Here is a 113,640-nt window from a genome sequence, read left to right as displayed (position 1 = left end):
GCGCGGCCGGGGCCGGTTCCGGCGGGGCCGAGCTGCCCGTACCACCCCGGCCGTCCACCTCCACCTCCGGCGAGCACCACCTCCCCATGCCGCTCTCACCTCCACCCGCGGCGGATCCCCAGCTCCCCATGCCCCTGCGTCCACCGGCGCCACCCGCGGCCGCCGGTCTTCTCGCCCAGGCTCGTCGCGGCCTTGCCGAAGCCGAGCGGGAAACCGCTCCCGCCGAACGGTTCATCGGCGCCTACCTTGCCTCGCTGCGGGGTGCCGCCGCCGTGCTCGCGGCGCGGGGGCGTCCGCACCGGGGGCGGGCCCGGCCCGCCAGCACCTGGGTGCTGCTCGACTCCGTCGCCCCCGAGCTGCGGGAGTGGTCTGCCTTCTTCGCGAGCAACTCCGCCACGCGCGCCGCCGCGCAGGCCGGGATCACCGGGAAGGTCACCGCCGAGTCCGCTGCCGAACTGGTGCGGACCGCCACCTCGTTCCTCGAGCTCGTCCGCCGTCTCGTGCACGGGCTCCCGATCACCGGGGAAGCCCATGTCGCGTGAGCACGGCCCGGTCGACCAGGGGCGGCTGCTCACGGCACTGGGCATCGAAGGCCGGGTGCTCGCCGAAGCAGTGCACGCCGGCCCGGCCGAAGCACCCGTGCCCGCCTGTCCTGGCTGGTCGCTCGGCGAGGTCGCCCGGCACGTCGGGAGCCTCTACCGGGTGGTCCGCCGCCGGCTGGCGGAGGGCCGGAACCCCGAAGACTGGCCACGCGAGCCGCAACCGGGCCAGAGCCTGCAGGAGTTCCTGGAGACCGGCCTGGCCGAGCTGCTCGACGAACTCGCCGCGCACGACCCCGATGAGCACGCCGACACCTGGTGGCCGGCCGATCCGACCTACGGCTTCTGGCGGCGGCGGATGCTGCACGAGACGCTCGTCCACCGCGTCGACGTCGAGCAGGCGGCGGGCGCGGACACCCGCGAGATCGCCGAAGACCTCGCGGTCGACGGCATCGACGAGGCGCTGACCCTGTGGTTCGGCCAGAAGCTGCCGATGCTCGGCCTGACCGGCACGAAGGCGGGCTCGGTCGGCGTGCGGGCCGGCGCGCACAGCTGGATCGCGCGGGCCGGTCCCGAAACCACGGAAGCGTGGCGCTGTTCGGCCGAGGAGGCCGAAAACGCCGACGACGTCGTCACGGCGGAACCCGCGCGGATCTACCTGTGGCTCTGGGGCCGGGCGTCTCTGACCTCGGTGACCGTGCGCGGCGTGCACGACCAGGCGGCCCAGCTCTGGGCGCTGCTGCGGCTCGCGACCCGATGATCCGGCCGGTGGGGAAGCCGAACCGGAACTGTCGGGGGTGGCGGTTAGCCTGCAGCGCATGAGCACCCGCCTGGTGAACCTGGTGATCGGTGCGGCGCGGCCGGAAGTCCTGGCAGACTTCTGGGCCGCGCTGCTCGGCCGGCGCGTCGCCGTAGCGGCGCCCGGCGCGCGCGTGCCCGGAACCGACATCGGGGACCTGGACCTGCTGTTCGTCCCGGTCGCCGAACCGAAGGAGGTGAAGAACCGGATCCACCTGGACCTGGCGAGCACGACCCCCGCGCACCAAGCCGAGCTGGTGGCGCGCGCCCTGGAGCTGGGCGGCCGCCGGGTCGACCTCGGGCAGGGCGCCGTGCCCTGGGTCGTGCTGGCGGACCCGGAAGGCAACGAATTCTGCGTGCTCGAACCCCGTGCGCGTTATTCGGACACGGGTGCGGTGGCCGCGATCCTGGTCGATGCCCACGATCCCGAAAGCCTGGCGGCCTTCTGGGCGTCGGTCACCGGCTGGCCGGTCCGGGCGCGGGACGGCGACGTCCTGGTGGGCCTGCGCGCTCCGTCGGGCCGCGGGCCGTGGCTGGAATTCCTCCGCAACGACGACGTCAAGCGGCACAGGAACCGCGTGTACCTCGGTGTCGCCGCGGACCCGGCGTCGTCCTGGGGTGAGCTGGTGGATCCGGAGGGTAACGAGTTCTGCGTGCTGCCCCCGCGCTGACCTAGCTTGAAGATCATGGAGACCTTCGACTGGCAAGGCCGCCGGATCGCCTGGGAGCGCGCCGGATCCGGGCCCGCGGTGGTGTTCTGCCACGGAACCCCCTGGTCGTCCTGGCTGTGGCGGCCCTTCGCCGAGGCGCTGAGCGGCGACTTCACCGTCTACCTCTGGGACATGCCCGGCTACGGCCGATCTTCGAAGGACGCGGAGCATCCCGTCGACTTCGGTGTTCAGGCCGAGGCGTTCCGGGCGCTGCTCGCGCACTGGCGCCTCGACCGGCCGCACGTCGTCGCCCACGACTACGGCGGTGCCGTGTCGCTGCGCGCCCACCTCGTGCACGGCGTGCCGTACGCGTCGCTGTTCATGGCCGACGTCGTGGCGATCCCGCCGTCCGGCTCGCCGTTCTTCCGGCTCGTCAAGGACCATCCCGACGTGCTCGCCCAGGTGCCGCCGTACATCCACGAGGCGCTGGTCCGCGCCTACATCGGCAACGCGAGCTTCCGTGAGCTGCGGGAGGCCGACCTCGCCGAGCTGGCCGCGCCGTGGCTGGGCGAGGAGGGCCAGCCCGCCTTCTACCGGCAGATCGCGGCGTACGACGAGCGCTACCTGGTCGAGAACGAGGAGCGCCTGGGCCGGGTGGATCTGCCGGTGCACGTCCTGTGGGGCGCCGAGGACACCTGGATCCCGCAGGCCACGGGCGAACGCCTCGCCGCGGGCATCCCCGGGGCGACGTTCACCGCGGTCCCCGGCGCAGGCCACCTCGTCCAGCTGGACGCCCCGGTCGCGCTGGCGGCCGGGCTGCGGTCGTGGCTGACGCGTGTTTCGGCCGGGTTGCCGGGCCGCGTCGAACGCTGACCTGCGCGAAACACCGGCGTGCTGGCCCGGCAACAACCGCGGGAGACCGTGGAGGCATGGAAACCTCCAGAGCAGTGCGCCAGCCGGGCCGGACGGCCGTCGAGGAGCCGGTCACGCCGTCGGCGTGGCGGGTGCGGATCCGCATGCACGACCACCCGGGCACCCTGGCCCGCATCGCCATCCGGCTCGCCGATCTCGAGTGCAACATCCTGAGCCTGAGCGTGCTGCCGGTGCCCGGCGGGGTGCTGGACGAGATCGTGCTGCGCCCGGCGGCAGGCCTGCCCCGACGGCACCTGGCCGACGCGATCCGCGCGGAGGGCTGCGAATGCACCGCGATCGTCGACGCCGACGTCCACGAGCTGGTCGACCCGTCGTCGTCGACGTTGCTCGCGGCCCGTCGCGCGGTCGACGACCCGGGCCGCCTCGCCGAAGTGCTGAAGGAGGTGCTGGCCGCGGACGTCGTCACGCTCGTCCCGATCGCCGAGGCGAACCCGGCGCGCACCGAAAGCGGGCACCGGGCGGTGTTCGAGCTGGGTGACGGCAGCGCACTGGTGGCGCGCCGCCAGTGGGCGCCGTTCGTGCAGCTGGAGCTGACCCGCGCCGGGGCCTTGGTGACGCTGCTCACGGCGGCGGCCCGGAACGTGTCGGGCCCGGTGGTGCTCGACCGCCCGGACGGCGCGGCGATCGTCCTGCGCAAGGGCGTCCCCGGCGACGCCGACGCGGTGTCGGAGCTGCACCGCCGGTGCTCGATGGCGACGCTGTTCCGGCGCTACCACACGGGAGTGCGGACGGTCCCGCGCCGCTGGCTGCACCGGCTGCTGGTGCCCCCGCGCGGCACGAGTGTCCTGGCCGTCTTCGGCCGCGAGGTGATCGGCCTCGGCCAGCTCATCCCGTCGGCCTCGGGCGGCGCGGAGATTTCGCTGCTGGTGGAGGACGACTGGCAGCAGCAGGGCATCGGCACGGCACTGCTGGCGCGGCTCGCGGTCCTGGCGGAGGCCCAGGGCATCACGGAGCTGGCGGCGGACTGCCTTCCGGGCGACGACGTGCTGCCCCGCACCGCGGCCCGCGCGGGCCTGCGCACCGAACGCGGCGTCGAGGACGGCGCGAAGCTGCGGATGTTCCTGCCCGCGTGAGAGGGGTCAGCGCTTCCAGAACCAGTCTTTGTCCCGGGCTTCGCGCAGGGCGGACTTCTTGCGCTCGGCGGTGAGCCGGTCGAGGTAGAGGATGCCGTCGAGGTGGTCGGTTTCGTGCTGGAGGCATTGGGCCAGCACGTCTTCGCCCTCGACCTCGATCGGCTCGTTGTGGACGTCGACGCCCCGGACCTTCGCGTGCTTGGCGCGCTTGGTGGGGAACCACAGCTCGGGCACGGACAGGCAGCCCTCGCCGATCTCGTGCGTTTCCTCGGACAGCTCGACGATCTCGGGGTTGATGACGTACCCGGTGAGCCCACCGACGTCATAGCTGAAGACCCGCAACCCCACGCCGATCTGCGGCGCGGCAAGCCCCGCCCGCCCGGCGGGCTTGACGGAGTCGAGCAGGTCCCGCACGAGTGCCTCGAGTTTTTCGTCGAACACGGTGACCGGATCGCAGACGGACTTGAGGATCGGATCGCCGAAATAGCGCAGTTCGCGCATCGCCATGAGCAGAACATCCTTCGTGCGGTGTCGGACTGGCAGCTTAGGACAGCAGGGAAGGCGATCGCCGAGCAATCCGGCACTCGCGAAGCCGCGGGGGAGCGCGGTGGCCGGACTGCGGGGATGGTGGTCGCCGAGGAACCGGCATTTGCTGGGGCGGCGGCGGTGTGTGGTGGCCGGACTGCGGAGAGGCGGTCGCCGAGCAATCCGGCACTCGCTGGGGCGGCGGGTGTGTGCGGCGACCGGACTGCGGGGGAAGGCGGTCGCCGCGGAATCGGCATTTTGCGAAGCCGCGGGTGCGTGGTGGCTGGACTGCGGGCACGCCGAAGGCTGGCCGCAGGGGCGCATGGCCAAGCGGCATCGCGGGGGAGGTGCCTGCGCGTGTGGGCGGCATGCCGGGCGCGCCTTGCCGACGGGTGCGCTCGTTGCAGCAGCCGCGCCCCTCCCAACGAAGCCTCGCCGCCGTCCGGAGGCTCAGGCTCGTAGGCGCAGGCCCGAGGGTGTTGCCCGGAAACCGGCCTCCTGCAGTACTTCCGCCAGTTCCGAGGTCAGGGCCTGCTCGCCGTCCGCGCGCTGGACTGCCAGCTGGCCCAGCCAGCCCTCGCGGACCGCTGCCGACAATGCCTGTGCTGCCTGCGACAGTGCCTTGCGGTCGTCCGTGAAACTCAGCAGGGACCTTCCTCCTCGCTCGACGTACAGGGCCGGGACCCCGTCCACCAGGACCGCCAGTGCGCCCGCCTTGCGGGCCGGGCGGTGCTTTGTGTCGCCCGTTGCCGCCGGCCAGGGGAGGGCTGCGCCGTACGGCTGGGCCGGGTCTGCCGCTGCCAGGACCACTGCGCCGCCCGGGGCCGGGCGGCCTGGGCCGGACAGTGCCCGGAGGCGGTCGACTGCGCCCTTGGCCGCGAACTGGGCCGCTCCCAGCCCTTCCACCACGTATCCGCGGATCACCTGGCCGGTGTCCTCCATGCCGCGGAGCACCTTGTAGATCCCGGAAAAGCCGCCCGTGATGCGTTCGGTGTCCAGCGCGCCGCGGGTCAGGACGCCGTGGCGTTCCAGGAATGCCTCCGTGCGGGCGTGGGCGCGGCGGGTCGCGTCGGTCTCGCGGGGTGGGGTCAGTGCCCAGCGGCCGGCCACCGTCGGCGGCCCGGACCGGGACGGCATCTGGGGCCGCCCCGCCCGCAGCCGTGCGTACCGGCCGCGGGGTGCCTGGCGCCGGGGTTTGTGTGCGCCGTGCCCGGCCACCTGGGCGCGCAACGGTCCCAGCGTGTCGCCTGTGACCAGCCCTGCCCACACCAGATCCCACAACGCCGCCACCACGTCGGCGTCGTTCGGGGCCTTGTCGACCAGCACCGTCGCGCGGTCCACCAGCTGGCGGAAGAACAGCGCGCCACCCTCCAAAGTGGACAGTATTGCCTCGTGCAGCGGACCGGCCGGGATGTCCTCGACGACCTCCGGCAGCAGCAGGTCCGCGACGTCGGCGGGGGCGAGGGCGATCCAGCCGTCGCCGCCGGACAGTGCGCCGCAGCCCGCCCACGTGACCTCGCCCGCCGTCGTCAGCTCGTCCAGCAGCGCGGGGGAGTAACCCGGCAGCCGCCCGGGCAGGATCAGCGACTCCACCGCGCTCGCCGGCAACGGCGCCCCGGCGAGCTGCTCGATCACCGACAGCACGTCGTCCGCCGTCGGGGCCGCCCGGACGCGCCCGCCGAACCCGTGCCAGGCCGGCAGGAACCGGCCCAGCGCCGCCGGTTCGACCGGCTCCACCTCGGCCCGCAGCTTCGCCAGCGACGCCCGCCGCAGCCGCCGCAGCACCGCCGAGTCGCAGTATTCGACGCCGACGCCGTGGGTTTCCGGGTGGCCGACGGGACTCAGCTCACCCCGCACCAGGCGGCCTTCCCCGGTCATCCGGTCGAGCACGCCGGTGACGACCGCGGTGCCGAGCCCGAACCGCGCGGCCGCGTCCGCCGCGGCGAACGGGCCGCGGCTGCGGGCGTAGCGCGACAGCAGGTCACCGAGCGGATCCGCGACCGGTTCGGTGAACGCCTCGGGCACGCCCACCGGCAGCGCGGTCCCCAGCGCGTCCCGCATCCGGCCGGCGTCCTCGATCGCGATGAACCGTTCCGCGCCGCCGATCCGCACCCGGATCGCCCGCCGGGCCGCTTCCAGCTCGGCCAGCCATTCCGGCCGGATCCCGCGGTCGGCGGCCTCCTCGACGGTCAGGTCGCCGAGGAACCGCAGCAGGTCGGCGGCGTCCTCGGCCGAGCGCGCGTGCCTGTCCGGCTCCAGCCGCTGCAGCGACCGTTCCACCTCGCGCACGGCTTCCGGGTCGAGCAGCTCGCGGATCGCCTCGGTGCCGAGCAGCTCGGCCAGGAGCGCCGAATCCAGCGACAGCGCCGCCGCCCGCCGTTCGGCCAGCGGAGCGTCGGTCTCGTACAGGAACATCCCGACGTAGCCGAAGAGCAGGCTGCGCGCGAACGGCGACGCGGCCGGCGTCTCGACCTCCACCAGCCGGACCTTGCGGGCCCGGACGTCGGCCATCAGCTCACGGAGGCCGCCGACGTCGTAGACGTCCTGCAGCACCTCCCGCATCGCCTCCAGCACGACCGGGAACCGCTCGTACTTCGCCGCCACCGAGAGCAGCTGTGACGCGCGTTGCCGCTGCTGCCACAGCGGGGTGCGCCGCCGCGGGTCCCGGCGGGGCAGCAGGAGCGACCGCGCCGCGCACTCGCGGAACCGGGCCGCGAACACCGCCGAGCCGCCGACCTCCGCGACGATCAGCTGCTCGACCTCTTCGGGGTCCAGCAGCACGTCGTCCGCGCCGATGGTCACCTCGCCGCCGTCGGCGTCCAGCGCGTCCGGCAGCCGCAGGACGATGCCGTCGTCGGAGTGCGCCACCTGCGCGTCCACCCCGCGGTTTTCCCGCAGCCGCGCGGCGATGGCCAGTGCCCACGGCGCGTTCACCTGCGCGCCGAACGGCGAGTGCACGACGATCCGCCAGTCGCCCAGTTCGTCGCGGTAGCGCTCCAGCAGGATCGTCCGGTCGTTGGGCACGTGCCGGGTGGCGGCCTTCTGCTCGGCCAGGTAGGCGAGCAGGTTGTCGCAGGCTCGTTCGTCCAGTCCCGCCGCCTCGGCCCGCTCGCGCGCCTTCTGTTCGTCCGATGTGGACAGTTCGCGGACGAACTTCCCCAGTGCCCGGCCCAGTTCCAGCGGACGCCCCGGCGCATCACCCTTCCAGAACGGCATCCGCGCGGGTTCGCCCGGCGCGGGCACCACGATGACGCGGTCGTGCGTGATGTCGGTGATCCGCCACGACGACGTGCCGAGCAGGATGGTGTCGCCGACGCGGGATTCGTACACCATTTCTTCGTCGAACTCGCCGACCCGTGAACCGGGCTTGTCGTCGCCGCCCGGGGTCATGACGGTGAACAGGCCGCGGTCCGGGATCGTGCCGCCCGAGGTCACCGCCAGCCGTTGCGCGCCCGGCCGCCCGCGCAGCTCGCCGCTGATGCGGTCCCAGGTGATCCGCGCCCGCAGCTCGCCGAACTCCTCGCTCGGGTACCGGCCCGCGAGCATGTCGAGCACTGCGTGCAGCGCGTCGTCCGGCAGCGAGGCGAACGGCGCCGCCCGACGCACGAGCGCCGCCAGGTCCGGCACCGTCCACGGCTCCAGCGCGACCATGGCCACGACGTGCTGGGCCAGGACGTCCAGGGGGTTGCGGGGATAGCGGACCGCTTCGATCGCGCCGCTCGCCATCCGTTCCGCGACGACCGCGCAGGAGACGAGGTCACCGCGGAACTTCGGGAACATCACCCCCGAGGACACCGCGCCGACCTGGTGCCCGGCCCGGCCGACCCGCTGCAGCCCGGACGCCACCGTCGGCGGCGCCTCGATCTGCACCACCAGGTCGACCGCGCCCATGTCGATGCCCAGCTCCAGCGAGGACGTCGCCACCACGCACGGCAGCTGCCCCGACTTGAGCGCCTCTTCGACGTGCGTGCGCTGCTCCCGCGACATCGACCCGTGGTGTGCCCGCGCGATCACCGGGGGCGCGCCGGTGCTCACCCCGGACTGCCCGACGGCCTCTGCCGGGAAGGCGCCGGCCGGGGCGAGTTCGGTCTGCTCGGCGGCCAGCTCGTTGAGCCGGGCGGTGAGCCGCTCGGTGAGCCGTCGGGAGTTGGCGAACACGATGGTCGAGCGGTGGGCGCGGATCAGGCTCAGCACCCGCTCCTCGACCGCAGGCCAGATCGACGGCCGCTGCACCGGGTTGCCGGCCATCTCCTCCAGCGTGCCCAGCCCGCCTGGTGCGATGTCTCCAGGCGGGAACGCCTCGCCCAGCGACTCCAGCTCGTCGAGCGGGCTCGGCGCCGGGCCGCGGGGTGCGTCGAGGTTGCCCATGTCCTCCACCGGGACCTCGACGCGGACCTCGATGGTCTTCGCCAGCTTCGGCTGGACCACCCGCACGGGGCGGCCGCCTGCCAGGAACGCGCTCACCTCGTCGATCGGGCGGACCGTCGCCGACAGGCCGATGCGCTGCGCGGGCTTGGGCAGCAGCGCGTCCAGCCGCTCCAGCGAGAGGGCCAGGTGCGCGCCGCGCTTGCCGCCGGCGACCGCGTGCACCTCGTCGACGATCACGGTCTCGACGCCGCGCAGCGACTCCCGCGCCGACGACGTGAGGATCAGGAACAGCGACTCGGGCGTGGTCACCAGCACGTCCGGCGGGGTCCTGGCGAACGTGCGGCGCTCGGCCGCGGTGGTGTCGCCGGTGCGCATGCCGACCTCGATCCCGGGCACCGGGAGCCCGAGCCGCCGGGTGGCCTGCGAGATGCCGGCGAGCGGGGCACGCAGGTTCCGCTGGACGTCGACCGCGAGGGCCTTCAGCGGCGAGACGTAGAGGACCCGGCAGCGCTTCGTCGCTTCCGCCGGCGGCGGTTCCACGGAGAGCCGGTCCAGCGCCCAGAGGAACGCCGACAGCGTCTTGCCGGACCCGGTCGGGGCGACGACGAGGGCGTGCTCGCCCGCGTGCGCCGCCCGCCAGGCCCCTTCCTGTGCCGCGGTGGGCGCGGCGAAGGCTCCCGCGAACCAGTCCCGGGTCGCGGGGGAGAAGAGGTCGAGAACGTCAGCTGCCACGTCGTCCATGATGCGCGGCACCACCGACAATTTCGGAGGGCCCGGCCAGGATCACGCTGCCGGCGAACTGCGGGAACAGGACGTCGATCTCCGGCTCGTCCGTGACGAGCCGGTAGTCGCGGTCCAGCGGCGTCCAGTAGGAAAAGGGGGCCTGGTCCAGCTTGGAGTGGTCGGCCAGCACGTACGCTTCGGCGCCCGCGTGGAGCATCGCGTGCTTGACCACGGACTGCTCCAGTGACGGGCAGCACAGTCCTCGTCCGGGCACCACGCCGTCCGCACCCAGGAACACCCGATCGGGTGAGATGTGGCGCAGCTGCGCCAGCACGGTCTCGCCGAGGATGGCCTCGTTGGGATGCCGCACCCGGCCGCCGAGCACGACCAGGTCGATGCCGGGGAAGCCGGCCAGCTCGCGGATCGCGGTGACGCCGTTGGTCACCACCGTCAGGCCTTCGCGATGGGCGAGGTGGCGGGCGAGCCTGCCGGTGGTCGTGCCCGCGTCGAGCAGCACCACCTCGCCGTCCTGGACGAGCGCGGCGGCCTCCCGGGCGATGGCGTCCTTGGCCGCCGCGTGCTCCCGGTCCTTCTCTCGGGGACTGCGTTCGGTGTCGAGCGCACCGCCGTACGTGCGGACGACGTGCCCGGCGCCGGCGAGCGAGGCGAGGTCACGCCGGATCGTCGACTCCGAGACACCGAACTCCTCGGCCAGTTCCGCGATGCCGCCCGAGCCGTGCCGGACGGCTTCGAGCAGCATCGCGCGCCGGTCACGGGTTCCTGGGCGCGGCTGGGACATGCGCAGAGTCTTCCACGACGGCCGGTTTCAGCCCGAAGAACGCCAGCCCGGCGGCCACGGCGAGGAACGCGGCCAGTACGACGAACCCGGTGGTCGCGCTGCCGGTGACGTCGGTGAGCCAGCCGACCAGGTACGGCCCGGCGAATCCGCCGAGGTTGCCCAGCGCGTTGATCAGGCCCATCGCCACGGCGACCACTTCGAGGCCGAGGATGCGGCTGGGAATCGCCCAGAACGGCCCGTACGGCATGTAGACGCCGGTCGCGACCACGCAGAGCAGCACCAGCTGCACGGCGGCCGGCCAGTGCACGAGGTTGCCCAGCAGCAGGCCGGCGATCGCCACGAGCAGCGGCACGGTGACCGCGAGCCGCCGGTTGCCGGTGCGGTCCGACCAGTGCGCGCACGCGACCATCCCGGCCAGCGCCAGCACGTACGGCACCGCCGACAGGAACCCGACGGCCGTCGCCGAGCCGCCCGTCATCGTCTTCACGACGCTCGGCAGCCACAGGCTGAACCCGTAGAAGCCGGTGATCCAGAAGAAGTAGACGCCGACCAGCAGCAGCACCTGGCGGTTGGCCAGTGCCTGCCGGTAGCCCTGCTTCACGACCGCCGGCTTCGCGTCTTCCTCGGCCTTCAAGGTGGTTTCGAGGTAGTCGCGTTCGTGCGGGGAGATCCACCGGGCCTTCGCAGGCCGGTCGGCCACCGCGAACCACCAGACGACCGCCCACAGCAGCGGCGGCAGGCCCTGCAGGACGAACACCCAGCGCCAGGACATGTGGTCGAGCATGAACCCCGACAGCGGCGACATGAGGATCGCCGAGATCGGCAGGCACGTCATCCACAGCGCGTTCGCCCTGGCGCGTTCGGCCTGCGGGAACCACGACGCCAGCAGGATCAGCACCGCGGGCCACACGCCGCCTTCGAACAGGCCCAGCAGCAGCCGGGCCAGGTGCAGCTGGGTCTCGTTCTGCACCAGGCCGCACAGCACCGCCGCGAGCGCCCAGGCGATCATCAGCAGCACCACCGTCTTGCGGGCGCTCCACTTCGCCGCCAGCACGGCCGCCGGGATCTGCAGCACGAGGTAGCCGACGAAGAAGATGCCGCTCGCCAGCCCCTTCGCGCTGGCCGACAACGGGAAGTCGTCGCCGATGTAGGGCAGGATCACCGCGACGTTCGTGCGGTCGAGGTAGGCCAGCATGTACATGACCACCGCGACCGGGATGACGTACGCCCAGCGCTTGCGGGGGATCATCGGGCGCTCGGCGGGTAGATCGCGGGCAGCTTCCGCGCGTACGGCGCCAGCGTCGCCGCCGCCTTGAACGCGGCCTTCATCGTGCCGTGCGACGCGCGGCCGGTGCCGGCGATGTCGAACGCCGTGCCGTGGTCGACCGACGTGCGCAGGATCGGCAGGCCGACCGTCACCGAGACGGTGCCGTCGAAGTCGTACGTCTTCGCCGCGATGTGCCCCTGATCGTGGTACAGCGACAGCACGCCGTCGAACCGGCCCTGGATTCCTTGGTGGAACACGGAATCCGCGGGGATCGGGCCGACCACGTCGAGGCCGGCGGCCCGGGCGGCGGCCACCGCCGGGGCGATCGCGACGATCTCCTCGTCGCCGAACTTGCCGCCCTCGCCGCCGTGCGGGTTCAGCGCCGCCACCGCCAGCCGGGGTTTCTCCGTGCCGAACACCTCCAGCGCGGTGTACGCCTCGCGGATCGCGTGCTCGATGTTCTCGCGGGTGATCCGCGCGATCGCCTCGCGCAGGGACAAGTGCCGGGTGGCGAAGAAGATCTTCAGGCCGGACACCCAGAACATCGTGTTGAACCGGGCCGAGCCGGTCAGCTCGCCGAGCATCTCGGTGTGCCCGAGGTGGCGCGAACCGGCCGCCCAGATGGCCTCCTTGTTGATCGGCGCCGTGACGACCGCGTCCACCTCGCCGTCCAGCGCCAGCCGGGTGGCGACCTCGATCGCCCCGACCGCCGCGGCGCCCGCGGTGGCGTTCACCTCGCCCCACGGCAGGTCTTCGGTGACCACGCCGAGGTTGAGGACGTCGATCACGCCGCTGGTGAAGCGTGCGTCGGCGACCGTGGCGATCGGGTTGATCTCCACGGACAGGCCCAGGTGCCGGGCGACGCGTTCGAGCACGATCGCGTCGCCGACCGCGACCCCGCGCGCCAGCTGCAGTGCTTCCGGCTCCATCAGCGTCTTCAAGGTGATCTCCGGGCCGATGCCCACGGGGTCGCCGAGGGTGACGGCGAGGATCGGGAGGTCGCTCAAGGGTTCTTCCTTCCGGTGGCCAGGACGTGGTTGAGGTGTTCCAGGCAGGCGACCGCGGCGTCGCGGCCCCCGATCAGCCCACCCTTCGTGGCGAAGGGCAGCCCGGCGTACGGGCCGCCGGACAGCCGCCCGGCCACCGCCAGGGGCAGTACTTCGGTGTCGATTTCGAAGCCTTCGGCCCCGAGTGCCTTCGTGACGGCGACGGCGATGTCGCCGCCGGTGGCGTAGAGGCCGCCGATCCGGTGCGCGTCCAGCACGAGCCGCGCCGCCTCGCCGAGGGCGGGCGGGATCCGGGCCGCGACGCCCGGGTCGACCGGCGTGCCCGGGGCGGGTGCCCTGGTCCGGATGCCGACCACGCGGTGCCCGGCCTCCAGCAACGCACCCACCGCCGCGGCGGTACCGGGTGGATCGGGCCGGTCCGGATCGACGTCGACGTACCGCGCGTCCAGCACCAGCTCGGTTTCCAGCAGCTGGTCGTGGGTCTGCCCGGTGATGCTGCCGACCACCGCGAGCACCGGCGGGACGGTGCCGTGGCCGGGCGCGAGGCCCAGCGCGGCGGCGAGCCGCACGCCGAACGGGCCGGAGTCCACCGACACCCACTGCGTGCCTTCAGCCGCGAGCCGGGCCGCGGCCCTGGCGACCGTGGTGAGGTGCCGGTTGGTCGTGGCGTCGCAGACGACGATCCCGGCCGGACGGCGCAGGGCGGCCACGACCGCGTCCACGCCCTCCTCGACGACGTCCAGGGGCAGCTCGGCGACTTCCCGGCCGGCCGGCTGCAGGAGCGTGCGGATCCTGGACGTCCTGACCGGGGCGAGCGGGTCGCGGGCGGCCGGGCTTTCGGCCAGCGGCAGGCCGTCGACGAGGTGCAGCCCGCCGAGGGTGACCCGGCCCGCGTCCGGAAACGCGGGCACCACCAGGGCGCGGGCCGACGGCGCCGCCGCGAGGACGGCCCCGGTCTCCACGCCGACGTTGCCGCGCAACGTCGTGTCCACGCGTTTCACCGTGAGCTCGACCGGCCCGGCCAGCTCGAGGGCGTGCCGGACCGCCTGCTCGGCGTGTGAGGGCGGGGCGTGCCGGGTACCAAGGTTCACCACCAGCGCGTCGATCCCGTTGCCGGGCCGGAAGCAGGGCGCGTCCGGTTCGAGCGGTGCGTTGACGGAAACCGCGCGCAGCCCGAAGCGGGCGTACAGCGCTCCCGTCGCGTTGGAGCCGGTCAGGTCGTCCCCGAGGACGAGCAGCTTCGGCATCCTTCGCTCCTTTGCGCAGACTGTGCAACTCGGATGACCGAACTGCGCAACTATCGTGCACCTTGATCGCCTCCGGCGTCAAGGAGCAGTGACTTTCCCGGGTCTGCACGCACGGTGATCGCGCACATGGCAGCATCACCGCCGAGCGCCGTCACGGCGTGTTTTCGCGAAGGGGAGTGCTGTGCGGATCCTGTCGGTGGACCTCGGGACGTCCAACACCGTGGCCGTGCTTTCGGCGCACGGCATGCCGCCCCGGGTCGTCGAAGTGGACGGCTCGGCCAACATGCCCTCGGCGGTGTTCGCCACCGAAGAGGGCACGATCATGGTCGGCCGCGACGCCGAGCGCCGCGCCCGCCTCGACCCGACGCGCTTCGAGCCGAACCCCAAGCGCCGCATCGACGAGCAGACCCTCCTGCTCGGCACCGACGTCGTCCCGGTGACCGACGCGCTGGCCGCGATCCTGCGCCGGGTGCTCGACGAAACCTCCCGCCAGCTCGGCGGCGAACAGCCCGACGAGGTCCGGCTGACCCACCCCGCGCAGTGGGGCCAGACGCGCCGCAACGTGCTGCTGTCGGCCGCCCGGCTCGCCGGGATGGGCCCGAACATCCTGCTGGTGCCCGAGCCGGTCGCGGCCGCGGCGCACTTCGCGTCGTTCCCCGGCAAGTCGCTGGCCCCCGGCCAGGCGCTGGCGGTCTACGACCTCGGCGCGGGCACCTTCGACGTCGCGGTCGTCGGCGCCACACAGAACGGGTTCACCGTGCTCGCCGAGGACGGCCTGCCCGACCTCGGCGGCCTCGACGTCGACCAGGCGCTGATGGTGCACGTCGGCCGCGAGGTCTCGCACTCCGACCCGCAGCGCTGGCAGCGGCTGCTGCGCCCGGAGTCCACCGCCGACCGGCGCACCCGGCGCGCGCTGCAGGAGGACGTCAAGGCGGCCAAGGAGGCGCTGTCGCGGCATCCGCAGACCGAGGTGCCGATGCCCGAGCCGTTCAAGGACGTCCTGGTGACGCGCGGCGAGCTGGAAGGCCTGGTCCGGCCGGCGATGCTGCGCAGTGTCGAGCTGCTGTCGCGGACGCTGCGGTCCTCCGGCCTGACCCCGGACCGGCTGGCGGGCATCTACCTCGTCGGCGGGTCGAGCAGGCTGCCGCTGGTCGGCACGATGATCGCGGAGAAGCTCGGCGTCGTGCCGGGCAGCCTCGACCAGCCGGAGACCGCCGTCGCGCTCGGCGCCCAGCACGTGGCGCGCGACGGGCTTTCCGTGCGGACGCAGAACGTCGAAGGAGCGGTGGCGGCGGGCGGTCCGCCGCAGCGGCCGCCGTACGCGCCGCCGCCCCCGCCGCAGTACCCCGGCTACGCGCCGTCGAACTTCCCGCCGAGCGGGCCGCAGCCGGTGCCGTCGAACTTCCCCGCTTACTCGCCCGCCCCGCAAGCGGAGAAGGCCGAGTCGAAGCCGGCGGGGAAGAAGAAGCTGCTCATCGGGATCGCGGCCGCGGTCGTCGTGGCGCTCGCGGCCGGGCTGACGTTCTTCCTGACGTCGTCGTCCTCGGTGACGACCTACACCGCGGAGCAGTGCCAGAAGCCGGGGCACGCGGACGACCGGGGCTTCACCGGCTGCCTGCGCCAGCTCGCCGGGAAGATCGCCGAAACGGGCGACTGCAAGCAGGGCATGGGCAACGGCCCGGCGGCGCCGGCACAGAGCCTCGGGGCGGCGTCGACGTGCTCCGCGCCGGGCCGGGCGGGCACGCAGGTGACCTACGTCCACGCCGACGACGCCGCCACGCTCAAGCAGTACACCGACGGCCTGCTCGCCTCGGCGGGCGGCGACCGCACCGAGGCCGACTGGGCGGGCAACGGGCTCAAGGGCCACTACTCCTCGGCCGCGGGCAAGACGTCGGCGGTGCTCGTGTTCACCGTGGCGGACCGGCCGCTGGCCGGGTTCATCTACCAGCTGAACACCAGTGACCAGGCCCAGGCGACCACGCCGGGCACGCTGGCCGACTACTTCGAGGCGAGCGTCCAGCCGGGGGAGTGACGTTGCCGCGGCAGACTGCCCGGCCTTGGTCATTCGCGGCATCCGTGACCGCTTGCCCGGCTGGGGCGCGAACGGACCGTTCGCGCCCGACCGGTTAGAGTGGGGCCGATGCGGATCACGGTTTTCCGACGGCTGATGGCCGAGGAGTTCGGCCCGGGGCGCGCGCAGGTCCTGGCCAGTGACCACGTGCTCAGCGGGCTCGGCGGGCGCACCGTCGACCAGGCGCTGACCGCCGGAATCCCGGCGAAGGAGATCTGGCGCGAGGTCTGCGACGCCTTCGACGTCCCGGCGGAACGGCGCTGACCTGGGCGAACACGCACCGGTCCTGACCCGTGCGGGCGAAAATCCTACCGTAAGGGTGTGTCGCTGCCGACCTCGAACAGGTGTTCGTCTATGGTGTTGTCCACATCGGGTCCAGCGATCCACAGATTGGGCGCCGCGCCTGGAATTGTCGGTCCCCGCCGCTAGCGTCGGACCGGACAGCTGAAGAACCGACACAGAGCCCTCGACGGGGCTCCGACCAGCGAGGTGGACTTCCATGCCTGCAGCACCCGACAAGGACAAGGCGCTCGAGCTCGCGCTCGCGCAGATCGACAAGCAGTACGGCAAGGGCTCGGTGATGCGCCTCGGCGAGGACACCCGGCCGCCCATCGCCGTGATCCCCACCGGCGCCATCGCGCTCGACGTCGCACTCGGCATCGGGGGCCTGCCCCGCGGCCGCGTCATCGAGATCTACGGCCCGGAATCCTCCGGTAAGACCACGGTCGCGCTGCACGCGGTGGCCAACGCCCAGCGCAACGGCGGCATCGCGGCGTTCATCGACGCGGAGCACGCGCTCGACCCGGAGTACGCGAAGAACCTCGGCGTCGACACCGACGCGCTGCTGGTCTCGCAGCCGGACACCGGTGAGCAGGCGCTGGAGATCGCGGACATGCTGATCCGCTCCGGCGCGCTCGACATCCTGGTCATCGACTCGGTGGCCGCGCTCGTGCCCCGCGCCGAAATCGAAGGCGAGATGGGTGACTCGCACGTCGGCCTCCAGGCCCGCCTGATGAGCCAGGCGCTGCGGAAGATCACCGGTGCGCTCTCCAACTCCGGCACCACCGCGATCTTCATCAACCAGCTGCGCGAGAAGGTCGGCGTCATGTTCGGCTCGCCGGAGACCACCACCGGTGGCAAGGCGCTGAAGTTCTACGCGTCGGTCCGCCTGGACGTGCGCCGCATCGAGACGCTGAAGGACGGCGGCGAGGCGGTCGGCAACCGGACCCGGGTCAAGGTCGTCAAGAACAAGGTGGCCCCGCCCTTCAAGCAGGCCGAGTTCGACATCCTGTACGGCCAGGGCGTCTCCCGCGAGGGTTCGCTCATCGACATGGGTGTCGACCAGTCGATCGTGCGCAAGTCGGGTGCCTGGTACACCTACGAGGGCGACCAGCTCGGCCAGGGCAAGGAGAACGCGCGCCGGTTCCTGCGCGAGAACCCGGACATCGCCAACGAGATCGAGAAGCGCATCAAGGAGAAGCTCGGCATCGGCCCGCAGGTCGACGCGGCGGCCGTCGAGGCCGTCCCGGCACCGGTCGACTTCTGAGCGAGCGGTAGCCGATGGCGAGGGAGCCCAAGGTCCCGCCCGCCGAACTGCCTCCCGAGGAGCGGTACCGGAAGGCCAAGGAGATCTGTTTCGATCTCCTGGCCGCCCGGCCGCGGACCCAGGAGGAACTGCGGCAGGCGTTGCACCGCAAGGGATTCGACGAGGAGACCAGCGAAACCCTGCTCGGCAAGCTCGACCGGGCCGGCCTGGTGAACGACGCGGAGTTCGCGGAACTATGGGTGAAGTCCCGCCACGCGAACCAGGGCCTGTCCCGCACCGCGCTGGTGGCCGAGCTGCGGCGCAAGGGCGTCGACGGCGAGGTCGCCGCGCAGGCGGCGGAAGAGGTCGACCGCGAATCCGAGGAGCAGATGGCCAGGGAACTGGTCCGCAAGCGCCTCGGCTCGCTGGGCAACGTCGACGAACAGACAGCCTTGCGGCGGCTGCTCGGCTTCCTCGCCCGCAAGGGCTACCCGCAAGGACTGGCGTACACGGTGATCAGGGAGGAACTCCGCGAGTACGGCGCGGAGTCCACCCTGCTCGACGACGCTGTCATCGACTGAGGCGCGGGAAGGGCCACGGCTGGCCGGGTCGGTGGCCGAGAGGGTTGGCGTTGCTGCGGCGGTGGGGTTTGCGAGCGGCGACCTGCGGGTGGCGTGGGCTGGGCAGCGGGCGGGTGTGCTCGGCGGCTGGGGCTCCCGTGTGGCCGGTGGTTGCCGCGCGGTGTGCCGGTGGTGGTGTGGGCGGGCGTGGCCCGGGAGTTGGGTTGCCGCGGTTGCCGGGCGGTGTGCACAGGTGGCCGGGGTGCCCGGACACAGCCGGGCCCGCGCGGGGTCACTCGGTTGCGGGGCTGGCCGTCTGGCGGAGTTCCGAGCCGTGGCATCGTCGTTCCGGGCCTGCCGGGGGCACTCGGACCCGCCAACTCCGGTCCGTGCGGGGCCTGCGGCCGAGGGCTGGGACACGGCGATCCGATCGGTGCTTGCGGACCGCGAGCAGCAACACCGCCAGTACCGCCATCGCGGCGCATGTCACCGCCGCCGTCAGGAGGAGGAACTCGCTCAGCTGCCCCGCCGCCAGGTAGGCGCCCAGGGCCAACGCCACCAGGGCGCACACTGCCCTGTCCACAATGGACTCCATGGACAGCAGTGTCGCCCGGTAGCGGGAATCCGGAATGGAATCATTCAGCAGCTGCTTCTGCACCGGGAACGCGATGCCCGTCGCCACCGCGAAAACGCACAGCAGCACCACCGCCGGGAACGCGCCTGCGAACACCGTTGCGCCCAGGCACAGGGCCATCACGATCGTCAGCGTGAACACCGAACCCACCGGGCCGATCGCGCGGCGGAGCCGATGGGGGCGGGCCGCGCCCAGTGCCTCGAAGACCGTCATCGCCGCCAGCACTGCTCCGTACCAGTTCACCGGCAGGGACTTGGCCTCCAGGATCGGCTGGAACAAATTCACCTGGCAGATCCTCACCAGCGTGAACATCGCGATGCCCTGCACCATCAGCAACACCAGCCACCGGGACGAGCGCAACGCCGACAGGGCGCCGCCGACTCCCGCGACCAGGGAGGCCGTCTTGCCCGTTGCCCGGCGGCCGCCGGGGATTGGGGGGAGCTTGGCCGCGAATGCCAGTGCCACCGCCGCGTTGATTGCCGTCAGCCAGTACGGGGACGGCATGTTCCACGTCATCAGCAGGCCGATCACCGGCCAGAACACGATCTTGCCGATCAGGCTGTACGCGCGGCCGACGCCTTCCACTCGCAGGTAATGCGCACCGGCGCCCGAAGCGTTCAGATATTCGTACAGGTACGCGCTCTGCGCGCCGGACACCAGCGACCGTGCCAGGGCGATCAGGACGAAGTGCAGCAGGAAACCCGTGTACGAGCCCAAAATGACCGGCACCAGGTTTGCCGCCACCAGCACGCCCGCGCCCGCCGCCAGGGACGTGCGGTAGTCGAACCGGTCGGCCAGCAGGCCCGTCGGGATCTCCAGCAGGCAGAACACGATGTAATAAATGCTCTGGATGCCGAAGATCTCGCCGTCGGACAGCCCGGCCAGCTTCTGGTACTGGTAGAAGATCGGCACCCACAGCAGCAGGCCGAAGAAGAACTGGAACCCGTAGGTCAGCCGGACGGTGCGCTGCACTTCGGGTTTCGCGGGCAGGCGAAGGCCCAGCATGGTCGTTTTCTCCCGGGAAAGGTCAGGCCGAATAGGGGCGCAGCTGCACCAGGTGGAGGTGCTCGCCGTCGGCGAGCCACTCGATGTCCACCGGTGCGTCGAACATGTAGTCGGGGCAGAAGTGGCCCTGCAGCAGACGGCCGGCCACCGCGAGCCGCTGCAGCTGCGCGTGGGCACGCTCGTCGAGGTCCGCGGCCGCGTCGCCGAGGGACACCGTGCGGCCGCCGCCCTCGACCGTCGAATACAGGTACTGCATCGGCAGGGCCGTGCCGTCGACGACGTCCGTCACGTGCGGGGACACGTTGACGTACACCGTGCGGAAGTCCTTGCGGTTCAACGGGTTCGTGGTCACCAGCACGCCACCGAAATCGGCCTTGACCTGCTCCTGGATCACGACACCCATGTAGCACTCGTCGAGGGAGATCCCGGCCTGCTGCCGCAGGCGGACACTGCGCACCGAAACCAGCGACGCCCAGACCTCCTTGACGCCGGCGAAGATCCGCTCGGCCGTGGTGACGTGGTTGCGCGACTCGTAGATCCCGGCCGCCGAGAACCCGGCCAGGTCCTCGGCGTTCGACGACGACCGCACGACGAACGACCGCACCCCCGCCAGCTGGGACACCAGCGCGGAGTCGATCTCGCTGGCCAGCGCACCCGGCAGGCGGGCCGAGCGGATCAGCCCCTGCAGCTCGACGCACAGCGGCTCGACCTCGCGCGCGTCCAGCTCCAGTGCCATCTTCAGCTTGCCGATGGCCTGCTGGATCCGCGGCGACGACTCCAGGAACCGCCGGTGCAGCGAGAACGGCAGCGCGATCCCGCGCGGCACGCGCACGTGCTCCGAGAGCAGCCGGTGGGCCGCGGCGCCCAGTCCGGCGTCACGGGGGACGTCCAGCAGCCGGGCCAGGTACGGCAGCAGGTTCTCCCGCGGCGGCCGCGGCACCTGGTAGAAGCCGAGGAGCCGCTCGGACCCGTGCGCGAGGACGTGGTGCAGCTCGCCGAGGTTGGCCGCCTTGGTGCCGTACCGGTGCCGGTCGGCCGCGCGCAGCCGGTCCAGGTTCACGATCGGGCTGTGGTCGGCCTCCGGCTGCTCCAGCGTGACGCGCTGGGCGTACCAGCGCGGCTTGGCCGCCGCCTCGGCAGGCTCGGCGATCTCCCGCAGGGACAGCCCGTGGGCGTCCACTGTGTACTCGACCCACTTGCCGTCGAGCCCGCGACGCTCGACGTCGGCGAGCGCGCCGAGCTGGACCGCGTTCGGGATCTGCCAGCCCGTGGCCAGCACGTTGGTGTGCGACAGCGGTGTCGTGTGCCGCGCGTTGACGATCCCGGCCAGCCGCGGGATGTCGTCGGGGACGCGGTCCATCACGATGATGTCGGTCCAGTCCAGCGTCGCGGCCCGGTACTCGGCCTCGGTGCGGAACGCGCGCAGCCGCCCGGTGGCCGTGCCCGGGTTCAGCGCCACGAACGGCGCGCTGGAGAACAGCTCGTGCGCGAACACGCGGGGCAGCTCGCTCGCCGGGATCTCGCGGACGATCCGTTCCTGCAGCTGGTTCGCCGGCTTGAACACCAGCGGCAACGACGGATCGACGTATTCCGCGACGAAGGCGTGGAACTCGCGGATCAGCTCGGCAGGCATGGTGTCGACCTCGACCGTTTCCAGCGAAAGCAGCTGCGGGTGCAGCGAGAGAATGCCGAGCAGGAACCGGCGGTCCGGCGCGTGGTAGAAGATCTCGTTGTAGGAGTCGATCTCGGCGCGGACGCGTTCTTCGCCGACGCCGAGGATCTCTTCGGCGATATAGATCGCGTGAAAGGAATAGCGGGCGTCGTTCAGGAAGTGGATCGAGGACGTCTCGCGGTCCACCACGACCTTGACGAACGAATAACCGCCGAGCGTGCCGCCCAGCTGCTGGAGTGCGGACACGGAAAGGCGTTCGCCGACGAGTGCGGCGACGGTGCCGGAGGCAGGGCTGGGCGCGACCACGCTGGTCAGGGACACGGATTCTCCTCGCTGGAAAGAGCGAAGAGGAACGATAACAGGCAGGTAAATAACCCACCAGTGCCCCGGTTGCGCCATTCAGCGGCACACTTCCGGATTTCATGACCGGCGCCACACCCGCTCGGAGCACCGTTCCAGCGCGCTGGAACGGTGCTCCCGGAATGCGGACGCGTGTTCGGCCGTTCGGGTGCGGCGGTGACGCGGGGTGATTTCCGCTACAGCGCCGCGGCTTCCGCGGCCAGCTTCTCGATCGTCGCGGGATCGAGCGAGGCCGTCAGCCAGGAACCGCCGATGCAGCCGACGTTCGGCAGCGCCAGGTACTTCGGCGCCGAAGCCACCGTGATCCCGCCGGTCGGGCAGAACCGCAGCGACGGCAACGGGCCCGCGATCGACTTCAGGTACGCGACCCCGCCGGACGCCTCCGCCGGGAAGAACTTCAGCGCCGTCAGCCCGCGTTCGGCCAGCCGCATCGCCTCGGACACCGTGCTCGCGCCGGGCAGGAACGGCAGCCCGGTCTCGAAGCACGCGTCGACGACCGCGTCCGTGCTGCCCGGCGTCACCAGGAACTTCGCGCCCGCGTCGGCCGCCTGCTTCGCCTGGTCCGGCGAGACGACAGTGCCGGCGCCGATGACGATGTCCGGCACCTCGGCCGCGACGCGCTCGATCGCGGACAGTGCCGCCGGGGTGCGCAGGGTCAGCTCGATGACCCCGATCCCGCCGGCGAGCAGCGCCCGCGCCGTGGGCACCGCGTCGGCGGCGTCGTCGATCACCACCACGGGCATCACGGGGGACAGCTCGAGCAGGTCCTGACCGGTGGTCACTGACCGACCTCCTGTGTTGCGAAAGCGGGCGTTCCGAAGTGCTCCGGCGTCAGGCCGCCGAACACCGAAGCGCCCCGGTCGGCGGGGCCGACGGCACGGCGCAACGCGGCGAACAGCTCTCGGCCGGTGCCGGACCAGGATGCTTCGGACGGCGGCGCGTCCACAAGCTCACGCCGGGCGAGTTCTTCGTCACCGACGAGCACGTCGAGCGAGCCCGCGGACGCGTCGAGCCGGATGACGTCGCCGTCGGCGATGCGGGCGATCGGGCCGCCCGCCGCGGCCTCCGGCGTCACCTGGATCGCCGCCGGGATCTTGCCCGACGCGCCCGACATCCGGCCGTCGGTGAGCAGCGCCACCGCGTACCCGCGGTCCATCAGCACGCCCAGCGCCGGGGTCAGGCCGTGCAGTTCCGGCATGCCGTTGGCCCGCGGGCCCTGCTGCCGGAGCACCACGACGACGTCGCGGTCCAGCTCGCCGGCCTCGAACGCGGCGGTGAACGCCTCCTGGGTGGTGAACACCCGCGCGGGGGCCTGGACGACGCGGTGTTCCGGCGCCACCGCGGACACCTTGACCACCGCGCGGCCGAGGTTGCCCTCGACCATCCGCAGCCCGCCGTCCGCGGCGAACGGCCGCCACACCGGGCGCAGCACCTCTTCGTCGAGGCTGCGGGTGGGCACGTCGCGCCAGACCAGCTCGCCGTCGGACAGGATCGGCTCGGCGCGGTAGCGGTGCAGCCCGAAGCCCGCGACCGTGTGGACGTCTTCGTGCAGCAGCCCGGCGTCGAGCAGCGTGCCAACGAGGAACTGGATGCCGCCGGCGGCGTGGAAGTGGTTGATGTCGGCGCTGCCGTTCGGGTAGACCCGCGCCAGCAGCGGCACGACGGCCGACAGGTCGGCGAAGTCGTCCCAGGTCAGCTGGATGCCCGCGGCCGCGGCGACGGCGACCAGGTGCATCGTGTGGTTGGTCGAGCCGCCGGTCGCCAGCAGCGCGATGACGCCGTTGACGAACGCCTTCTCGTCGAGGATCCGCGCGACCGGCGTGTACTGCTCGCCGCGGGAGATCTCGACGACCCGCCGCCCGGCCTCTTCGGTCAGCGCGCGCCGCAGCGACGAACCGGGCTGGACGAAGCTGGCGCCCGGCAGGTGCAGGCCCATCACCTCGACGACCATCTGGTTGGAGTTCGCGGTGCCGTAGAACGTGCAGGTGCCTGCCGAGTGGTAGGACGCCGCTTCGGCGTCGAGGAGGTCTTCGCGCGTCGCGCGGCCCTCGGCGTACAGCTGCCGGACGCGGGCCTTCTCCTTGTTCGGCAGCCCGGAGTTCATCGGCCCGGCGGGCACCAGGATGGCGGGCAGGTGCCCGAACGACAGCGCGCCGATCAGCAGGCCGGGGACGATCTTGTCGCAGACGCCGAGCAGCAGCGCCGCGTCGAACATGTCGTGGGACAGCGCGATCGCCGTCGACATCGCGATGACCTCGCGGCTGAACAGCGACAGCTCCATGCCCGCGCGGCCCTGGGTGATGCCGTCGCACATCGCGGGCACGCCGCCGGCGAACTGGGCGACCCCGCCTGCCGAGCGCACGGACTTCTTCAGCCACGCCGGGTATTCGTGCATCGGCTGGTGGGCCGAGAGCAGGTCGTTGTAGGAGGACACGATCGCGACGCCGGGGGCGCGCGCGGCCCGCAGCGCTTCCTTGTCGACGCCCTCCATGGCGGCGAAGCCGTGGGCGAGGTTGCTGCACGCGAGGCCGCGGCGGACCGGGCCTTCGGCGTGGGCGGCGGCCGTGCGCTCGAGGTACGCCGAGCGCGTGGCGGCACTGCGCGCGGCGATGCGCGCGGTGACCTCGGCGACGACGGGATGCAACGATGGGGACGGGGTGGGGCTCATGTCCGGCTCCGGATCACTGGTGTGGGGTGGTCCGCGGGACGGCAGCGTTGACGCCTCTGGGTCGTGACACTGGCCACACTACCTTCCGGAAACGCGGAAACAAAATCGATTCAGAAGATCCACCCGCGTGACCCCGATCACCTTCGGAGCCGATAGTGTGCTAGTTGTCACACTGCACGACGCGTGGCACAGCCGTTGCGGTTCCCTGCCAGCCCCACCACACGGGAGGCATGATGTCCACCTCCGAGATCGCCGAGCTGCGGCGAACCATCGGCCAGCTCCGGCAGTGCGTCGGCGCACTGCGCTCGCGGTACGGCGACGCTTCGGCGGTGCGCCGGCTCGCCAACGACGTCGAGCGCCTCGACATCGACACCGCGGACCTCGACGGCGTCCCGCTCGCCGTGCCCGCCCAGGCCAAGGCGGCCGAACGCGTCCCGGTCCCGGACACCCCGTACGACCCGTCGCTGTGGCACGGCGCCGATGACGAAGGCGTCGGCGGCTACAAGCGCGACCAGCGGTGAGCGCTCCGGCTGACAACGGCGTCGGCACCGGCGTCCGGGCCCCGAAGCGGGCCCGGATCGCCGAGCGGACCCTCCGCACGGACCGGTGGTGGCTGCAGCCGCTGCTGACCGTGCTCGGGCTGGCCGCGTTCGTCATCTACGCGACGGTCCGGTCGTTCGTGCGCACCGCCTACTGGGTGCCCGACTACCACTACCTGACGCCGTTCTACTCGCCCTGCCTGTCCACGTCCTGCGTGCCGGGGTCGAGCCACTTCGGCCACTGGTTCGGCGAGCTGCCCGGGTGGATCCCGCTCGGCTTCGTCGTGCTGCCGTTCCTGCTCGGCTTCCGCCTGACCTGCTACTACTACCGCAAGGCCTACTACCGGTCCGTCTGGTTCTCCCCGCCCGCCTGCGCCGTCGCCGAACCGCACGCGAAGTACACCGGCGAGACGCGGCTGCCGCTGATCGTCCAGAACGTCCACCGCTACTTCTTCTACGTTGCCCTCATCGTCTCGCTGGTCAACACCTACGACGCGATCACGGCGTTCCACGGCAAGACCGGCGGCTTCGGGTTCGGGCTGGGCAACATCATCCTGCTCGGCAACGTGATCCTGCTCTGGGCCTACACGCTGTCCTGCCACTCCTGCCGGCACGTGACCGGCGGGCGGCTCAAGCACTTCTCCAAGCACCCGGTGCGCTACTGGATCTGGACGCAGGTCACGAAACTCAACACCCGCCACATGACGCTGGCCTGGACGACGCTCGGCACGCTGGTGCTGACCGACTTCTACGTCATGCTCGTCGCCAGCGGCGCGATCGCGGACCTGCGGTTCGTGAACTAGTTCCTCTTTCTCCCGACAACGACGTCCCCCAGTTCCGAGGTGGAATCCCTTCATGACCGAGGTCGAACGGCACAGCTACGACGTGGTGGTGATCGGTGCCGGTGGCGCCGGTCTGCGCGCCGTGATCGAAGCCCGCGAACGCGGCTTCCGCGTCGCGGTCGTGTGCAAGTCCCTGTTCGGCAAGGCGCACACCGTGATGGCCGAGGGCGGGTGCGCCGCCTCGATGGGCAACGCGAACTCCAACGACAACTGGCAGGTCCACTTCCGCGACACCATGCGCGGCGGGAAGTTCCTCAACAACTGGCGGATGGCCGAGCTGCACGCCAAGGAGGCGCCGGACCGCGTCTGGGAGCTGGAGACCTACGGCGCGCTGTTCGACCGCACCGCCGACGGCCGGATCAGCCAGCGCAACTTCGGCGGGCACACCTACCCGCGGCTGGCGCACGTCGGTGACCGCACCGGCCTCGAGCTGATCCGCACCATGCAGCAGAAGATCGTTTCGCTGCAGCAGGAGGACTTCGCCGAGACCGGGGACTACGAAGCGAAGATCAAGGTCTTCGCCGAGTGCACGGTCACCGAGCTGCTCACCACCGAGGGCCGCATCGCCGGCGCGTTCGGCTACTGGCGCGAGAGCGGCCGCTTCGTCCTCTTCGAGGCGCCCGCGGTCGTGCTCGCCACCGGCGGCATCGGCAAGTCGTTCAAGGTGACGTCGAACTCGTGGGAGTACACCGGCGACGGCCACGCGCTGGCCCTGCGCGCGGGCGCGAAGCTGATCAACATGGAGTTCGTCCAGTTCCACCCGACCGGGATGGTCTGGCCGCCGAGCGTCAAGGGCATCCTCGTCACCGAGGGCGTGCGCGGTGACGGCGGCGTGCTCAAGAACTCCGACGGCAAGCGGTTCATGTTCGAGTACGTGCCCGAGGTGTTCAAGGGCCAGTACGCCGAAAGCGAAGAGGAAGCCGACCGCTGGTACACCGACGCGGACAACAACCGGCGCACGCCGGACCTGCTGCCCCGCGACGAGGTGGCCCGCGCGATCAACTCCGAGGTCAAGGAGGGCCGCGGCTCCCCGCACGGCGGCGTCTTCCTCGACATCGCCAGCAGGCTGCCCGCCGAGGAGATCCGCAAGCGGCTGCCGTCGATGTACCACCAGTTCAAGGAGCTGGCGGACGTCGACATCACGGCCGAGCCGATGGAGGTCGGCCCGACCTGCCACTACGTCATGGGTGGCATCGAGGTCGACCCGGACACGGCCGCGGCGAGCGTGCCCGGCCTGTTCGCGGCAGGCGAGTGCTCGGGCGGCATGCACGGCTCCAACCGGCTCGGCGGCAACTCGCTGTCGGACCTGCTGGTGTTCGGCCGCCGCGCGGGACTCGGCGCCGCCGAGTACGTGCAGGGCCTCGACGGCAGGCCCGCGGTGCGGGAGTCCGATGTGGACGCCGCGGCGAAGATGGCGCTGGCACCGTTCGACCCGCCGGAAGACGGCGTCGCGGAGAACCCGTACACCCTGCACACCGAGCTGCAGCAGGCGATGAACGACCTGGTCGGCATCATCCGCAAGGCGGAGGAGATGGCGCAGGCGCTGGCGAAGCTCGACGAGCTGCGGCAGCGGATCCTGCGCGTCACCGTCGAAGGACACCGGCAGTTCAACCCCGGCTGGCACCTCGCGATCGACCTGCGCAACATGCTGATGGTCAGCGAGTGCGTCGCGAAGGCGGCACTGACGCGGACCGAAAGCCGCGGCGGGCACACGCGCGACGACTACCCGGGCATGGACGCCCAGTGGCGCAACAAGCTCCTCGTGTGCTCGGCCACGCCGGGGGACAACCCGGTGGTGCCGGACATCGACGTCGAGGTGAAGGAGCAGGTGCCGCTGCGGCAGGACCTGCTGGAGCTGTTCGAGTTCGCCGAGCTCGGGAAGTACTACACCGACGCGGAGCTGGAGACGCACCCCGGGAGCAAGGCATGAGTTACAAGGCGAGTTTCCGGGTCTGGCGCGGCGATGCCGACGGCGGCGGGCTGCAGGACTTCACGGTGGAGGTGAACGAGGGCGAGGTCGTCCTCGACATCATCCACCGGCTGCAGGCCACCCAGGCCGCGGACCTGGCCGTGCGCTGGAACTGCAAGGCGGGCAAGTGCGGCTCGTGCTCGGCGGAGATCAACGGCCGCCCGCGCCTGCTGTGCATGACGCGGATGTCGACGTTCACCGAGGACGAGGTCATCACGGTGACGCCGATGCGGACGTTCCCGGTGATCCGCGACCTCGTCACCGACGTGTCGTTCAACTACACGAAGGCGCGCGAGATCCCGTCGTTCACGCCGCCGCCGGACCTCAAGCCGGGCGAGTACCGGATGCAGCAGGTGGACGTCGAGCGCTCGCAGGAGTTCCGCAAGTGCATCGAGTGCTTCCTGTGCCAGAACACCTGCCACGTGGTGCGCGACCACGAGGAGAACAAGGAGGCCTTCGCCGGACCGCGGTACCTGATGCGCATCGCCGAGCTGGAGATGCACCCGCTGGACGTCGCCGACCGCCGTGACGCGGCGCAGGACGAGCACGGGCTCGGGTACTGCAACATCACCAAGTGCTGCAGCGAGGTGTGCCCGGAGGGCATCCACATCACCGACAACGCGCTGATTCCGATGAAGGAACGCGTCGCGGACCGCAAGTACGACCCGATCGTCTGGCTCGGCAACAAGCTCTTCCGCCGGGACAGGTGACCTTCCCGCCTGCCGTGCTGGCATGGTGGGGACATGGAGATCGAGCTGCTGCCGCCGTCCGCGGCGGACGACGGGGCGGTGATCGCGCGGATCACCGCCCTGGTCAACCAGGTCTACGCCGAGTCGGAAAAGGGGCTCTGGCAGGGCAGTCCCGATCGGACGTCGGCGGCCGAGGTGGCCGGGTTCGTGCGGGACGGGGAGATCGCCGTCGCCCGCGTCGACGGGGATCTTGCCGGGTGCGTGCGGGTGCGGCGGCTCGACGACGCCACCGGGGAGTTCGGCATGCTCGCCGCCGATCCCGCGCGGCGGGGCATCGGGGCCGGGCGGGAGCTGGTCCGGTTCGCCGAACAGGCGAGCCGGGACGCGGGCTGCCGGGAGATGCAGCTGGAACTGCTCGTGCCCCGCGGCTGGACGCATCCGGCGAAGCAGTTCCTGGCCGGGTGGTACGGCCGGCTCGGCTACCGCGTGACCCACCGCGGCGACCTCGCCGACGACTACCCGCACCTGGTGCCGTCGCTGGCCACGCCGTGCGATTTTCTCGTCTACCGCAAGGAACTCGCGTGACCGTGCTTGCCGGGGCGCGGGTGTTCGACCCCGAGACCGGCGAGACCACCCGCGCCGACGTCCGGCTCGACGGCGACCGCATTGCCGAGGTCGGCACCGGCCTCGACGGCGACCGGCGGGTCGACTGCTCCGGCGGGCTGCTCATCCCCGGGCTCATCGACTGCCACGTCCACGTCGCCTTCCCGCGCCCCGAGCCGTTGCCGCGCAGTGCCCGGATCCTCGAAGCCGTGCCGGTGCTGCGCCGCCTGCTCGCCCGCGGGATCACCACCGTCCGGGACGCTTGGGGCGCCGACGCCGGGATCCAGCACGCGCTGCGCGAAGGCTGGATCACCGGGCCCGACGTCCTGGTCAGCCTGCGCCAGCTGGGCCCGACCGGGGGACTCGGGGACAGCTGGGAGCCGCCCGCGGGCGCCGTCGACCACTACGGCGACCCGTCGCTGCCGGACCCCGTGTTCGACGGGCCGGACGGGGCCCGCGCGGCGGTCCGCCGGATGGTGCGGGCCGGGGCCGACTGGATCAAGGTCGGCGCGGGCGGGGCCCTGCGGACCGTTCGCGAAGGCCGGGACGTCCGCCCGGCCGACGACGAACTCGCCGCGCTGGTCGGCGAGGCCCGCCGCTGCGGCCGGGACGTCCTGGCCCACGCCCACACGTCCGCGGCCGTCGTCGCGGCGGCCCGCGCCGGGGCACGCAGCATCGAGCACGGCACCTTCCTCGACGACGAAGCCGTGGCCGCACTGGGAAACGCGTGGTACGTGCCGACGCTGGCGCCGATCAGCGGCAGCGAGTTCGCCGAGGCGCACCGGCGTTCGGTCCGCCTCGCCGTGGCCGCCGGAGTCCCCGTCGCCGCGGGCTCGGATCTGGCTCCGCGTCCCCATGTCGACTTGACGACCGAACTGCGGTTGCTGGCCGCGGTGCTCGGCGAGGCGGCGGCCCTGAAGGCAGCCACCTCCGAGGCGGCGCGTCTGCTCCGCCTCGACCACGACCGCGGCCGCATCCAGCCCGGCCTGCGCGCGGATCTCGTCCTGCTCCACGGCACCGGCCTCGACCTGGCCGACCTGCCCGGCCGGATCCGGGCGGTCTGGCACGACGGGGAACCGGCGGGGACCGTCACGTCGCCATGAGCTCGAACTCCTCGGCCAGCCGGACCAGGAACTCGCGCGACTCCCGTTCGGACAGCGCCGCCTGTTCCAGGCGGGTCAGCAGCACGTAGAACGCTTCGACGGCGACGCGCTCGTCGATGAACAGCCCGGCGGCGAAGGTTTCCTCGTACGCCACCGGCGGATGCTCGGCGAACTCCAGGATCGTGAACCGGCTGCCGACGAGGTGGTACGGCGGCGCCGAGGCGGGCACGACCCGGATCGTGCAGTGCGGGAGGTTGGTGGCCAGCACCAGTGACTGGATCTGCTCGTGCATCAGTGCCGGGTCGCGCAGGACCGACCGGAGCGTGTGCTCGTAGACGAAGTAGATGCACTGCGGCGGGTCGCGCCGCTGGAGCAGCTGCTGCTGGTCGATCCGCGCCTGGACGAGGTGCTGGAGCCGGTCGGTGGTGTACCGGCCGGACAGCTCGTAGACGCTGCGGAGGTAGTCCTCGGTCTGGAGCATGCCCGGCAGGGCCGTCGGGCTGTTCGTGATCACCGTCGTCGCGACGTTCTCCTGGACGATCAGGGACTTCGCGGGGTCGACGAGCTTGCTGAAGAACGGGCGGACCCAGTAGAGGTCGCTCGGGGGACGGGTCAGTTCCAGCAGCCGGTCGCGTTCCGGCGCCCGGGTGCCGCAGTGGGCGAGGTAGATCGCGGCGTCGATCGGCGAGATGCGGCGCCCGTTCTCCCAACCGGACACTTTGGACGCCGACCAGTCCGCGCGGCGGGCCAGCTCGCGCAGCGAGATCTGCTTCTCCTCGCGCTGGGCCTTCAACTCGATGCCCATCTCTCGCGTGCGCACCGTGCTCTTTTCGGTCATGCCTCGGACGGTAAAGGCAACCACTGACAAAACGGCTTCTGCCGCGCGGGGGATTCACCAGAACGGATGTCGCTGTTCTGCCTGTGCGACAACGGGTTCTGCGCGCGAAGCGTCGCGAAGCAGCTTCGCACAATGAAGCGTGCTTCGCGCCTTAATGGTACAACCCGCGGGTTGTGGAATCGTTTCTTGAGAGGTCTGCCGCGGGTTGTCGTGAGTGATAATTAGGGTTCTAACGCGAATTAGCACTCACGACCCGCGGGACCGGATCAGCCGAGGGTGCGGCCGCCGTCGACCACCAGCCGCTGGCCGGTGACGAAGCCCGCCTCCGCCGAGGCGAAGAAACTCACCGCCGCCGCCACGTCCTCCGGCGTGCCCAGCCGCCCGGCAGGCACGGACGCGCGGTAGGCCTCGCGCTCGGCTTCCGGGACGTCCGCGTGCCGTTCCACCGGGACGAAACCCGGCGCGACCGTGTTGACCGTGATCCCGTCCGGCGCCAGCTCGCGCGCCCAGGCGCGGACCAGGCCGGTCTGCGCGCTCTTCGCCGTCGCGTAGGCGGACCGGCCGGGCGGCGGGCGGTCCACGACCTCCGAGTCGAGGTGGACGATCCGGCCGTACCCGCGGGCCCGCATCCCGGGCAGCACGGCGTGTCCCAGCAGGACCGGCGAGCGCACGAAGAAGTCCAGCTGTGCCAGGTGATCCGGCCAGTCCACCCGGGACACCGGCGCTTCCGGCTGCGGGCCGGTCGCGTTGACCACCAGCACCGAGATCGGGCCCAGCACCGCGGTGACGGCGTCGACCAGCTCGCCGACCTGCCGCCGGTCGGTGACGTCCGCGGCGAAGGCACCCGCCCGGCCGCCCTCGGCGGCGATGCCCTCCGCGGCGGTCTTGAGATCGGCGTCGTCGTGGCGTCCGTTGACCGCGACGGCGAACCCGTCCCGGGCCAGCCGCCGCGCGATCACCCGCCCGAGACCCCGGGAACTGCCGGTCACCAGTGCGACACCCATGCGCCCGACGCTACGGAAGACCGGCGCCCGTGAAAAGGCCCCCGGTGGAGTCCACCGGGGGCCCTTGCACGGACCGCGTCAGCTCGCGGCGGACGCCAGCGCGATGTCGTCCTCGGGCTTGGCCTCGGTCTTGATGACCTTCTTCGCCCGGCGGTTGCGGCTCTCCAGGTACCGGGCCAGGCCGGTGAGCAGCAGGCACATCGCGATGTACATCGCGCCGACCACGATGGTGATCGGGACCAGCGGGCGGCCGAACTCCGTGATGCTGCCGAGGTACCGGGCGTAGCGCAGCAGCTCCTCGTAGGTGATGAGGAAGCCGAGCGCGGTGTCCTTCAGCAGCACCACCAGCTGGCTGATGATCGTCGGCAGCATCGCGCGCAGCGCCTGCGGCAGCAGCACCAGCGTCATCGCCTGCGTCTTGCGCATGCCCAGCGCGTACGCGGCTTCGGTCTGGCCCTTGGGCAGCGAGAGGACGCCCGCCCGGAAGACCTCGGCCAGCACCGAGCCGTTGTAGAGCGTCAGGCCCAGCACCACCGAATAGAACGGCGCGCCGAGGCTCAGGCCGTAGTGGAACGCGAAGATCATGACGACCAGCGGCACCGCGCGGAAGAACTCGACCACGGCGGTGCACGGCACCCGGATCACCGCGTGGTCCGACAGACGGCCGGCGGCGAACACGGCGCCGAAGACCAGCGCCAGCACCGCACCGGCGGCGAACGCCTTGAGCGTGTTGAGCAGGGCCGCGACCAGGTCCTCCTGGACGACCTTGTACTCCAGCCAGCTCCACAGCTTGGGTTCGAACTGCCCGGACGCGGCGAACCGGTAGATCACGAACGCGATCAGCGCGGCGATGGCGGCCACGCCGACGACCGCGAGCACGCGGTACCGGACCCGGGCCTTCGGGCCGGGGGTGTCGAAGAGGACCGAACTCATCGGGACACGCTCCAGCGCTTCTCCAGGCTGCGTTGCAACAGCGTCATCGGGACGACGAGGATGACGAAGAACAACGCCACCCACAGCAGGCCGACGAACACGTTGTAGCCGCGTTCGGACAGGTAGGCCTGGATCGAGCCGGCCTCGGTGACCGAGAAACCGGCGGCGATCGTGGTGTTCTTCAGCAGCGCGATCAGCGTGCTGACGAACGGCGGGACCACCGACCGGGCGGCCTGCGGGAGCACGATGGTGCCGAGTGTCTGGGCGAAGCTCAGGCCCAGCGCCCGGCTGGCCTCGGCCTGGCCGACCGGCACGGTGTTGATGCCGGAGCGGATCACCTCGCAGATGAACGCCGCGGTGTACATCGTCAGCGCCACCACGGCGGCCGTGAAGAACGAGATCTTCACGATCTTCAGCAGCGGGAAGGCGAAGGCGAAGAAGAAGAACAGCAGGGTGAGCGGCGTGTTGCGGAACAGCGTCACGTAGGTCGTGCCCGCCGCGCGGAACACCGGCACCGGGCTCACCCGCAGCATCGCCAGGATCGTGCCCAGGACCACCGAACCGACCGCGGAGATCAGGAACAGCTCGACCGTGGTGAGGAAGCCCGGACCGTACAGGTCAAGGTTGTCGAATAAGACGTCCATCGTGTCCTCGGTGCAGTTTCACGGATCGTCGAGGTGGATAGGGGCCGGCCGGTGGGGCAGCGGGCTGCCACCACCGGCCGGGAACCGGGAATCAGTACCGGTTGAGCGTCGGCTTCGTCGCGGTCGAACCGGACTTGCCGAGCGTGTTGTCGTAGATCTGCTGCCAGGTGCCGTCGTCCAGTGCGGCCTGGAGGATGTCGTTCACCTTGTCGCGCAGGGCCTTGTCGTCCTTCGGCAGGCCGATGCCGTACGGCTCCTTCGAGAACGGCTCGCCGACGACCTTGAACTTGTCCGGCTCCTGTGCCGCGTAGCCCTTGAGGATCGCGTCGTCGGTCGTGACGGCCTGGACCTGGCCGGTGTCCAGCTGGGACACGCACTGCGAGTAGTTCTGCAGCTCGACGATGTTGCCCGGCTCGGTCAGGCCCTGCTCGCGGACGCGCTGGATCGGGGTCGACCCGGTCACCGAGCAGACCTTCTTGCCCTTGAGCGTGTCCTTGCCGGTGATGTCGTTGTTGTCCTTCTTCACCAGCAGGCTCTGGCCGGCGATGAAGTACGGGCCGGCGAACGACACCTGCTGCTTGCGCTTGTCGTTGATCGTGTACGTGCCGACGTAGTAGTTGACGTCGCCGTTGGCGATCGCCTGCTCGCGGCCGGCCGACGGGACGGCCTTGTACTGGATCTTGTCCTCGCCGAAGCCCAGCTTCGCCGCGACCAGCTTCGCGATCTCGATGTCGAACCCGGTGTACTTGTTCGTCGTCGGGTCCTTGTAGCCGAGGCCGGGCTGGTCCTCCTTGACGCCGATGACGACCTTGCCCGCGGCCTTCATCTTGGCGAAGTCGGGCGAACCCGGGACGTCGACACCGGCCGCCGCGGTCTGCTGCGGGGCGGTGCCGCCGCTGTCGCCGGGCGCGCCCTCCTTGCCACAGGCGGTCAGCATCAGCCCGCCGGCCAGCAGGCCCACGGCGAGGGTGCGGATCCTCATTTCAGCTTTCTCCGTATCTGTCGTCGATGCGGCACGTGCCGCGCCGCCAAACGGGGCAGAACCTCAGTGGGTAAGGATCTTGCCGAGGAAGTCCTTCGCGCGCTCGCTCTTCGGCGCGGTGAAGAACTCTTCGGGCGTCGTGTCCTCGACGATCTCGCCGTCGGCCATGAAGATCACCCGATCGGCTGCCCGGCGGGCGAAGCCCATCTCGTGGGTGACGACGAGCATCGTCATGCCGTCCTTGGCCAGCCCGGTCATCACGTCGAGGACCTCCTGGACCATCTCCGGGTCCAGCGCCGAGGTCGGCTCGTCGAACAGCATGACCTTGGGCCGCATCGCCAGCGCCCGCGCGATGGCGACGCGCTGCTGCTGCCCGCCCGACAGCTGTGCCGGGTACTTGTCGGCCTGGTTGGCGATGCCGACGCGGTCCAGCAGCTCCATCGCCGTCTTGCGCGCTTCGGCCTGGCCGATCTTGCGGACCTTGACCGGGGCGAGCATGACGTTCTCGACGATGGTCTTGTGCGCGAACAGGTTGAAGGACTGGAACACCATGCCGACGTCGGCCCGCAGCGCCGCGAGCGCCTTGCCCTCGGCGGGCAGCGGGACGCCGTCGACGGCGATCTCGCCCGAGTTGATCGGCTCGAGCCGGTTGATCGCCCGGCACAGGGTCGACTTGCCCGACCCGGACGGGCCCAGCACCACGACGACCTGGCCGCGAGGCACCTCGAGCGTGATCTCCCTGAGCACGTGCAGGTCGCCGAAGTACTTGTTCACGGCGGACGCCTTGATCATCGGCGCCGCCACCTCCGCGGTCATCTGGCCTCCAGGGGTCGTTCGTGCCGGCACGGTGCGGCAGGGGTCACCACGCGATGGCGAGAACCTACCGTTGCTTTACCGGCTGGCAAGGCTGCTTGAGCAATACTTAGGGTTTCAACTGAGTATCGATGTCCGTTTCGGGGGGTGTCCACCCGGGGTCACGGGGAGTGACCGTCCGGGTGGCCGGTGCGGGTCCGGCTCCGAGGTCCTAGAGTTCGTCGCTACCGGCCGGTGAAGCAGGTCACCATGGGAGGCGACGGGTGCGGGTGCTGCTGGTGGAGGACGACGACCGGGTCGCGGGCGCGCTGATCCCGGCGCTGACCCGCCGTGGCCTGGCGATCGCCCGGCTGGCGACCGGCGCCGGGGTGCTCGACCGCGTGCACGAGGTCGACGTGATCCTGCTCGACCTCGGCCTGCCCGACATCGACGGCGTCACGCTCTGTCGTCAGATCCGCGCGGTCAGCGACGTCGCGATCATCGTCGTGTCGGCGCGTGGCGAGGTCGACGACCGGATCCAGGGCCTGCGCGCGGGCGCCGACGACTACCTGGTCAAGCCCTACGACGTCGAGGAGCTGCTGGCGCGGGTCGAGGCCGTGCGCCGCCGCCGCGGCGAGCACACCGCCGCGGAGCCGGTGGTGATCCGCGTCGGGGACGTCAGCGTCGACCTGTCCCGGCACGAGGTGCTGGTCGGCGGGCGCGCGGTCGCCCTGTCCCGCAAGGAGTTCCAGGTACTGGCGCTGGTCGCGAACGCCCGCGGCGCGGTGTGCTCGCGCGAGCACGTGCTCACCGAGGTGTGGGGCCACCGCGGCGCCGCGGAAAGCCGCTCGCTCGACGTCCACGTCGCGACGCTGCGGACGAAACTGGGCCGCCCGGCGCTGATCGAGACGGTCCGCGGGGTCGGCTACCGGCTCGGCGGCCAGGTCGCGCGGAGCTGAGCCGTGCGCGTCCGGCTGCAGGGCATCGTGCTGACGCTGGTCGCGCTGCTGGTGTTCGGCCTCGGCATCCCGCTGGCCATCACGATCGCCGCGGGCGCGCAGCAGGACCTGTTCCTCGACCGGCTGACCGACACCGCCCGGTTCGCGTCGCTGGCGCAGCGGCCGCTGCTGGACGACAAGCCGCGGCTGCTCGATCCCGACCTGCGCCGCTACACCGAGGTCTACGGCGTCCAGGTGCTGGTCTTCGACCAGGAGAGCAGGCCGGTGCTCAGCTCGCTGGGCGGCACCGCGCGGCTCGACATGCACGCCGAGCGGATCACCGGCCCGGTCCACGAGGCACTGGCGGGCCGCCGCTCCCAGCCCGGCGGCCTGCTGATGCCGTGGGACGCCACGCCGCTGGTGCTCGCCGAACCGGTGCTGGCCGACGGCGAGGTGCGCGGCGCGGTGGTGACCGTGTCGGACACCGGCGCCGAGCGGGCCGACGTGCTGTGGTGGTGGCTGCTGCTGGCCGCGGGCGGCATCCTCGCCTTCACGCTGGCGCTGGCCGTGGCGGTCCCGGTGGTGCGCTGGATCCTGCGGCCGGTGCAGCGGCTCGACGACGCGACCGGCGCGCTCGTGGCGTCCGTGGTCAGCGGGCGCGAGGCCGAGCCGGTGGGGGAGAGCGGCGGGCCGCCGGAGCTGCGGCAGCTCGGCCGCTCCTTCGACCGGATGGCCGAGAGCGTGTCCGGGGCGCTGGCCGCGCAGCGCGCGTTCGTCGCCGACGCGTCCCACCAGCTGCGCAACCCGTTGACAGCGCTGAAGATCCGGCTGGGCAACCTCGAAGGCCACGTCGACGACGAGACGGCCGCGGCCGACCTGGAGGCGGCGCGGGTCGACGCGGGACGGCTGCACCAGATCCTCGACGGGCTGCTGTCGATGGCCCGCGCCGAGGCGTCCGGCGGCGAGCTGGACCCGGTGGTGCTGGACGAAGCCGTCGCCGAGCGCGTCGCGGACTGGTCGGTGGTGGGCGAGGCCCGCGACGTGCGGCTGGTCGTCGCCACCGACGGCGAGGACCTGCGGGTGCGCCTGCCCCCGCGTGGCGCGGAGACGATCCTGGACGCGCTGCTCGACAACGCGCTCAAGTTCACGGCGTCGGGCACGGAAATCCGCATCGAGGTGGCCCGCGACGGCGACCGCGTCCGGCTGTCGGTGCGCGACCACGGCCCGGGCCTGCGGCCGGAGGAGCTGGACCGCGCACTGGACCGGTTCTGGCGCAGCCCGGCACACCAGAACGTCCCGGGATCGGGGCTGGGCCTGGCGATCGTCAGCGAGCTGGTGGCCCATTCGGACGGCGACCTGGCCCTGGACCTCCCCGACGGCGGCGGCCTGCGGATCACGATGACCTTCCCGGCCGCCTGACCGGACTTCGGCACAGTCGCGCGGTTGCGTCCCGCGGGTGCGGCGATGCACCCAAGGTGGCCTTCGGTGCGTTCAACGCACCGAAGGCCACCTTGGGGCGCTTCCCTGGCGGGCCCGGCGGCCTAGGTTTTCTGGCTCCGGTAGTAGCGCAAGGCGCCCGGGTGCAGGGGGATCGGCTGGGTCTCGATGCCCGGGTGGACGTCGATCGACAGCGCCGCCCGGTTGGCCAGGGCCAGCTGCTGGCGGGCGGCGAACAGGCCGCGGGTCAGTGCCTCGGCGACGTCGTCGGCCATCGACGGGCGGACCACCAGGAAGTTGGGCACCACCAGCGTCGTCACCGGCCGGGGCTGGCCGTAGGTGCTCGCCGGGATCGTGGCGGTGCCGTAGACCTCGCTGGTCGCCTGCATCTTCGGCAGCACGTCGGCGATGTCGACCAGCCGCAGGCGGCTCTGGTTCTCGGTGAGCTTCGGCGTCGGCAGGCCGCCGGACCAGAAGAACGCGTCCACTTCGCCGTCCAGCAGCGCGGCGATGGAGTCTTCGAGGCCGCGGGTGGTCGTGCTGACCGAGCCGGTCAGATCCGCCGCGGCGAGCAGCTGCTTGGCGATGAACTCCACGCCGGAGGCCGGCGAGCCGACGGCGATCCGGTGGCCGCGCAGCTGCGTCACCGACCGGATCCCGGAGTCGTCGCGGACGACGACGTGCAGGTAGTCGTCGTGGATGCGGGCGAGCGCGGCGAGGTCGTGGTGGGTCCGGTACTGCTCGGCGGCGACGTCGGCGGCCACGAAGGCGACGTCGGCCTGGCCCGCCAGCACCTTCGCGACGTTGTCGGGGGAACCCTGGGTCTGCAGCACCTGCGGCCGTCCGATGTCCAGGTCGTTCTGCCACGCGGTGGCGAGCGTCTGGGCGAGCTTGTCGTAGACGCCGCCGGGGTTGCCGGCGGCGATCCGCAGCTGCAGCCCCGCGAAGCCGGAGCTGCACGCCGACAGCACCAGCAGCAGGGCGGCCGCGATCGCGAGTCCGCGCCTCCGCCGGGTCCTGGCCACGGCCTGATCGTGCCAGATCAGCCGCGCTCGGTGCCGGTGGTCCGCCCGAGCAGCGCGTTCGACGACCGCACGAACGTGTCGGGGCACCCGCACGAGCCCCGGATCGTGAGCCGGGTCGGCAGCTTCTGCAGCCCGCTCGGGCGCGACTCGCTGGCGAGAGCGCCCACGAGCAGCTCGGCCGCCCGCCTGCCCATTTCGAAGATCGGCTGCTCCGCGGTGGTGAGGCCGGGGGTGGTGTAGGCCGCGTACTCGATACCGTCGAACGACGCGACCGCCAGGTCGTCGGGCACCCGCAGGCCACGGTCGGTCGCGGCGCGCAGCAGCCCGAGCGCGGCGAGGTCGCTGGTGACGAACAGCGCGGTCGGCGGGTTGGGGCCGGCCAGCAGCGTGTCGAGTGCCTCGTACCCGGCCCGGCCGCCGAACGGGCGGCGCAGCACCGGCAGCCCGGTGAGCCCGGCTTCGCCCAGCGCGCGCTCGTATCCGGCGACGCGGTCGCGGGAGGTCGAAACGTCCGGCCCGCTCAGGCAGGCGATCCGCGTGTGCCCGTGCCCGACCAGGTGCGCGACGGCTTCGCGGGCGCCGTCGACGGCGTCGGCCACGACCGTGGGCAGCTCGCCGTCGTCGAAGGACCGGTCGACGAACACCACCGGCGTCGGGATCTTCGCGTACTCCGCGCGCAGCACCGGGCTCGTCGTCGACGGGATCGCCAGCACGCCCTCCACCTGCCGGTCCAGGAACGCCCGCAGGTAGCCGAGTTCGCGCGTCTCGTCGTCGGCGGCGTTGCCGACCAGCAGGGGATACCCGAACCGGTGCGCGGTTTCCTCGACCGCGCGGGCGAGCAGCGCGAAGTAGGGGTTCGCGCTGTCGGGGATGACCAGCCCGAGCGCGTGGCCGCGGGCCATCCGCAGGGACCGGGCCACCGTGTTCGGCCGGTAGCCCAGTTCCTCGATGGCGGCGAGGATCCGCTCGCGGGTTTCCGGGGCGACGCGCCGCGGCCCGTCGTTGAGCACGTAACTGACCAGCGCCGGAGACGTCCCCGCCCGCCGGGCGACGTCCGCCCGCGTCACCGCCATCCAGAACTCCGTTCTTCGAAGCACAGTCTTGACAAGCAGTGTGCCAGAGCACACGATGGCTCATCAACACGAGTTGATAGCTGATCAACACGAGTTGAAACGCTGAGACCAGGGAGAATGCTCATGGGATGGAACCTTCGCCGCATCGTCGCGGTGACGGTCGCGGCCGCCGCGGTCACCGGAATGACCGCCGCCTGTGGCCGCGGTGGTGACGACGTCAAGCAGGCGAGCGGTCCGCGGATCGCCATCGTCACCCGCAACTTCACCAACCCGTACTGGGCCGCGCTGCGCGACGGCGCGCTGGCCGAGGGCAAGCAGCGCGGCGTCGAGGTCAACGTGCAGGCGGGCACGTCCGAGACCGACGCCGACGGCGAGAACGCCAAGATCTCCACCCTGGCCGGCCAGGGCTACGACTGCTTCGGCGTCGTCCCGGTCAACGCGAGCAACGTGATCACCCCGCTCGTCCCGGTGGCGCGCAAGAAGACGCCGATCCTCAACCTCGACTCGCAGATCGACCCCGCGGCCTCGAGCGCGGCGGGCGTGTCGTACGCGTCGTTCATCGGCTCGGACAACGTCGCGGCGGGCACCCTGGCCGGCCAGAAGATGCTCACCGCGCTGAACGGCACCGGCAAGGTCGTCATCCTGCAGGGCATCGCCGGTGAGCAGAACGGCATCAACCGCGAGAAGGGCTTCACCGAGGCGACCGGCGGCAAGCTCGAGATCGTCCAGCGCGCGCCCGCCGACTACGAGCAGGACAAGGCACTGCAGGTCACCGAGGCGATCCTCAAGGCGCACCCGGACATCACCGGCATCTTCGCCGCGAACGACACCATGGGCCTCGGCGCCGTCCAGGCCATCAAGAACGCCGGGCTGGCAGGCAAGATCAAGGTGATCTCGGTCGACGGCATCAAGGACGCCCTCGCCTCGGTCAAGAGCGGCGACCTCTACGGCACCATCACCCAGTACCCGTACGCCGAAGGTCAGCTCGCCGTGCAGGCGTGCATTGCCGCGCACTCCGGCAAGCAGATCCCGCAGCGCGTGGTCGCGCCGATCGCCTTCATCGACAACGCCGTCGTCGACCAGCAGATCGCTTCGTTCCCGAAGCCGTTCGCGCCGTTCGACAACCCGCTCGCCCCGCTGGTCGCCGGATGACGGCCACGGCGGCCCGGCCGCGTTCGTTCGACCTCGCCCGCGCGGCCGACTACGCCGCACCCGGCGCGCTGGTCGTGGTGTGGCTCGCGTTCTTCATCGCGACACCGCACTTCCTGACCCTGGACAACATCGGCGACCTGCTGGTCGCCTCGTCCATCCTGGCCGTGCTGGCGCTGGGCCAGCAGTTCGCCGTCGTGGTGGCCGGCATCGACCTGTCGGTCGGCGCCAACCTGCCGTGGGCGGCCGCGCTGCTCGGCGCGACGGCGACCGCGGGAGTCCCGATGGGACTGGCGATCCTGATCGCGATTGCCGGCAGCGTCGTCGTCGGCGTCGTCAACGGGTTCCTCGTCGGCTACCTGAAGATGACCGACTTCATCGTCACGCTCGGCTCGCTGAGCGTGGTCAGCGGCATCACGCTGCTGCTGACCGAAGGCAACACCGTCGCGGTGTCCTCGCCGTTCCTGCAGGCGATCGCGCTCGACGGGATCGGGCCGGTGCGCTGGTTCTGGCTGATCGCGCTCGCCGCCGCGGTGCTGGTGTGGGCGACGCTGTTCCGCACCCGCGCCGGCACGCACCTGCTCGCCGTGGGCGGCGGGCCGGACGCGGCGCTGGGCACCGGCATCCCGGTGCGGCGGGTGCGCCTGGCCGCCTACGCGGCGTCCGGCCTGCTGTGCGGGGTCGCCGGCGTGATGCTGGTGGCCCGCAACGGCGGCGCGGACCCCTCGCTGCAGACGAACTACCTGCTGAGCTCGATCGCCGCGGTGGTGCTGGGCGGGTCGTCGCTGTTCGGCGGCAAGGCGTCGGTCGCCGGCTCGGTGACCGGGGCGGTGCTGCTGACCAGCCTGGTCAACGGCTTCACGATCATCGGCATCTCCCAGTACTTCCAGACGATCGCCGTCGGCGCGGTGGTGCTGCTCGCGGCACTGCTGGCCCGGTTCCGGAAGTGAGGCGGCACATGACATCCGAAACGCAGTACCTGCTCGAAGCCCGCGACCTGGTGAAGACGTTCGACGCCGTGCGGGCGCTCGACGGGCTGAGCGCGGGCTTCGCCGAGGGCGAGGTCACCGCGATCGTCGGCGACAACGGGGCAGGCAAGTCCACGCTCGTGCGCTGCCTCACCGGCGTGCACCCGCCGACCGAGGGGCAGCTGCTGTTCCGCGGCGAGCCGATCCGGCTGTCCTCGCCGCAGGCGGCGCGCGACCTCGGCATCGAGACGGTCTACCAGGACCTCGGCCTGATCGACGACCTCGCGGTGTGGCAGAACCTGTTCCTCAACCGCGAGCTGCTGCGGCCGATCCCGCTGCTGGGCGTGCTCGACCGGCCGCGGATGATCCGGGAGAGCCGCGACATCCTCAGCGGGCTCGACGTCAACGTGCCTTCGGTGCGCACGACCGTCCGGCGCATGTCCGGCGGGCAGCGGCAGAGCATCGCCATCGCCCGCGCGGTCACCTGGGGCAAGTCGCTGGTGATCATGGACGAGCCGACGGCGGCGCTGGGCGTGCGCGAGACCGCGGCCGTGGAGAAGCTGATCCTGTCGCTGCGCGACCGCGGCGTCACCGTGCTCATCATCAGCCACGACCTGGACCAGGTGATGCGCGTGGCCGACACGGTCGTGGTGCTGCGCCGCGGGCGGGCGGTCGCGCGCCGCCCGGTCGCCGACGTCACGGGCGACCGGCTGGTCGGCCTGATCACCGGGACGATCGCGGAGGCCGCGTGAAGCGCACGGGCCTGATCAACGGCCAGCTGACCCGGGCGCTGGCCGGGCTGCGGCACACCGACCTCTTCGCCGTCAGCGACTCGGGCCTGCCCGTGCCCGGCGGCGTCGAGGTGATCGATCTCGGTGTCGTGTACGGGATCCCGGACTTCCTGACCGTGCTGCGCCCGGTGCTGGCCGAGGTGACGGTCGAGGCGGCGTGGGCGTCGCGCGACGTCGCCGACGTCAACCCGGACGTCCACCGGGCACTGGCCGACCTCGTGGGTCCGCAGCTGCTGGCGCACGAGGACTTCAAGGAGCGGCTCGCGCAGTGCCGGTTCGTGGTCCGCACCGGGGACGCGACGCCGTACGCCAACGTCCTGCTGCGGGCGGGAGTGGCGTGGTGAGCGGATCCGTCGTCGTCCTCGGCGCGGTGAACGTCGACCACGTCGTGGTGGCCGGCCGGCTGCCGCGGGCGGGCGAGACGGTGGTCGGCCCGGCAATGGTGCGCCACGGCGGCGGCAAGGGAGCGAACGCGGCGGTGGCGGCCGCCCGCTTCGGCGCCCGCGTCCACCTGGTCGCCGCGGTCGGCCGCGACGACGTCGGCGACGGCGCGCTCGCCGAGCTCGTGGAGTCCGATGTGGACGTTGCACACGTCGACCGGCTCGACGGCGTCCCGACCGGAGCCGCGGACATCGGCGGCGACGGCCGTGGCGCGACCCAGCTCGCGGGCGGCGCGGGCGCCACCGCCCGCGTCGCCCCGGACCGCGTCCGCGCCGCGCTGCGGGAGCTGCTGCCGTCGTGCGGCTGCGTGCTGGTCAGCACCGAAGTCCCGGAGGAGGCGGTGGCGGCCGCGGTCGAGGAGGCCACGGCGGCCGGGGTCCGCTGCGTGCTCAACCCGGCCCCGGTCGTCCCGGCGGTGACACGGCTGCTGCGGCACGGCCCGGTGCTCACGCCGAACCGCGGCGAGGCAGCGGAACTGGCCCCGGACCTCGCCACCCTGGCGGCACGCACCGGGGCACCGGTGGTGGTGACGCTGGGCGGCGACGGAGTCCGGTACGTACTGCCGGACGGCGAAGCGGTCGACGTCGCACCACACCCGGCAAAGGTGGTCGACACAACGGGCGCGGGCGACACGTTCAACGGGGTCCTCGCCGCCCGCCTCGCGGCAGGCGACAACCTGGACCGCGCGGTCCGCACAGCGAACGCGGCGGCAGCCCTGTCGGTGGCCACGGCGGGCGCCCGGGGCGGCCCTACGCGGGCACAGGTGAGGGTGGCGCTCGGGGAGTCCTGACCGCGGTGTTGCAGGAACCTGTCATCGCGGTCGCGGCCGCCCGTCCTGCTCCTACTTTGAGGACATGCCGCGTCTCGATGCACACCGGGTTTCCGCGCTCGTACTCCTGTTCACCGCCGGGTTCTTCGGCGCCGGGTGCTCGGGCGGGCAGGCGGCGCCGTCGCCTACCCCTGCCCCGGCGTCGTCCACCGCACCGCCGTCCACCACCTCGTCCGCCACCGTGTCGCAGCCGGCCAAGTACGCGAGGACGGAACTGGCGCAGCGGCCGTGCCGCGCCCTCGACGCCCGCGACCTCGCCGCTCTCGGCATTGCCGGGCAGGGCGAGGAGGAAGCGACCCGGAACGGCCCGTCCTGCCACTGGAAACTGGCGGGCCAGAACGTCGACCTGCAGCTGGACGCTCCGTTGTCCTACGCGCAGACCATGACCCGCAACGGCCGGGTCACGCAGGTCCCCGTCGGGCCGCACATGGCCGTGCAGGCCGAGTTCCAGCACATCTGCTTCGTCTTCGTCGCGGTGGACCGGCCCGATCACCTGGTCGCCGCCACGACCATCCCGGATCCCGGAGTGCCGCAGGACGGAACGTGCCGCGCGGGCGCGGCGGTCGCGGCCGCCGCGCTCACCCACCTCCGATGACGGCCGCACGCGGCGCCGGGTCCTTCCCGGTCGTGACGGCGGCCGACGACAGGAGCGTGCCCGCGGCGAGCGTGCCCCAGAGGGCCGTCGGGCCCAGTGCCGTGATGACCATCGGTGAGACGGCGAGGCCGAAGCCCGTGGAGAGCTGGAAGCGGGCGAGGGCCCGGCCCAGCGTGCGGGCCGGGGCGAGGTGGGTGACGAGCGCGGTGGCGCTGCCCGCGTAGAGGATCTCGCCCAGCGTGCAGACCACGGACACGAGGGCGACGGCCGGGACGGCCCAGCCGCCGCCCAGTGCCGTGGCGGCGAGGAAGCCCAGGTAGGACGCGGTGAGCACGACACCGGCGAGGGCGAGCACCGTCCGCCGGGCGAAGCGGGACATCAGGACCGTGACCGGGACCTGCAGGGTGACCACCAGCACGGTGTTGGCCACGAACACGGCCGCCGGCCACACCGGGGACGCGTGCAGCTGCGTCACCAGCACCAGCGGCAGCGCGATTTCCGGGACGTTGAGGCAGAAGACGTAGACCACGTTGGCGGCCAGCAGCGCGCCCATCCGCGGCGCCGGCCCCTCCTCGGCGGCGGCGGTGGTGACGGCGGGGTCCGCGCGGAGGCGGACCGACCACGCGAGCAGCGCCGCGGCGAGGTAGGCGATCCCGGTGAGGGCGGCCATGAGCCGCATCGCGGCAGGACCACCGGCGAGGCACACGGTGGCGAGCAGGGCACCGACCCCGAGACAGGCGTTGCGCAGAGCGCGTCCCGCGGCAAGGGCGGCGTCCCGCTCCCGGCCCTGGGCGACGGTGGCGACGAGCGCGGCATGCGCGGCAGGCCACGCCTGGTTGCCGAGGCCGAGAAAGAGCGCCGCCACGGCGAAGGGCCACGCCTGCCCGGCGGGGGTGGCGAGCAGCAGCGCCACGCCGAGGACACGCACGAGCATCGACGCGGCCACGACGGCACTGCGCGCACCGCGGTCCAGCCACCGCCCGACCAGCGGCATGCAGGCCAGGCCCGCAACAACCCCGGCGGTCATGGCCAGGCCGGTCACCGGCGCGGACAGCGCCAGCACGGTGACGCCGTAGAGGAGCAGAAAGGGGCGCAGCAGCCCGGTACCGAGAGCGTCGACCGCCAAGGCGACGGCATAGCGAGGGCCCCCGGAGGCCCGCACGAGAACGCGGGGCCCGATCTTGGTCGTCATGCCGTCGACGGTGATCTCCGGAGGGTCCCGGTGGCACGCGGGTTGACGGAGTCCGTCAATCGGCGCCGGTGCGCCGGCGCACCCCGCAAGACGACCACAACGCGCTGCACAAGATCGTGACCGGACTCAACCGCCAGGTCGTCTGGAAGGCGATGATGCATGGCCGCGAGGCCGCGCTGTTCGCGTTCCTCGATCGCAACAACAGCCCATCGGGGACATCACCGCGACGAATTCAAGAAGAAGACCGTCACCAAGTGCATTCAGTAGCAACAGAAAAGCCCTTCTCCTCGGTCTTCGGACCGGGGGAGGGGCTCTTGCGTTTCAGGGTTCTAACGCCTGGTCAGCTCGCGCCGACCGTCCTCGGTGAGGACGTAGTAGCGCTGGGTCTTGGTGGGATCTTCCCAGCCGTCGGTCAGCCAGCCGCGTTGCTCCAGCGTCGCCAGCATCGGGTACAGCCGCCTGCTGTGTACGCGCGTCGCACGGCGCAATTCCTCAGCGGAGAAGCGGGTTTCGGCCGCGCCGGCGAGGAGCACTGCCGCCAGCTTTCGCATTTCCCGGTTTGACCGCATGAGCCGATTCTAGCCCTCGTCGTTGAGCTCCGGCGGATGCCGCAGCCAGCGGAAGACGCTTGATCGGTAACGGCCGCCAGGGTGGGTCGGGCCGGCAGGTTGGATCGGCGGGTGGCGCCCCGCCGATCCCGGATAGGCCACGTTGCCCGGCTGACCGCCGGTGAGGCAGCTCCGCAGATCGCGCCGACGTCTCGGCTTCTTCGGCATGTAAGTCCTCCTAGCGCCCCGGGGGCTTCGGCTGGACAGGACGGGGCTGAGGTGCCGGGTTGCTGCGGGTCGGAGTGGAGGGGGTGTCCTTGCCGGGTCCGGGCCTCGTGGGCCCCGGCCCCGCGGGATTGCGCGGTTTCGGCATCGCGCCCGTTCTTTCTGGTTCGGTGCCGTCGGTGGTAGCGCGAACAGTGAGGTCAAAACGATCAGGATGCTTATTTCTTTCGGTAGCGATAGCCCTTCGGCTACTCTCCGTCAACTCATCAGGACGTCTTGACGAGTACGGTCTCACAGTGGGGTCAACTGGTCAAGACAAGCTGACCAGTGGGAGAATGAGGGCATGGTGGATCGCAGAAGCGGTGTCCCTGCGTTTCGGCAGGTAGCGGCAGACCTGCGGCAGAAGATCGCCGCCGGTGACTACGCGCCCGGCGCGCAGCTGCCGAGCGAACGCGAGCTGGTCGACACCTACGGCGTGTCCCGGCCGACCGTGCGTGATGCGGTCAATTTGCTGCGCGCGGAAGGGCTGGTCACCTCGGAGCACGGGCGCGGCGTGTTCGTCCGTCCACCGGCCAGCATCCAGCGCATCGCGCGTTCCCGGCTGTCTCGTGCTGCCCGTGAGCGCAACCGTGGCGCCTTTCTGGCTGACGCCGCCGCGCGCGGCTTCACTCCGTCCGCGTCAGTGAAGATCCGCTTCGAACAAGCCGACGGACGCACTGCTGCGCACCTCGCGATAGACGAGGGGGCCGAGGTCACCGTGAGAGATCGGGTGATGCGGGCCGATGGGCTGGTGGTCCAGCTTGCGGTGTCGCGCCTGCCGCGCGAGCTGACGCGCGACACCGCAATCGAACAGGTCGACACCGGTCCCGGCGGTGCATACGCCCGCTTGGAGGAGACTGGTCACCGCATCGGGTCGTATGTCGAGCATGTCGGCGCCCGGATGCCGACGCCTGACGAGGCGTCGCTTCTTCAGCTTGCGGACGGCGTCCCGGTTGTCACGATCACTCGCGTCGCCTACGGCGAGGACGGCACGCCCCTGGAGATGAACGACATGGTGTTGGCGGCCGACCGCTACGAACTTTCGTACGAGTGGCCCGCCGAGTAGTCCCAAGCCCGGCGGGCAGCGGGCCGCCCGCTGAGCGGGCGCATATGCCCTGGATCCCCGACGAGAGGGGACGACTCGGTAGCAGGTGGCAGCCGGTCTACCCTGGGAGGTGATGACCGAGAACCAGGCACCCAGGGCGTACCAGATCCGCACCTTCGGCTGCCAGATGAACGTGCACGACTCCGAGCGCCTCGCCGGGCAGCTCGAAGCGGCCGGGTACGTCCCCGCCACCGCTGGGACGCAGCCTGACCTCATCGTGTTCAACACCTGCGCCGTGCGGGAGAACGCCGACAACAAGCTCTACGGCACCCTCGGGCACCTGCGCCCGGACAAGACCGCGAATCCCGGCCTGCAGATCGCCGTCGGTGGCTGCCTGGCGCAGAAGGACCGCGGGGAGATCGTCAAGCGGGCGCCCTGGGTCGACGTCGTCTTCGGCACGCACAACATCGGGTCGCTGCCCACGCTGCTCGAACGTGCGCGGCACAACGCCGAGGCCGAGGTCGAGATCCTCGAGTCGCTCGAGACCTTCCCGTCCACGCTGCCCGCGCGGCGCGAATCGTCCTACGCGAGCTGGGTGTCCGTTTCGGTCGGGTGCAACAACACCTGCACCTTCTGCATCGTGCCTTCCCTGCGCGGCAAGGAACGCGACCGGCGGCCCGGCGAGATCCTCGCCGAGGTCGAGGCGCTCGTCGCCGAGGGCGTGCTCGAAGTCACGCTGCTGGGCCAGAACGTCAACTCCTACGGCGTCGAGTTCGGCGACCGGCTCGCCTTCGGCAAGCTGCTGCGCGCCTGCGGCACCATCGACGGCCTGGAGCGCGTCCGCTTCACCTCGCCGCATCCCGCCGCGTTCACCTCCGACGTCATCGACGCCATGGCCGAGACGCCGAACGTCTGCCACCAGCTGCACATGCCGCTGCAGTCCGGTTCGGACCGGGTGCTGCGCGAGATGAAGCGGTCCTACCGCTCGGCGCGCTTCCTGAACATCCTCGACGAGGTCCGCGCGGCCATGCCGGACGCGGCGATCACCACCGACATCATCGTCGGCTTCCCCGGCGAGACCGAGGAGGACTTCCAGGCGACCCTGGACGTCGTGGCGCAGGCCCGCTTCTCCAGCGCGTTCACCTTCCAGTACTCGAAGCGCCCCGGCACGCCGGCCGCGACGATGGACGGCCAGCTGCCCAAGGAGGTCGTGCAGGAGCGCTACGACCGCCTGGTCGAGCTGCAGAACGCGATTTCCTGGGAAGAGAACAAGAAGATCGTCGGCCGCCGCGTCGAGCTGCTCGTCGCCGAGGGCGAAGGCCGCAAGGACGCCGAGACGCAGCGGATGAGCGGCCGCGCCCGCGACGGGCGGCTGGTCCACTTCACGCCGACCGGCCCGCACGTGGACCGCGGCGTGCGCCCGGGCGACGTCGTCGAGACGGTCGTCACCTACGGCGCGCCGCACCACCTGGTCGCCGACGGCGACCTGCTCTCGCACCGGCGGACGCGGGCGGGCGACAACGCCGAGGCGGGGCTGCGACCGAAGACGAGCGGCGTCACGCTGGGCCTGCCGGGCTTCGGTGCCCCGGCCGCCCGGCCCGAACCGGTGAGTGGGTGTGCGCTGTGACGGAGTCCCGGGGCAACGGTGAGCTGGCCGAGCTGGCCGCCGAGATCGACGAGGCCGGGGCGCGCGCGTCCCGCACGGTGGAGCTGGGCCGCCGCGGGTTCACCATCGCGGTGTTCACGTTCGTGCTGCTGATCTGCCTGATCCTGCCGTGGGTCGGCGACCACGCGGGCTGGCAGGTGCTGGCAGGCGAGGGCGGCGGCATCCCGCAGCTGTTCGCGGCGACGTCGACCGGCATCGGGATCTTCGCCTCGGCGCTGGCACTGGTGACGCGGCGCTGGTGGCTGGCGTGGGTCAGCGCGGCCGGCGGCTGGTTCGCCTCGGTGGACGGCCTGCTGGCGATCTGGTCCCAGCAGTCGTCCCACGCGCCGGGCGCGGCGGGCGGCGGGCCCGGGTTCGGCATGATCGTCGCGTGGATCGCGATGATCTGCCTGGCGGTGCAGTGGATGCGGACGGCGTTCTCGCGGTCCTGAGGGCCGGCGGGGACCGGAGTTCGACTTTCAGCCCACCCGGAGGGTGAGGGTGCTCGACGAGTACGCGGCGGCGTACAACGTCGACTCGGGGTGGTAGAGCCGCAGCGAGACGGTGGCGCTCAGGCTGAAGCTGAGACTGAACGAGAAGCCCCCGTTCGGGCGGCACGAGGTGTTGGCGAGATCCACCCAGACGCCGGCCTGCAGCTGCTGCACGACGACGGCTTCGAGGGTCTGGGTCCCGTCGGCGCGGGCCGCGTCGAGCACCTTGAGGTTGCCCTTGAGGTCGACCTTTTCGTTGACCTTGACGTGGTCCTTCCCGAGCTTCCCGTCGAGCTTCACCTTGCCCTTGCCGGCTTCGGCGACGGCGGCAGTACCCGGCGCGGCGGTGGCGGGAGCGGCGAGAGCCGGGGCAAGCCCGGCGACGGCGATGCTGATCACCAGAGCGGAGAAGATCCGGCTGGCGCTGAACGGTGTCCTGGTCATGATCAAAGTGGAGCACCGGGGGTGGCGGAAAGCGCCCGGAAACCCCCGCCCGTGGAGCGCCTCACACCGCTTCGGGTGAAGCGTTAACCGTCCGCTTGCCGAGCGTGCCGGTGGTACTGCCCGACGGCTCCCGACCGCCGGTCTCACCCCTCACCGGCCCGCCGCGGCCCGGCCCACCGCGGCCCCCGTCACTCCCCGGCAGGGTTTCGTTTGTGCCGGTCATGGGGTCCGAAGAGTGTGAGTGGCCGCGCGGGGTTGCGGGCCATGTGGTGGTGGTCCGGTCCGGGACAGGGCGGGGCTGCGGCCAGACCGGATGCCGCGGTGTGGCTTGCGCGAATCCGGCCCCGGCGCGTGACCGGCCGAGGGCTGGGTGGTCGCGCCGCTGCGGTGTCATGAACGACTCGTTCACCTCGTCTGACGACATGAAAGACTCTTTCATGTCGTCCGGGTACCCGCCGCCAGGTCACCGGGCGCGGATCGGCCGGTACCACCAGACTTTGCCGCAGCCCCGGCCCACAGCAGCCCCGGCCCACAGCAGCCCCCGCCACTCCCAGGGGGGCGTCCCCAGGTCCAGTCTATCGAGGCCCCCGACACTGCCGTACGAAAACGCCGTCCGGTGGCGGACTTGTCCACATTGCCCGGACACTGTGGACAAGTCCCCGGAACGGCCAGCGAAAAGCCGTGAAGGCCACCTCAAGCAAAGGTGGCCTTCACCAAACAGGGAAAGCGGAGACCTACCGGTCCGCGACCGCGGCCTCGGCGGCCCGCAGCCACTCGCGCCACTGGGCCGCCTGCTCGTCGGCCTTCTTGGCGCGGCGCTCGTCTCCGGCCGCGCGGGCCTTGGCCGCCTGGGCTTCGAACTGCTCGACGCGCTCGCGGAACTGGGCCGCTCGGGCCTGGGCCTCCGGGTCCGTGCGGCGCCAGCGGGTGTCCTCGGCCGCCTTGACCGCGTCCTGGACCGCCTTGAGGCGGCCGTCGAGCTCGCGGATGCGCTCGCGGGGGACCTTGCCGATCTCGTCCCACTGCTCCTGGATGCGGCGCAGGGCGCTCTTGGCCGCTTCGAGGTTGGCCGACGGGTCGATCTTCTCGGCCTCGATCAGCAGCTCCTCCTTGCGCGCGGCGTTCTGGGAGAACTCCGCGTCGCGCTCGGAGAACACCGCCGACCGGCGGGCGAAGAACTTGTCCTGCGCCGCGCGGAACCGCTGCCACAGCGCTTCGTCACTGTCCTTCGGCGCGCGGCCTGCCGCCTTCCACTCGGTCATCAGGTCCTTGTAGCGACCGGCCGTCTCGCCCCAGTCGTCGGACTCGCTGAGGGCCTCGGCCTCGGCGATCAGCTCCTCCTTGCGCTGCTTGGCCGCCGCGCGCTGCTTGTCCAGCTCCGCGAAGTGGGAGCCGCGGCGGCGGTTGAACGCCTCGCGGGCCTTCGAGAACCGCTTCCACAGCTCGTCGTCGGTCTTGCGGTCGACGCCCTTGACCGTCTTCCACTCGTCGAGGATCGCGCGCAGCCGGTCGCCCGCCGCCTTCCACTGGGTGGAGTCGGCCGCGATCTTCTCCGCCTCCTCGGCCAGTGCCTGCTTGCGGGCGATCGCCGCCGCGCGGGCTTCCTCGCGCTCGGCCTTCGCGCTGGCCAGCGCCTTCTCGGCGTGCGCGATGACGTAGTCGAGGCGGGCGGCGAGCGCGGCCAGGTCGCCGACCACGGCGGCCTCGGCCAGTCCCTCCCGGATCTGGGTGGCGCTCGACAGCGCGTGCTTCGGGTCGCCCGCGCCGGAGATCAGCCGGGTTTCCAGCAGCTCGACCTCGGTGCGCACGTCGTCGAAGCGGCGGGCGTAGTGCACCAGGCCCTCGTCGGGGCTGCCTGCCTGCCAGACGCCGACGGCACGTTCCCCCTCGGCGGTGATGACGTAGACGGTGCCCTCGTCGTCGATCCGGCCCCAGGTGGACGGGGTGGGTTCGGCGGGCGGCACGGGCGGGGCGGGGTGCCCGGCGTGCAGCGCGTGCGGCACCGGGTGCGGGGCCGGGGTACCGGTGGAAGTGTTCTCCTGGGCCATCGCAGGCTCCTTATCGCCTGTACGCCCGCTTGCGCGGGCGCCCCGCCGCGAAGCGGGGCCGGGTAATGCGGTCGTCACGGGCCGTGCTCGGATGCAACGGCCCCCACGCGGCATTCAAGCAGCTCAGCGCGCACCGTGGTACCGGATGAGCCACTCGAAGCACGTGATCCTACTTCCGGTGGACGCCGCGTGTCGGCCCGCCGGTATCGTCAGCCGCCGTGAACAGCCCCGTCGCCGTGGTCGGCCCGACCGCCACCGGCAAGACCGCGCTGGCCGTGGAGCTGGCCCTTGCCCTCGGCGGGGAGGTCGTCAACGCCGACGCGCTGCAGCTCTACCGGGGCATGGACATCGGCACGGCGAAGGCGACCGAAGCCGAGCGCCGCGGCGTCCCGCACCACCTGCTCGACGTCCTGGACGTGACGCAGACGGCGTCCGTGGCCGCCTACCAGCGCGACGCGCGTGCCACGATCGAGCGGCTGCTGGCCGCCGGGCGGGTGCCGGTGCTCGCAGGCGGGTCGGGCCTGTACGTCCAGGCGGTGCTCGACGACCTGCGGTTCCCGGGCACCGACCCGGCGGTGCGGGCGCGGCTGGACGCCGAAGCCGCGGAGCTGGGCACCCCGGCGCTGTACGCCCGCCTGCAGGAGCGCGACCCGGCCGCGGCGGCCGCGATCCTGCCGACGAACACCCGCCGGATCGTGCGGGCCCTCGAAGTCATCGAGATCACCGGTGAGCCGTTCTCGGCGAACCTGCCCAAGCCCGGCCCGGCCCGCTACGGCACGGTCGTCATCGGCGTCGACCGGGAGCCCGCGGACCTCGACGAGCGCGTCGACGAGCGGGTCCGGCGGATGTTCGCGGCCGGTCTGGTCGACGAGGTGCGCGAGCTGGAGAAGCAGGGCCTGCGGGACGGGCTGACGGCGTCGCGCGCGCTCGGCTACCAGCAGGTGCTCGCCGAGCTGGACGGCGACGGCGACTTCGAGGCGGCCGCCGCGGCGACGGCGCAGGCCACCCGCCGCTTCGTCCGGAAGCAACGTTCCTGGTTCCGGCGCGACCAGCGGATCCATTGGTTCGACGGCGCCGATCCGGAGCTGGCCGCGCGCGTCCTGGATACCCTGGGCCGGTAATCTTGACGCCATGGGCGGAATCGAGTTCCTCAAGGGGCACGGCACGCAGAACGACTTCGTGCTGCTCCCCGATCCGGCGGGTCGCCTCGAGCTGACCGAGGCGCGGGTCGCCGCGCTGTGCGACCGCCGCCGCGGCCTCGGGGCCGACGGCGTGCTGCGCGTCGTCCGCGCCGCCGCGCTCGACGAGCCCTCCGCGGGCGAGTGGTTCATGGACTACCGCAACGCCGACGGCTCGATCGCCGAGATGTGCGGCAACGGCACCCGCGTCTTCGCCCGCTACCTGGTCGACGCGGGCCTGGAGACCGAGGGCGAGTTCGTCGTCGGCACGCGCGCGGGCGACCGTCCCGTGGTGGTGCACCCGGACCGCTCGGTGACCGTCCAGATGGGACCGGCGACGATCACCGGCACGTCGGTGACCGTGGTGGCGGGCCGCCCGTTCTCGGGCGTGGCGGTGAACGTCGGCAACCCGCACCTGGTGTCGGTGCTCGACGACGACGTCGCCGGCCTCGACCTGCGCGAGCAGCCCGACTTCGACCACGACTTCTTCCCGCACGGGGTGAACCTGGAGTTCGTCAACCGCCTCGGCGAGGGCGCGCTGCGGATGCGCGTGCACGAACGCGGGGTGGGGGAGACGCGGGCGTGTGGCACGGGCACGGTCGCGGCGGTGGCGGCCGCGTTCCACCTGGCAGGCACCGACACCGGCCGGTCCACTGTGGACATCCCGGGCGGCCGCGTCGAGGTGACGGTGTCCCGCGGCGCGTCGACGCTCTCGGGGCCGGCGGAGATCGTGGCGCGCGGCGAGATCGACGAAGCGTGGTGGGCGGCCGCGGGTTCCTGACGGCTCCCGTCAGGAGGTGAGCCACCCGGCCACGGCGGCGGCGATCGGCTGGCCGGTTTCCTGCTCGAACCAGGTGAACCCGGGCGAGGGGTTCACCTCGAAGCACACGACCCGCCCGTCCGGCACGAGCTTGAGATCGATGCCCGCGAACGGCAGCTGCAGCGCCGCGGCCAGTTCGACGCACCGCGCCGCGACGTCCGGGTCGAGGTCGCAGGCGCGCAGGGACGCCGACGTTCCGTCCTGGCGGGCGTAGCGGTAGTCGACGGCGGTCGTCGTGATCTCGGTGGCGAAGACCCGGTCGCCGACGACGTGCACGCGGACGTCGGGCCCGGCGAGCCGCTCCTGGAACTGGACCGGGCACCAGCGCAGCCGGGCCAGCCGCCCGGTGTCGGCGGCGGGGTCGAACGCGGTGACGATCGACCGGACCCCGCTGATCGACTTGTACACCAGCGGCCCGCGGCTCGCGGCGAAGGCGAGCACCTCGGCCGGGTCGCTGGAGATCAGCGTCTCCGGCGTGGCGAAGCCGTGCCGGGTGATGAGCTGGGCCTGGTACGGCTTGGAGACGTTGGACCCCATGGCCGAGAGGCGATTCGCGACCCGGCAGCGCCCGGAGAGCCCGGTCAGCTCGGTGAAGCAGGTCAGCGCGTCGCAGAAGCGCCGGGCGCGGGCCAGCTCGGGCGGGGTGAGGCCGGGGAACAGTTCGGGTTCGACCGGCCGCAGGTAGACCCCGGTGACGCGGGCGAGTTCGACGGTCCGGTCGCGGGTGCGCAGCACGCCGTCGAGGTCGGTTCCGGGGTTCAGCAGCAGCTCGATGGTGTCGCGGGCGGCGGCGCGGCAGTCCACGACGGCGAAGTCGGCGCCCCGGGCCGCCAGCGCCGTGGCGACCAGCTGGATCGGGGACTCGTCGGGCAGCCCCCACAGCAGGACGGTCATGGCGCCTCCGAGGGTGGGCTGGGCCGGTCGCTGCGGGGCAGCTTGGTCAGCGCAGTCATCGCCCCTCCAGTGTCTGCAGCAACCGATCGACCACCAGGTCGCCGCCGGGACGCAGGGCCGGGGTCGCCGTCAGGCCCGCGAACCACCAGCCGTCGGCGCCGACCAGGAAGTCGATGCCGAGCAGGGCCGTTCCGGCGTCCAGGAGCTTCGTCAGCCGACGGACGCCTGCCACCGTTTCCGCGGGCACGTCCGGGTCGAGCACCTCCTGGTCGAGGCAGATCACCTGGCGCGGCCGGACCGGCCCGGCCGACGCCGCCCGTGCGGCGGCGAGGGCCGCGTCGGCGGGCGGCCAGGGCGTGGCGGTGCCGAGGCGGAGCGGGGCGCAGCGCAGGCCCGCCTCGTCGGCGGCCGCCCACGCGTGCACCGGGTCCGGGGCCGGGCCCGCCAGGCACTGCGGGGTCGGCCGGTTCCGGACCGGGCAGCGCAGGCCGGTGAGCCAGCTGAGCGTGTAGGCGAACAGCTCCGCCCACGCGTAGTCGCGCTCGGCGGCCTCGGCGCGCGACCAGGCCAGTGCCGGCGGCTCGTGCAGCCGGTTCACCACCCCGGTCAGCGCCGAGTCGTCGAGCACGACGCCGTCCGCCAGCTCGATGCGCGTGCGGACCTCGCCCGCCCGGCCGAGCCGGTGGTCGTGCCGCCGGGCGAACGACAGGGCTTCGGCCGTCACCGCGGCACACGCCCGGCCCCGTGCGGCGGCCCGGTGCGCGAACCACGGGCCGTCGGGGTCGTCGAGCGGGCAAAGGACCAGCAGCACCGGGTGCCTCCTCGGAAAGTGTCACGCCGGGGGCGCGTCGAACTCCGCCTTGGCGGCCACGGCGTCGGCGACCTGCTGTTCCAGCTCCCCGCGCAGCTGCCGGGTCTCGGCATCGGTCAGGGTTTCCTGGCCGGTGAGCGGGGAGACCAGGTCGGGCCGCAGCTCCGGCCCGACGAAGCCGCCGAGCCTGCTCAGCTGGTCCTCGATGGCACGCAGCCGCTGCTCGAGGCCCGCCTGGCCGCCGGGGCCGAGCGGCCCGGGATCGGGGACGGGCCCGTGCTCGCCGTTCTTGAAGACGTCCCGGATGTCCTTGGCCCGCTTGTCGATCACCAGCTCCTTCTGCAGCTCCTTGCGGATTTCCTTGTCCTTGACGAAATCCTTGCGGCTGTCCTTGAGGTCCTTGATGATCGACTTCCCGATGCACATCGAGATGTTCAGCTCGGCCAGCACCGCGGCGATCGGGTTGGCGACCGTGCTGGCGCCCGCGCCGGCGAAGAGGAGGCCGACGACGAACCCGTCGCCGTCGACGATCACCGAGCCGGAGTCGCCGTGGTCGGAGAAGAGCGCGTTGCGGGCCGTGTCGGCGGCGATGCTGAGCTGGCCGGTCAGGGTGTGCACGCCGAGCCCGTCGCCGTAGTCGACGTTGACGGTGGCCGAGATCCCGTCGACGGTGCCGTAGGTCAGGCCGGTGGTGCGGCCGCGCTTGCGGACCGCCATGCCCAGCGTGGCCGCCCTGGTGCCCCGCACGTTGCCGATCTCGGCGATCTTGCAGGCGCTGTCCTTGCCCGGGTCGATGGAGATCACGGCACCGTCGACCTGGCCGGACAGGGTGGCCCGCAGGATCGCGCCGAACTCGTCGGACGGCACGACACCGGTGTCGATCCGGCTCGGCTGCACCATCCGGTCACCGGTGTGCCAGCCGGAATCGACGGCCGCGACGTGGAAATTGGTCAGCGCGGCGTGCGCGTGGGTCGCGTTGTCGATCACGATCGCGCCGAGTGTGCCGGCGAAGATGTGATTGTCGATCGTGCGGCTGGGACCCATGCTGATCCCGCCTTCGAGCGTGGCGTAATGTGTTGTGTCGGCCTGCGCGGAAAAGTCGAGCGGCGCGGTGGCGACGTGCAGTTCGTACCGGCGCTCGACGACGTCGGTGACGGCGCCTTCGATCTGCTCGGGAATACGCTCCTCGTGCGGGATGTCGTCCGTTTTCCGGGCGACGTGCACCCGGATCGCGATCTGGTCGGTCCGTTCCCCGCCCACCTCCTTGTAGCCGACGTCGACGCCGGTCACGCCGGGCCGGCCGAGCAGTTCCTGTTCGACTCGCTCCTTGATGGCGACGAGTTCGTCCACCGTGGCCATGCTGCACCTCCCGCCGATCGTCGGGCGACGATCGATGGAGAAGACGCGCGCCGGGCACGTCCTGATACATTCCTGGCCGATATTCTTTTTGCGGCCGCCGTCAGGAAATTTCGGCCTCTCGATTCACCGTGACCACTCGATCGTGGCAACAATGGCGGCGAAATCACGGTTGGGTTGCTTTTCCGGTCAGTCGGTACTGCCGATCTTCGCTGCCACCGCGAACTCGCCCGCGCGGGTCTCGACCGCCGCGATCGCGCCCGCGATCCGGATGTCCGGCTCGATGGCCGAGAACCGCTCCAGCACCTCCGCCGGGCCGGTCACCGTCAGCGCGTCCACCGCCGAACGCATCGACACCTTCGCGTCCGTCTTCGCCCGGCGCACCGCCGCGATCACCTGGCTCGCCAGCGCGAGCAGTTCCGGGTCGCCGTCGGCCGCGTCCGCCGACGGCCAGGCGGCCCGGTGCACCGAACCCGGCCGCCACCACGACCAGACTTCCTCGGTCGCGAACGGCAGGAACGGCGCGAACAGCCGCAGCAGCGCCGACAACGCCGTCACCAGTGCCGTCCGCGCCGACTGGGCCGCCTCCGGCCCGCGATCGCCGTACGCGCGGCCCTTCACCAGCTCGACGTAGTCGTCGCAGAACGTCCAGAAGAACGTCTCGGTCACCTGCAGCGCCCGCGCGTAGTCCAGCGCTTCCAGTGCCGCCGTCGCCTGTGCGACGACCGTGGACAGCGACGCCAGCAGTGCCCGGTCGAGCGGTTCGGCGGCGACCGCGCCGGGCATCGGCACGCCGAGGCCGAGCACGAACCGGCTCGCGTTGAGCAGCTTCGTCGCCAGCCGCCGCCCGACCTTCATCTGGCCTTCGTCCACCGCCGTGTCGACGCCGGGCCGCGCGCTCGCCGCCCAGTAGCGGACCGCGTCGGAGCCGTGCCGCTCCAGCAGGTCCAGCGGGGTCGTCACGTTGCCCTTGGACTTCGACATCTTCTTGCGGTCCGGATCGAGCACCCAGCCCGCGATCGACGCCGCCCGCCACGGCAGCGCGCCGTGCTCCAGCTCCGCGCGCACCGCCGTCGAGAACAGCCAGGTGCGGATGATCTCGTGTGCCTGCGGCCGCAGGTCCATCGGGAAGACACGGCCGAACAGGTCGTCGTCGACGCTCCACCGCCCGACGATCTGCGGGGTCAGCGACGACGTCGCCCACGTGTCCATCACGTCGGCTTCGGCGGTGAAGCCGCAGGGGACGTCACGCTGGTCCTCGGTGAAGCCCGGCGGGACGTCGCTGCTCGGATCCACCGGCAGGGCCGAGTCCTCCGGCAGCAGCCGCGCGTCGTAGTCCGGCTCGCCGTGCTCGTCGAGCCGGTACCACAGCGGGAACGGCACCCCGAAGAAGCGCTGGCGGCTGATCAGCCAGTCGCCAGCCAGGTTCTCCACCCACGCCGAGTACCGGACACGCATGTGCTTCGGCACCCAGTTCAGCTCTTCGCCGCGGGCCAGCATCTTCTCCCGGAACGCGGCGCCGGTGCCGCCGTTGCGCAGGTACCACTGCCTGCTGGCGACGATTTCGAGCGGCTTGTCGCCCCGTTCGTAGAACTTCACCGTGTGCGTGATCGGCCGCGGTTCGCCCTGCAGGGCCCCGGTTTCGCGCAGCAGCCGCACCATGATCTCGCGTCCCGTGTGGACGGTCTTGCCCGCCAGCGGCGCGTACGCCCCGGCCGGAACGCCCGCAGGCGCGTCGGGCAGGAACCGGCCGTCGCGGCCCAGCACCACCCGCGTCGCCAGGCGCAGCTCGCGCCACCACGTGACGTCCGTGGTGTCGCCGAAGGTGCACACCATCGCGATGCCGCGGCCCTTCTCCGGATCCGCCAGGTGGTGGGCCAGCACGGGCACCTCGACGCCGAACACCGGCGTCCGCACGGTTTTCCCGAACAGCGGCCGGAACCGTTCGTCGTCCGGGTGCGCCACCAGCGCGACGCATGCGGGCAGCAGCTCCGGCCGGGTCGTCGCGATCACGACGTCCGCGCCGTCCGGGCCGGTGAACGCCAGGTCGTGGAACGCGCCGGGGCGCTCGCGGTCCTCCAGCTCGGCCTGGGCGACGGCGGTGCGGAACGACACGTCCCACAGCGTCGGCGCTTCGGCCTGGTACGCCTCGCCGCGCGCGAGGTTGCGCAGGAACGCGCGCTGCGAGATCTCCCGCGACTCGCGCCCGATCGTCTGGTAGGTCATCGTCCAGTCGACCGACAGCCCGACCCGCCGCCACAGCTCTTCGAAGACCTTCTCGTCGGTCTCGGTCAGCGTTTCGCACAGCTCGACGAAGTTCCGCCGCGACACCGCGACGACGTCCTTGCCGGGCTTCTCCGGCGGCCGGAAGCCCGGGTCGTAGGGCAGCGACGGCTCACAGCGGACGCCGAAGTGGTTCTGCACCCGGCGTTCGGTCGGCAGGCCGTTGTCGTCCCAGCCCATCGGGTAGAACACCGCATACCCGCGCATCCGCTTGAACCGCGCGAGCACGTCGGTGTGGGTGTAGGAGAAGACGTGCCCGATGTGCAGCGACCCGCTGACCGTCGGCGGCGGCGTGTCGATCGAGAAGATCTCTTCGCGGGTCTTGGTGCGGTCGAAGTGGTAGGTGCCGCCGGACTCCCATACGGGTACCCACTTGGCCTCCAGACCGTCGACACCGACCTTGTCCGGGACTCGCGGGCGTTCGTAGGGGGTACTCATGGAACAACCCTAGGCGGTGGGTGCACCTGCTTTTTCGATGGTCGGCAGGTCGGTCATCCGCCGCAGCGGCGAGCACACGACCCACAGCGCCGCGGCGGCCTCCCCGGCCACCGCCACCCAGACCGCTCCGCGCAACCCGAGACCTTCGCCGAGCGCGCCGCCCAGCAGGCCGCCGAGCGGCAGCGTGCCCCAGACGAGGAACCGCACGCTCGCGTTCATCCGGCCCAGCAGCCGGTCCGGGCAGATCGCCTGCCGGTAGGAGACCTGCGCGACGTTGTAGACGATCACGCCGAAGCCGTAGACCACCTCGCCGAACGCGGCGAGCACGAGCCGCCAGTCCGCGCCGGTCCACGGGACCAGCAGGTGCGCGGGCCAGGACAGCAGCGGGATCAGCCAGATCGTGCGGGAATGGCCGATCCGCCGGGTGAGGACCCCGGAGAAGACGGCGCCGAGGATGCCGCCCGCGCCGCCGACGGCCAGCATCACGCCGACCACGGCCGGGGACAGCCCGACCGTGCGGGTGAAGAACAGCACCTGGACCGCCACGAAGGCGCCGCCGAAGAGGTTCGCCGTCGCCGTGCACGCCACGCTCGCGCGCAACGGCTTGTCGGAGAAGACGAACCGCAGGCCTTCGGCGATCTGCGGCAGCAGCCGGGCGTGCCCGGACCGCTCCGGCTCCGGTTCCACCGCGCGGATCCGCAGCAGGCACAGCGCCGAGGTCAGGTAGCCGACGGCGGTGCCGAGCACCGTGCTGGCCGCGGTGATCAGCTGGACCAGCACACCCGCGCCGCTCGGCCCGGCGACCTGCGCGACCGACTGGACCGCCTGCAGCTTCGCGTTGCCCTCCAGGAGGCGTTCCCGGCCGACGAGCGAAGGCAGGTACGACTGGTAGGCGACGTCGAAGAAGACCGTCGCGAAGCCGACCAGCAGGACGACGACCACGAGCTGGGTGAGCGTCAGCACCCCCGCCCACCAGGCGAGCGGCACGCTCAGCAGCAGGGCGAAGCGGGCGAAGTCGGCGGTGAGCATGACCCGGCGGCGGCGCAGCCGGTCCACCCACACCCCCGCGGGCAGGCCGACGAGCAGGAACGCGAGCGTCTGGGCCGCGGTGAGCAGGCCCATCTCGAACGGTGTCGCGGCCAGCGTCACCGCCGCGAGCAGCGGCACGGCGGTGTACCCGACCGCGGTGCCGAACTGGCTGGCCGTGTCGCCGGCCCAGAGCCGCCGGAAGTCGGCGTGGAAGAAGAGGGACCCCCTGCGCATGCGGCGAGTCTGCCGTGAGTGATTGGAAAGTGTCAATCACTGTTCGCTCTAGGCTGTACGCGTGCTTCCTGCGAAACGACGCGCCGCGACCGAAGCCGAGGCCGCCGCGCTGGCCTCCGGAATACGGCTGCGCATCATCCGGTTGACCTTTGCGGAGGCGCTGACGAACAAGGAACTGGCCGAAAGGCTGGGCCGAGACCCGGCGACGACGCTGCACCACGTGCGCAGGCTCGTCGAGACCGGCTTCCTCGCCGCGCAGCCGCCGCGCCGCGGGGCACGGGGCGCCCGGGAAATTCCGTATCTTTCGACGGGGCTTTCGTGGACACTCGACGCATGCGGTGACAAGGGCTTGGAACAGGCGATGCTCGAGGCGTATCTGGCCGAGATCGCCGAGACAGGATTCGACGGCGTGCACCAGACACGCCTCGTCGTCCAGGTGGCCCCCGAGGAGCGGGCGGAGCTGGAAGAACGGCTCAACGCCCTGCTCGAGGAGTTCCGTGCGCGCCCCCGCCGTCCCGGCGCCGAGCGCACCGCGATCTACCTCGCCACCTACCCCAGCACGTAACAGTTCGGTTCCCGCGGCGAATCGTGGGAACATGGAGGCACGATGACAGAACTGACACACACCGAAGACCACGACGAAGACCTGTACGACCCGTCGACAGGCGAGATGGAGCTCGAAGACCGCGCGTCGCTGCGCCGGGTCGCGGGGCTGTCCACGGAACTGGACGACGTCACCGAGGTCGAGTACCGGCAGCTGCGGCTGGAACGCGTCGTGCTGGTCGGCGTGTGGACCGAGGGCACGGCCCTGCAGTCCGAGGCGTCGCTGGCCGAGCTGGCGCGCCTGGCCGAGACGGCGGGCTCGGAGGTCCTCGAAGGCCTCATCCAGCGTCGGGCCAAGCCGGACCCGGCCACCTACATCGGCTCGGGCAAGGTGCGCGAGCTGCGGGACATCGTCGCGTCCACCGGCGCCGACACCGTGATCTGCGACGGCGAGCTCTCGCCGGGCCAGCTGCGGCAGCTCGAGGAGAAGGTCAAGGTCAAGGTCATCGACCGGACCGCCCTGATCCTCGACATCTTCGCCCAGCACGCCCGGTCCAAGGAGGGCAAGGCGCAGGTCGAGCTGGCCCAGCTGCAGTACCTGATCCCGCGGCTGCGCGGGTGGGGTACGTCGCTGTCCCGGCAGGCCGGTGGCCGCGCCGGCGGCGCGAACGGCGGCGTGGGCCTGCGTGGTCCCGGTGAGACGAAGCTCGAAACCGACCGGCGGCGGATCAACAAGCGCGTGGCGAAGCTGCGCCGGGAGATCGCGGCCATGGACACCATCCGCGAGACCAAGCGCGGGCGGCGGCTGGCCAACGAGGTGCCCAGCGTGGCGATCGTCGGCTACACCAACGCCGGCAAGTCGAGCCTGCTCAACGCGCTGACCGGGGCCGGGGTGCTGGTGGAGGACGCGCTGTTCGCCACCCTCGACCCGACCACGCGGCGCGCGCAGACCGCGGACGGCCGCGCGTACACGCTGACCGACACCGTCGGGTTCGTGCGGCACCTGCCGCACCAGCTGGTGGACGCGTTCCGCTCGACGCTGGAGGAGGCCGCGGACGCGGACCTGCTGCTGCACGTGGTGGACGGGTCCGACCCGGCGCCGGAGGAGCAGGTCAGCGCCGTGCGCGAGGTGCTCGGCGAGATCACCCGCAAGCGCAAGGAACCGCTCCCGCCGGAGCTGCTGGTGATCAACAAGACCGACGCGTCCGACGAGGTCAGCCTCGCCCGGCTGCGGCACGCGCTGGCCGGTTCGGTCCAGGTCTCGGCCCGGACCGGGGCGGGCATCGCGGAGCTGGTCGACGTGATCGCCGACCGCCTGCCGCGGCCGGAGGTCACGGTCGAGGTCCTGGTGCCGTACGCGCGCGGCGAGCTGGTCGCGCGGGCGCACGCGGACGGCGAGGTCCTCGAAGAGGAGCACGCCGAGGAGGGCACGCGCCTGCTGGTGCGGGTCCGCCCGGACCTCGCGGCGGCTTTGCGCGAGTACGAGACCAACTCGACCCGGGCCTGACACGTCTCCGTAGTGTGCGGCTGGAGGAGTCGCACACTACGGAGGTGGCTGGGTGCGCTGGGTGGTCGCGTTGGTCTTCTTGGCCATGCTGGGTGGGGCGGTCCCCGCCTGGGCGGCTCCGGCTCCGGAGCCGTTGTGCACGGTGAAGGACTCCCGGATCGGCGAGCTGTCCGGCCTGGCATCGGACGGCACGCAGCTGTACGCGATCAACGACGGCGGCACGAAGGTCCAGGTGTTCGTGCTCGGCCGCGACTGCAAGGTCCAGAAGGTCATGACGGACCGGACGGACCCGTTCGACGTCGAAGACCTGGCCCGCACCCCGGACGGAACGCTGTGGCTGTCGGACACGGGCGACAACAAGAAGGGCCGGCTGACGGTCGCGCTGCTGGAGCTGAGCCCCCAGGGCAAGGTCACGGTGCACCGGCTGACGTATCCCGACGGCCAGCACGACACCGAAGCGCTGATCATGGACAAGGCGGGCACGCCGTACCTGATCACCAAGGACATCCTCGGCGAGGCCCGCGTCTACCGGCCGGCGGGCCCGCTGGCGAGTTCCGGCCCGACGAACCTGGAGAAGGTCGGCACGGTCAAGATCGCCACAACGGACACCCAGGGCGGCCCGGTGGGCTCGATCGGCTCGGTCCTGGTGACGGGCGGCGCATCGACGGCGGACGGAAGTGTCGTGGCGTTGCGGACGTACACGGACGCTTACCTGTACGCGGCCCCGGACGGAGACGTACTGGCGGCGTTGCAGCGCAACCCGGTCCGGATCCCGTTGCCGGGGGAGAAGCAGGGCGAGGCGATCGCGTTCGATCCCGACGGGACGTTGATTTCGGGAAGTGAGGGCGTGGGCCAGCCCCTGCGCGTGGTGAAGGGCGCGGCGGCGCTGGCGGCGTCGTCTGCTTCGGGCGGGAAGCCCGCGGCGGAGGCGAGCGGCGGGTCGCCGGACGGCGGGGGAGTACCGGTGCTGCCGGCCGCGGGTATCGCGGTGGCGGTCGTCGGGCTGGGGTGGTTCGGGTTCAGCAGGCTGCGCCGGCGGCGGGGCTGACCCGCCGCTCCGGACACGGCCCTCGCCGCTGGCTCGCCGTGCGGGGCGCGGCGCTGCCGCCGGGGCTGACCGCGGTCGTGAGTGAATAACAGTGTTCTAACCCTTGTTAGCACTCACGACTAGCCGCGGTAGACCGCTCTGTCGCGGCTCTCGTCATTGGCTCGCGGGGCGGGGCGCCGCCGGGGCTGCCCGCCTTGGTCGCCGGCTCTCGGTGCGGGGCGCAGCGCTGCGGGCGTGGCCGCGGCACCGGAGCGGGGCTGCCCTCGTCCCCGGCGCTCCGTGCGGTGCGGGGCGTGGCCGTGGAATCGGCGCCGGGCTGCCTTTGGTCGCCGGTTCTCCGTGCGGTGCGGGGCGTGGCCGCAGCGCCGCCTTGGTCACCGGTGGTCCGGACGGGGCGCGGTCGCGGCACCGGAGCAGGGCCGCCCTCGTCTCCGGTTCTCCGTGCGGTGCGGGGTGCGGCTTCTTCGGCCGCGCGTCCTGCGCACCGCACGGAGCAACGACCGGCGTGAGCGCGTCGTCCGGCGTGACGGGGGCGGGACCGGGCTTCTCGTCCACCGTCGCCGGGACGGTGCTCGTCCGCAGGCATCAGTCCGCCGACCTTCGGCTCCCCACGGCCGAAGATCACTCGATGCGGTGAATTTCCCGGGCTGTGCGAGACCCGGGTCCTGTCCTCAGAGGCGCCGGAGCACCGCCACGACCTTGCCGAGCACCGTCGCGTCGTCGCCCGGGATCGGGTCGTACGCCTCGTTGTGCGGCATCAGCCAGATGTGGCCGCCCTTGCGCTTGAACGTCTTGACCGTGGCCTCGCCGTCGATCATCGCCGCCACGATCTCGCCGTTGTCCGCGTCCGGCTGCTGGCGGACCACGACCCAGTCGCCGTCGGTGATGGCCGCGTCGACCATCGAGTCGCCGGTGACCTTCAGCAGGAACAGCTCGCCCTCGCCGACGATCTCCCGCGGCAGCGGGAACACGTCCTCGATGGCCTGCTCGGCCAGCACCGGGCCACCGGCGGCGATCCGGCCGACCAGCGGCACGTACGCCGCCTTCGGCATGACCGGCTGCTGGTCCATCTCGATGCCCATGGGGTTGTCGTCGGTCGCCGCGAGCACGCCGACCGCGCGCGGGCGGTTCGCGTCCCGGCGCAGGTACCCCTTGCGCTGCAGGGCACGCAGCTGGTGCGACACCGACGACGTCGACGTCAGCCCGACCGCCTCGCCGATCTCGCGGACGCTCGGCGGGTAGCCGAAGCGGCTCACCCACGTGCGGATCACGTCCAGCACCTGCTGCTGGCGGACGGTGAGGGTCTCGTCCACGTCGTAGACCTCGGGCATGGCCCGCACCTTGCCCTGGTCACCGGGGGACCCGCTGGTCCTGCCCGCCTTGTTCTCCTTCGCCACTGCGTCGCCTCCCAGACGTTCGCTGCACGTATCGCGCGCCGGCCGCCGCCCGCGGGGTGCGGGCAGGCTCGCCGGCGGCATCTGCCCGGCAGATGCCCTGGTCACCGACGTTAGCCCCCGGGCACGACGATTTCAAACATCTGTTCGATCGACACGCCGTGTCCGCTCGATTTTGTCGGTGGTAGGTGGTAGACCTTCGCACGGGCGTTCGATAGAACGCCTGTTCGACCTTGATTCACGGGCCGCCTCCGGTCCGGGAATCGGGCGGACACCAGGGTTTCGAGGAGGTTCGGATGTCCATTCTGGCCGAACGCCGGCAGGCTCGCCCGTCGACCCCGGTCCCGGCGCCGCCGCGCCCCGTGCGCCTGCTGCGCGGACGCCGCGGCGAGGTGCACCGCCCGCCGACGCGCGCCAGGGTCGTGGCGGGCCGCCGCCCGGCGGGCGCACCCTGCGCGGCGCCCCGGAGGGTGCCGGTGCGCTGGCCGTGGCTGGCCGCGCTCGCGGTCGCGAGCTGCCTGGTGGTCACGGTCCTGGGCCTGTTCCCCGGCGGTGGCGCGGGCGCACCGGTACCGGCCCGGACCGCGGTGGTGTCGGTGGAGGAGGGCGACACGCTGTCCTCACTGGCGGCGAGGTTCGCGCCGGACAGTGAGCCGGGCGCGGTGGTGGCCCGGATCAAGGAGCTGAACCGCCTGGACGGGCCGGTCCTGGTGCCCGGGCTGGCACTGACGGTTCCGGTGGCTGAGCCTGCGCCGTGAGGGGAGTGGGCCGAGCTGCCGGAGGGCCGGTTCGGGTGCTCGGGCGGGTTCTGGTTGCCGAGCGTGCGCCGTGAGGGGAGTGGGCCGAGTCGCCGGAGGGCCGGTTCGGGTGCTCGGGCAGGTTCCGGCTGTCGAGCGTGCGCCGTGAGGGGAGTGGGCCGAGCTGTCGGAGGGGCCGGTTCGGGCCCTCAGGCACGTTCGCCGTCCCGGTTGCCGAGCGTGCGGCATGAGCGGCGGCGGCCGTGCTGAAAGGCGCTTTCCTTGCGTCTGACGCGACGAAAGTCCCTTTCGTGCCACCGGACGAGACGAAAGTGCCTTTCAGTCCACCCGGGCGCGGATGGGCAGGTCCAGGCGTCGGCGGCTCCGGGCTGACGCACCTCCGGTATGCCACCCCAGCGGTCCCCGATCGCTGAAGCCACGAACCCTCTCGCAGAATTTCACCCGCCCCGGTGAAATCGCCGGGCTGGGTCGGCCGGTGCGGCGCGAAGGCCCGTGGCAGGGCCGGTGCGACCCGGTGGTCCCGACAGTCCGCGCGCCGTGGCGCCATGCCTCCGGAGCAAGGTCACCCGGGCGGGTTCGACGCGGCCGTGTGGCTTGCGCGTCCCTCCCGTGAGTTCTACTCTCGCCCGCTATATGTAGTAGTTACACCGCTGTAGTTGGTCCACAGGTTGGGGTAGACTGGGCAGCAGTTGTCCACAGCTGGCTGTCTTCCATCCACCGGATGTCCACAAGTCGATCACCAGGCGCCGCAGGCTCCCGATGGTCGGGCACGGCCACGCGTGGTGGCCGGGGGCGGCGAGCGCGGAGGGGAAGGTGATCGGCGGATGAGGTGCCCGTTCTGCCGGCATGCGGACTCTCGGGTCGTCGACTCCCGAGAGGTGGATGAAGGCCAGGCGATCCGGCGGCGGCGCTCGTGCGCGTCGTGCGGACGGCGGTTCACGACGTCGGAGACGATGGTGCTCGCCGTCGTGAAGCGCTCCGGGGTCACCGAACAGTTCAGCCGGGACAAGGTGGTGAGCGGCGTCCGCCGCGCCTGCCAGGGCAGGCCGGTCGACGACGACGCGCTGCAGCAGCTCGCGCAGCGCGTGGAGGAGTCGATCCGCTCCGCCGGGCTGGCGGAGATCCCGAGTCACGAGGTCGGCCTGGCCATCCTGGGCCCGCTGCGTGAACTCGACGGGGTCGCCTACCTCCGGTTCGCCAGTGTCTACCGCTCCTTCTCCTCGGTCGAAGACTTCGAGAAGGAGATCGCCGACCTTCGTGAGGCCATGGCGGGTTCTGCTGCCCAGAAGGAGAGCGATCGGCGCGAAGACGGCACCTGAGCCGTCCCGCCGCGGGAGTGAGGGTTCAACCGATGACGGAAACCGTGGGAACAGGGGCCCGCGCGGCCGCCGGCAAGAAGAGCAAGGCCACCGGCGGGCTGAGCGTGCAGCGCGTCTTCACGACCGAGGGGCAGCACCCGTACGACCAGGTCACCTGGGAGCAGCGCGACGTCGTGATGACGAACTGGCGCGACGGCACGGTCAACTTCGAGCAGCGCGGCGTCGAGTTCCCCGAGTTCTGGTCGGTCAACGCCACCAACATCGTCACGAGCAAGTACTTCCGCGGCGCCGTCGGCAGCCCGCAGCGCGAGCGCAGCCTCAAGCAGCTCATCGACCGCGTGGTGAAGACCTACGTCAAGGCCGCGGCCGACCACGGCTACTTCGCCACGCCGCAGGACCTGGAGATCTTCGAGCACGAACTCACCTGGATGCTGCTGCACCAGGTCTTCAGCTTCAACTCCCCGGTCTGGTTCAACGTCGGCACGCCGTCGAAGCAGCAGGTCTCGGCGTGTTTCATCCTCGCCGTCGACGACACCATGGAGTCGATCCTCAACTGGTACCGCGAGGAGGGTCTCATCTTCAAGGGCGGCTCCGGGGCCGGCCTCAACCTCTCGCGCATCCGCTCCTCGCGGGAACTGCTCACCTCCGGTGGCACCGCCTCGGGCCCGGTTTCGTTCATGCGGGGTGCCGACGCCTCCGCGGGCACCATCAAGTCCGGGGGTGCCACCCGGCGGGCGGCGAAGATGGTCGTGCTCGATGTCGACCACCCGGACATCGAGGAGTTCATCCAGACCAAGGCGCGCGAAGAGGAGAAGATCAAGGTCCTGCGCGACGCCGGGTTCGACATGGACCTCTCCGGCGCGGACATCTCCTCGGTGCAGTACCAGAACGCGAACAACTCGGTCCGCGTGTCCGACGAGTTCATGCAGGCGGTCGAGAACGGCACCGACTTCGGCCTGCGTGCCCGGCTGACCGGCGAGGTCATCGACCGGACCGACGCGAAGAAGCTGTTCCGCACCATGGCGCAGGCGGCGTGGGAGTGCGCCGACCCCGGCATCCAGTACGACGGCACGATCAACGACTGGCACACCTGCCCGGAGTCCGGCCGGATCACCGCGTCCAACCCGTGCAGCGAGTACATGCACCTCGACAACTCCAGCTGCAACCTGGCGTCGCTGAACCTGCTCAAGTTCGTCACGCCCGAAGGCACCTTCGACGCGCCGCTGTTCGCGCGGGCCGTCGAGTTCGTCATCACGGCCATGGACATCTCGATCTGCTTCGCCGACTTCCCGACCGAGCCGATCGCCGACACCACGCGCAAGTTCCGCCAGCTGGGCATCGGGTACGCCAACCTCGGCGCGCTGCTGATGGCGCTGGGCCACGCGTACGACTCCGACGGCGGCCGCGCCCTGGCCGCGGCGATCACGTCGCTGATGACCGGCGTGTCCTACCGGCGCTCGGCCGAACTGGCCCAGGCCGTCGGCGCGTACGAGGGTTACGCGCGCAACGCCGAGGCGCACCAGCGCGTGATGCGCAAGCACGCCGCGGCCAACGAACTGGTCCGCACCTACCACTCGAACGACGCCGCCGTGCGCGCGCTGGCGACCGAGGAGTGGAAGCGGGGCATCGAAATCGGCGAGAAGCACGGCTGGCGCAACGCGCAGGCCTCGGTTCTCGCACCCACGGGCACCATCGGCTTCATGATGGACTGCGACACCACCGGGATCGAGCCGGACTTCTCGCTGGTGAAGTTCAAGAAGCTGGTCGGCGGCGGCTCGATGCAGATCGTCAACCAGACCGTGCCGCGGGCGCTGCGGGCGCTGGGTTACCAGGACGAGCAGGTCGAGGCCATTGTCGAGTACGTGGCGCAGCACGGGCACGTCGTCGACGCGCCGGGGCTGCGGCCGGAGCACTACGAGGTGTTCGACTGCGCCGTCGGGGAGCGCTCGATTGCCCCGATGGGGCATGTGCGGATGATGGCCGCGGTGCAGCCGTTCCTGTCCGGGGCCATCTCCAAGACCGTCAACATGCCCGAGTCGGCGACCGTCGAGGACGTCGAGGAGATCTACTTCCAGGGCTGGAAGCTCGGCCTCAAGGCGCTCGCGATCTACCGCGACAACTGCAAGGTCGGCCAGCCGCTGTCGACGGCCAAGAAGGAGCAGGCCGCCGCGGAGCCGGAGAAGGTCGTCGAGTACCGGCCGGTCCGGAAGCGGCTGCCGAAGAAGCGCCCGAGCCAGACCGTGTCGTTCACCGTCGGGGGTGCGGAGGGGTATCTGACCGCCGGTTCATACCCGGACGACGGCCTCGGCGAGATCTTCGTCAAGCTGGGCAAGCAGGGCTCGACACTGGCCGGCGTGATGGACGCCTTCTCGATGTCGATTTCGGTCGGCCTGCAGCACGGCATCCCGCTGGAGTTCTACGTCTCGAAGTTCAGCAACCTCCGCTTCGAGCCGGCGGGCATGACCGACGACCCGGACATCCGGATCGCGACGAGCGTGATGGACTACCTGTTCCGCCGCCTCGCCCTGGACTACCTGCCGTACGAAAAGCGGTCCCAGCTGGGCATCCTGTCGGCGGACGAGCGCTCGGCCGAGGTCGAGGCGAACTACGGCGGCAGCCCGAACGTCGACCTCGAGGCCTTGCAGTCCACAGTGGACTCCTCGCCGGAACCGCACGCGGCGGAACCGGACCACCCCCACCGCGAAGCCCAGACGACGACGGAGCTGATGGAACTGCGGCTCGGCAAGGCGGCGGACGCCCCGCTGTGCATGACCTGCGGAACGAAGATGCGCCCGGCAGGTTCGTGCTACGCCTGCGAAGGCTGCGGCGCGACATCCGGATGTAGCTGAGCAGGAAGAGCCGGGGCGGCGACAGTCGCCCCGGCTCTTTCGTTGCGGACACAGGGAATTCGCCGCGAAGTGACGGCCGCCTTCCCGATGTGTGGTGAAACCGCCTTTGCCCGCAATTTCAGGCAGTTCTGCGGGCCCGGGAATTGACCCTCGCCGACGCGCTGTGCCACCGTGACCTGAGCGTTCTGCTGGGGTGGCAGTGCCGGAGCGGGGGTTTCCACATGTCCATGGCCGCGGCGTCGACGGCTTCGCTCACCGCGCACCAGCTGCTCGTTTTCCTGCTGCAGATCGGCGTTCTGCTCGGCTGCGCGGTGCTGCTCGGCCGGCTCGCCGCGCGGTTCGGGCTGCCCGCCCTCGTCGGCGAACTCACCGCGGGCGTGCTGCTGGGGCCGTCGGTGTTCGGGGCGCTGCTGCCGTCGGCGTCGGCCTGGCTGCTGCCCGCCGATCCCGGCCAGTCCGACCTGGTCGGTGCGGTCGCGCAGGTGGGGGTGCTGCTGCTCGTGGCCATCACGGGCGCGCACGTGGACTTCGCGCTCATCCGGCGACGCCGCCGGGCCGTCGGGCTGGTCAGCCTCGGCAGCATCGTGCTGCCCCTGGCCGTCGGCCTGGCGATGGGCTTCCTGCTGCCCGGTGCGCTCATGGCACCCGGCGTCGGACGGCCGACGTTCGCCCTCTTCGTCGGCGTGGCGATCGCCGTCAGCGCGCTGCCGGTGATCGCCAAGACGTTGCTGGACATGCGGCTGATGCACCGCGACGTCGGGCAGATGATCATCGGGGCCGCGGCGATCAGCGACGTCGCCGGGTGGCTGCTGCTGTCGGTGGTGTCCGCGACGGTGGTCCACGCGGGCGTCGACGCCGGTTCGGTGCTGCTGTCCGTGGGTGTCGTGCTCGTCGTCGTCGCCGCGACGCTGCTGGCGATGCGGGTACTCGGGCGGCGGGCCGACCGGGCCGGGGAAGCGGACCGGCCGCGGATCGGCGTCACCGTCATCGTCGCGCTGGTCGCGCTGGCCGCGGCCGGCACCCACGCGCTGGGCCTGGAACCGATTCTCGGCGCGTTCCTGTGCGGGCTGCTGATCAGCTCCTCGGGCACGGCCGCGCGGCGGATGCTGGACTCGCTGCGGCCGGTCGTGGTCTCGGTGCTCGCGCCGTTGTACTTCGTCAGCGCGGGAATGCGGGTCGACCTCGCGGCGCTGAGCAGGCCGCCGGTGCTGATCGCCGCCGTCACGACCATCCTGGCCGGGACGCTCGCCAAGTTCGCCGGCGGCTACGCGGGTGCCCGGCTGTGCCGGTTCGGCCACGCCGAATCACTGGCCATCGGCGCGGGGCTCAACGCCCGCGGGGTAGTGGAAATCGTCGTGGCGACCGTGGGCCTGCAGCTGGGTGTGCTGACCAATGCGACGTACACGATCGTCGTGCTGCTGGCCGTGGTGACGTCCGTGGTGGCACCGGCGACATTGCGTGCCGTCATGCGGCGGACGACGATCACGGCCACCGAGCGCGAGCGGGAACGGGAATTCCTGGGCCATTCGGGGTGAGGCGGGCACGCACCCGATATGGTGGCTCCCGCCATCCCGTGCACCGGCTCACCGCGATTTCCTGTCGATTGACCGATCGGTTTTCCGGCCGCCGGTGAATCGTCGCCGAAGGAGGCCGATGAGCAGCCCGCACGACCGTGTGATCGCCTATCTGACCGACGCCGGAATTCCGTTCGAGGTGGTCGAACATCCACCCGCGGCGTCAGCGGAGGAATACAGCCGCATCGTCGGCTCGCAGCTGCAGCAGCAGGCCAAGGCGCTGCTGCTGCGCCGGTACAAGCGCGAAGGCGGCAAGGACCTGATCATCCACGCGCTGCCCGGCGACGCGCGGGGCGACCTCGGCGAGCTCGCCGGACCGCTGCAGGCGAAGCGGCTGCGGCTGGCCAGCGTCGACGAACTCGAAGCGGCCACCGGGTGCCACTTCGGCGAGCTGCCCTCCATCGGGTCGATCTTCGGCCTGCCGCTGAGCATCGACGCCCGGCTGCTGGAGCAGGACCGCGTGTTCTTCAACGCCGGCCGCCTCGACCGTTCGGTCGTCGTGGACCTCAACGAGGTCAGCAAGATCGAGGCACCGATCGTCGTCGGGGCCTAGGCGGCTCAGTCCAGGGGAGGTACCGCCGGGGAACCGGTCCGGCGGTACCGGCGCCGCAGCAGTTCCGTGCACAGCAGGCCCACCACCAGCCAGGCGGTACCGGCCACGACCCCGGTCACCCCGGTGCCGATGACGAACAGCGAGCACAGCACCAGCGCGATCGCCGGGGTCAGCGGGTACAGCGGAGTCCGGAACGCCGCCGACGAGCCCCGGCGGCGGGCGGCGAACAACGCCACGATCGCCCCGACCGAAGTGATCATGTACAGGAACCCGGTGGCCGCCACCGCGAATTCGAGGTCGGCGAACACCGTCAGGCAGATCTGGCTGCACCCCGCCAGCAGGATCGCCACCCACGGCACGCCCCGCGCGTTGTGCCGCGCCACCACGCGGGGCATCCGGTCGTCCCGGGCCAGCACGAACGCCGCGCGCGAAATCACGATGACGAACGCGTTCACCGTCGCCGTCAGTGCCACGACGATGATGACGTTGACCGCGGTGATCCCGGCCGGGCCCAGCAGCACCGCCGCGGCGTCGGCCACCGGGGTCGCCGTGCCGCGGAGCCGTTCGGCGGGCAGCACGCCGTTGATCACCACCAGCAGGCCGAGGTACAGCACGAAGACGATGGCCAGGCTGGCGAAGATGGACCGCGGGATCGTGCGCTGCGGCCGGTCGATCTCCTCGGCCGCGACGACCACCGCGTCCCAGCCCAGCAGGGCGATGAACCCGACGACGGCCGCGGCGAGGATGCCGTACCAGCCGTGCGTGACGAACGGCGTGAAGTGCGCGGCCTGGACGTTGCTGCCGCCGATGACGATGAACACGCCGAGGAAGAGCACCTCCACCAGCATGATCAGGAACTGCACCCGGCCGGACACCTTGAGCCCGAACAGGTTCACCACCATGATCACGGCGGTCAGCACCACCGCGCCCGCGGTCGCCGGGATCGCCGGGACCAGCAGGTGCAGGTGCTCGCCGAAGCCGGTGCCGACGAACGCGGCGCCGGAGGTCCAGGCGCCGACGTTCGCCCAGCCCACGACGGTCGCCACCCACCGGGGCAGGTGCGCTTTCGCGTAGGCGTACTGCCCGCCGGAATCGCCGTGCATCGAACTCAGCTCGGCGAAACACATGGCGAGGCTGAGCGACGACACGAAGGCCAGCACGAACGCCACGATCACGGCGGGACCGGCGAGGGCGCTCGCCGTGCCGCTCAGGACGAAGATGCCGGCGCCGACGACACCTCCGACCCCGATCGCGGTGGCTTCACGCATGCCGATCTTGCGGCGCTCGTCGACGGCAGAGCCCATTTCCCCCATGCCCCCTCGGCGATTCACGGAACGAGTCACATCACGCGCCCGGGTCAGGGGAAGATAGCACACCGGAGCGCAGGAGATGCGAGACCAGATGCACCCGGTTGGGCGAGTGGAACTGGTTCAGCAACGTCGAAACGTGCCGTTTGACGCCGTGGATCGATATTCCGAGCCTGCTGGCGATCTCTTTGTTGCTGGCACCGGTGACGAGCATGTTGAGCACCTCGGTTTCGCGGGCGCTGAGGTGTTCCAGCCGCGGCGGCGGGATCACCCCGTGGCCGCGGGCCCGGTCGAGCAGGTACGCCGCGATCGGCTCGGGGATCACCAGCCTGCCGTGCAGCACCTGCGCCAGCGCGTCGCGCAGCGACCCGGACGTGAGGTCGCGCTGGAGCAGATAGCCGTTGGCCCTCCTGCTGGTGGCCACGTCGAGCGAGCCCGGCTGCATGGCCGAGGCGATCACGATGACCGGCCGCAGCCGCTCCAGCGACACCCCGGCCCGTTCCGCGATCGTCAGCGTCGCGGTGGAGATGAGCGTGACGTCGGTGTCGACGTCGCCGGCGCCGACCTCGGCCACGGCCGAGGCGCAGACCTCCGGGATCGCGTCGGTGATCGCGAGCAGGCCGCGCCGGATCACCTCCTGTTCCTCGACGATGAGCACCCTGGTTCCCGCGGGCAACGGCGGTGCCGGCCCACGATCAACGACAACCCCCACGTGTCCTCCCGATCGCGCTCGAAGCCGGCCGTTCCGGCCGGTGCGATTCAGAGCCGGCTGCTCCAGCGTGGTTCGCCCGGGCGGGCGCGGCCGTTCCCGGCGGGCGCGGCCGGCCGCGGCTTCCCGTTCTCCGTGCCCCGGCCGAACGCCGGCTCGACCACCGTGGCGCGCGCGTGCTCGAACACCACGCTGGTGTAGACGTCGGCGATCTCCGGCCGCTGGGTGAGGTGGTCGAGGACGAAGCCGTAGAGGTCGCCGGTGTCGCCGACCGCGATGTGGATGACGAAATCGTGGTCGCCGGAGGTGACGAACACCCCGAGCACCTCGGGCAGTTCCATGATCCACGCCCGGAACTGGTCGATCACGCGCCGGGACGGCGGCCGGATCTTGACGAACACGAGCGCCTGCACCCCGCGCCCGATGGTGCGCAGGTCGACCGCCGCGTGGAAGCCGGTGACCACGCCCCGGTCGAGCAGCGCGCGCACGCGCTGCAGCGAAGTCGACGGCACCACGTGGGTCGCCTTCGCCAGTTCGCGGTTGGTCTGCCGGGCGTTGCGCTGCAGTTCCCGCAGCAGTGCGAGATCCAATTGGTCGTACACTTTGGTCCCCCTGAGCAGCCTCGGGCTCCAGCCGGCGTCCGTTGCCCTGTCCCGCCGGCTGTGCACACCGAACGTTTCGCAATCGGCCCGCCGGCACGGCTCGCGCCGAACGAATGACGCGAGTTGGGCGGCGTACATGGACTCTCGTGCTTTCCCCATGAAACCATAGTTCGCAGCCGATGAGCGAGGATCAAGTCGCTCGGAAAACGCTGTGGCATGGGGGATCTTCGCCGCCGTTCGGGCGCGAACAAGCCTGCCGTCCCCCGCCCCGCGCGCCCGGCCGCGGGGCGGATCCAGTTCCGGCCACCGGGAAACAGGGCAGGGAAGGGGGTGGACTGACATGACCGTCGAGCGCATCGAGGAAGAGGGCCTCGTCAAGGAGTGGCACGCCAACCAGATCTGATCCGCCTGGCCCCGGCCCGGTGTGCGGTTCGCGCCGTGCACCGGGCCGATGGGTCCGGAAAGCGCATCCAGGAACGGGGAAGTCGAAAGGAATCAGCGTGCGAAACCCGCGAGTCAAACCTTTCCTCCGGGTCTACCGTCGAGAGGGGGAGCCGCACCTGTTCCTCGGGCTCGGCCCGAGCAAGATCCGCGTCACCGACCCCACCGACGAGATCGTCGAATTCGTCACCGGCCTCGACGGCAGCGCCACCAGCGAGCAGCTGGCGGCCCGCTATCCCGAGTCGGACAAGTGGCTGGCCGCCCTCGACGCGGCGGGCGCACTCGAAGACGCGGCGGCCGAACCCGCCATCAGCCCCGAAATCGCCGAACGGTGGAGCAGGCAGATCAACTACCTGCGGCTGTTCGACCGCGAGGACTGGACCGGCTTCGAGGGACAGCAGCGGCTGGCCGACGCGCGGGTCGTCGTGGTCGGCGCCGGAGCGGGCGGGACGACACTGGTGCGGCTGCTCGCCGCGGCCGGGATCGGCAAGCTCGAATCGGTCGACTTCGACACCTTCGCCCTCGACAACCTCCCGACCCACGCCACGCTCGACGAGGAGGACGTCGGCGTGCGCAAGGTCGAGGTGCTGCGGCGCCGCCTCGCACGGCAGAACTCCCGGCTCGAGTTCACCCCGCACCAGCGCACGGTCACCTCGGCCGGCGACCTCGCCGAGCTGATCGACGGCGCCGACTTCTTCATCCACGCCTTCGACCGCCCGCGCGAGCACGCGGCGCGGTGGTCCAGCGAGGCCAGCATGGCCACCGGCGTGCCGCTGACCTCGATCGGCGCCACCGACCGCGGGGCCCGCGTCGGGCCGACGATGATCCCCGGCCGCACCCCGTGCTGGGACTGCGTCGGCATCCACGGGCTGGACATCCTGCGCGCGGAGGAGACGGCCTGCCTCACCGGCGCGACGGTGGCCATGCTCGCCGGCATCGCGGTCAACGAGGTGATCGGCGAGATCTCCGGTGCCAAGGAGGCCGCCACCGCCGGGCGCAGCCTGTACATCGACACCGGGCGCCTGACGTTCACCTTCGACAGCTACACCAGCAGGCCGGGCTGCGCCTGCGCCACCTATGGCCGCTGAGCCCGCCGGCCTGGCCCGCACCTGGCTGCCGACGGCGCTGGGATCGTCCATGCTCGTGCTGGAGATCCCGGTCGCCGCGGCCGCCGTCGCGCGCGGGACCGGCGGCGCGGCCGGGCTGGCGGCGTTCGGGGTCTCGATCGCCGTGCTGGTCGTGGCCAATTCCCCGGCACTGGCCATCACCCCGCTGGTCGTCAGCGACGCCGAGCACCAGCCCAACCGCCGCACGTCCGGCTACGCGCTGGCCGTCGGCTTCGCGACCGCGGTGGCTTTGGCGCTGCTGGTCACCGTGCCGCCGCTGTTCGCGCTGGTGCGGGGGCTGGCGAACCTGCCGGACGAGATCGCCGCGCAGGTCCGCACCTGCCTGCTCGCGCTCGCCCCGGCGTCGGTCGCGGTGGCCGTGCGGCGGTACTTCCACGGCAGGCTCATCGCGGCCCGGCGCACGGGCGGCATTTCGGTGGCCACCGTGGGACGGCTGGCGTTGTCGGCGTGCGTCGCGTGGGCGCTGCTCGCCGTGATTCCGGGTGCCGGTGCGGCCCTGGGCGGAATCGCGCTGACCGCGGGAGCGGCCACCGAAGCGGCCATCCTCGGCGTCGCGGTCGCCCGGCTGGGCCGCCCGGTCACCGCGCCGGCGCTCGGGATCGGGACGCTGCTGCGCCGGCACGCCGCGCTGACGAGCACCCGCGCGCTGAACATGGCCCCGCAGCTGATCACGACGACGGCGGTGGCGTACTCGGCGCTGGCCGAGCCGTCGCTGGTGGTCTGGCCGGGGCTCTACGGCCTGCTGTCGTTGTTCACCGGGCCGACCAGCGACCTGGAGTCGGTCGTCGCGGGGCACCTGCGCCGCGGCGGGGACCCGCGGGACGCCCACCGGCTGACCCTGGTGCTGGCGCTCGGTTTCGCGGCGCTGTACGCCGTGGTCGTGGTCAGCCCGCTCGGCGCGGTCTACCTCGGCGGCCTGCTGGGGACGCCGCCGGAGGCGACCGCGCTCGGCCTGCAGTGGGCGCCGCTGGCGATCGCCGTCCCGCTGTTGTGGGTGCTGCGCACGGGATCGCGCGGGTTCATCATCGCCGGGGAACGGGCCTCCGGGCTGCTGTACGGCGTCGTCGCGCACGTCGTGGCGCTCACCGGCGTGGCGGCGGTGCTGGCACTGGGGCCGCTGCCCGGGGTCGCCAACGCCTGTCTCGCCCTGGCCGCCGGTCTTCTCCTGGAATGGGTGGTGAACGCGCTCGTCGTCCGGCGGGCCTACCGTCCACAAAGGATGGTGGAGGCGGTGCCGTGAAGGTGGCTCTCGTCCAGCAGTTTCCATACGGACGGGCGGTGGCGGACAACGTCGAGCTGGCCCGGCGGTACGCCAGGGAGGCCGCCGCGCACGGCGCCGACGTCGTCGTGTTCCCGGAGATGTGGAACATCGGCTATCAGCTTCCCGACGCCGAAGAAGCCGCGTCCCCGCGGTTCCGTGCCTGGGCCGCGGTGACGCAGGCCGAGTATCTCTCCGGCACCGCGCGCACCGCCGTGGAAGCCGGGCTCGCGATCGTGGCGACCTACCTGGAGGCCACCGCGGACGGCCTGCGCAACGCCGCCGCGCTGGTCGACCGGTCGGGCGAGATCGTCCTGCGGTACGCGAAAGTCCACCTCGCCACCTTCGCCGGGGAGTCGGTTCTCCAGGCAGGCACGGGTTTCCCGGTCGCCGATCTCGCGTTGTCCGGCGGCCGTCGCGTCCGTGCCGGCGTGCTGTTGTGCTACGACCGCGTCTTCCCGGACGCGGCCGGGGCGCTTGCCCGCGCCGGTGCCGAACTCGTCCTGGTGCCCAACGCGGGCCCGCTGTGCGAGAACCGGTTGTGGCAGGTGCGCACGCGGGCCTTCGAGCACAAGCTCGCCGTGGCCGTGGCGAACTACCCGGGCCACGGCCACTCGATCGTCTGCGACGGCATCGCGTTCGGCGAAGACGGCGCACCCCGCGACCACACCGTGCTGCTCGCCGGTGACCGGCCGCAGACCCTGGTGGCCGACATCCCGCTCGCCGCCCTGCGGGCCTACCGCGCGGCCCAGCCGTGGGGGACCCCGGCGCCGGAGTCATCGATCGCGGGCTGAAAGGGACTTTCCTGGCGTCTGACGCGAGGAAAGTCCCTTTCGCTGCACAGGATGAGACGAACGTCCCTTTCAGCCCGCGCCGGAATCTCCTGAGCCGGTCAGGGAAATCCCCGAGTCGATCTTCACCTTCTTCATCGTCAGGTGCGAGGTCAGGTTCGCGATGCCCGGCAGCGCCGAGAGCACTTCGGTGAAGAACCGTTCGTACGCGGCGATGTCGGCCACCGCGACCCGCAGGAGGTAGTCGGGTTCGCCGAAGAGCCGGTGGGCTTCCAGCACCTCCGGCAGCGCGGTCAGCTCGCGCTCGAAGTCCGCGATCGTGGCGTGGTCCTGCTGCCGCATCAGCACGTCCACGAACACCTCGAAACTGCAGCCGAGTGCTTCGTGGTCCAGCCGGGCGTGGTAGCCGAGGATGGTCCCGTTGCGCTCGAGCTGGCGCACCCGGCGCAGGCACGGGGACTGGGTGAGCCCGACCTTTTCGGCCAGCTCCGCATTGGACAGACGCGCATTGCCCTGCAACTCGGCGAGGATCGCCAGATCGATCCGGTCCATGACGCAACATTCTGCCGCGCGCCGCGCCGAAGTCGCAAGGCTGTCGCGTTCTCCGCCCGGTTTTCTCCGGTATTCTCGACAACACCGGGAACACTCGGGGATCGCCTCTGGGGACCGGTCAGCACATTTTCCCGCGCTGGGTCGAATCGGCGCTCCTTTCCACGACGGAGGTGCAGCACCGCCATGTCCATCACCATCGACGACCTCGTGAACCGCATCCGCTCCCACCGCTGCTACAGCCACCCGATCTTCGAGCACTGGGCCGCACAGCCGCCGAAGCCCGCCGCGGTCGGCGCGCTGTTCCACCAGATCCGCAACTTCTGCGACGCGACCCGGCCGGGCGGGAAATTCCCCGAGGCGCTGGCGATGCACCAATTGTCCGCGGAAAGCGCGCTGCTGCAGGAGATCGTGGAAAGCGAAGAAAACCACGCGCCGGAACTGGCCACCATGGCGGGCTACATCGTCAACCGCGCCGCGGGCCGCGAGGTGTTCGACGACCTCTACGACCAGGAGTCGGTGGAGGCCGGGCTGAAGAAGTTCTCCGACGAGCTGCTGGCAGGCCTGCCCGGCTACGACCCGCGGACCGGGCTGCTGGCCCAGACCCGCCGGGCGCGGGCCGCGTTCGACGGCCGTCAGCAGGTCGACCGCGAGTCGACCATCCGCAACCTCGGCACCGCGCTCGCGCTGGAGATGATCTCCAACCGCCAGCTCATCCCCGGCGAGAAGGCGGCGCTGGTCGACGCCGGCACCTACGACGCCGACCTGACCGACGCCGAAATGCACTACCTGCTGGAGCACTGGGGCGAGATCGGGGCCGAGCAGCAGCACGAAAAGAACGCGATCGCCGCCGTGGGCTCGGTGCTCAACGACGAGACGGAGGCGCTGATCGTCGAGGGCGTCGACATCTTCCTCGACTCGCTGGCCGCGCTGTGGGACGTGCTCGACGCCGCGCTGCTCGCCTCGGGCCGCCCGGCCGAGGAGCTCATCACCGCCTGATCGCCGCCTCCCACGAGGAGCGGGTCCGCAGGCCGGGATCCGCGCGCACACGATGCCCGGGTCCCGGCCGCACGGGGAGGACGTCATGGAAAACTTCCGGCGCTACCGGCCGTTCCCGCCGGTCCACCTGCCGGACCGCACCTGGCCGGACCGGGTGCTCCACCGCGCGCCGCGCTGGCTGTCGACCGACCTGCGCGACGGCAACCAGGCCCTGATCGACCCGATGGGCCCCGACCGCAAGCTCCGGATGTTCGACCTGCTGGTGGGCATGGGCTACCGGGAGATCGAGGTCGGGTTTCCCGCGGCCAGCCAGGCCGACTTCGACTTCGTCCGCGCGCTGGTCGAAGCGGACCGGATCCCGGACGGCGTCCGGATTTCCGTGCTGACACAGGCACGCGAGGACCTCATCGAACGCACGGTGCAGGCGTTGCGCGGGGCCCGCGCGGCCACCGTGCACCTCTACAACGCGACCGCGCCGCTGTTCCGCGACGTCGTGTTCGGCCTCGACCGCGCCGGCTGCAAGGCCCTCGCGACGCGCGGCACCGGGCACGTGCTGCGGTACGCCGAACGGGAGCTGCCCGGCTGCGACTTCGGTTACGAGTACTCGCCGGAGATCTTCGTCGACACCGAACTGGAGTTCGCGGCGGAGGTGTGCGAAGCGGTGATGGACGTCTGGCAGCCGGGCCCCGGCCGCGAGATCATCCTCAACCTGCCCGCCACGGTGGAACGCGCGACCCCCAACGTCTACGCCGACCAGATCGAGTGGATGAGCCGGAATCTCAGCCGCCGCGAGCACGTGTGCCTGTCGGTGCACCCGCACAACGACCGGGGCAGCGCGGTCGCGGCCGCCGAGCTGGCGATGCTGGCGGGCGCGGACCGGGTCGAGGGCTGCCTGTTCGGCAACGGCGAACGCACCGGCAACGTCTGCCTGGTCACGCTCGGGCTGAACCTGTTCAGCCAGGGCATCGACCCCGGGATCGACTTCTCCGACATCGACGCGATCCGCCGGGTCGCCGAGCACTGCACCGGGCTCACCGTGCCGGAACGGCATCCGTATGCGGGCGATCTGGTCTACACCTCCTTCTCGGGGTCGCACCAGGACGCGATCAAGAAGGGCTTCGCGCGCCTGGCGGAGGCCGACGGGCCGGTGCCGTGGACGATGCCGTACCTGCCGATCGACCCCAGGGACGTCGGCCGCACGTACGAAGCGGTGGTCCGGGTGAACTCCCAGTCCGGCAAGGGCGGCGTGGCGTTCGTGATGAAGACCGAGCACCGGCTCGACCTCCCGCGGCGCCTGCAGATCGAGTTCTCCCGCGTCGTGCAGCGGCACACCGAGACCGGCGGGGAGATCCCGCCGAAGCGGCTGTGGGAGATCTTCGCCGCCGAGTACCTCCCGGGCCCGGATTCCCGGCTGCGGCTGCGCGGCCACGCCCTGACGACCGAAGCGGGCGAAAGCGTGATGACGGCCGAGGTGGTCGTCGACGGCGAGCCCCGCGAACTGGCGGGGACCGGCACGGGTCCGATCGCGGCGTTCACGGCCGCCTTGGCCGCCGCCGGGATCGACGTCCAGGTGCTGGCGTACGTCGAGCACGCGATCGCCACGGGCAGCGACGCCGAGGCCGCGGCGTACGTCGAATGCCGCGTCGGCGGCCGGACCCTGTGGGGCGCCGGCATCGACGGCAACACGCTCAGCGCGTCGCTGGAAGCCATTGCCAGCGCGGTCAACCGCGCTTACCGCCTTGCCGCGGGAGGAGCCGCATGACTCGTCCACTGCACACCGTCGCGCTCGTCAAGCAGGTGCCGCGGGCCGAAGAGCTGACCCTCGGCAGCGACGGGCGTCTCTCCCGCACCGGCGTCGAGCTGGAACTCAACCCCTTCTGCCGTCGCGCGGTCGCCAAGGCCGTCCAGCTCGCCCGTGACTCCGGGGGCAGCTGCACGGTCGTCACGCTCGGGCCGCCCGCCGCCGAGGACTGCCTGCGGGAGGCGATCGCCTGCGGGGCCGATCGTGGCGTGCTCGTCAGCGATCCGGCCTTCGCCGGCAGCGACACCCTGGCCACCGCCCGCGCGCTGACCGCCGCGCTGCGCCGGTACGGGCCGTTCGACCTCGTGCTCTGCGGGCGCAACTCCGTCGACGCCGAGACCGCGCAGACCCCGGCGCAGCTGGCCGAGCTGCTCGGGCTGCCGATGGCGGCGGGCGTCCGGCGGCTCGCCGTCGAGGACGGCCGGGTCCGGGCCCGCTGCGAGCACGACGACGGCTTCGTGGAACTCGAACTCCCGCTGCCCGCACTGGTCAGCTGCGCCGAGCGGCTCATCTCGCCCGCCAAGGCGCGGCCCGAAGCCCGGGCCGCCGTCCCCGCGGAGAAGATCGTCCGCGTCGGCGCCGCCGAGCTGGGTGCCGGGCCGTGGGGCCAGGCGGGCAGCCGGACCGTCGTCGGGCGGACCCGCCTGCTGGCGGGCACCCGGCTGCGGCTGCGGTTTCCCGGCGACGTCGCCACCCAGGTCGAGCGGGCCGTGGCGGCGCTGACCGAGCTGGGCGCGTTCGACCGCGCGGCCGCGACGTCCGCGCCCCCGGTGCCCGACCGCGTCGCGGCGACCACCGCGGGTGCGGTCGCCGTGCTCACCGAACCGGGCCGCGACCGGCACGCCCGCGCGATGCTCGGCGCGGCCGCCCGGATCGCCGCCGTCGCCGGCCGCCCGGTGGTCGCACTGGCCACCGGGGCGCTGTCCGCGGCGATCGCCGGGTCGTGGGGCGCGGACACCGTCGTCGCGGTCAACGGCTCGACGGTCGAGGAGGACGTCGCCGCGAGCCTCGCGCAGTGGTGCGACCGGCACCGGCCGTGGGCGCTGCTGGCACCCGCGACCCTGTGGGGCCGCGAAGTCGCCGCGCGGGTGGCGGCCCGGCTCGGGCTGGGCCTGGCCGGCGACGCCGTCGACGTCGAAACCGGGCCGGGCGGGGACCTGGTGTGCTGGAAACCGGCGTTCAGCGGCAGCACGCTGGCGGCGGTGACGTGCAGCCCGCCGACCCGGGTGGTCACCCTGCGCGGCGGGGCACTGCCGCTGCTGCAGCCGCGGGTCGCCGTCGCCGCCCAGGACCCGCACCTGCCCGTGCCGCCGGGACGGCGCGTGCGGGTGGTGGCGCGGGAGCGCGACGACGACATCGACGTGCTCGCCGTGGCGTCGGCGGTGGTCGGCGTCGGGGCCGGTGTGCCACCCGCGGACTACCCGCTGCTCGCGCCGCTGCTGGACGTGCTGGGCGCGGACCTGGCCGCCACCCGCAAGGTGACCGACCGGGGCTGGCTGCCCCGCGCCCGCCAGGTCGGCGTGACCGGCCGCAGCGTGGCGCCGCGGCTCTACGTCGCCCTCGCCACCAGCGGCCGGTTCAACCACCTCTGCGGCACCCGCGGCGCGGGCTTCGTGCTCGGCATCAACACCGACCCGGCGGCGCCGCTGTTCGACGCCGCGGACGTCGGGATCGTCGGGGACTGGCGCACGGTCGTCCCCCTGCTCACCACCGCACTCAGCCGTTCGACACTTCCGGAGCCGATCCGATGACCGAACTGCCCGACGCCCGCCCCGCCGCGATTCCCGGTGTCGTGGACGGATTCCTGACCGTGTGTCCCCGCAGCGGGCAGGAGGTTTCGTTCCACATCGTGCTCGGCCCCGGCCCGCACCCGGCCCGGATCGAGTTCCTGCTGAACCCCGAGCACGCCGCGGCGATCCGTGAAGTCCTCGGCGACGGCACGGCCCCGCCACCCGCGCTGCCCGGGGCGCAGACGACGTGGGGGCGGTGCGGGATGGGGATCCACATCATCCGCTGACCGCGGTCGTGAGTGAGAAACAGTGTTCTAACCCTGTTTCTCACTCACGACAAGCTGCGGCAGACCGCTCACGACAGCTGGGCCATGTCCTCGGCGAGGGCGTCGACCACCGGGCCGACCTGGTCGCGGAGGAAGAAATGCCCGCCGGGGAACGTGTGCAGCCCGAGGTACCTGCGGGTGTGGTGGCGCCAGGCCGCCAGGTGACGGCGGGGCGTGATCGGGTCGGCCGTGCCGCCCAGCACCCGCAGCGGGACCCGGACCGGTGGCTCGCCGCCGCGGTAGACGTACGAGCGGCACAGCCGGAAGTCCGCGCGCAGCACGGGAAGCTGGAACGCCAGGACCTCCTCGTCGGCCAGCACCTCCGGCGGCATCCCGCCGAACCGGCGCAGTACCGCCAGGAACTGCTCGTCCGAGCCGGCCGGGTCCGGCAGGCGGTCCACCGCGATGCCCTGCACCAGGCAGGACGCCACCACGAACAACGCGGGCTCCGGCAGGCCGCGGCGTTCGAGCGCGCGCAGCATGCGGTAGGCGATGAGCGCGCCCATGCTGTGTCCGAAAAGGACATACGGGGGACGCAGTTCCGCCGCCAGCGCCTCGGCGACGACCTCGCCCGCGGTGTCGAAGTCGGTGAACGCCGGCTGCGGGTGCCGGGCGTGCCTGCCCGGCAGGCGGATCGCGCGCAGTTCGAACTCCGGCGGCAGCAGCCGCGCCCAGGGGCGGAACATCTCCGCCGACCCGCCCGCGCACGGCAGGCAGTACAGCCGCACCGGCGCGTCCGGGCGGGGTTCGAAGGTCGCGTACCACGGATGTGCGGCCACGGTTCTCCTCAGCTGGCGAGCGGCTCGCCGGACCCGGCCAGCGCCCGGCGGTCGAGCAGGCCGTGCGTGGTCCGCGGCAGCGTGGCGAGCGGGACGACGGTGTCGGGCACCATGAACACCGGCAGGACGCCGCTGAGGTCGCGGCGCAGCTGCTCGGGGTCGGCGTCCGAGGGGGTGACGTAGGCGACGAGCCGGTCGCCGTGGGCGACCACGGCCGCGTCGGCCACCACTTCGTTGCGGCGCAACGCCGCCTCGATCTCGGCGGGGGCGATCCGGAAGCCGCGCAACGTGATCCGGTCGTCGGCGCGGCCGAGCAGCTCCAGCGTGCCGTCGCCGAGACGGCGGACCAGGTCGCCGGTGGCGTACCGGCGGCCGCCGCCGGCGAGGTCGTCGCTGAACGGCGACCGCCGCCGTCCCGGCCGTCCGAGGTGGCCGCGGGCCGCGCCGGCCCCGCCGAGGTGGAGTTCGCCGACCCCGCCCGGCGGCACCGGGTCGCCGCCTTCGTCGAGCACGAACGCCCGCACGTTCGGCAGGGGCGCGCCGATCGGGACGCCGGTGGCGTCCGGCGGCAGCTCCCCGCAGGTGGCCAGCAGCCCGGTTTCGGGGGTGCCGTAGCCCTGCCACACCCGGAACGGCAGCCCGGCCGGGACGGCGGCGTCGGCCTGCCCGGGGACGACGGCCAGGCGCAGCGCGGAGCCCGCGGGCCAGGGCACGTGCAGCAGCCGGTGCGGGGTGAACGCGACGGTGGCCCCGCTGCGGGCCAGCCAGGCCGCGCCGGCGCCGTCGGGCGCGATCTGCAGGGCCGCGCCGGTGCCGAGCGCCGACCACGTCTCCAGTTCCCATTCGCCGGTGCCCGCCCGCGCCAGCTGCGCGACCCGGTCGCCGGAACCGAGCCCGAGCGCCGTCGCGCACCAACTGACCACATTGGCCACGCACTCGTGCGGGACGAGCACGCCGTCGGCCTGCGCGGTGAACGTGATGCAGCACAGGCCCGGCGCGCCGCGGACGATCCGCCGGGGCACGGCATCGGGATCGACCACGGTGATCCGCAGCCCCGGGGTGATCATCACGCCCGCACCGGCGCGGGTGAGCAGCGCGCGGACCCGGCCGGACGGCTCGGCGGCGTCCAGCGCCACGTGCGCGCCGCCCGCGGCCAGGACGCCGGCCGCGGCGACGACGAGGTCGGCCGAGCGCGGCAGCCACAACCCGACCGGCACGTCCGGGCCGACACCGGCCGTGCGCAACCGGGCCGCCAGCGCGGCCGCCCGGCCGGCCAGCTCCCGGTAGGTCAGCGTTTCCCCTTGTGCCACCACGGCTTCCGCGTCCGGCCGGGCCCGCGCCCAGTGCTGCAGGCGGTCGGCCACCGGTGCCGGGGCCGCGGACCGCACCGCGCGCGGGAGCAGCCGGGCGCGTTCGTCGCGATCGAGCACCCGCAGCCGGGCCAGGGGCAGCTCCGGCCGCGCCGCGGCGGCCCGCACCAGCGAAGCGAGGTGCCGGGCGAACGCCGTGACCCGCTCGGGATCGGCGGGACCGGGGTCGAACCAGCAGGTGACCCGGTCGGTGACGGTCAGCCAGAGCCCGCCGCCGCCGTCGAGCCGCGGCACCGGCCGCGGGGTGAACGGCCCGGCTGCACGCGGCCGCGGCTCCGGCGTGGCCACGGTGACCACGGGCACGCCGGAGCCGGGCCGGGCGCGGGCGAACCGGGCGAACAGCTCCGCGACCGGCTGGTCGGCAGGCACGGCGACCCGGACGGCCGCGAGCACCGGCCGGGCCGCGCGCCCGCCGAAGCCGGCGCCGCGCGCGAGGCCCACCACGACGTCGCGGCACCGCCCGTGCCGCGCGACCAGCGCCGCGGCCAGCGCCGCGAGCGACTCCGCACGGCTGCCCGGGAACCGGTCGAGCAGCGCGGGATCGACCGGGACGGGCACCGCCACCGGGCCCGACGGCGGCAGCGGGTGGTCGCGCTGCCACACCGGCCGCGGTCCCGCCACGGCCGGTGCGGCAGCTTCCGGCGGGCGCGGCAGCCCGAGCAGCTGCTCCGCCCAGCCGCTCGCCGCCACATCCGGGCGGTCGGCGGCGAGCAGCGTCCACCGGCCGTCGCCGTGCCCGGCCAGCACGATCCGGGCAGGCGCGGTCGCGGGGGACCGGGCCAGCCGCCACGCCAGCCGGGCGAGCCGGGCTTCGCGGTCGGCAGGCGTGCCCCGCAGGCAGGTCCGCCGCCACGGGACCGGCTCGTGCCGCGCCGCCGGGTACGCGCGGGCCAGCGCCCGCGCGACGGCCGTCACCGCCTGCCCGGGATCGCCGTCCAGGTCCCAGCAGACGGGCACGGGCCGGGCCGCGGACTTCACTCGTGCCGTGCCGATTCGTCGATCGCCGCGGCCACGCTGCCCAGGCGCGGGTCGTCGTAGAGCGTGTCAGGCGACAGCGCGTCCGGGCCGAACCGCTTCTCCACGCGCTGCAGCAGCTTGATCGCCGTCAACGACGTGCCGCCCGCCTTGAAGAAGTCGTCGTCGGGGCCGACGGAGGGCACCCCGAGCAGGTCGCGCCACATCGCCGCCAGTTCCGCTTCGGTGCCGGTCTTGGCTTCGGTCATGAGAACACTCCTGAAGTCGCCGACGGCGCGAACGCGGCCAGCAGGGCCCGGCCGTCGATCTTGCCGTTCGGGGTGAGGGGGAACGTGTCGCACAGGTGGATCTGCGCCGGGACCATGTACCGCGGCAGCTGCGCGGCCAGGTGCTCCCGCAGCCGCTCGGCACTGGCGCCGGTCGCCGACGGCACGACGAACGCCACGAGGGACTTGTCGCCGCGGTTGTCCCGCACGGTCACGTAGCTGCGCTTGACCTGCGGGTGCGTGGAGAGGTGGTGGGTGATCTCGCCCAGCTCGATCCGGAAGCCGTTCACCTTGACCTGGTCGTCCCACCGGCCTTCGAACACGAGGTCGCCGCCGGGCAGCAGCCTGCCGCGGTCGCCGGACCGGTAGAGCCGCTCGGGCACGCCGTCGATCTCGCGGTGCACGAACGTCTTCGCGGTCAGCTCCGGCATCCCGAGGTATCCGGCCGCGAGGCCGTCGCCTGCCAGGCACAGCTCGCCGGTCTCGCCGGGCGCGCAGAGCCGGTCCGCGTCGCCGGCCAGCACGTAGACCCGGGTGTTCTGGATGGGCCTGCCGATCGGCAGCGGCGTGTCCGGGTCCGGCGGCTCGTCCACCGGGTAGGACGTGGCGATGCAGGTGCACTCGGTCGGCCCGTACAGGTTGACCACCCGGCCGGGACCGTAGGTGCGGACGGCCTTGGCCATGTGCCGCGGGGAGTGCGCCTCGCCGCCGGTGGTGATCGTGGTGACGGTCTCCAGCGCCTCCGGTGCCTCGTCGACGATCGAGTTGAACAGCGCGGTGGTCAGCAGCAGGATGTTCACCCCGCCGTGCTTGATCACCTCGCCGATCTTCGACAGGCGCGGGAACTCGGCCGGGTACAGCACCGACGTCCCGCCGTTGAGCAGCGCGCCCCAGATCTCCCAGGTGGCGATGTCGAACGTCACCGGCGTCACCTGCAGCACCCGGCTGTGCTCGTCCAGCGTCCCGTAACTGGCGGCGTGCACCAGCCGGACGATGCCCCGGTGGAAGATCGGCACGCCCTTGGGGCGGCCGGTGGACCCGGACGTGAAGTTGATGCAGGCGATGCCGGTCGGGTCCACCGGGTAGCCGGGCCCGGTGTCCCGGCCGGGCGTGGTGTCCGGGCCGACGGCGAGCACCCGGGCACCGGGGGACCGCGCCGCGAGGTCCGGGCCGCCGGGACCGAGCACGAGCAGGCACCCGCCGTCGGCGACGACCGTGCGCAGCCGCTCGTCCGGCCACGCCGGGTCCAGCGGCACGTACGTGCCACCGGCCTTGAGGATCCCGAGCAGCGCGACGAGCATTTCGGGCGACCGCGGGATGCACACCGCCACCGTCACGCCCGCCGCGACGCCTTCGGCCCGCAGGCGGTGTGCGAGGCCGTTGGCACGGCGGTCCAGCTCGCGGTAGGTGAGGACCTGCTCGCCCTGCACGATCGCCGGGGCGTCCGGGCGGCGGGCCGCCCAGAACTCGAACCGCTCGGGCACGTTCGCGTCGCGCGGATACGGCCGGGCGGTGCCGTTGATCAGCCGGTGCGCGGCCAGTGCCGCGGCCGAGCAGGTCACGGCCCGGACCGGGGCGTCCGGCACGGTGGTGTCGGGCACCGTCATCGGACCGGGGTGAACGGCACGCCGTTGACCGTGCGGTCGACGAACTTGTTGTGCCCGAACTCGTCCTTGCCCGACACCAGCACGCAGCCGAACTTCTCCAGGCTGACCTCGACGCCGTACTCGGCGAGCGTGTCCTGGTAGGGGTACACGCGGACGGACGTGGGCACGTACCGCGCGGTGAAGCCCAGGCGCATCTTGTCGGTCTTGCCCTCGTGCGGGTGCGAGGCGTGCATCAGCGTCGACCAGAACATCACGGCCTGGCCCTGGCGCATCACCAGCGACTTGGCCTTCGACTCGTCGGGCTTCCAGTTCGGGTCCTTCTGCAGCTGGCTGTAGTCGTAGCCGTAGAAACCACGCCGGACGCCGTTCTTGTGCTGCTTGTTGATGATCTCCGAGTCGTATTCGATGATTTTGTTCTCGTCGTAGTTCATCGTCTTGTGCGAACCCGGGATGATCTGCAGGCAGCCGTTTTCGACGGTCGCCTCGGTGAATGCCGTCCACACGGTCAGCGCGCCGCCGAAATTGGCGTCCTCCGGCCAGACGATCTGCGGGTGCTTGCCGACGTTGGCGAAATTGTCGGCCTGGTGCCAGTCGGTGCCTTCGTCGCCGGGGTACTTCGGGAAGAACTCGCTGCGCCAGCACAGCACGTTCTCGCCGAGCACGCTCTTCACGCGGTCGACCAGCTGCGGCTGCACGATGTGCCGGGCGAGGAAGTCGACGTCGAGGTGCCGGTCGTAGCTGGCGAGGTTGGTGGTGCCGGACAAGGCCTCGCCCTGGTGGTAGACCCCCTGGCGGGCGTCGACCAGCTTCGGCCGGATCGCCTGCAGGTTCGCTTCCATCTCGTCGGGGGAGTAGACGTCGAACGGGCCGTAGTAACCGTCCCTGTTGAATTGCTCGAGTTCGGCTTCGGTGAGGGCGTAACTGGCCACGGTGCTTTCGGTCATCTGCCCGGAACCCTTCCTGCGAATGCATCGGCGACCTGGGGTGGTGAGCGATTCCGCGGTGCTCCGGAGTCACCCTAGGAGCGGCCGGCGGGGCCTCGGAAGAGCCGCCGGAACGGAGGAAGGAGCGCGCGGCGGAGGTAGCCGATCGGCTACCTCCGCAGTTTCCCCGGACACTCAGCGCGCGAGCAGTCCGGCCAGTGTCCGGAGAGTCGCGGCGAAGCGCTCCGCTGATACACCGCGGGACGTCTGGTGCAGGAAGAGGTCCGGGGCGAGCGGGGCCAGCAGGACGTCGGCCAGGACGTCGGGGTCCGCCGCGCCCGCCTCCGCCGCCAGGACGCGGACGTGCGTGCGCCAGAAGCCGTACGCGCCGGTCGCGAACCGGGACTGGCCCACCTCCGTGCCGAGGACCAGCGGGGCGTGCCGCTCCAGCAGTCCCACCATCGCTTCGTAGAACGCCGCCAGCCGTTCGGACGGCGGGGCGCCCGGGCCCAGTGGTGGGTCGCCGCGCAGCAGGGACTCCTGCAGGCGGCGCTCGTGCTCGTCCAGCAACGCCACCGCGATCGACGCGCGGTCCGGGTAGCGGCGGTACAGCGTGCCGCGGCCGACCCCCGCCGCGCGGGCGATGTCCTCCATCGTCACCTCCGCCGCGCCGCGGGTGGTGAACAGCTCTTCGGCGGCCGCGAGGATCTTGGCGCGGTTGCGGGCGGCGTCGGCGCGTTCGGGCATGACCGCCAGCCTAGGAATAAGTGGACACGGCGTCCAGTTGTATCCGGCACAACTGGGAGGAGGCCCCCATGGGCTGGATTACGCTGATCGCCGCCGGACTGGTCGAAATCGCCTGGTCGCAGAGCATCAAGCCGACGGAGAACTTCACGAGACCCTGGCCGACGCTGCTGTGCTTCGTGCTCGGCGCCGCCGCGGTCTACCTGCTTTCGCGCGCCATGGACACCGTCCCGGTGGGCACCGCCTACGCGGTGTTCACCGGGATCGGTGCCGTGGGCGCGATCGTGCTCGGCGTCGTCGTCGCCAAGGACCCGCTGAGCCTCGGCCGGGTGGCCGCGCTGGCCCTCATCGTCGGCGGCGTCGTGCTCGCCCGCGTCACTTCGTGAGCTGCTCCCACAGGAACTCGAACACCAGCGCCCACTTGAACGCCAGCTGCTCGTTGTCGGCCGCGGCGCCGTGGCCGCCTTCGATGTTCTCGTGGTAGCGGACGTCGTGGCCCTGCTCGCGCATCCGCGCCACCATCTTGCGGGCGTGGGCGGGGTGCACGCGGTCGTCGCGGGTCGAGGTCACGAACAGCGACGGCGGATACGTGCGTCCACTGTGGACGTTCTGGTACGGCGAGTACCGCGAGATGTACTCCCATTCCGCGGCCTCGTCCGGGTCGCCGTACTCGGCCATCCACGACGCACCCGCCAGCAGCAGGTGATAGCGGCGCATGTCCAGCAGCGGCACCTGGCTGACGATCGCGCCGAACCGTTCCGGGTACCGCGTCAGCATGACGCCCATCAGCAGCCCGCCGTTGCTGCCGCCCTGGATGCCGAGCTTCTCCGGCGTCGTGATGCCGCGGTCGACCAGGTCCGCGGCCACCGCGGCGAAGTCCTCGTACACGCGGTGCCGCTGCGCCTTGATCGCCTGGGTGTGCCAGCCGGGCCCGTACTCGCCGCCGCCGCGGATGTTCGCGACGACGTACGTGCCGCCGCGGGCCAGCCAGCCGCGGCCGATCATCCCGCTGTAGGACGGCGTCAGCGAGACCTCGAAGCCGCCGTAGCCGGTCAGCAGCGCCGGGCCGCCTTCGGCGCCGGACGGCCGGACGACGAAGTACGGGATCTTCGTGCCGTCGTCGGACGTCGCGAAGTGCTGCGCGACGCTCATCCCCGAAGCGTCGAAGAACGCCGGAGCCTGCTTCAGCACTTCGACTTCTTCGCCGACGTGCCCGTAACTCAGCGTCGACGGCTGGAGGAAGCCGCTGGATGTCAGCAGGTACTCGTCGCTGACGTCGGGATCGGTGTCGGCGATGTCGGCGCTGCCGAACTCCGGGCCGCCGGCCAGTGGCTCGTCGGTCCAGCCGTCCGGCCCCGGCGTCAGGGTGCGCAGCTCGCTGCGGACGTCGCGCAGCAGGCCCAGCAGCAGGTGATGGCGCGTCCAGGCCCAGTAGTCGAGCGAGGTGTGCTCGTCGGGCGTGAACACCGGGGTGAAGTTCCGGTCGCCGTCGAGGAACGCGTCGAAGCGGATGGCGAGCAGCGATCCCGCCGGGTGCTCGGTGCCGCCCACCTGCCACGCCGTGCGCGGGCGCACCAGCAGCCACTCGCGGTGCACCGACGCGCTCGCGTCGTCCGGGACGTCGATCTTGACCAGCCCGTCCGGCGTCCGCAGGTACAGCTCCGAACGGTAGAAGTCGATCGCGCGGCTGACGAAGTCGCGCTCGAAGCCTTCGGTCGGGTCGTGGGACGCGCCGATCGAGACGTCGTCGGGCTTGCCCTCGTAGACGGTGACGGCCTCGTCGAGCGGCGTGCCGCGGCGCCACTCCTTCGCCAGCCGCGGATACCCCGAGCTGGTCAGCGAGCCAGGGCCGAAGTCGGTGCCGACGTAGACGCGGTCTTCGTCGATCCAGCCGATCCGCGTCTTCGCCTCGGGCACGGTGAAGCCGCCTTCGACGAATTCGTGTGCGTCGAGGTCGAACTCGCGGACCACCGTCGCGTCGGCGCCGCCGCGGGACAGCTCGACCAGCCCGCGCCGGAAGCCCGGCCGCAGCACGACCGCGCCCTGCCAGACCCAGTTCTCGCCCTCGGCCTCGGCCAGCGCGTCGACGTCGAGCAGCACCTCCCACTCCGGCTCGGCCTGCCGGTAGGACTCGAGCGTCGTCCGCCGCCACAGGCCGCGCGGGTGGTTCGCGTCCTGCCAGAAGTTGTAGAAGTACTCGCCGCGGCGGCGCACGTACGGGATCCGGTCGTCCGCGTCGAGCACCTCGCGCAGCTGGTCACGCAGCTCGGCGAAGCGCGCTCCGGTCGTCAGCTCGGCCAGCGTCTCGCTGTTGCGGGCGCGCACCCAGTCCAGCGCGTCCTCGCCGGTCACGTCTTCCAGCCACAGGTACGGGTCCTCGACACTCATGACCCCAGTCTCGCCTGGTGCCGGACACCGTGGCCACCCGGTGGCGTTTTCGTTTCGTGATCTCCGCCTCGGGGGTGGTCCGTATGCTGGGGCGACCGAGCAGGGGGAGACCGTGAACGACGCCGAACCGCCGTGGCCGGACCCGGCCCGGCCGCCGGAACCCGCCTGGGTCCCGGAGCCGAACCCGTGGGCGCCCAACTGGGCCGCCGCGCCGCCCGTCCCGATCGCCCCGCCGCGCAACCGGCTCTGGGGCGCGGTCGCCGGCGTGCTGATCGTCGTGCTGACGATCTCCCTGGTCGCGGCCACCATCCCGCGCCGGGTCGACGGCCACGCGTTCGCCGCGCCGGGCGCAGGCACCGGCCGCACCCACAGCTCCGGCACGGAAGTGAAGCCCGTGCCCGAGCTGGCCCGCAACCCGCTGCTCGACGCCGGCATCACGCCGGGGCCGGCGACGTGCACGCTGCCCGAGCTCGGCCGGGACCCCGACCAGCTCCAGTTCTACTACGGCAAGCTCGCCGACTGCCTGCAGGAGTCCTGGCGCCCGGCGCTGGACAAGGCGAACGAGCCGAGGCTGCTCGTCACCGTCTCGGTGACGCTGCCCAAGGACGCCAAGGACAGCGCCTGCGGTGACGCGCCGACCGAGAGCGAAGCCGTCGCCTACTACTGCGGCGGCGACACGACGATCTACGCCCCGGCGGACTGGATGCTGGCCGACGCCGGGCTCAACAAGGCCCGGCACATCGCGACCATCGCCCACGAGTACGGCCACCACGTGCAGAGAGAAAGCGGCATCCTGTCGGCGGCGGCGGACAGGATGACCTCGCCGGACGAGGACAGCGCGGCCGACAAGGAGATCGTCCGCCGGATCGAGCTCCAGGCGAACTGCTTCGGCGCACTGTTCCTGGCCGCGGTCGCCGGCACGGGCTCGATCAGCCGCTCGCTGGCGAACGCGGCGGTCGCCGACTACGGCCGCGCCGACGACAGCGACACCCACGGCTCGCGCGCGCACCAGCTGTCCTGGGCAAAGGCCGGCTACGACGGCAAGACCACGAAGTCGTGCGACACATGGAGCGCGCCGGCCGCCGAGGTCAGCTGAGGGTCCAGGCGGGGTCGCGGCCGAGGAGGGCGAGGAAGCGGTCCAGTTCGCTGGCGTCCGCCGGGACCGCGACGCTGCGGGCGAACGAGCCGTTCACTTCGCGGCCCTCGTCCGGGATCCGCTCGGCCAGCCGCAGCGCGGCGCGGACGGCTTCGGCGTCCGGCTCGTAGGGCAGGCCCAGCGTGCGGGCGAGGTCCCAGCCGTGCGCGACGGTGTCGACCAGGTGCATGTGCGCGGCCACCGTGCCGGGGAACGTGCCGAAGTGGTTGATGGCCAGCCGCCGCTCCAGCACGGCGTCGTCGGCGAAGGCGGCGAGGAAGTCCTCGACCGACGCCCGGTAGGCCGCGTGGAAGTCGTCGCCGAGGTCACCGGCGGCCCAGCCGGGAGCCGAGCCCTGGCGGGCGGCGGTCGCGAACGCGTGGTTCTCGCCGACCTGGTGCCGCAGGAGGTCGGCCAGCGTCCAGCCGGCACACGGGGTGGGCCGGGCGAGGTCGGCGGGCGTCGCGGCGGCGACGATCTTGTCGAGGACGAGCAGGCTGCGGCGGTCGAGTTCGCGAAGATCCATGTCCCGCACGGTAAGCGGGGGAGCGGACCACGAACAGTGCCAAATTCGCCGCAACCTTCGTGGGCCAATCTAGACTGGCCGGGGTGGAGATCCACATCGACCTGACCGGCACGCGCGGCCATCGCGACGCGATCTACCGGCAGCTGCGCGCGGCGATCCTGGACGGCCGGATCCGGCCCGGCGACGCGCTGCCGCCGACCCGGGAACTGGCGCAGCGGCTGGCGGTCTCCCGGACGACGGTCAGCGCGGCCTACGACCGGCTCACCGCCGAGGGCTTCCTCGCCGGCCGCGTCGGCGCGGGCATGTTCGTCACGGCTTCCCCGGCGGCCCGCCCGGAACCAGCGCCGGTTTCCGGCGTCCGGCCACTGCCGGAGTGGGACGCCGTCCCGCCGCCGCCCGCGCCGTTCGCCCCGGCGCCGGAGTTCGACTTCCGGCCCGGCGTCCCCGACCTCACGCGGTTCCCGTTCGACACCTGGCGGCGGCTGGTGACCCAGCGGCTGCGGGCCGGGCAGGCGGACCTGATGACCTACGGCGACCCGCAGGGCCATCCGGCGCTGCGGGCCGAGATCGCCCGGCACCTCGGGGTGGCGCGCGACGTGCGGGTGAGCGCGGCGCAGGTCGTCGTCACCGCCGGGGCCCAGCAGACGACCGACCTGGTGGCGCGGGTGCTGCTGCGGGACGGCGACCTGGCCGCCGTCGAGGACCCCGGTTATCCGCCGCCGCGGCTGGTGCTCGGCGCGCGCGGCGTCCGGGTCGCGCCGGTGCCGGTGGACGAGGACGGCATCGTCGTCGCGAAGATCCCGTCCGGGACGCGGCTGGTGTACGTGACGCCGTCGCACCAGTACCCGCTGGGCCTGTCGATGTCGCTGGAGCGCCGTCTCGAACTGCTCGACTGGGCCGGCCGCACCGGCGCCGTGCTGCTGGAAGACGACTACGACACCGAGTTCCGCTACACCGGACGGCCGCTGGAACCGTTGCACAGCCTGGATTCCCGCGGCCGGGTCGTCTACGTCGGGTCGTTCTCGAAGGTGCTTTCGCCCGCGCTGCGCCTGGGTTTCCTGGTCGCGCCGCCGTCGCTCGTCCCGGCTCTGGTCAAGGCGCGCTACCTGACCGACTGGCACGCGCCGAACGTCGAGCAGGCGGCGCTGGCGGCGTTCATGGCCGAAGGCGGCTTCGCCCGGCACGTCCGGCGGATGCGGAAGGTCTACCGCGCGCGGCACGAGCTGCTGTCCGCGGTGCTCGCCCGCGACTTCGCGGACTTCCTGACGCCGTTGCCGTCGAGCGCGGGCCTGCACCTGAGCGCGGTCTCGCCGTCCGGCTGCGGCGGACTGGTCCGTGCCGCGCGGCGCCGCGGCGTCCGGCTGTATTCGCTGGGGGACTTCGCGGCAGGCGAGCGTCGGCACGGGCTGGTCTTCGGTTACGGTGCGGTTGCGGCGGAGCGGATCGAGCCGGGACTGGCCCGGCTGCGGGCGCTGGCGGACGAAGGAGCGGGATGACCGACGACGTGATGGTGGCGATCGACGCGGGCCTGCGGCAGCACATCGGCGGCGACCGGGCCGGGGCGTACGCGACCTTCACGCGGCTGTGGGAGTCGATCGGCCCGGACGGCGATCCGCTGCACCGCGTCGCGCTCGCCCACCACATGGCCGACGTCTGCGACGACCCGGCCGAGGAGCTCGAGTGGGACCTGCGGGCGCTGGCCGCGGCGGACTCCCTGACCGACGACCGGGCCCAGGAGCACCACTCGTCGCTGGCGGTGCGCGGGTTCTACCCGTCCCTGCACCTGAATCTGGGCGAGGACTACCGCAAGCTCGGCCGGCTGGAGGAAGCCCGCGAGCACCTGGCGCTGGCGCAGTCCCGGCTCGACGCGCTCGGCGACGACGACTACGCGGCCGGAATCCGTTCGGCGCTCGACGGTCTGGCCGAGCGGCTCGGCTGAATCGTTCCGCATACCACGAACACGCCCCGTTTGCCGGACTTTCGCCCGCGTCCCGGTGCCCTTAACCTGTGGTGATCCAGCTCACCGACGGGAAGGATCGCCATGCGGATTGCGGATCTGCTGCGCAAGAAGGGGTCGGCGGTCGCGACGGTCACCCCCGAGACGACGGTGACCACGTTGCTGGCCGGCCTGGCCGAACACAACGTGGGGGCGATGGTGGTCGTGCACCCGGACGGCTCGATCGCGGGCATCGTCTCGGAGCGCGACGTCGTGCGGAGGCTGAACGAACGCGGGCCGGGGCTGCTCGACGGGCCGGTGTCGGAGATCATGACGAAACTGGTGGCGAGCTGCACGCCCGACGACTCGGTGGACCAGCTGTCGGTGCTGATGACCCAGCGGCGGATCCGCCACGTCCCGGTGCTGGCCGACGGCCGGCTCGCGGGCATCGTGTCCATCGGCGACGTCGTCAAGAACCGGATGGAAGAGCTGGAGCACAGCCAGGAACAGCTCCAGGCGTACATCTCGCAGGGCTAGCGTTCCCGCTTTTCCGAGGCCGCCGCCGGTGCGCCGGTGGCGGCCTTCGCACGGAAGAATCCGGCGTTGACTTGCGGCGTCCGGTCGCTGAGGATGTGGCGTACTCGCGGACGTTAGCGCTAACACCCGGTTCCGCGACCCACAGATCGGGGTAACGCGATGAAGCGTCGGCAACTCCTTTCCGCCGTGGGCAAGGCGGCCGTGGTCGTCGGCACCGGCGCGGCCGGCGCCCTCCTCCGGCCCGGCGCCGCCGCGGCGGCCACCTACTCCGGCTACGCGATGGCGTACTTCACCGAATCCCCGTCGATGACTGCGGCGAACTACGGGCTGCACCTCGCCGTCAGCTCCGACGGCCTGAACTGGACGCCGCTCAACCAGAACAATCCCGTCGCGACCCCGACGCTCGGCAGCACCGGCCTGCGCGACCCGTTCATCCTGCGCAAGCAGGACGGGACGTTCGTGGTCATGGCCACCGACCTCAAGGGCACCGACTGGAACTACCAGAGCCAGTACCTGCACATCTGGGACTCCGCGGACCTGCGGAGTTTCACCGGATACCGGCTGCTGAAGGTGCATTCGCTCGCGACGCACGCGTGGGCGCCCGAGGCGTTCTGGGACGCTTCGCGCGGCCAGTACGCCGTCGTGTACTCGGCGGTCAGCGGCGGCCACAACATCCTGATGGTCAACTACACGACCGACTTCGTCACGGCGTCCGCGCCCCAGGTGTTCTTCGATCCCGGGTACGACACCATCGACGGCAGCTTCGTCAGCGTCAACGGCGTGAACTACATGTACTACAAGAACAACACCAACAGCACGCTGCGGGGCACGCGGTCGAATTCGCTGAATCCCGGCAGTTTCAGCGGTTACACCGGCGCGATCTCGCCCGGACGCGGTGTCGAAGCACCCAACATCGTCAAGTCGAACACCGCGAGCACGTGGTACCTGTGGGGCGACACGTGGAGCCCGAACGGGCGTTTCTTCTGCTGGCAGACCGGCGATGTCGCCAGTGGGTCGTGGACGTTGCTGAACGACCGCGCGTACACGCAGCCGCTGAACTCCAAGCACCCCGGGCTGACCCCGATCACGGCCACGGAGATGACGAACCTGGTGGCGAAGTGGGGAAATCCGGCGTGGAACCGGATCAAGTCGTACAACTTCCCGGACCGCTACGTCCGGCACGCCAACGACATCGCCCGCATCGACCCGTATCCGTTCGACCCGTACCAGGACCAGCTGTGGACCCTGGTGCCCGGCCTGGCCGACCCGGCCGGCGTGTCGTTCCGCTCGGTGAACTTCCCGGACCGCTACCTGCGCCACGAGAACTACGCGCTGAGGCTCCGCGCGGACGACGGAACGGCGTTGTTCAAGGAGGACGTGACATTCCACCGGGCGGCGGGGTTCGCCGACTCCACGTGGACGTCGTTCCGCTCGCACAACTTCCCGGACCGGTATGTCCGGCACTACGACTACGAGCTGAGGATCGATCCGGTGTCCGGCAGCTCGGCGGCCACGGTGAAGCAGGACGCGACGTTCCGGGCCGGTTACTAGGGTCGCGTCCGAGGTTCGCTGACGGGGCCGGGATGCGCCCCAATGTGGCGTTGGTTGCGTCTGACGCACCGAACGCCACATTGGGTGCGCTGGACGCGGGCCGGCGGGACATCGGCCGACCCGATCTTCAGCTCGCGCAAGACCAGCTGTCCATTGAGGACTGCGTACCGGCAGACGTGGCCGCGGTGGTACCCGGTGTGGAGCCACTGCACCTCGATTCCGTGGCCGGCCGGGGCGAACAGGCCGGTCCCGTCCACCGCGGTGATCGCGAACCAGGCCCTCCGGAAGGACACCTCGTCGGGAAACTGTTGCGTCATGAACACCTCCGCCGAGAGGGCCGCAAGCGCACATCTTCCACGGCTGGACCTCCGGCGATCAAGGCACCTGTGAGCAGACGACCCTCTCGCGGATGCTGAGCCGGGGATCCGCGGAAAGGACCTCCCGGACCGGCGCGTGTTCCGGCCGGTCGGTGAGGGCGTCGGCCAGGCTGGCCCGCACGATCCGTGCCGGATCGCGCGCCAACGACAGTCCTGGCTCCGGTTCCGCCGGCGTCCGAGCCCACAGCACGGCGGCCAGTGCCCGGACATGCTCGTTCACATGGGTGGCCAGGAGGCCGGGCGGCAGGTCGGCCGCCGACGAATCCACCACGAGCAGTGTCCGCACGATCTTCCTGACCTCGATCTCCTCCGGCCGGGCGAGGAGACGGATGGCCTGCCGCCGGACCGTTTTCCGGTCTTCTTCCGTGGTGGCCAGGCACGCGCAGGCCTGGACTGCGGCATCGGCGACGATGTTCGGGCCCATGACGACCCGCATCGCACTCAACGGGTGCCGCATTCCCGCTATCAGGAGGTCGTGCCCGGTCAGCGGCTGGTCGTCGCCCAGTAGCGGCTGTATCGCGTCGAACGCTCGCCTGCGTGCTTCGGGAGAAAGGTCCGGCGCAATACCGGCCAGCTCGTCCAGGGTGTCTCGCCGGTTCGCGATCCCCTCGGCGGGATCGAGAGCCCGGCGCACCAACGCTGCCACGAGTTCGGCCCTGAGTTCCTCGCCGAGGAGATCCGACGTGGCGACCAGCCAGGTGTTGTAGCCCCAGATCGACATGACACCCGGTCGCGGGCGTTCGCGGTCGATCACCGCACGCGCTGCGGTGGCGACCCGGGCGCGGAGCTGTTCGGTCGTCACGCCGATTCTGGCCAGGATGGACTGCGCCCAGCGGTTGCCCGCTTCGGCCGGGCCGAGCAGTACGGCCTTCGTCCGATCCGGGTGCTTTTCCAGCACATCCAGTCCGGTGATCAGCGCCTTTGCGCCGAAGTCCTCGTTGACCGCGGCGCCTTCGAGCAGTTGCTGCACGGCGACGTCGGCCAGGCCGGGCTGCCGTTCGGCGATGCGGACCAGCAGGCGAGCATGGTCGGAGTCGGTGCGCCGGCCGGTCCTGTCGTCTCGCGGCAGCCATGGTTCCGTCGCGGTCAGGACGCGCCGCGCTTGGGACTCGGTCAGCCGTGGGCAAAGCGCGACGAGCACCTTGGTCGCCCGCGCGGCCAGGTTGCTGAACAAGGTGGGGCGTGGACCCCGTCCTTCGAGCACATCGAGCGCGACGGTGATCCAGGCGGCCGCGTCGTCCTCGCCGAGGAGGTCACCGGCCACTGCGGCGACCTCGAGCGCGGCGCCGAGCTGTCCGGCTGTCGGTCCGGCGACTTCGACCGGCCAGCTCAGCGCGGCGTCCGGCAGCGCAGCCGCGGCTTCGGAGGCAGACTTCCCGAGCTCCGCGCGGACCAGTTCACGCAATCCGGCGACCGGTTCTTCGTTCTGTTGCAGCACCGAACCGAGAAGTTCGGAAGTCTCGTTCTCGCCGACGAGGTCGGCGCGGACGGTGGCCTTCCAGCGCCACTGCGTGAGCAGCCTGACCGGCCGCCGACCGCCCTTCCCCTCGGTGATACTCCGGAGCGCTCGTTCTTCGACTGTCGGGCTGCCTGGCAGTCGGCGCGAATAGGTGCCGTTCCGCAGGTGCTGGGCGAATGGGTGTTCGGTATCTCCGCTCGTGAAGAAGACGCCACTGCGCACACGAAGGGCCCTGAGCGCATAAAGCCAGTCGGCTGCTTCGTCGTTCATCCGTTCGGTGAGTGCCCGGGCGATCGCGTCCTGGTAGGCGTCGATTGCTCCGGCGAAGTCGTCGGTGAACGACAGGGCTCGCGCTTTCCTGGCGAGGATCCACGCCAGGTGTTCGGGGCCGAACTTGCGCGCGCGGTCGTACAGTTGCGCCCAGTTCCCGGTCACATCCGCGATGCACATGCCCAGTCGCGCCACCAGTTCCTCCTCGCGTGATCCTCGCGGAGGAAGCGCAAGGGCCAATGCGGTCAGCCGCTCGAGACGTTGCTCGACCACAGTGGTCTCGTCCTCCGCGACCGCGTGTTCCGCTAGGAAGACAGCCGCGTCGAGCACGTGCGGATCGTCTTGCTGCAACGTGTCGAAAGGTGTGGCGAAGTGGCTGCCTATGCCCGCGAGCCCGGTGAGAACGCCCTCCGCGGCACGGACGGCCGCGAGGGCCCGGCCGTACCGGCAGTTGTCGGCATGGTCCGCCTGGGTTTCCTCGAAGATCGAGGAGTGTTCGGTCGTGTCTCCGGTGCCGTTCATCGACCGCCACATCAGGTCGAGCCGGATCGCTGCGCTCTCGTCGAAGAGGCCGGCCTGCCGCAGGGCCTGGGCCTGTTTCGAACGGATGTCGTGGGCGTGCACGTCGAAGCCGGCGGCAGTCAGTGCCTCGGCGACTTCACCGTACGCAGCGGCAGCGCCGGCCGGATCGGTCTTCACCTTCGCCTCGGCCTCGGCGCTTCGCTCGGCCATCCCGAGGTGCCGCAGAGGGCCCTGGTTGACGGCGTTGGACAGAACCTGGAGGTCGGTGTCGGGAAGGGATGCTGCTCGCGGAGCGGCCTGGAAGTCCAGTGAGTACCTGCTTCGGAACTCCGGTACCGAGCGGCTGATCACGGAGGCATAGGACTGTGCGAACGCCGAGGTCGTCCCGGCTGCCTCGAAGGCTGCGCGCACCTCATCCTGCCGCAGCGGGGGAAGCCGCACCGGTTCCGAGTCGAATTGCCGGCCAGGGCCGGCCGGCAACAGGACCCGATGTCCTCGAGCGAGGGCTGCACCTATGTCGGGGTCCTGGTACCGGGGAACGAGAACACAAGGCTTGCCGATCGCGAGGCATCGGGCCCATGCCTCCGCATCGTGCACGAGGATCGCTCGCAGGCCGTCCGGCTTGTCGGTGGAGAAGGCGGCGGCAAGGAACGCCAGGGCGAGCTCTTCCGATTCGTCTTGGATCATCGTGGCGACGGCAGCCCCGTTCGCCCGAACCCGGACGATTTCGCGCTCCGTAGCCCTTCCCGCCAGCAGGACGCCGGCCGGAAGGGGTGGATCCGTGTTGCGGGACCAGCCGGTCCACCACGTCGTGAGGTCTTCCGTGCCCGGGAGGACAAGGGTGCCGAGTTCGGGAACCTCTTCGATCAGCTCGTTCACCAGGCGATCGAAGTCCTGGGGTGAACTGCGCCGGAAATGCGGGCGATACTGGTGGTCGAGCAGCCCTTGGATGTCTGCGGGCAGACGCCTGCGCTGGGGCAGGGTGGTATCGACGAGGAGTGGAACGACGCGTTTTCCTGACTCCAGGGCCAGCCGGATCTCCCGGCGGACCCAGTCGCCCGGCTGATGCAGCTTCCGGCGATTGGCCCGGTTGAGCCAGCGATCCCCGATGACCACGATCAGGACCGCGCACTGGGCGATCGCGTCTTCGATTTCCTCGGCGAACAGACTTCCGGCTGCGGCCGCCTGGGAAACGTGGAAGACCTCGTTCTGCCCGAATCTCGCCTTCAGGTGCTCTGCGAACGAGGCCGCGAAAGCCGCCTCGTCGCCGACTCGGTAGTTCACGAAGACGGTTCCTCGGAATGCGCTCATCCACTTCCTCCAAAGCTTGGCCGGACGTTCTCATGGTCCAGGAAAGAGGTGGATTTCCGCTACTTTACGGACGAGTAGGCAACGGGAAACACCTGTCCTCGCCAGGCTGGCTGCGTCAACCTGACCGGAGCGTGTTCACTGGCTTCGGAGGAGTCCGCTGTGCCGTCGAAATCCCCATTTCAGACTCTGCGCGAAATCCGGCATCGGTGTCTCGTGGCCGTTTCGGCGTCCGGAGTGCGCGTGGAGGGTTGGTCACTCTCCGAGGATCTGCCGGACCGGGCGCTCTCCTTGTTCGAGCTCATCGAGCTGGCGTGCTTGACCACGACTTCTCCGGACGCGAAGGCGGCAATCTGGTCGCAAGCCGTGCGCCTCGCTCAAGCGGACCCTCAGCCCTGGCTGCCGGTGGTCGTGGCCATGATGACGCCGGAACTCGGATTCATGGTGCGGCAGTTCGTCGACGGCAGCGAAGCGGATTCCGAAGACGTGGTGGGGGATCTCTTTCTCGGTTTCCTTGAGGCATTGCGTGGCGTGGATCCTGACATGCGGAGGCTGCTCGTTCACCTCAAACGCGTGACGCGGGCCAGGGCGGCACATCCTCCGGTCGGGCGCGCTCCCGGTTACGGTGCCGTCGCGGCGGTCCGGGCGGTGCCGTTGTCGTCTCCGGCCGGACACGTCGATCTGGTGCTCGCCGACGCGGTGGCGCACCATTTCCTCACTCGCGCCGAAGCGGAGCTCATTGCCCGGACGCATTTCGAAGGTCTCGCGTTGCCGATGGTCGCTCGGAAACTCGGGTTTCCGCCGGGGCAGGCGGCCGTGGCACGACACAACGCCGAGCGCAAGCTGGTCGAGTACATCCGGCGCACGGGCGCTTGGTCGGTCCGCGGATGAGCCGGGTTCACTCCCGCCAGCCGGACAGTTCCACGCCCTTCGCGACATCCACCCGGTACGCCAGCGTCACCACGCCGGTCTCGCCCGGGGCCAGCGTCAGCCGCCACGTGAACTCGCCCAGCGCCGACGTCTCCACCGGTTCCGGAGAGGTCCGGACATCGCGAACCGTGATCGTGTCGTCGCGGGACACCGGGGCCTGGTCCAGCACCGTGACCACCGCTTCGCGCGGGCCGTGATTGCCGACCGAGATCCGGTATTCGGCCTCGCGCCGCTTCTGTCCGGACAACGTCGCCTTCGACGCCGTCCGCCGGACCAGCTCGCGCTCGACGCGGATCCGGTCGTCGACACCCAGTGCCAGCTCCAGTTCCTCGCCGGGCGCCCACGGTTCGAGCACGGTCGTCCCGACGAACTCCGTGTCGTGGAACACCGAAGCGCGCCCCGGCCGCAGCGCGTGTTCCGACGTGTTCACGACGGTCGCCCGCAGGTACGCCTCCTCGGCCAGCACCGGCGCCGTCACGTAGCCCAGCGAAGCCGTGAGATCCAGCTGCGCCAACGTGGTCCGGTGCCCCGAAGCGCCCGAAGGCACCGCCACCGGCCGCGAAGGCCGGTACGTGACCGCCGTCGTTCCTTGTTCCACTGTCGCGAACTTCGGGGCCATCGCCGCGAACCGGGCCATCCGGGCGCCTTCGGGGATGCCGCCGCCCGACCCGCCGTACGCCGCCGCGGGGGCTGCCGGACCGCCCGGGTTCGGCAGCACGCGGTCGAGGTACCACGGCTGCAACTCCGGCACCACCACCGACACCGCGGGCCGCGCGGTCGACAGGGCCAGCTCGCACTCCGGCCAGTCCTCGCCCGTGTGCTGGCTGACCAGCCCGTACGACGTCACGGTGACGTCGGTGCCGCGCACCCGGACGTCGTAGCCCGGTTCCCAGCTCGCGCCCGGGACCACATAGGACAGTTCCAGCTCGGCCGTCCCCGCGGGATCCGAGATCTCCAGCTCGACGACCACCGACGTACTGTCCTCTTCGGACTGCGCGCTGTGTGCCTGGATCCGGCGGTCGAGCGCCGCGAGGTCCTCGCGCAGCCGCGCGATCCGCTCGGAGAGAACCCGCCGGGACTTCAACGCCGACGCCAGCCGCTCGCTCAGCGCGTCGGTGACCTCGGCGACGCGGGACGGCTCCGCGGTCCCGGCCGCCAGCGCCTTCGCGAAGCTGCCGCCGCTGCGCTTCGCGAGCGAAGTCAGCAGATCCACCTTCATCGCTTCGGCCGCTTCGTCGTCCACGACCGCGTCGAGCGTGGCCTGGTCCGTACGCCGCTGCTCGACGAGCGCGCGCAACGCGGCGTCGGCGGGAGCGGCGTGGCGCTCGGTGCGGACGTCGACGCCGGTGATCAGCGCGGGACCGGTGCCGGTGACGCGGACCGATCCCGGGTCGAGCGACAGGGGCAGCCCGGCGAACGTCAGGCGCGGCCCGCCGTCGAGCGGTGCCGTGCCCCGGCGGGTGACCCGGGCCTGCTGGGGATAGACGGTCACGGCGGTGATCGGAGCTTCCACGGTCGGCATGGGGCCGACGTTAGTCTCTTGACACCGGATCGGCCCGGACGGAAGTCTCGCAAGGTAAGTCCGCTTCGCCCGGCTTGGGGGTCCTGAGTGAAAGCCGCCGTCCTGCTCGCTGCCGTGCTCGCGCTGCCGCTGACCGCGGTCGCCGCGGAAGCCGCCGCCCCGCCCGCCCCGGTGTTCACCGGCGGCCAGGCGCAGCCGGTGTTCGACCCGGCCGACGTCGTCCGCGAGGACGTCTGGGTCACCGCGCCCGTCGACAGCGACCACGACGGCGCCGACGACCTCGTGCACGCCCAGGTCGTGCGCCCGCGCGCGACCCAGCAGGGCCTGAAGGTGCCGGTCGTCTACCAGGCCAGCCCGTACTACGCCGGCGGCAACGACGTCGCGAACCACGACGTCGACGTCGAGCTGTACGTGCCCGGCCGCGCCCGCGGCCCGGAAGGCCCGCGCGTCGCCGCGCACGGCGTCGGCCCGGCCGCCCCGATCGGCTGGCGGTACCAGGACTACTTCACCGCCCGCGGGTTCGCGGTCGTCTACGGCGAATCGCTCGGCACCGGCCTGTCGACCGGCTGCCCGACGACCGGCGACGTCAACGAGACGATCGGCGCCCGCTCGGTCGTCGACTGGCTCAACGGCCGGGCCACCGCGCGGGACGCGAGCGGCGCCGTCGCGAAGGCCGACTGGAGCACCGGCAAGACCGGCATGATGGGCGTTTCCTACAACGGCACGCTGCCCAACGCCGTCGCGAGCACCGGAGTCGAAGGGCTCGAGACGATCGTGCCGATCGCCGCGATCTCCAGCTGGTACGACTACTACCGCAACGACGGCGCGGTGGTCGCCGCCGGCGGGTTCCAGGGCGAGGACGCCGACGTGCTCGCCGAGTACGTCTACACCCGCGAAGACCGGCAGGTCTGCCGCCCGGTGATCGACGCGTTGACCCGCGACCAGGACCGGGTGACCGGCGACTACACGCCGTTCTGGGACGTCCGCAACTACCGCAACGACGTCGGCAAGGTGCACGCGTCGGTGCTCGCGGTGCACGGCCTCAACGACTGGAACGTCAAGACCGACCAGGTCGCGACCTGGTACGAGGCGCTGAAGGCCCGCGGCGTCGAGCACAAGATCTGGCTGCACCAGTCCGGCCACGCCGACCCGTACTCGCTGCGCCGCGACGCCTGGCTCGCGACGCTGAACAAGTGGATGTCGCACTACCTCTACGGCATCGACAACGGCATCCAGAACGAGCCGAAGGCCACGATCCAGCGCGAGGACCTGTCGTGGACCGACGAGGCCGACTGGCCGGCGCCGGGCACCGCCGACGTCCGCGTCTACCCCTGGCCGGGCGGCCGGGCGAAGGGCACGCTCGACACCCGCAACCCGGTCCCGGGCACGGCGGCGACCGAGGCCCTCGCCGACGACTCGGCGAAGACGATCGAGCAGCTGGCCGGCCTCGCGTCGTCGGGCAACCGCCTGCTGTACGCGACCACGGCGGCGAAGCAGGCGGTGCGCCTGTCCGGCACCGCCCGCGCGGACCTGGCGCTGGCGTTCGACCGGCCCGCGGCCAACGTCTCGGCCATCCTGCTCGACCGCGCCCCCGACGGGACCGCGCACGTGATCAGCCGCGGCTGGACCGACCCGCAGAACCGCACGTCGCCCGCCCGGACCGAGCCGATCACCCCCGGGCAGACGTACCGGATCGGCGTCGAGCTGATGCCGAAGGACTACGTCCTCGCGGCCGGCCACCGGCTGGAGTTCCTGCTGGCCTCCAGCGACCACGACTACACGCTGCGGCCGAAGCCGGGTGCCGGGCTGGCGCTCGACCTGACGAAGACGGCGGTGACCCTCCCGGTCACCGGCGGCAAGCCGGCACTGCGAGCCGCGTTCGGCTGATGCTGCCGGAGCACCTCCGCGCCGACGTCCGCACGCTGTGGGACTACCACGACCTGCGGCACGAGCCGCGGCGGTCGGACGTCGGGGTCGGGCTGGGCAGCCGGGACCCCGGCGTGGCCGTCCACGCGGCGGAGCTGTTCCACGCCGGGTGCTTCCCGCTGATCGTGTTCACCGGCGCGAACGCCCCGACGACGGTGGCGCGCTTCCCGCGTGGCGAAGCGGTCCACTACCGCGAAATCGCGCTCGATCTCGGCGTGCCGGACGAGGCGATCCTGGTCGAGCCCGAGGCGCGCAACACCGGCGAGAACATCGTGTTCACCCGGCGGCTGCTCGCCGGGCGGGGGATCGCGGTCCGGACGGTGACCCTGGTTTCCCGGCCGTACCAGCAGCGCCGGGCGTACGCGACGGCCAAGCGGCTGTGGCCCGAGGCCGACCTCGTCTGCGCGGCGAAGGACGTGTCGCTGGAGGACTACGTCGCCGGGAGCGAGGAGGCCGGCCGCCTGATCGGCATGCTCGTCGGCGAGACCCAGCGGATCACCGAGTACGCCCGGCGCGGGTTCGCGATCCCGCAGCGGATCCCGCCCGGCGTCGCGCGCGCGTACGGGCGGCTGGTCGCGGCCGGGTTCACCGAGCGGCTGATCCCCGGCGGCCGCCCGTAACGATCCTCGCAGGTCAGGCGACTTACCGGCACTCATCCGCTGCGAGAGGACCCGCCATGACCTCGACCGCCGACCCCACCGTGGAGAGCCTGCGCACCCAGCTGTCCGGCACCGTCCTCACCGACGGCGACCCCGGCTACGACGTCGCCCGCTCGGTCTGGAACGGGGAAATCGACCGCCGTCCGGCGGTCGTGGTGCGTCCGGCCGGGGCCGCGGACGTGGCGGCGGCGCTGGCGTACGCGCGCGAAGCGGGGCTCGACGTCTCGGTGCGCGGCGGCGGGCACAACTTCGGCGGCGCGGCCGTCGTCGACGGCGGTCTCTGCGTCGACCTCAGCTCCCTCCAGGCGATCAGCGTCGACCCGGAGAGCCGGACCGCGTGGGTCGGCGGCGGCGTGACCTGGGCGCAGGTCGACGCGGCCACGCAGGAGCACGGGCTGGCGGTGCCGGGCGGCACGGTCAGCCACACCGGCGTCGGCGGCCTCACCCTCGGCGGCGGCTTCGGCTGGCTCACCGGCAAGCACGGCCTGTCCTGCGACAACCTGCTCTCCGCCGAGGTCGTCACCGCCGGCGGCGACATCCTGCGCGCGTCCGCCGCGGAGCATCCCGACCTGTTCTGGGCCCTGCGCGGAGGCGGCGGCAACTTCGGCGTCGTCACCGAGTTCGAGTTCCGGCTGCACCCGGTCGGCCCGATCGTCCACCTCGGCCTGTTCTTCTGGGGACTGGAGGACGGGGCCGCCGCGCTGCGCCAGGCCCGCGCCGTGCTGGAGACGCTGCCGCCCGAGCTGGGGGTCCTGGTCGCCGGGCTCAACGCGCCGCCCGCGCCGTTCGTCCCCGAGGAGCACCACTTCCGGCCCGGCTACGCGCTGCTGATCGCCGGGTTCGAGGGGGCGGAGCACCACGCCGAGGCGATCCGCGGGGCCCGCTCGGGACCGGCGCCGCTGTTCGAGTTCGTCTCGCCGATCCCGTACGTCGAACTCCAGCGGATGATCGACGACGCGGCGCCGTGGGGCATCCTCGGCTACGAGAAGGCGGCCTTCGCCGAGGCGTTCACCGACGAGCTCATCGAGGTGATCGCGGACTTCCTGCCGCGCAAGACCTCGCCGATGTCGATCATGCCCATCTTCTCGCTGCACGGTGCGTTCGCCGAGGCCGGCGACGCCGCGACCGCGTTCGGCGGGGCCCGGCGGCCGAGCCTGGCGGTGAACATCGCCGCAATCGCCGTCGACCCCGCGCAGTTCGCCGCCGACCGGGCGTGGGTGCGCGAGTTCTGGGCGGCGGTGGCGCCGTTCTCGGCCAACGCGGGCGGCTACGTGAACTTCATGGCCGAGTACGAAGAGGACCGCGTCCGCACGTCCTACGGCGCGGAGAAGTACGCACGGCTGGCCCGGATCAAGGCCCAGTACGACCCGCGGAACGTGTTCCACCACAACGCGAACATCCCGCCCGCGCCCTGAGTCAGTCGGCGATGCCCGCCCGGTAGGCGAAGGCGACCGCCTGGGCCCGGTCCCGCAGCCCGGCCTTGGTGAACAGGTGGTTCACGTGGGTCTTGACGGTCGCCTCGCTCACCACGAGGGTGCGCGCGATCTCGGTGTTCGACAGCCCGGCCGCGATGAGCCGCAGCACTTCGATCTCGCGGGCGGTCAGGCCGTCGATCTCCTTGACGCGCCGGGGCGTGCTGCGCGTGGCGGCTTCGACCAGCCGCCGCTGCAGCTCGCCGTCCACAGTGGACTGCCCGGCGGCGGCCGAGCGCAGCGCGCGCACGATGGCCTCGGCGTCGGCGTCCTTGGTGAGGAAACCACGGGCGCCGGCACGCAACGCGGCCAGCAGCGACTCGTCGTCGGCGTAGGTGGTCAGCACGACGACCTCGGTGCCGGGGTGCTCCGCGCGGATCCGCTCGGTGGTCTCCACGCCGTCGCAGCGCGGCATCCGCAGGTCGACCAGCACGACGTCGGGGCGGTGCCGCGCGACCAGCTCCAGCGCCGCCAGCCCGTCGGCCGCGGCCCCGGCCACCTCGATCCCGGGCAGCAGCCCGAGCAGCGTCACCAGTCCTTCCCGGACCACGGCCTGGTCGTCGGCCAGCACCACGCGCAGCGTCACGCCGGCACCGTCAGGTGCACCCGCCATCCGTCCTCCCCCGGCCCGCTCTCGACCCGCCCGTCGAGCAGCGCGACCCGCTCGCTCATCCCGCGCAAACCGTAACCTGCCGCGGGCGCGGCCGGCGGGCGCCTGCCCTGCCGGTCGGCCACGGTCAGCCGCACCGTCCCGTCGCCGTAGTCCAGCGTGACGTCGACGTCGGCCTGCGCCCCGTGCTTGCGGGTGTTGGCCAGTGCCTCCTGCACCGCGCGGACCAGCGTGGTGCCGACCTCCGGGGCCAGCTCGCGCGGTTCGCCGCCGATCGCCAGGTCTGCACGGGCGCCGGTGTCGAGCCGGTAGGCGGCCAGGAGATCGGCGATCGCGCGATCGACCCCGACGGCGTCCTCACGCAGCGCGGCGACGGCCTTGCGGGCCTCGGCGAGGCCGTCCGCGGCGAGCTTCTGCGCGCGTTCGATCTGCGCGACGGCGTCCGGGCTCGCGCCGTCGCGCACCAGCATCAGCCGGGCACCCTGCAGGTTCAGCGAGAGCCCTGCCAGCGAGTGCGCCAGGACGTCGTGCAGCTCGCGGGCGATGCGGGCACGTTCGGCCAGCGCGGCCGCGCGGGCGTGCTCCTCGGCGGCCGTCTGCGCGCGGGCCAGCGCCAGCTCCTTCTGTTCGAGCCGGGCCAGCCGGGCGCGCCGGTTCACCCCGATCAGCACGACCATCGTGAGCACGGTGTACGTGGGCAGGGCGCCGTCCCAGGCGTCGTGGCGGACGGCCCAGAACGCGACCACGGCGACGTTGACCGCGAGCGCGAGCACGATCGGCACCGTGGACTGCCGCAGCACGATGTAGAACGTCACGCTGAACATCGCCACCGACGCCCACGAACCCGAGACGAGCGCCCACAGCGTGCCCGAGGTCACCAGCACGGCGAGCGCGACCACCGCCGACGGCACAGGGCCGGAGACCCACAGCATCGGCACCGACAGGGCCAGGGTGAGCCCGATCAGCACCCAGGACACGGCGTCCGCCCGCGGCATCGAGGCGAACATCGGCACCGCGACGAGCGCCCAGCGCAGCCAGTCCGCGAGCTGGGGTCGTCCGGTCGTCATGTCGGGCCTCCGCGGGTGCTTGTACGGAAAATGTACCGACGCGGGCTTGGCTTCGCGGAGTCAAGATGTCCCGTTTGTCAGGAGGTTCCCCCATGTCCAGGTTGCGACGGCTCGCCCTGCTCGCCGCCGCCGCGGCGCTGCCCGCGCTCGGCCTCACCCTCGCCGGTCAGGCGACCGCCTCGGCCGCGCCGAACTTCCAGGTGCCGTTCAAGTGCGGGGTCACCGTGACCGCCGCGACGTTCAGCGGCCACAGCCCGGCGTACTCGGTCGACTTCCAGAAGTCGGGCATCACCGGCATGCCGGTGCTCGCTTCGGCGGGCGGCACGGTGACGCGGGTGGCGGACGAAGGCAGCACCAGCTACGGCAAGTGGGTCGAGGTGGACCACGGGGGCGGCTGGCGGACCCGCTACGCGCACCTGTCGACCCAGTCGGTTTCGGTCGGGCAGTCGGTGGCCGGCGGCAAGCAGCTCGGCACGGCGGGCGCGACCGGCGGGGTCACCGGGCCGCACCTGCACTTCGAAGAGCGGCTCGACGGCGTGGTGCAGAAGGCGAAGCTCAACGGCGTCGCCGTGCCGTACTACGGCCACACCGACTTCACGAGCAAGAACGCCTGCGGCGGCAACCCGTACTCCGCCGAAGAGGTCTGCGGCGACGGCTTCTCCGTGGTCGACCAGCAGGCGCTGGCCAACTCCTCGGGCACGGCGTACCTGCTGTACAACGCTTCCACCAAGGCGAACTGCGTGACCACGCTGAAGTCCACCTCGCTCGGCACGGCCAGCGCGGTCTCGGCGTTCCTGGAGGTCCAGGGGTCCGCGCGGGTGACCGATTCCGGTGACTTCACCTACTACGCCGGTCCGGTCAAGAAGACCGCCGACGCGACCTGCGTGAAGTGGGGCGGCTCGGTGGGCGCCAACACCTACGAGAGCGGTTTCGAACACTGCGGCTGAGCCGCACCTGCCGGTGGGGGCCGGGCACTCTAGCCCGCCCCACCGACAGAAAACCGCCGCCCCGCCCGCCGCGGGCCGGTTCCGTCCACATGGGGTCCGGTTGTCCACAGATTTGCCGCGACCGCCCCAAAAGGACCCGGTGTGCCCCACGGTGGAGGCATGACCACTGCCACCCCGGCCGGCCGGTCGCCGGCCGACCTCAGAGATCCCGCGCAGCTGCTGGCCGCGCTTCCGTACCTGCTCGGGTTCCGGCCCGGGAAGTCCGTCGTCGCACTCGGGCACCGCATCCCGGGCGACCGCCTGGGCCTGGTCCTGCGCGCCGACATCCCTCGCCGCGAAGACCGGGCACGCCAGGCACAGGCGCTGGCACCCCGGATGGCGGCGGGCACCCACGTCGGCGTCACGCTGGTGGTCGTCGGCGGCCGCCGAAGATCCGGCAGCCCACCGCCCCACGCGGGCCTGGTGACGAAACTGACCGACGCACTGGGCGATTTCGCGCTCCCGGTGTTCCATGCACTGTGGACACCCCGCATCACGGCGGGCGCGCCATGGGCGTGTTACACGGAGCCGGACTGCGGCGGCGAGCTGCCGGACCCCCGCGCCACGGTGGCGGCGGCCGCGGCGACCGCGGACGGCCTGGTGGTGTTCGACAGCCGCGAAAGCCTGGCGGCGCTGCTGGCCCCGCGGTCCCCGGAAGCACTGACCCGCCGTGCGGCCCTGCTGGCGCAGGCGCCCTCCCCGCCCTCGCCGGCTGAAGCGGCGTCGGCAGTCCGCGCGGCCTTCGACCGTCAGCTCCGCGGCGAAGGCCCCCCGACCGACGAGCAGGCGGTGGAGCTGGCGACCGCGCTGACGCTCCCGGAAGTCCGCGACGTGTGCCTGGCGATGGCGGTCCCACCCGGAACGGCAGCGGCCCGCGAAGCCGAGCGCCTGTGGCTGACGCTGGTGCGGGAACTCCCGGCCCCGGAGCGAGCGGAACCGGCGGCCCTGCTGGGCTACGCGGCTTACATGCGCGGCAATGGAGCGTTCGCGGGCATGGCCCTGGACAACGCCCTGGCGGCGGACCCCGGCCACCTGCTGGCAACGCTGCTGCAGCAGGTCCTGAACCGCGGAACCCCACCGGAGGTCTTGCGAGGCCTCGCCGAGACAGCCGCGGCGGACATCGCCGCCTTCGGCCTGGAGCCCGCGGACTTCGAGACGGGACAAGCGGCATGAAGGCGGGGGAGGTCCACAGTGGACTCCCGGCGCCCGCTGTCGTGGGGGGGGGGGGCGGGGCCGGCCCGGGGCCCACGCAACCTCAGCCGGGCAACGGCGGGGGGGTTTT

Annotated in this window: 99 protein-coding genes (1 of these 99 running past the window's edge); 55 read left to right on the top strand and 44 right to left on the bottom strand. The window is 71.9% G+C overall.

What is annotated here, in order from left to right; genetic code table 11:
* The 5 genes in view from ABJI51_RS43630 to ABJI51_RS36875 are tightly spaced (at most 58 nt apart) and all read left to right on the top strand, a layout consistent with a single transcriptional unit that may run on beyond the window.
* Positions 1-542 carry the 3' portion of an SAV_6107 family HEPN domain-containing protein gene (locus ABJI51_RS43630; RefSeq protein ID WP_431605700.1) on the top strand. The gene continues 451 nt to the left of window position 1, outside the view, so the window shows 542 of its 993 coding nt (coding positions 452-993); its start codon lies off the left edge, out of view; it ends in the stop codon at positions 540-542.
* Positions 532-1,299 carry a maleylpyruvate isomerase family mycothiol-dependent enzyme gene (locus ABJI51_RS36890; protein WP_348955751.1) on the top strand — a complete coding sequence of 256 codons (768 nt, stop codon included), beginning with the start codon at positions 532-534 and terminating at the stop codon, positions 1,297-1,299. The genes ABJI51_RS43630 and ABJI51_RS36890 overlap by 11 nt, the downstream gene beginning before the upstream one ends.
* A gap of 58 nt (positions 1,300-1,357) precedes the next feature.
* Positions 1,358-2,008 carry a VOC family protein gene (locus ABJI51_RS36885; protein ID WP_348955750.1) on the top strand — a complete coding sequence of 217 codons (651 nt, stop codon included), beginning with the start codon at positions 1,358-1,360 and terminating at the stop codon, positions 2,006-2,008.
* 15 nt (positions 2,009-2,023) lie between these two features.
* A complete protein-coding gene (locus ABJI51_RS36880; RefSeq protein WP_348955749.1) occupies positions 2,024-2,860 on the top strand; it encodes an alpha/beta fold hydrolase in 837 nt (278 codons plus the stop codon).
* Positions 2,861-2,916: 56 nt separating this feature from the next.
* Positions 2,917-3,993, top strand: coding sequence for a GNAT family N-acetyltransferase (locus tag ABJI51_RS36875; RefSeq protein ID WP_431605699.1), 1,077 nt, complete (start codon positions 2,917-2,919; stop codon positions 3,991-3,993).
* 6 nt (positions 3,994-3,999) lie between these two features.
* Here ABJI51_RS36875 and def read toward each other — a convergent pair whose 3' ends face one another.
* From def to ABJI51_RS36845, 6 genes are all read right to left on the bottom strand, one after another.
* Entirely contained in the window at positions 4,000-4,500 is a 501-nt protein-coding gene (def, locus tag ABJI51_RS36870; RefSeq protein WP_348955748.1) for a peptide deformylase, read from the bottom strand.
* A 468-nt stretch (positions 4,501-4,968) separates the two neighbouring features.
* On the bottom strand, positions 4,969-9,627 hold the full coding sequence (locus tag ABJI51_RS36865; protein WP_348955747.1) for a DEAD/DEAH box helicase: 4,659 nt from the start codon (positions 9,625-9,627) through the stop codon (positions 4,969-4,971).
* Positions 9,608-10,408, bottom strand: a complete 801-nt coding sequence (locus tag ABJI51_RS36860; RefSeq protein ID WP_348955746.1) for a DeoR/GlpR family DNA-binding transcription regulator — start codon at positions 10,406-10,408, stop codon at positions 9,608-9,610. Before ABJI51_RS36860 ends, ABJI51_RS36865 begins: the two co-directional genes overlap by 20 nt.
* Positions 10,380-11,657, bottom strand: a complete 1,278-nt coding sequence (locus ABJI51_RS36855) for an MFS transporter (RefSeq protein ID WP_348955745.1) — start codon at positions 11,655-11,657, stop codon at positions 10,380-10,382. Before ABJI51_RS36855 ends, ABJI51_RS36860 begins: the two co-directional genes overlap by 29 nt.
* Positions 11,654-12,682 (bottom strand): 4-hydroxythreonine-4-phosphate dehydrogenase PdxA, encoded by a 1,029-nt coding sequence (gene pdxA, locus ABJI51_RS36850; protein WP_348955744.1) that lies wholly within the window; start codon positions 12,680-12,682, stop codon positions 11,654-11,656. Before pdxA ends, ABJI51_RS36855 begins: the two co-directional genes overlap by 4 nt.
* Positions 12,679-13,929, bottom strand: coding sequence for a four-carbon acid sugar kinase family protein (locus ABJI51_RS36845; protein WP_348955743.1), 1,251 nt, complete (start codon positions 13,927-13,929; stop codon positions 12,679-12,681). The genes pdxA and ABJI51_RS36845 overlap by 4 nt, the downstream gene beginning before the upstream one ends.
* A 181-nt stretch (positions 13,930-14,110) precedes the next feature.
* On the opposite strand from ABJI51_RS36845, the gene ABJI51_RS36840 reads away from it, so the two are divergent.
* The 4 genes from ABJI51_RS36840 to ABJI51_RS36825 all read left to right on the top strand — a co-directional run bounded on the left by ABJI51_RS36840 (position 14,111) and on the right by ABJI51_RS36825 (position 18,106).
* The gene (locus tag ABJI51_RS36840; RefSeq protein ID WP_348955742.1) at positions 14,111-15,961 is read left to right on the top strand and encodes an Hsp70 family protein; all 1,851 of its coding nucleotides are present in this window, start codon (positions 14,111-14,113) and stop codon (positions 15,959-15,961) included.
* Between the two features lie 108 nt (positions 15,962-16,069).
* Positions 16,070-16,264: a DUF3046 domain-containing protein gene (locus ABJI51_RS36835; RefSeq protein WP_348955741.1), complete on the top strand. Its 195-nt coding sequence runs from the start codon at positions 16,070-16,072 to the stop codon at positions 16,262-16,264.
* Between the two features lie 235 nt (positions 16,265-16,499).
* Positions 16,500-17,546, top strand: coding sequence for a recombinase RecA (gene recA, locus ABJI51_RS36830; protein WP_348955740.1), 1,047 nt, complete (start codon positions 16,500-16,502; stop codon positions 17,544-17,546).
* Between the two features lie 14 nt (positions 17,547-17,560).
* A complete protein-coding gene (locus ABJI51_RS36825; RefSeq protein ID WP_348955739.1) occupies positions 17,561-18,106 on the top strand; it encodes a regulatory protein RecX in 546 nt (181 codons plus the stop codon).
* A gap of 271 nt (positions 18,107-18,377) precedes the next feature.
* Here the strand turns inward: ABJI51_RS36825 and ABJI51_RS36820 are convergent, their stop codons facing one another.
* The 4 genes from ABJI51_RS36820 to edd form a co-directional block, all read right to left on the bottom strand.
* Positions 18,378-19,724: an MFS transporter gene (locus tag ABJI51_RS36820; protein WP_348955738.1), complete on the bottom strand. Its 1,347-nt coding sequence runs from the start codon at positions 19,722-19,724 to the stop codon at positions 18,378-18,380.
* A 22-nt stretch (positions 19,725-19,746) separates the two neighbouring features.
* Positions 19,747-21,717: a PEP/pyruvate-binding domain-containing protein gene (locus ABJI51_RS36815; protein WP_348955737.1), complete on the bottom strand. Its 1,971-nt coding sequence runs from the start codon at positions 21,715-21,717 to the stop codon at positions 19,747-19,749.
* Between the two features lie 215 nt (positions 21,718-21,932).
* Entirely contained in the window at positions 21,933-22,538 is a 606-nt protein-coding gene (gene eda / locus ABJI51_RS36810; protein WP_348955736.1) for a bifunctional 4-hydroxy-2-oxoglutarate aldolase/2-dehydro-3-deoxy-phosphogluconate aldolase, read from the bottom strand.
* Positions 22,535-24,424 carry a phosphogluconate dehydratase gene (gene edd / locus ABJI51_RS36805; RefSeq protein ID WP_348955735.1) on the bottom strand — a complete coding sequence of 630 codons (1,890 nt, stop codon included), beginning with the start codon at positions 24,422-24,424 and terminating at the stop codon, positions 22,535-22,537. Before edd ends, eda begins: the two co-directional genes overlap by 4 nt.
* Before the next feature lie 233 nt (positions 24,425-24,657).
* On the opposite strand from edd, the gene ABJI51_RS36800 reads away from it, so the two are divergent.
* The 6 genes from ABJI51_RS36800 to ABJI51_RS36775 are packed head-to-tail and all read left to right on the top strand — an operon-like array spanning position 24,658 to position 30,169.
* On the top strand, positions 24,658-24,945 hold the full coding sequence (locus ABJI51_RS36800) for a hypothetical protein (protein WP_072480650.1): 288 nt from the start codon (positions 24,658-24,660) through the stop codon (positions 24,943-24,945).
* The gene (locus tag ABJI51_RS36795) at positions 24,942-25,766 is read left to right on the top strand and encodes a hypothetical protein (RefSeq protein WP_348955734.1); all 825 of its coding nucleotides are present in this window, start codon (positions 24,942-24,944) and stop codon (positions 25,764-25,766) included. Before ABJI51_RS36800 ends, ABJI51_RS36795 begins: the two co-directional genes overlap by 4 nt.
* 52 nt (positions 25,767-25,818) lie before the next feature.
* Complete coding sequence (locus ABJI51_RS36790) at positions 25,819-27,735, top strand: fumarate reductase/succinate dehydrogenase flavoprotein subunit (protein ID WP_348955733.1); 1,917 nt, start codon at positions 25,819-25,821, stop codon at positions 27,733-27,735.
* On the top strand, positions 27,732-28,484 hold the full coding sequence (locus tag ABJI51_RS36785) for a succinate dehydrogenase/fumarate reductase iron-sulfur subunit (protein WP_348955732.1): 753 nt from the start codon (positions 27,732-27,734) through the stop codon (positions 28,482-28,484). Before ABJI51_RS36790 ends, ABJI51_RS36785 begins: the two co-directional genes overlap by 4 nt.
* Positions 28,485-28,517: 33 nt before the next feature.
* Positions 28,518-29,048, top strand: coding sequence for a GNAT family N-acetyltransferase (locus ABJI51_RS36780; RefSeq protein ID WP_348955731.1), 531 nt, complete (start codon positions 28,518-28,520; stop codon positions 29,046-29,048).
* The gene (locus tag ABJI51_RS36775) at positions 29,045-30,169 is read left to right on the top strand and encodes an amidohydrolase family protein (protein WP_348955730.1); all 1,125 of its coding nucleotides are present in this window, start codon (positions 29,045-29,047) and stop codon (positions 30,167-30,169) included. The genes ABJI51_RS36780 and ABJI51_RS36775 overlap by 4 nt, the downstream gene beginning before the upstream one ends.
* On the opposite strand, the gene ABJI51_RS36770 is transcribed toward ABJI51_RS36775, so the two are convergent.
* From ABJI51_RS36770 to ABJI51_RS36745, 6 genes are all read right to left on the bottom strand, one after another.
* The gene (locus ABJI51_RS36770) at positions 30,156-31,007 is read right to left on the bottom strand and encodes a helix-turn-helix domain-containing protein (protein ID WP_348955729.1); all 852 of its coding nucleotides are present in this window, start codon (positions 31,005-31,007) and stop codon (positions 30,156-30,158) included. The genes ABJI51_RS36775 and ABJI51_RS36770 overlap by 14 nt on opposite strands.
* 266 nt (positions 31,008-31,273) lie before the next feature.
* On the bottom strand, positions 31,274-32,011 hold the full coding sequence (locus ABJI51_RS36765; protein WP_348955728.1) for an SDR family NAD(P)-dependent oxidoreductase: 738 nt from the start codon (positions 32,009-32,011) through the stop codon (positions 31,274-31,276).
* Between the two features lie 78 nt (positions 32,012-32,089).
* Positions 32,090-32,944 carry an amino acid ABC transporter permease gene (locus ABJI51_RS36760; RefSeq protein WP_348955727.1) on the bottom strand — a complete coding sequence of 285 codons (855 nt, stop codon included), beginning with the start codon at positions 32,942-32,944 and terminating at the stop codon, positions 32,090-32,092.
* The gene (locus ABJI51_RS36755; protein ID WP_348955726.1) at positions 32,941-33,588 is read right to left on the bottom strand and encodes an amino acid ABC transporter permease; all 648 of its coding nucleotides are present in this window, start codon (positions 33,586-33,588) and stop codon (positions 32,941-32,943) included. The genes ABJI51_RS36760 and ABJI51_RS36755 overlap by 4 nt, the downstream gene beginning before the upstream one ends.
* Before the next feature lie 91 nt (positions 33,589-33,679).
* Entirely contained in the window at positions 33,680-34,570 is an 891-nt protein-coding gene (locus ABJI51_RS36750; RefSeq protein ID WP_348955725.1) for a glutamate ABC transporter substrate-binding protein, read from the bottom strand.
* Between the two features lie 63 nt (positions 34,571-34,633).
* Entirely contained in the window at positions 34,634-35,362 is a 729-nt protein-coding gene (locus ABJI51_RS36745; protein WP_348955889.1) for an amino acid ABC transporter ATP-binding protein, read from the bottom strand.
* 284 nt (positions 35,363-35,646) lie between these two features.
* On the opposite strand from ABJI51_RS36745, the gene ABJI51_RS36740 reads away from it, so the two are divergent.
* Both ABJI51_RS36740 and ABJI51_RS36735 read left to right on the top strand, forming a co-directional pair.
* Positions 35,647-36,321: a response regulator transcription factor gene (locus ABJI51_RS36740; RefSeq protein WP_348955724.1), complete on the top strand. Its 675-nt coding sequence runs from the start codon at positions 35,647-35,649 to the stop codon at positions 36,319-36,321.
* Between the two features lie 3 nt (positions 36,322-36,324).
* Entirely contained in the window at positions 36,325-37,719 is a 1,395-nt protein-coding gene (locus ABJI51_RS36735) for a sensor histidine kinase (protein WP_348955723.1), read from the top strand.
* A gap of 122 nt (positions 37,720-37,841) precedes the next feature.
* On the opposite strand, the gene ABJI51_RS36730 is transcribed toward ABJI51_RS36735, so the two are convergent.
* Both ABJI51_RS36730 and ABJI51_RS36725 read right to left on the bottom strand, forming a co-directional pair.
* Positions 37,842-38,762, bottom strand: coding sequence for a TAXI family TRAP transporter solute-binding subunit (locus tag ABJI51_RS36730; protein WP_348955722.1), 921 nt, complete (start codon positions 38,760-38,762; stop codon positions 37,842-37,844).
* Between the two features lie 17 nt (positions 38,763-38,779).
* On the bottom strand, positions 38,780-39,835 hold the full coding sequence (locus tag ABJI51_RS36725; RefSeq protein ID WP_348955721.1) for a LacI family DNA-binding transcriptional regulator: 1,056 nt from the start codon (positions 39,833-39,835) through the stop codon (positions 38,780-38,782).
* 123 nt (positions 39,836-39,958) lie between these two features.
* Between ABJI51_RS36725 and ABJI51_RS36720 the strand changes: the two genes are divergently transcribed.
* From ABJI51_RS36720 to ABJI51_RS36695, 6 genes are all read left to right on the top strand, one after another.
* Positions 39,959-40,987: a sugar ABC transporter substrate-binding protein gene (locus ABJI51_RS36720; RefSeq protein WP_348955720.1), complete on the top strand. Its 1,029-nt coding sequence runs from the start codon at positions 39,959-39,961 to the stop codon at positions 40,985-40,987.
* Positions 40,984-41,934: an ABC transporter permease gene (locus tag ABJI51_RS36715; RefSeq protein WP_348955719.1), complete on the top strand. Its 951-nt coding sequence runs from the start codon at positions 40,984-40,986 to the stop codon at positions 41,932-41,934. The genes ABJI51_RS36720 and ABJI51_RS36715 overlap by 4 nt, the downstream gene beginning before the upstream one ends.
* An 8-nt stretch (positions 41,935-41,942) precedes the next feature.
* Positions 41,943-42,704 carry an ATP-binding cassette domain-containing protein gene (locus ABJI51_RS36710; protein WP_348955718.1) on the top strand — a complete coding sequence of 254 codons (762 nt, stop codon included), beginning with the start codon at positions 41,943-41,945 and terminating at the stop codon, positions 42,702-42,704.
* On the top strand, positions 42,701-43,087 hold the full coding sequence (rbsD, locus tag ABJI51_RS36705) for a D-ribose pyranase (RefSeq protein WP_348955716.1): 387 nt from the start codon (positions 42,701-42,703) through the stop codon (positions 43,085-43,087). The genes ABJI51_RS36710 and rbsD overlap by 4 nt, the downstream gene beginning before the upstream one ends.
* A complete protein-coding gene (locus ABJI51_RS36700) occupies positions 43,084-43,974 on the top strand; it encodes a PfkB family carbohydrate kinase (protein WP_348955715.1) in 891 nt (296 codons plus the stop codon). The genes rbsD and ABJI51_RS36700 overlap by 4 nt, the downstream gene beginning before the upstream one ends.
* 64 nt (positions 43,975-44,038) lie before the next feature.
* A complete protein-coding gene (locus ABJI51_RS36695; protein WP_348955714.1) occupies positions 44,039-44,608 on the top strand; it encodes a DUF3558 family protein in 570 nt (189 codons plus the stop codon).
* Here ABJI51_RS36695 and ABJI51_RS36690 read toward each other — a convergent pair.
* Both ABJI51_RS36690 and ABJI51_RS36685 read right to left on the bottom strand, forming a co-directional pair.
* Positions 44,592-45,800 carry an MFS transporter gene (locus ABJI51_RS36690; RefSeq protein ID WP_348955713.1) on the bottom strand — a complete coding sequence of 403 codons (1,209 nt, stop codon included), beginning with the start codon at positions 45,798-45,800 and terminating at the stop codon, positions 44,592-44,594. The two genes, ABJI51_RS36695 and ABJI51_RS36690, sit on opposite strands and share 17 nt — an antisense overlap.
* A 329-nt stretch (positions 45,801-46,129) precedes the next feature.
* Entirely contained in the window at positions 46,130-46,369 is a 240-nt protein-coding gene (locus ABJI51_RS36685) for a helix-turn-helix transcriptional regulator (protein ID WP_348955712.1), read from the bottom strand.
* A gap of 547 nt (positions 46,370-46,916) precedes the next feature.
* Here ABJI51_RS36685 and ABJI51_RS36680 point away from each other — a divergent pair.
* The 3 genes from ABJI51_RS36680 to ABJI51_RS36670 all read left to right on the top strand — a co-directional run bounded on the left by ABJI51_RS36680 (position 46,917) and on the right by ABJI51_RS36670 (position 49,754).
* Positions 46,917-47,678, top strand: coding sequence for a GntR family transcriptional regulator (locus ABJI51_RS36680; RefSeq protein WP_348955711.1), 762 nt, complete (start codon positions 46,917-46,919; stop codon positions 47,676-47,678).
* A gap of 112 nt (positions 47,679-47,790) precedes the next feature.
* A complete protein-coding gene (gene miaB, locus ABJI51_RS36675; RefSeq protein WP_348955710.1) occupies positions 47,791-49,284 on the top strand; it encodes a tRNA (N6-isopentenyl adenosine(37)-C2)-methylthiotransferase MiaB in 1,494 nt (497 codons plus the stop codon).
* The gene (locus ABJI51_RS36670) at positions 49,281-49,754 is read left to right on the top strand and encodes an Rv2732c family membrane protein (RefSeq protein WP_348955709.1); all 474 of its coding nucleotides are present in this window, start codon (positions 49,281-49,283) and stop codon (positions 49,752-49,754) included. The genes miaB and ABJI51_RS36670 overlap by 4 nt, the downstream gene beginning before the upstream one ends.
* A 27-nt stretch (positions 49,755-49,781) precedes the next feature.
* Here the strand turns inward: ABJI51_RS36670 and ABJI51_RS36665 are convergent, their stop codons facing one another.
* Positions 49,782-50,237 carry a hypothetical protein gene (locus ABJI51_RS36665; protein WP_348955708.1) on the bottom strand — a complete coding sequence of 152 codons (456 nt, stop codon included), beginning with the start codon at positions 50,235-50,237 and terminating at the stop codon, positions 49,782-49,784.
* Positions 50,238-50,971: 734 nt separating this feature from the next.
* A complete protein-coding gene (locus tag ABJI51_RS36660; RefSeq protein ID WP_348955707.1) occupies positions 50,972-52,285 on the bottom strand; it encodes a DUF349 domain-containing protein in 1,314 nt (437 codons plus the stop codon).
* Between the two features lie 218 nt (positions 52,286-52,503).
* Between ABJI51_RS36660 and miaA the strand changes: the two genes are divergently transcribed.
* Entirely contained in the window at positions 52,504-53,406 is a 903-nt protein-coding gene (miaA, locus tag ABJI51_RS36655; RefSeq protein WP_348955706.1) for a tRNA (adenosine(37)-N6)-dimethylallyltransferase MiaA, read from the top strand.
* 10 nt (positions 53,407-53,416) lie between these two features.
* Positions 53,417-54,244: a diaminopimelate epimerase gene (gene dapF / locus ABJI51_RS36650; RefSeq protein WP_348955705.1), complete on the top strand. Its 828-nt coding sequence runs from the start codon at positions 53,417-53,419 to the stop codon at positions 54,242-54,244.
* A gap of 9 nt (positions 54,245-54,253) precedes the next feature.
* Here dapF and ABJI51_RS36645 read toward each other — a convergent pair whose 3' ends face one another.
* The 5 genes from ABJI51_RS36645 to ABJI51_RS36625 all read right to left on the bottom strand — a co-directional run bounded on the left by ABJI51_RS36645 (position 54,254) and on the right by ABJI51_RS36625 (position 61,328).
* A complete protein-coding gene (locus tag ABJI51_RS36645) occupies positions 54,254-55,177 on the bottom strand; it encodes an ATP-grasp domain-containing protein (protein ID WP_348955704.1) in 924 nt (307 codons plus the stop codon).
* Positions 55,178-55,232: 55 nt separating this feature from the next.
* Entirely contained in the window at positions 55,233-55,988 is a 756-nt protein-coding gene (locus ABJI51_RS36640; RefSeq protein ID WP_348955703.1) for a hypothetical protein, read from the bottom strand.
* Between the two features lie 21 nt (positions 55,989-56,009).
* Positions 56,010-57,347, bottom strand: coding sequence for a chymotrypsin family serine protease (locus tag ABJI51_RS36635; RefSeq protein WP_348955702.1), 1,338 nt, complete (start codon positions 57,345-57,347; stop codon positions 56,010-56,012).
* A gap of 186 nt (positions 57,348-57,533) precedes the next feature.
* On the bottom strand, positions 57,534-60,065 hold the full coding sequence (gene valS, locus ABJI51_RS36630; protein ID WP_348955701.1) for a valine--tRNA ligase: 2,532 nt from the start codon (positions 60,063-60,065) through the stop codon (positions 57,534-57,536).
* Between the two features lie 9 nt (positions 60,066-60,074).
* The gene (locus ABJI51_RS36625; protein ID WP_348955700.1) at positions 60,075-61,328 is read right to left on the bottom strand and encodes an MFS transporter; all 1,254 of its coding nucleotides are present in this window, start codon (positions 61,326-61,328) and stop codon (positions 60,075-60,077) included.
* A 61-nt stretch (positions 61,329-61,389) separates the two neighbouring features.
* Here ABJI51_RS36625 and ABJI51_RS36620 point away from each other — a divergent pair, with 61 nt between their 5' ends.
* The 3 genes from ABJI51_RS36620 to ABJI51_RS36610 are packed head-to-tail and all read left to right on the top strand — an operon-like array spanning position 61,390 to position 64,426.
* Entirely contained in the window at positions 61,390-61,893 is a 504-nt protein-coding gene (locus ABJI51_RS36620; protein WP_348955699.1) for an ArsR/SmtB family transcription factor, read from the top strand.
* Between the two features lie 42 nt (positions 61,894-61,935).
* Positions 61,936-63,378: a GTPase HflX gene (hflX, locus tag ABJI51_RS36615; RefSeq protein ID WP_348955698.1), complete on the top strand. Its 1,443-nt coding sequence runs from the start codon at positions 61,936-61,938 to the stop codon at positions 63,376-63,378.
* A gap of 52 nt (positions 63,379-63,430) precedes the next feature.
* Positions 63,431-64,426, top strand: a complete 996-nt coding sequence (locus tag ABJI51_RS36610) for an SdiA-regulated/phytase-like domain-containing protein (protein WP_348955696.1) — start codon at positions 63,431-63,433, stop codon at positions 64,424-64,426.
* Between the two features lie 671 nt (positions 64,427-65,097).
* Here ABJI51_RS36610 and lexA read toward each other — a convergent pair.
* Positions 65,098-65,757, bottom strand: a complete 660-nt coding sequence (gene lexA / locus ABJI51_RS36605; protein WP_348955888.1) for a transcriptional repressor LexA — start codon at positions 65,755-65,757, stop codon at positions 65,098-65,100.
* Positions 65,758-66,116: 359 nt separating this feature from the next.
* On the opposite strand from lexA, the gene ABJI51_RS36600 reads away from it, so the two are divergent.
* The 5 genes from ABJI51_RS36600 (at position 66,117) to ABJI51_RS36580 (ending at position 72,873) form a co-directional block, all read left to right on the top strand.
* Complete coding sequence (locus tag ABJI51_RS36600; RefSeq protein WP_348955695.1) at positions 66,117-66,578, top strand: LysM peptidoglycan-binding domain-containing protein; 462 nt, start codon at positions 66,117-66,119, stop codon at positions 66,576-66,578.
* Positions 66,579-67,402: 824 nt separating this feature from the next.
* Complete coding sequence (nrdR, locus tag ABJI51_RS36595) at positions 67,403-67,897, top strand: transcriptional regulator NrdR (RefSeq protein WP_348955694.1); 495 nt, start codon at positions 67,403-67,405, stop codon at positions 67,895-67,897.
* Between the two features lie 32 nt (positions 67,898-67,929).
* Entirely contained in the window at positions 67,930-70,746 is a 2,817-nt protein-coding gene (locus ABJI51_RS36590) for a vitamin B12-dependent ribonucleotide reductase (protein WP_348955693.1), read from the top strand.
* Positions 70,747-70,967: 221 nt separating this feature from the next.
* Entirely contained in the window at positions 70,968-72,281 is a 1,314-nt protein-coding gene (locus ABJI51_RS36585; RefSeq protein ID WP_348955692.1) for a cation:proton antiporter, read from the top strand.
* 118 nt (positions 72,282-72,399) lie between these two features.
* Positions 72,400-72,873 carry a YbaK/EbsC family protein gene (locus ABJI51_RS36580; RefSeq protein WP_348955691.1) on the top strand — a complete coding sequence of 158 codons (474 nt, stop codon included), beginning with the start codon at positions 72,400-72,402 and terminating at the stop codon, positions 72,871-72,873.
* Positions 72,874-72,878: 5 nt separating this feature from the next.
* On the opposite strand, the gene ABJI51_RS36575 is transcribed toward ABJI51_RS36580, so the two are convergent.
* From ABJI51_RS36575 to ABJI51_RS36565, 3 genes are all read right to left on the bottom strand, one after another.
* Positions 72,879-74,177 carry an APC family permease gene (locus ABJI51_RS36575; RefSeq protein ID WP_348955690.1) on the bottom strand — a complete coding sequence of 433 codons (1,299 nt, stop codon included), beginning with the start codon at positions 74,175-74,177 and terminating at the stop codon, positions 72,879-72,881.
* 40 nt (positions 74,178-74,217) lie between these two features.
* Positions 74,218-74,838: a response regulator transcription factor gene (locus tag ABJI51_RS36570; protein WP_348955689.1), complete on the bottom strand. Its 621-nt coding sequence runs from the start codon at positions 74,836-74,838 to the stop codon at positions 74,218-74,220.
* A gap of 101 nt (positions 74,839-74,939) precedes the next feature.
* Positions 74,940-75,491, bottom strand: coding sequence for an Lrp/AsnC family transcriptional regulator (locus ABJI51_RS36565; protein WP_348955688.1), 552 nt, complete (start codon positions 75,489-75,491; stop codon positions 74,940-74,942).
* Between the two features lie 500 nt (positions 75,492-75,991).
* Between ABJI51_RS36565 and ABJI51_RS36560 the strand changes: the two genes are divergently transcribed.
* Genes ABJI51_RS36560 through ABJI51_RS36550 form a run of 3 tightly spaced genes read left to right on the top strand, consistent with a single transcriptional unit; the run spans position 75,992 to position 79,111 of the window.
* A complete protein-coding gene (locus ABJI51_RS36560) occupies positions 75,992-77,020 on the top strand; it encodes a HesA/MoeB/ThiF family protein (RefSeq protein ID WP_348955686.1) in 1,029 nt (342 codons plus the stop codon).
* The gene (locus ABJI51_RS36555) at positions 77,010-78,299 is read left to right on the top strand and encodes a hypothetical protein (protein WP_348955685.1); all 1,290 of its coding nucleotides are present in this window, start codon (positions 77,010-77,012) and stop codon (positions 78,297-78,299) included. Before ABJI51_RS36560 ends, ABJI51_RS36555 begins: the two co-directional genes overlap by 11 nt.
* Complete coding sequence (locus tag ABJI51_RS36550) at positions 78,230-79,111, top strand: carbon-nitrogen hydrolase family protein (RefSeq protein ID WP_348955684.1); 882 nt, start codon at positions 78,230-78,232, stop codon at positions 79,109-79,111. Before ABJI51_RS36555 ends, ABJI51_RS36550 begins: the two co-directional genes overlap by 70 nt.
* Positions 79,112-79,180: 69 nt before the next feature.
* Here the strand turns inward: ABJI51_RS36550 and ABJI51_RS36545 are convergent, their stop codons facing one another.
* Entirely contained in the window at positions 79,181-79,660 is a 480-nt protein-coding gene (locus tag ABJI51_RS36545; protein ID WP_348955683.1) for an Lrp/AsnC family transcriptional regulator, read from the bottom strand.
* A 183-nt stretch (positions 79,661-79,843) separates the two neighbouring features.
* Between ABJI51_RS36545 and ABJI51_RS36540 the strand changes: the two genes are divergently transcribed.
* The 4 genes from ABJI51_RS36540 (at position 79,844) to ABJI51_RS36525 (ending at position 84,474) form a co-directional block, all read left to right on the top strand.
* A complete protein-coding gene (locus tag ABJI51_RS36540; protein WP_348955682.1) occupies positions 79,844-80,656 on the top strand; it encodes a hypothetical protein in 813 nt (270 codons plus the stop codon).
* Between the two features lie 85 nt (positions 80,657-80,741).
* A complete protein-coding gene (gene leuA / locus ABJI51_RS36535; RefSeq protein ID WP_348955681.1) occupies positions 80,742-82,418 on the top strand; it encodes a 2-isopropylmalate synthase in 1,677 nt (558 codons plus the stop codon).
* Entirely contained in the window at positions 82,415-84,208 is a 1,794-nt protein-coding gene (locus ABJI51_RS36530) for an FAD-binding protein (protein ID WP_348955680.1), read from the top strand. The genes leuA and ABJI51_RS36530 overlap by 4 nt, the downstream gene beginning before the upstream one ends.
* On the top strand, positions 84,205-84,474 hold the full coding sequence (locus tag ABJI51_RS36525) for a hypothetical protein (RefSeq protein WP_348955679.1): 270 nt from the start codon (positions 84,205-84,207) through the stop codon (positions 84,472-84,474). Before ABJI51_RS36530 ends, ABJI51_RS36525 begins: the two co-directional genes overlap by 4 nt.
* 68 nt (positions 84,475-84,542) lie before the next feature.
* On the opposite strand, the gene ABJI51_RS36520 is transcribed toward ABJI51_RS36525, so the two are convergent.
* From ABJI51_RS36520 to ABJI51_RS36495, 6 genes are all read right to left on the bottom strand, one after another.
* Positions 84,543-85,292, bottom strand: a complete 750-nt coding sequence (locus ABJI51_RS36520; protein ID WP_348955678.1) for a thioesterase II family protein — start codon at positions 85,290-85,292, stop codon at positions 84,543-84,545.
* 8 nt (positions 85,293-85,300) lie between these two features.
* Positions 85,301-87,640, bottom strand: a complete 2,340-nt coding sequence (locus tag ABJI51_RS36515) for an AMP-binding protein (RefSeq protein WP_348955677.1) — start codon at positions 87,638-87,640, stop codon at positions 85,301-85,303.
* A complete protein-coding gene (locus ABJI51_RS36510) occupies positions 87,637-87,885 on the bottom strand; it encodes a phosphopantetheine-binding protein (protein ID WP_348955676.1) in 249 nt (82 codons plus the stop codon). The genes ABJI51_RS36515 and ABJI51_RS36510 overlap by 4 nt, the downstream gene beginning before the upstream one ends.
* Complete coding sequence (locus tag ABJI51_RS36505) at positions 87,882-89,510, bottom strand: amino acid adenylation domain-containing protein (protein WP_348955675.1); 1,629 nt, start codon at positions 89,508-89,510, stop codon at positions 87,882-87,884. Before ABJI51_RS36505 ends, ABJI51_RS36510 begins: the two co-directional genes overlap by 4 nt.
* Positions 89,507-90,454 carry a chlorinating enzyme gene (locus ABJI51_RS36500; RefSeq protein ID WP_348955674.1) on the bottom strand — a complete coding sequence of 316 codons (948 nt, stop codon included), beginning with the start codon at positions 90,452-90,454 and terminating at the stop codon, positions 89,507-89,509. Before ABJI51_RS36500 ends, ABJI51_RS36505 begins: the two co-directional genes overlap by 4 nt.
* Positions 90,455-90,628: 174 nt before the next feature.
* Positions 90,629-91,180: a TetR/AcrR family transcriptional regulator gene (locus ABJI51_RS36495; protein ID WP_348955673.1), complete on the bottom strand. Its 552-nt coding sequence runs from the start codon at positions 91,178-91,180 to the stop codon at positions 90,629-90,631.
* Between the two features lie 68 nt (positions 91,181-91,248).
* Here ABJI51_RS36495 and ABJI51_RS36490 point away from each other — a divergent pair, with 68 nt between their 5' ends.
* Positions 91,249-91,563: a DMT family transporter gene (locus tag ABJI51_RS36490; RefSeq protein ID WP_348955672.1), complete on the top strand. Its 315-nt coding sequence runs from the start codon at positions 91,249-91,251 to the stop codon at positions 91,561-91,563.
* On the opposite strand, the gene ABJI51_RS36485 is transcribed toward ABJI51_RS36490, so the two are convergent.
* Entirely contained in the window at positions 91,553-93,565 is a 2,013-nt protein-coding gene (locus tag ABJI51_RS36485) for a prolyl oligopeptidase family serine peptidase (protein WP_348955671.1), read from the bottom strand. The genes ABJI51_RS36490 and ABJI51_RS36485 overlap by 11 nt on opposite strands.
* Before the next feature lie 112 nt (positions 93,566-93,677).
* Here ABJI51_RS36485 and ABJI51_RS36480 point away from each other — a divergent pair, with 112 nt between their 5' ends.
* Entirely contained in the window at positions 93,678-94,661 is a 984-nt protein-coding gene (locus ABJI51_RS36480) for a neutral zinc metallopeptidase (RefSeq protein WP_348955670.1), read from the top strand.
* On the opposite strand, the gene ABJI51_RS36475 is transcribed toward ABJI51_RS36480, so the two are convergent.
* A complete protein-coding gene (locus ABJI51_RS36475; protein ID WP_348955669.1) occupies positions 94,654-95,226 on the bottom strand; it encodes a TIGR03086 family metal-binding protein in 573 nt (190 codons plus the stop codon). The genes ABJI51_RS36480 and ABJI51_RS36475 overlap by 8 nt on opposite strands.
* Positions 95,227-95,309: 83 nt before the next feature.
* Between ABJI51_RS36475 and pdxR the strand changes: the two genes are divergently transcribed.
* The 4 genes from pdxR to ABJI51_RS36455 all read left to right on the top strand — a co-directional run bounded on the left by pdxR (position 95,310) and on the right by ABJI51_RS36455 (position 99,250).
* Positions 95,310-96,722, top strand: a complete 1,413-nt coding sequence (gene pdxR, locus ABJI51_RS36470) for a MocR-like pyridoxine biosynthesis transcription factor PdxR (RefSeq protein ID WP_348955667.1) — start codon at positions 95,310-95,312, stop codon at positions 96,720-96,722.
* A complete protein-coding gene (locus tag ABJI51_RS36465; RefSeq protein ID WP_348955666.1) occupies positions 96,719-97,165 on the top strand; it encodes a hypothetical protein in 447 nt (148 codons plus the stop codon). Before pdxR ends, ABJI51_RS36465 begins: the two co-directional genes overlap by 4 nt.
* Positions 97,166-97,267: 102 nt before the next feature.
* The gene (locus ABJI51_RS36460) at positions 97,268-97,699 is read left to right on the top strand and encodes a CBS domain-containing protein (protein WP_348955664.1); all 432 of its coding nucleotides are present in this window, start codon (positions 97,268-97,270) and stop codon (positions 97,697-97,699) included.
* Between the two features lie 159 nt (positions 97,700-97,858).
* Entirely contained in the window at positions 97,859-99,250 is a 1,392-nt protein-coding gene (locus ABJI51_RS36455; RefSeq protein WP_348955663.1) for a glycoside hydrolase family 43 protein, read from the top strand.
* Between the two features lie 375 nt (positions 99,251-99,625).
* On the opposite strand, the gene ABJI51_RS36450 is transcribed toward ABJI51_RS36455, so the two are convergent.
* Complete coding sequence (locus ABJI51_RS36450) at positions 99,626-103,189, bottom strand: TIR domain-containing protein (protein ID WP_348955662.1); 3,564 nt, start codon at positions 103,187-103,189, stop codon at positions 99,626-99,628.
* Between the two features lie 159 nt (positions 103,190-103,348).
* Here ABJI51_RS36450 and ABJI51_RS36445 point away from each other — a divergent pair, with 159 nt between their 5' ends.
* Positions 103,349-104,077 (top strand): RNA polymerase sigma factor, encoded by a 729-nt coding sequence (locus ABJI51_RS36445; protein WP_348955661.1) that lies wholly within the window; start codon positions 103,349-103,351, stop codon positions 104,075-104,077.
* Positions 104,078-104,084: 7 nt separating this feature from the next.
* Here the strand turns inward: ABJI51_RS36445 and ABJI51_RS36440 are convergent, their stop codons facing one another.
* The gene (locus ABJI51_RS36440) at positions 104,085-105,638 is read right to left on the bottom strand and encodes a DUF4139 domain-containing protein (RefSeq protein WP_348955660.1); all 1,554 of its coding nucleotides are present in this window, start codon (positions 105,636-105,638) and stop codon (positions 104,085-104,087) included.
* An 87-nt stretch (positions 105,639-105,725) separates the two neighbouring features.
* Between ABJI51_RS36440 and ABJI51_RS36435 the strand changes: the two genes are divergently transcribed.
* Genes ABJI51_RS36435 through ABJI51_RS36425 form a run of 3 tightly spaced genes read left to right on the top strand, consistent with a single transcriptional unit; the run spans position 105,726 to position 109,638 of the window.
* Complete coding sequence (locus tag ABJI51_RS36435) at positions 105,726-107,525, top strand: Xaa-Pro dipeptidyl-peptidase (protein WP_348955659.1); 1,800 nt, start codon at positions 105,726-105,728, stop codon at positions 107,523-107,525.
* Positions 107,525-108,184 (top strand): YdcF family protein, encoded by a 660-nt coding sequence (locus ABJI51_RS36430; protein ID WP_348955658.1) that lies wholly within the window; start codon positions 107,525-107,527, stop codon positions 108,182-108,184. The genes ABJI51_RS36435 and ABJI51_RS36430 overlap by 1 nt, the downstream gene beginning before the upstream one ends.
* 56 nt (positions 108,185-108,240) lie before the next feature.
* Positions 108,241-109,638, top strand: coding sequence for an FAD-binding oxidoreductase (locus ABJI51_RS36425; protein WP_348955657.1), 1,398 nt, complete (start codon positions 108,241-108,243; stop codon positions 109,636-109,638).
* A gap of 1 nt (position 109,639) precedes the next feature.
* On the opposite strand, the gene ABJI51_RS36420 is transcribed toward ABJI51_RS36425, so the two are convergent.
* Together ABJI51_RS36420 and ABJI51_RS36415 are read right to left on the bottom strand one after the other, a co-directional pair.
* Positions 109,640-110,281, bottom strand: a complete 642-nt coding sequence (locus ABJI51_RS36420) for a response regulator (RefSeq protein WP_348955887.1) — start codon at positions 110,279-110,281, stop codon at positions 109,640-109,642.
* A complete protein-coding gene (locus tag ABJI51_RS36415; RefSeq protein WP_348955656.1) occupies positions 110,278-111,372 on the bottom strand; it encodes a sensor histidine kinase in 1,095 nt (364 codons plus the stop codon). Before ABJI51_RS36415 ends, ABJI51_RS36420 begins: the two co-directional genes overlap by 4 nt.
* Positions 111,373-111,464: 92 nt before the next feature.
* Here ABJI51_RS36415 and ABJI51_RS36410 point away from each other — a divergent pair, with 92 nt between their 5' ends.
* Positions 111,465-112,319: a M23 family metallopeptidase gene (locus ABJI51_RS36410; protein WP_348955655.1), complete on the top strand. Its 855-nt coding sequence runs from the start codon at positions 111,465-111,467 to the stop codon at positions 112,317-112,319.
* A 159-nt stretch (positions 112,320-112,478) separates the two neighbouring features.
* Entirely contained in the window at positions 112,479-113,531 is a 1,053-nt protein-coding gene (locus ABJI51_RS36405) for a DUF4192 domain-containing protein (protein WP_348955654.1), read from the top strand.
* The last annotated feature ends 109 nt before the right edge of the window (positions 113,532-113,640 follow it).

Source organism: Amycolatopsis melonis (assembly GCF_040064235.1).
Classification (GTDB): domain Bacteria; phylum Actinomycetota; class Actinomycetes; order Mycobacteriales; family Pseudonocardiaceae; genus Amycolatopsis; species Amycolatopsis melonis.
This window is presented reverse-complemented; position numbering and strand designations above follow the sequence as displayed.

Bases quoted from the DNA above. Each gene is read 5' to 3' on its own strand.
- ABJI51_RS36580 (WP_348955691.1), top strand. From the start codon at position 72,400: ATGAGCAGCCCGCACGACCGTGTGATCGCCTATCTGACCGACGCCGGA.
- ABJI51_RS36885 (WP_348955750.1), top strand. From the start codon at position 1,358: ATGAGCACCCGCCTGGTGAACCTGGTGATCGGTGCGGCGCGGCCGGAA.
- ABJI51_RS36465 (WP_348955666.1), top strand. From the start codon at position 96,719: ATGACCGACGACGTGATGGTGGCGATCGACGCGGGCCTGCGGCAGCAC.
- ABJI51_RS36660 (WP_348955707.1), bottom strand. From the start codon at position 52,285: ATGGCCCAGGAGAACACTTCCACCGGTACCCCGGCCCCGCACCCGGTG.
- ABJI51_RS36585 (WP_348955692.1), top strand. From the start codon at position 70,968: ATGTCCATGGCCGCGGCGTCGACGGCTTCGCTCACCGCGCACCAGCTG.
- ABJI51_RS36440 (WP_348955660.1), bottom strand. From the start codon at position 105,638: ATGCCGACCGTGGAAGCTCCGATCACCGCCGTGACCGTCTATCCCCAG.
- miaB (WP_348955710.1), top strand. From the start codon at position 47,791: ATGACCGAGAACCAGGCACCCAGGGCGTACCAGATCCGCACCTTCGGC.
- leuA (WP_348955681.1), top strand. From the start codon at position 80,742: ATGGAAAACTTCCGGCGCTACCGGCCGTTCCCGCCGGTCCACCTGCCG.
- ABJI51_RS36495 (WP_348955673.1), bottom strand. From the start codon at position 91,180: ATGCCCGAACGCGCCGACGCCGCCCGCAACCGCGCCAAGATCCTCGCG.
- nrdR (WP_348955694.1), top strand. From the start codon at position 67,403: ATGAGGTGCCCGTTCTGCCGGCATGCGGACTCTCGGGTCGTCGACTCC.
- ABJI51_RS36665 (WP_348955708.1), bottom strand. From the start codon at position 50,237: ATGACCAGGACACCGTTCAGCGCCAGCCGGATCTTCTCCGCTCTGGTG.
- ABJI51_RS36455 (WP_348955663.1), top strand. From the start codon at position 97,859: ATGAAGCGTCGGCAACTCCTTTCCGCCGTGGGCAAGGCGGCCGTGGTC.
- ABJI51_RS36685 (WP_348955712.1), bottom strand. From the start codon at position 46,369: ATGCGGTCAAACCGGGAAATGCGAAAGCTGGCGGCAGTGCTCCTCGCC.
- lexA (WP_348955888.1), bottom strand. From the start codon at position 65,757: ATGCCCGAGGTCTACGACGTGGACGAGACCCTCACCGTCCGCCAGCAG.
- ABJI51_RS36530 (WP_348955680.1), top strand. From the start codon at position 82,415: ATGACTCGTCCACTGCACACCGTCGCGCTCGTCAAGCAGGTGCCGCGG.
- ABJI51_RS36820 (WP_348955738.1), bottom strand. From the start codon at position 19,724: ATGCTGGGCCTTCGCCTGCCCGCGAAACCCGAAGTGCAGCGCACCGTC.
- ABJI51_RS36800 (WP_072480650.1), top strand. From the start codon at position 24,658: ATGTCCACCTCCGAGATCGCCGAGCTGCGGCGAACCATCGGCCAGCTC.
- ABJI51_RS36425 (WP_348955657.1), top strand. From the start codon at position 108,241: ATGACCTCGACCGCCGACCCCACCGTGGAGAGCCTGCGCACCCAGCTG.
- ABJI51_RS36865 (WP_348955747.1), bottom strand. From the start codon at position 9,627: ATGGACGACGTGGCAGCTGACGTTCTCGACCTCTTCTCCCCCGCGACC.
- ABJI51_RS36880 (WP_348955749.1), top strand. From the start codon at position 2,024: ATGGAGACCTTCGACTGGCAAGGCCGCCGGATCGCCTGGGAGCGCGCC.
- ABJI51_RS36790 (WP_348955733.1), top strand. From the start codon at position 25,819: ATGACCGAGGTCGAACGGCACAGCTACGACGTGGTGGTGATCGGTGCC.
- recA (WP_348955740.1), top strand. From the start codon at position 16,500: ATGCCTGCAGCACCCGACAAGGACAAGGCGCTCGAGCTCGCGCTCGCG.
- ABJI51_RS36505 (WP_348955675.1), bottom strand. From the start codon at position 89,510: ATGACGGTGCCCGACACCACCGTGCCGGACGCCCCGGTCCGGGCCGTG.
- ABJI51_RS36745 (WP_348955889.1), bottom strand. From the start codon at position 35,362: ATGATCAAGGCGTCCGCCGTGAACAAGTACTTCGGCGACCTGCACGTG.
- ABJI51_RS36540 (WP_348955682.1), top strand. From the start codon at position 79,844: ATGTCCATCACCATCGACGACCTCGTGAACCGCATCCGCTCCCACCGC.
- ABJI51_RS36845 (WP_348955743.1), bottom strand. From the start codon at position 13,929: ATGCCGAAGCTGCTCGTCCTCGGGGACGACCTGACCGGCTCCAACGCG.
- ABJI51_RS36750 (WP_348955725.1), bottom strand. From the start codon at position 34,570: ATGAGGATCCGCACCCTCGCCGTGGGCCTGCTGGCCGGCGGGCTGATG.
- ABJI51_RS36725 (WP_348955721.1), bottom strand. From the start codon at position 39,835: ATGGCGGTGACGCGGGCGGACGTCGCCCGGCGGGCGGGGACGTCTCCG.
- ABJI51_RS36475 (WP_348955669.1), bottom strand. From the start codon at position 95,226: ATGGATCTTCGCGAACTCGACCGCCGCAGCCTGCTCGTCCTCGACAAG.
- ABJI51_RS36760 (WP_348955727.1), bottom strand. From the start codon at position 32,944: ATGAGTTCGGTCCTCTTCGACACCCCCGGCCCGAAGGCCCGGGTCCGG.
- dapF (WP_348955705.1), top strand. From the start codon at position 53,417: ATGGGCGGAATCGAGTTCCTCAAGGGGCACGGCACGCAGAACGACTTC.
- ABJI51_RS36625 (WP_348955700.1), bottom strand. From the start codon at position 61,328: ATGCGCAGGGGGTCCCTCTTCTTCCACGCCGACTTCCGGCGGCTCTGG.
- ABJI51_RS36415 (WP_348955656.1), bottom strand. From the start codon at position 111,372: ATGACGACCGGACGACCCCAGCTCGCGGACTGGCTGCGCTGGGCGCTC.
- ABJI51_RS36555 (WP_348955685.1), top strand. From the start codon at position 77,010: ATGGCCGCTGAGCCCGCCGGCCTGGCCCGCACCTGGCTGCCGACGGCG.
- ABJI51_RS36575 (WP_348955690.1), bottom strand. From the start codon at position 74,177: ATGGGCTCTGCCGTCGACGAGCGCCGCAAGATCGGCATGCGTGAAGCC.
- ABJI51_RS36785 (WP_348955732.1), top strand. From the start codon at position 27,732: ATGAGTTACAAGGCGAGTTTCCGGGTCTGGCGCGGCGATGCCGACGGC.
- ABJI51_RS36450 (WP_348955662.1), bottom strand. From the start codon at position 103,189: ATGAGCGCATTCCGAGGAACCGTCTTCGTGAACTACCGAGTCGGCGAC.
- ABJI51_RS36755 (WP_348955726.1), bottom strand. From the start codon at position 33,588: ATGGACGTCTTATTCGACAACCTTGACCTGTACGGTCCGGGCTTCCTC.
- ABJI51_RS36825 (WP_348955739.1), top strand. From the start codon at position 17,561: ATGGCGAGGGAGCCCAAGGTCCCGCCCGCCGAACTGCCTCCCGAGGAG.
- ABJI51_RS36770 (WP_348955729.1), bottom strand. From the start codon at position 31,007: ATGACCGAAAAGAGCACGGTGCGCACGCGAGAGATGGGCATCGAGTTG.
- ABJI51_RS36860 (WP_348955746.1), bottom strand. From the start codon at position 10,408: ATGTCCCAGCCGCGCCCAGGAACCCGTGACCGGCGCGCGATGCTGCTC.
- ABJI51_RS36550 (WP_348955684.1), top strand. From the start codon at position 78,230: ATGGGTGGTGAACGCGCTCGTCGTCCGGCGGGCCTACCGTCCACAAAG.
- ABJI51_RS36710 (WP_348955718.1), top strand. From the start codon at position 41,943: ATGACATCCGAAACGCAGTACCTGCTCGAAGCCCGCGACCTGGTGAAG.
- ABJI51_RS36695 (WP_348955714.1), top strand. From the start codon at position 44,039: ATGCCGCGTCTCGATGCACACCGGGTTTCCGCGCTCGTACTCCTGTTC.
- ABJI51_RS36600 (WP_348955695.1), top strand. From the start codon at position 66,117: ATGTCCATTCTGGCCGAACGCCGGCAGGCTCGCCCGTCGACCCCGGTC.
- ABJI51_RS36780 (WP_348955731.1), top strand. From the start codon at position 28,518: ATGGAGATCGAGCTGCTGCCGCCGTCCGCGGCGGACGACGGGGCGGTG.
- ABJI51_RS36410 (WP_348955655.1), top strand. From the start codon at position 111,465: ATGTCCAGGTTGCGACGGCTCGCCCTGCTCGCCGCCGCCGCGGCGCTG.
- ABJI51_RS36510 (WP_348955676.1), bottom strand. From the start codon at position 87,885: ATGACCGAAGCCAAGACCGGCACCGAAGCGGAACTGGCGGCGATGTGG.
- ABJI51_RS36890 (WP_348955751.1), top strand. From the start codon at position 532: ATGTCGCGTGAGCACGGCCCGGTCGACCAGGGGCGGCTGCTCACGGCA.
- ABJI51_RS36490 (WP_348955672.1), top strand. From the start codon at position 91,249: ATGGGCTGGATTACGCTGATCGCCGCCGGACTGGTCGAAATCGCCTGG.
- ABJI51_RS36485 (WP_348955671.1), bottom strand. From the start codon at position 93,565: ATGAGTGTCGAGGACCCGTACCTGTGGCTGGAAGACGTGACCGGCGAG.
- edd (WP_348955735.1), bottom strand. From the start codon at position 24,424: ATGAGCCCCACCCCGTCCCCATCGTTGCATCCCGTCGTCGCCGAGGTC.
- ABJI51_RS36720 (WP_348955720.1), top strand. From the start codon at position 39,959: ATGGGATGGAACCTTCGCCGCATCGTCGCGGTGACGGTCGCGGCCGCC.
- ABJI51_RS36855 (WP_348955745.1), bottom strand. From the start codon at position 11,657: ATGATCCCCCGCAAGCGCTGGGCGTACGTCATCCCGGTCGCGGTGGTC.
- ABJI51_RS36765 (WP_348955728.1), bottom strand. From the start codon at position 32,011: ATGGGTGTCGCACTGGTGACCGGCAGTTCCCGGGGTCTCGGGCGGGTG.
- ABJI51_RS36500 (WP_348955674.1), bottom strand. From the start codon at position 90,454: ATGACCGAAAGCACCGTGGCCAGTTACGCCCTCACCGAAGCCGAACTC.
- ABJI51_RS36680 (WP_348955711.1), top strand. From the start codon at position 46,917: ATGGTGGATCGCAGAAGCGGTGTCCCTGCGTTTCGGCAGGTAGCGGCA.
- ABJI51_RS36525 (WP_348955679.1), top strand. From the start codon at position 84,205: ATGACCGAACTGCCCGACGCCCGCCCCGCCGCGATTCCCGGTGTCGTG.
- ABJI51_RS36690 (WP_348955713.1), bottom strand. From the start codon at position 45,800: ATGACGACCAAGATCGGGCCCCGCGTTCTCGTGCGGGCCTCCGGGGGC.
- ABJI51_RS36715 (WP_348955719.1), top strand. From the start codon at position 40,984: ATGACGGCCACGGCGGCCCGGCCGCGTTCGTTCGACCTCGCCCGCGCG.
- ABJI51_RS36590 (WP_348955693.1), top strand. From the start codon at position 67,930: ATGACGGAAACCGTGGGAACAGGGGCCCGCGCGGCCGCCGGCAAGAAG.
- ABJI51_RS36875 (WP_431605699.1), top strand. From the start codon at position 2,917: ATGGAAACCTCCAGAGCAGTGCGCCAGCCGGGCCGGACGGCCGTCGAG.
- valS (WP_348955701.1), bottom strand. From the start codon at position 60,065: ATGAGTACCCCCTACGAACGCCCGCGAGTCCCGGACAAGGTCGGTGTC.
- ABJI51_RS36460 (WP_348955664.1), top strand. From the start codon at position 97,268: ATGCGGATTGCGGATCTGCTGCGCAAGAAGGGGTCGGCGGTCGCGACG.
- hflX (WP_348955698.1), top strand. From the start codon at position 61,936: ATGACAGAACTGACACACACCGAAGACCACGACGAAGACCTGTACGAC.
- ABJI51_RS36545 (WP_348955683.1), bottom strand. From the start codon at position 79,660: ATGGACCGGATCGATCTGGCGATCCTCGCCGAGTTGCAGGGCAATGCG.
- def (WP_348955748.1), bottom strand. From the start codon at position 4,500: ATGGCGATGCGCGAACTGCGCTATTTCGGCGATCCGATCCTCAAGTCC.
- ABJI51_RS36635 (WP_348955702.1), bottom strand. From the start codon at position 57,347: ATGGCCACGGTGGACGAACTCGTCGCCATCAAGGAGCGAGTCGAACAG.
- ABJI51_RS36835 (WP_348955741.1), top strand. From the start codon at position 16,070: ATGCGGATCACGGTTTTCCGACGGCTGATGGCCGAGGAGTTCGGCCCG.
- ABJI51_RS36645 (WP_348955704.1), bottom strand. From the start codon at position 55,177: ATGACCGTCCTGCTGTGGGGGCTGCCCGACGAGTCCCCGATCCAGCTG.
- ABJI51_RS36430 (WP_348955658.1), top strand. From the start codon at position 107,525: ATGCTGCCGGAGCACCTCCGCGCCGACGTCCGCACGCTGTGGGACTAC.
- ABJI51_RS36405 (WP_348955654.1), top strand. From the start codon at position 112,479: ATGACCACTGCCACCCCGGCCGGCCGGTCGCCGGCCGACCTCAGAGAT.